The sequence below is a fragment of the Nonomuraea sediminis genome, from assembly GCF_018531495.1.
GTDB classification, from domain to species: domain Bacteria; phylum Actinomycetota; class Actinomycetes; order Streptosporangiales; family Streptosporangiaceae; genus Nonomuraea; species Nonomuraea sediminis.
On sequence record NZ_JAHDTI010000012.1, the window covers coordinates 285,651 to 394,259 of the forward strand.

The 108,609-nt window shown below is 71.2% G+C and carries 118 protein-coding genes and 1 pseudogene (2 of these 119 running past the window's edge); 67 read left to right on the top strand and 52 right to left on the bottom strand.

Features of this window, described 5'->3' with window-relative positions; all coding sequences use genetic code 11:
• From KIK09_RS41190 to KIK09_RS41220, 7 genes are all read left to right on the top strand, one after another.
• Window positions 1-941: the 3' portion of an SCO1167/SCO6262 family helicase gene (locus KIK09_RS41190; protein ID WP_308164625.1), read on the top strand. It extends 1,705 nt beyond the left edge of the window; 941 of the gene's 2,646 nt are visible here — the last part of the coding sequence; its start codon lies beyond the left edge, outside the window; it ends in the stop codon at window positions 939-941.
• Window positions 938-2,029 carry an SWIM zinc finger family protein gene (locus KIK09_RS41195; RefSeq protein ID WP_214324929.1) on the top strand — a complete coding sequence of 364 codons (1,092 nt, stop codon included), beginning with the start codon at window positions 938-940 and terminating at the stop codon, window positions 2,027-2,029. The genes KIK09_RS41190 and KIK09_RS41195 overlap by 4 nt, the downstream gene beginning before the upstream one ends.
• Before the next feature lie 80 nt (window positions 2,030-2,109).
• A complete protein-coding gene (locus KIK09_RS41200; RefSeq protein WP_214324930.1) occupies window positions 2,110-2,718 on the top strand; it encodes a DedA family protein in 609 nt (202 codons plus the stop codon).
• Window positions 2,719-2,727: 9 nt separating this feature from the next.
• Complete coding sequence (locus KIK09_RS41205; RefSeq protein WP_214324931.1) at window positions 2,728-3,816, top strand: sensor histidine kinase; 1,089 nt, start codon at window positions 2,728-2,730, stop codon at window positions 3,814-3,816.
• Window positions 3,813-4,457: a response regulator transcription factor gene (locus KIK09_RS41210; protein ID WP_214324932.1), complete on the top strand. Its 645-nt coding sequence runs from the start codon at window positions 3,813-3,815 to the stop codon at window positions 4,455-4,457. The genes KIK09_RS41205 and KIK09_RS41210 overlap by 4 nt, the downstream gene beginning before the upstream one ends.
• Window positions 4,458-4,512: 55 nt before the next feature.
• Window positions 4,513-5,031: a dihydrofolate reductase family protein gene (locus tag KIK09_RS41215; RefSeq protein ID WP_214324933.1), complete on the top strand. Its 519-nt coding sequence runs from the start codon at window positions 4,513-4,515 to the stop codon at window positions 5,029-5,031.
• Window positions 5,032-5,033: 2 nt separating this feature from the next.
• On the top strand, window positions 5,034-5,420 hold the full coding sequence (locus KIK09_RS41220; protein ID WP_214324934.1) for a hypothetical protein: 387 nt from the start codon (window positions 5,034-5,036) through the stop codon (window positions 5,418-5,420).
• Here the strand turns inward: KIK09_RS41220 and KIK09_RS41225 are convergent.
• From KIK09_RS41225 to KIK09_RS41235, 3 genes are read right to left on the bottom strand one after another with little or no spacing between them, the layout of a single operon-like run.
• The gene (locus tag KIK09_RS41225) at window positions 5,417-6,190 is read right to left on the bottom strand and encodes an alpha/beta fold hydrolase (RefSeq protein ID WP_214324935.1); all 774 of its coding nucleotides are present in this window, start codon (window positions 6,188-6,190) and stop codon (window positions 5,417-5,419) included. The genes KIK09_RS41220 and KIK09_RS41225 overlap by 4 nt on opposite strands.
• 39 nt (window positions 6,191-6,229) lie before the next feature.
• Window positions 6,230-7,411: an RNA polymerase sigma factor gene (locus tag KIK09_RS41230; protein ID WP_214324936.1), complete on the bottom strand. Its 1,182-nt coding sequence runs from the start codon at window positions 7,409-7,411 to the stop codon at window positions 6,230-6,232.
• A complete protein-coding gene (locus tag KIK09_RS41235; protein WP_308164629.1) occupies window positions 7,408-7,743 on the bottom strand; it encodes a YciI family protein in 336 nt (111 codons plus the stop codon). The genes KIK09_RS41230 and KIK09_RS41235 overlap by 4 nt, the downstream gene beginning before the upstream one ends.
• A gap of 24 nt (window positions 7,744-7,767) precedes the next feature.
• On the opposite strand from KIK09_RS41235, the gene KIK09_RS41240 reads away from it, so the two are divergent.
• From KIK09_RS41240 to KIK09_RS41255, 4 genes are read left to right on the top strand one after another with little or no spacing between them, the layout of a single operon-like run.
• Window positions 7,768-8,826: a winged helix DNA-binding domain-containing protein gene (locus tag KIK09_RS41240; RefSeq protein WP_308164630.1), complete on the top strand. Its 1,059-nt coding sequence runs from the start codon at window positions 7,768-7,770 to the stop codon at window positions 8,824-8,826.
• A complete protein-coding gene (locus tag KIK09_RS41245; RefSeq protein ID WP_214324937.1) occupies window positions 8,827-9,246 on the top strand; it encodes an SRPBCC family protein in 420 nt (139 codons plus the stop codon).
• 53 nt (window positions 9,247-9,299) lie between these two features.
• Window positions 9,300-9,497 carry a hypothetical protein gene (locus tag KIK09_RS41250; protein WP_214324938.1) on the top strand — a complete coding sequence of 66 codons (198 nt, stop codon included), beginning with the start codon at window positions 9,300-9,302 and terminating at the stop codon, window positions 9,495-9,497.
• 11 nt (window positions 9,498-9,508) lie between these two features.
• On the top strand, window positions 9,509-10,588 hold the full coding sequence (locus KIK09_RS41255; protein WP_214324939.1) for a sensor histidine kinase: 1,080 nt from the start codon (window positions 9,509-9,511) through the stop codon (window positions 10,586-10,588).
• A 446-nt stretch (window positions 10,589-11,034) separates the two neighbouring features.
• Here KIK09_RS41255 and KIK09_RS41260 read toward each other — a convergent pair whose 3' ends face one another.
• Both KIK09_RS41260 and KIK09_RS41265 read right to left on the bottom strand, forming a co-directional pair.
• Complete coding sequence (locus KIK09_RS41260; RefSeq protein ID WP_214325095.1) at window positions 11,035-12,480, bottom strand: MFS transporter; 1,446 nt, start codon at window positions 12,478-12,480, stop codon at window positions 11,035-11,037.
• Window positions 12,481-12,880: 400 nt separating this feature from the next.
• The gene (locus KIK09_RS41265; RefSeq protein WP_250574592.1) at window positions 12,881-13,582 is read right to left on the bottom strand and encodes a CTP synthase C-terminal region-related (seleno)protein; all 702 of its coding nucleotides are present in this window, start codon (window positions 13,580-13,582) and stop codon (window positions 12,881-12,883) included.
• A gap of 71 nt (window positions 13,583-13,653) precedes the next feature.
• On the opposite strand from KIK09_RS41265, the gene KIK09_RS41270 reads away from it, so the two are divergent.
• The gene (locus tag KIK09_RS41270; RefSeq protein ID WP_214324941.1) at window positions 13,654-14,508 is read left to right on the top strand and encodes a LysR family transcriptional regulator; all 855 of its coding nucleotides are present in this window, start codon (window positions 13,654-13,656) and stop codon (window positions 14,506-14,508) included.
• A 4-nt stretch (window positions 14,509-14,512) separates the two neighbouring features.
• Here KIK09_RS41270 and KIK09_RS41275 read toward each other — a convergent pair whose 3' ends face one another.
• Window positions 14,513-14,899 (bottom strand): putative antibiotic biosynthesis monooxygenase, encoded by a 387-nt coding sequence (locus KIK09_RS41275; protein ID WP_214324942.1) that lies wholly within the window; start codon window positions 14,897-14,899, stop codon window positions 14,513-14,515.
• Entirely contained in the window at window positions 14,896-15,456 is a 561-nt protein-coding gene (locus tag KIK09_RS41280) for an RBBP9/YdeN family alpha/beta hydrolase (RefSeq protein WP_214324943.1), read from the bottom strand. The genes KIK09_RS41275 and KIK09_RS41280 overlap by 4 nt, the downstream gene beginning before the upstream one ends.
• A 61-nt stretch (window positions 15,457-15,517) precedes the next feature.
• On the opposite strand from KIK09_RS41280, the gene KIK09_RS41285 reads away from it, so the two are divergent.
• Window positions 15,518-16,117, top strand: coding sequence for a TetR/AcrR family transcriptional regulator (locus KIK09_RS41285; protein WP_214324944.1), 600 nt, complete (start codon window positions 15,518-15,520; stop codon window positions 16,115-16,117).
• Here KIK09_RS41285 and KIK09_RS59625 read toward each other — a convergent pair.
• Window positions 16,107-16,229, bottom strand: a complete 123-nt coding sequence (locus KIK09_RS59625; protein ID WP_275956454.1) for a hypothetical protein — start codon at window positions 16,227-16,229, stop codon at window positions 16,107-16,109. The two genes, KIK09_RS41285 and KIK09_RS59625, sit on opposite strands and share 11 nt — an antisense overlap.
• A gap of 98 nt (window positions 16,230-16,327) precedes the next feature.
• Between KIK09_RS59625 and KIK09_RS41290 the strand changes: the two genes are divergently transcribed.
• Window positions 16,328-17,269, top strand: coding sequence for an MFS transporter (locus KIK09_RS41290; protein ID WP_250574646.1), 942 nt, complete (start codon window positions 16,328-16,330; stop codon window positions 17,267-17,269).
• Between the two features lie 14 nt (window positions 17,270-17,283).
• Here the strand turns inward: KIK09_RS41290 and KIK09_RS41295 are convergent.
• The 6 genes and pseudogenes from KIK09_RS41295 to KIK09_RS41315 all read right to left on the bottom strand — a co-directional run.
• Window positions 17,284-17,763 (bottom strand): annotated as a pseudogene (locus tag KIK09_RS41295) (aldehyde dehydrogenase family protein); the annotation flags it as partial.
• Window positions 17,742-18,071, bottom strand: a complete 330-nt coding sequence (locus tag KIK09_RS58435) for an MFS transporter (protein WP_250574593.1) — start codon at window positions 18,069-18,071, stop codon at window positions 17,742-17,744. The pseudogene KIK09_RS41295 and the gene KIK09_RS58435, both read right to left, overlap by 22 nt.
• Before the next feature lie 18 nt (window positions 18,072-18,089).
• Complete coding sequence (locus tag KIK09_RS41300; RefSeq protein ID WP_214324947.1) at window positions 18,090-18,902, bottom strand: NAD-dependent epimerase/dehydratase family protein; 813 nt, start codon at window positions 18,900-18,902, stop codon at window positions 18,090-18,092.
• A complete protein-coding gene (locus KIK09_RS41305; protein WP_214324948.1) occupies window positions 18,899-20,116 on the bottom strand; it encodes a M24 family metallopeptidase in 1,218 nt (405 codons plus the stop codon). The genes KIK09_RS41300 and KIK09_RS41305 overlap by 4 nt, the downstream gene beginning before the upstream one ends.
• Complete coding sequence (locus KIK09_RS41310) at window positions 20,113-21,207, bottom strand: threonine aldolase family protein (RefSeq protein WP_214324949.1); 1,095 nt, start codon at window positions 21,205-21,207, stop codon at window positions 20,113-20,115. The genes KIK09_RS41305 and KIK09_RS41310 overlap by 4 nt, the downstream gene beginning before the upstream one ends.
• Window positions 21,204-21,818, bottom strand: a complete 615-nt coding sequence (locus KIK09_RS41315) for a GntR family transcriptional regulator (RefSeq protein WP_214324950.1) — start codon at window positions 21,816-21,818, stop codon at window positions 21,204-21,206. Before KIK09_RS41315 ends, KIK09_RS41310 begins: the two co-directional genes overlap by 4 nt.
• A 50-nt stretch (window positions 21,819-21,868) precedes the next feature.
• On the opposite strand from KIK09_RS41315, the gene KIK09_RS41320 reads away from it, so the two are divergent.
• Entirely contained in the window at window positions 21,869-22,594 is a 726-nt protein-coding gene (locus KIK09_RS41320) for a PaaI family thioesterase (protein WP_214324951.1), read from the top strand.
• Between the two features lie 11 nt (window positions 22,595-22,605).
• Here KIK09_RS41320 and KIK09_RS41325 read toward each other — a convergent pair whose 3' ends face one another.
• Window positions 22,606-22,989: a MerR family transcriptional regulator gene (locus tag KIK09_RS41325; RefSeq protein ID WP_214324952.1), complete on the bottom strand. Its 384-nt coding sequence runs from the start codon at window positions 22,987-22,989 to the stop codon at window positions 22,606-22,608.
• A gap of 81 nt (window positions 22,990-23,070) precedes the next feature.
• Here KIK09_RS41325 and KIK09_RS41330 point away from each other — a divergent pair, with 81 nt between their 5' ends.
• Window positions 23,071-23,811: an SDR family NAD(P)-dependent oxidoreductase gene (locus tag KIK09_RS41330; protein WP_214324953.1), complete on the top strand. Its 741-nt coding sequence runs from the start codon at window positions 23,071-23,073 to the stop codon at window positions 23,809-23,811.
• Window positions 23,812-23,850: 39 nt separating this feature from the next.
• On the opposite strand, the gene KIK09_RS41335 is transcribed toward KIK09_RS41330, so the two are convergent.
• From KIK09_RS41335 to KIK09_RS41345, 3 genes are all read right to left on the bottom strand, one after another.
• A complete protein-coding gene (locus KIK09_RS41335) occupies window positions 23,851-24,819 on the bottom strand; it encodes an aldo/keto reductase (RefSeq protein ID WP_214324954.1) in 969 nt (322 codons plus the stop codon).
• Window positions 24,820-24,871: 52 nt separating this feature from the next.
• Window positions 24,872-25,396, bottom strand: coding sequence for a YceI family protein (locus KIK09_RS41340; RefSeq protein ID WP_250574595.1), 525 nt, complete (start codon window positions 25,394-25,396; stop codon window positions 24,872-24,874).
• Window positions 25,397-25,510: 114 nt separating this feature from the next.
• Window positions 25,511-25,948: a MarR family winged helix-turn-helix transcriptional regulator gene (locus KIK09_RS41345; protein WP_308164633.1), complete on the bottom strand. Its 438-nt coding sequence runs from the start codon at window positions 25,946-25,948 to the stop codon at window positions 25,511-25,513.
• A 50-nt stretch (window positions 25,949-25,998) separates the two neighbouring features.
• On the opposite strand from KIK09_RS41345, the gene gap reads away from it, so the two are divergent.
• Window positions 25,999-27,003, top strand: coding sequence for a type I glyceraldehyde-3-phosphate dehydrogenase (gap, locus tag KIK09_RS41350; protein WP_214324957.1), 1,005 nt, complete (start codon window positions 25,999-26,001; stop codon window positions 27,001-27,003).
• A 14-nt stretch (window positions 27,004-27,017) separates the two neighbouring features.
• Here gap and KIK09_RS41355 read toward each other — a convergent pair whose 3' ends face one another.
• From KIK09_RS41355 to KIK09_RS41370, 4 genes are read right to left on the bottom strand one after another with little or no spacing between them, the layout of a single operon-like run.
• Window positions 27,018-29,003, bottom strand: coding sequence for an ABC transporter ATP-binding protein (locus KIK09_RS41355; protein ID WP_214324958.1), 1,986 nt, complete (start codon window positions 29,001-29,003; stop codon window positions 27,018-27,020).
• A gap of 2 nt (window positions 29,004-29,005) precedes the next feature.
• Window positions 29,006-29,890, bottom strand: coding sequence for an ABC transporter permease (locus tag KIK09_RS41360; protein ID WP_214324959.1), 885 nt, complete (start codon window positions 29,888-29,890; stop codon window positions 29,006-29,008).
• Window positions 29,887-30,846 carry an ABC transporter permease gene (locus tag KIK09_RS41365; protein ID WP_214324960.1) on the bottom strand — a complete coding sequence of 320 codons (960 nt, stop codon included), beginning with the start codon at window positions 30,844-30,846 and terminating at the stop codon, window positions 29,887-29,889. The genes KIK09_RS41360 and KIK09_RS41365 overlap by 4 nt, the downstream gene beginning before the upstream one ends.
• Before the next feature lie 4 nt (window positions 30,847-30,850).
• Entirely contained in the window at window positions 30,851-32,581 is a 1,731-nt protein-coding gene (locus KIK09_RS41370) for a peptide ABC transporter substrate-binding protein (protein WP_214324961.1), read from the bottom strand.
• 203 nt (window positions 32,582-32,784) lie between these two features.
• Between KIK09_RS41370 and KIK09_RS41375 the strand changes: the two genes are divergently transcribed.
• Genes KIK09_RS41375 through KIK09_RS41390 form a run of 4 tightly spaced genes read left to right on the top strand, consistent with a single transcriptional unit; the run spans window position 32,785 to window position 37,154 of the window.
• Window positions 32,785-33,909 carry an ROK family transcriptional regulator gene (locus tag KIK09_RS41375; RefSeq protein WP_214324962.1) on the top strand — a complete coding sequence of 375 codons (1,125 nt, stop codon included), beginning with the start codon at window positions 32,785-32,787 and terminating at the stop codon, window positions 33,907-33,909.
• 15 nt (window positions 33,910-33,924) lie between these two features.
• Entirely contained in the window at window positions 33,925-35,355 is a 1,431-nt protein-coding gene (locus KIK09_RS60310; RefSeq protein WP_214324963.1) for a M81 family metallopeptidase, read from the top strand.
• Between the two features lie 48 nt (window positions 35,356-35,403).
• The gene (locus KIK09_RS41385; RefSeq protein WP_214324964.1) at window positions 35,404-36,345 is read left to right on the top strand and encodes an ATP-binding cassette domain-containing protein; all 942 of its coding nucleotides are present in this window, start codon (window positions 35,404-35,406) and stop codon (window positions 36,343-36,345) included.
• Window positions 36,342-37,154, top strand: coding sequence for an ABC transporter permease (locus KIK09_RS41390; protein WP_214324965.1), 813 nt, complete (start codon window positions 36,342-36,344; stop codon window positions 37,152-37,154). The genes KIK09_RS41385 and KIK09_RS41390 overlap by 4 nt, the downstream gene beginning before the upstream one ends.
• On the opposite strand, the gene KIK09_RS41395 is transcribed toward KIK09_RS41390, so the two are convergent.
• Both KIK09_RS41395 and KIK09_RS41400 read right to left on the bottom strand, forming a co-directional pair.
• Entirely contained in the window at window positions 37,136-40,192 is a 3,057-nt protein-coding gene (locus KIK09_RS41395) for an ATP-binding protein (protein WP_214324966.1), read from the bottom strand. The genes KIK09_RS41390 and KIK09_RS41395 overlap by 19 nt on opposite strands.
• A 352-nt stretch (window positions 40,193-40,544) precedes the next feature.
• Complete coding sequence (locus KIK09_RS41400) at window positions 40,545-41,885, bottom strand: serine hydrolase domain-containing protein (protein ID WP_214324967.1); 1,341 nt, start codon at window positions 41,883-41,885, stop codon at window positions 40,545-40,547.
• Window positions 41,886-41,979: 94 nt separating this feature from the next.
• On the opposite strand from KIK09_RS41400, the gene KIK09_RS41405 reads away from it, so the two are divergent.
• From KIK09_RS41405 to KIK09_RS41425, 5 genes are all read left to right on the top strand, one after another.
• Window positions 41,980-42,921 (top strand): CE1 family esterase, encoded by a 942-nt coding sequence (locus KIK09_RS41405; RefSeq protein ID WP_214324968.1) that lies wholly within the window; start codon window positions 41,980-41,982, stop codon window positions 42,919-42,921.
• Between the two features lie 73 nt (window positions 42,922-42,994).
• On the top strand, window positions 42,995-44,551 hold the full coding sequence (locus tag KIK09_RS41410) for a hypothetical protein (RefSeq protein WP_214324969.1): 1,557 nt from the start codon (window positions 42,995-42,997) through the stop codon (window positions 44,549-44,551).
• Between the two features lie 32 nt (window positions 44,552-44,583).
• Complete coding sequence (gene recD2 / locus KIK09_RS41415; protein WP_372455750.1) at window positions 44,584-46,788, top strand: SF1B family DNA helicase RecD2; 2,205 nt, start codon at window positions 44,584-44,586, stop codon at window positions 46,786-46,788.
• Window positions 46,789-46,863: 75 nt separating this feature from the next.
• Complete coding sequence (locus KIK09_RS41420; RefSeq protein WP_214324971.1) at window positions 46,864-47,274, top strand: VOC family protein; 411 nt, start codon at window positions 46,864-46,866, stop codon at window positions 47,272-47,274.
• Window positions 47,271-48,368 carry a winged helix DNA-binding domain-containing protein gene (locus KIK09_RS41425; protein ID WP_214324972.1) on the top strand — a complete coding sequence of 366 codons (1,098 nt, stop codon included), beginning with the start codon at window positions 47,271-47,273 and terminating at the stop codon, window positions 48,366-48,368. Before KIK09_RS41420 ends, KIK09_RS41425 begins: the two co-directional genes overlap by 4 nt.
• On the opposite strand, the gene KIK09_RS41430 is transcribed toward KIK09_RS41425, so the two are convergent.
• Complete coding sequence (locus tag KIK09_RS41430; RefSeq protein WP_214324973.1) at window positions 48,365-49,333, bottom strand: helix-turn-helix transcriptional regulator; 969 nt, start codon at window positions 49,331-49,333, stop codon at window positions 48,365-48,367. The genes KIK09_RS41425 and KIK09_RS41430 overlap by 4 nt on opposite strands.
• Before the next feature lie 79 nt (window positions 49,334-49,412).
• A complete protein-coding gene (locus KIK09_RS41435; protein ID WP_214324974.1) occupies window positions 49,413-50,600 on the bottom strand; it encodes an acyltransferase family protein in 1,188 nt (395 codons plus the stop codon).
• Between the two features lie 147 nt (window positions 50,601-50,747).
• On the opposite strand from KIK09_RS41435, the gene KIK09_RS41440 reads away from it, so the two are divergent.
• Window positions 50,748-51,944 carry a L,D-transpeptidase gene (locus KIK09_RS41440; RefSeq protein ID WP_250574596.1) on the top strand — a complete coding sequence of 399 codons (1,197 nt, stop codon included), beginning with the start codon at window positions 50,748-50,750 and terminating at the stop codon, window positions 51,942-51,944.
• On the opposite strand, the gene KIK09_RS41445 is transcribed toward KIK09_RS41440, so the two are convergent.
• Together KIK09_RS41445 and KIK09_RS41450 are read right to left on the bottom strand one after the other, a co-directional pair.
• Window positions 51,945-52,445, bottom strand: coding sequence for a GNAT family N-acetyltransferase (locus tag KIK09_RS41445; RefSeq protein ID WP_214324975.1), 501 nt, complete (start codon window positions 52,443-52,445; stop codon window positions 51,945-51,947). It lies immediately after the preceding gene.
• 110 nt (window positions 52,446-52,555) lie between these two features.
• Complete coding sequence (locus tag KIK09_RS41450; protein ID WP_250574597.1) at window positions 52,556-52,759, bottom strand: zinc-binding dehydrogenase; 204 nt, start codon at window positions 52,757-52,759, stop codon at window positions 52,556-52,558.
• Between KIK09_RS41450 and KIK09_RS41455 the strand changes: the two genes are divergently transcribed.
• Window positions 52,758-53,090 carry a helix-turn-helix domain-containing protein gene (locus KIK09_RS41455; RefSeq protein ID WP_308164634.1) on the top strand — a complete coding sequence of 111 codons (333 nt, stop codon included), beginning with the start codon at window positions 52,758-52,760 and terminating at the stop codon, window positions 53,088-53,090. The genes KIK09_RS41450 and KIK09_RS41455 overlap by 2 nt on opposite strands.
• A gap of 21 nt (window positions 53,091-53,111) precedes the next feature.
• Here KIK09_RS41455 and KIK09_RS41460 read toward each other — a convergent pair whose 3' ends face one another.
• Window positions 53,112-53,543 (bottom strand): MFS transporter, encoded by a 432-nt coding sequence (locus KIK09_RS41460; protein WP_214324977.1) that lies wholly within the window; start codon window positions 53,541-53,543, stop codon window positions 53,112-53,114.
• A 90-nt stretch (window positions 53,544-53,633) separates the two neighbouring features.
• Between KIK09_RS41460 and KIK09_RS41465 the strand changes: the two genes are divergently transcribed.
• On the top strand, window positions 53,634-54,323 hold the full coding sequence (locus tag KIK09_RS41465) for a winged helix-turn-helix transcriptional regulator (protein WP_214324978.1): 690 nt from the start codon (window positions 53,634-53,636) through the stop codon (window positions 54,321-54,323).
• A gap of 50 nt (window positions 54,324-54,373) precedes the next feature.
• Here KIK09_RS41465 and KIK09_RS41470 read toward each other — a convergent pair whose 3' ends face one another.
• Window positions 54,374-55,312, bottom strand: a complete 939-nt coding sequence (locus KIK09_RS41470) for a quinone oxidoreductase family protein (protein WP_214324979.1) — start codon at window positions 55,310-55,312, stop codon at window positions 54,374-54,376.
• Between the two features lie 96 nt (window positions 55,313-55,408).
• Between KIK09_RS41470 and KIK09_RS41475 the strand changes: the two genes are divergently transcribed.
• Window positions 55,409-56,269 (top strand): LysR family transcriptional regulator, encoded by an 861-nt coding sequence (locus KIK09_RS41475; protein ID WP_214324980.1) that lies wholly within the window; start codon window positions 55,409-55,411, stop codon window positions 56,267-56,269.
• Here the strand turns inward: KIK09_RS41475 and KIK09_RS41480 are convergent.
• Window positions 56,249-57,361, bottom strand: coding sequence for an FAD-dependent monooxygenase (locus KIK09_RS41480; RefSeq protein ID WP_214324981.1), 1,113 nt, complete (start codon window positions 57,359-57,361; stop codon window positions 56,249-56,251). The genes KIK09_RS41475 and KIK09_RS41480 overlap by 21 nt on opposite strands.
• A 9-nt stretch (window positions 57,362-57,370) precedes the next feature.
• Complete coding sequence (sigJ, locus tag KIK09_RS41485; RefSeq protein WP_214324982.1) at window positions 57,371-58,303, bottom strand: RNA polymerase sigma factor SigJ; 933 nt, start codon at window positions 58,301-58,303, stop codon at window positions 57,371-57,373.
• A 164-nt stretch (window positions 58,304-58,467) separates the two neighbouring features.
• Between sigJ and KIK09_RS41490 the strand changes: the two genes are divergently transcribed.
• Window positions 58,468-59,646: an NAD(P)/FAD-dependent oxidoreductase gene (locus KIK09_RS41490; RefSeq protein WP_214324983.1), complete on the top strand. Its 1,179-nt coding sequence runs from the start codon at window positions 58,468-58,470 to the stop codon at window positions 59,644-59,646.
• A gap of 3 nt (window positions 59,647-59,649) precedes the next feature.
• Here the strand turns inward: KIK09_RS41490 and KIK09_RS41495 are convergent, their stop codons facing one another.
• A complete protein-coding gene (locus tag KIK09_RS41495) occupies window positions 59,650-60,606 on the bottom strand; it encodes an AIR synthase related protein (protein ID WP_214324984.1) in 957 nt (318 codons plus the stop codon).
• Window positions 60,607-60,654: 48 nt separating this feature from the next.
• Here KIK09_RS41495 and KIK09_RS41500 point away from each other — a divergent pair, with 48 nt between their 5' ends.
• From KIK09_RS41500 to KIK09_RS41530, 7 genes are read left to right on the top strand one after another with little or no spacing between them, the layout of a single operon-like run.
• Window positions 60,655-61,422 carry a phosphosulfolactate synthase gene (locus KIK09_RS41500; protein WP_214324985.1) on the top strand — a complete coding sequence of 256 codons (768 nt, stop codon included), beginning with the start codon at window positions 60,655-60,657 and terminating at the stop codon, window positions 61,420-61,422.
• Window positions 61,419-62,297 carry an XcbA family protein gene (locus KIK09_RS41505; RefSeq protein ID WP_214324986.1) on the top strand — a complete coding sequence of 293 codons (879 nt, stop codon included), beginning with the start codon at window positions 61,419-61,421 and terminating at the stop codon, window positions 62,295-62,297. Before KIK09_RS41500 ends, KIK09_RS41505 begins: the two co-directional genes overlap by 4 nt.
• Window positions 62,282-63,604 (top strand): class-II fumarase/aspartase family protein, encoded by a 1,323-nt coding sequence (locus KIK09_RS41510; RefSeq protein WP_214324987.1) that lies wholly within the window; start codon window positions 62,282-62,284, stop codon window positions 63,602-63,604. Before KIK09_RS41505 ends, KIK09_RS41510 begins: the two co-directional genes overlap by 16 nt.
• Complete coding sequence (locus KIK09_RS41515; protein ID WP_214324988.1) at window positions 63,601-64,497, top strand: 1-aminocyclopropane-1-carboxylate deaminase/D-cysteine desulfhydrase; 897 nt, start codon at window positions 63,601-63,603, stop codon at window positions 64,495-64,497. Before KIK09_RS41510 ends, KIK09_RS41515 begins: the two co-directional genes overlap by 4 nt.
• Window positions 64,494-65,939 carry a lyase family protein gene (locus KIK09_RS41520; RefSeq protein WP_214324989.1) on the top strand — a complete coding sequence of 482 codons (1,446 nt, stop codon included), beginning with the start codon at window positions 64,494-64,496 and terminating at the stop codon, window positions 65,937-65,939. Before KIK09_RS41515 ends, KIK09_RS41520 begins: the two co-directional genes overlap by 4 nt.
• Before the next feature lie 11 nt (window positions 65,940-65,950).
• Complete coding sequence (locus KIK09_RS41525) at window positions 65,951-67,324, top strand: YlbE family protein (RefSeq protein WP_214324990.1); 1,374 nt, start codon at window positions 65,951-65,953, stop codon at window positions 67,322-67,324.
• A gap of 16 nt (window positions 67,325-67,340) precedes the next feature.
• Complete coding sequence (locus tag KIK09_RS41530; protein ID WP_214324991.1) at window positions 67,341-67,739, top strand: OsmC family protein; 399 nt, start codon at window positions 67,341-67,343, stop codon at window positions 67,737-67,739.
• Here the strand turns inward: KIK09_RS41530 and KIK09_RS41535 are convergent.
• On the bottom strand, window positions 67,736-68,356 hold the full coding sequence (locus KIK09_RS41535) for a helix-turn-helix domain-containing protein (protein ID WP_214324992.1): 621 nt from the start codon (window positions 68,354-68,356) through the stop codon (window positions 67,736-67,738). The two genes, KIK09_RS41530 and KIK09_RS41535, sit on opposite strands and share 4 nt — an antisense overlap.
• A 78-nt stretch (window positions 68,357-68,434) precedes the next feature.
• Between KIK09_RS41535 and KIK09_RS41540 the strand changes: the two genes are divergently transcribed.
• The 6 genes from KIK09_RS41540 to KIK09_RS41565 are packed head-to-tail and all read left to right on the top strand — an operon-like array spanning window position 68,435 to window position 72,101.
• Window positions 68,435-69,766, top strand: a complete 1,332-nt coding sequence (locus tag KIK09_RS41540) for an FAD-dependent oxidoreductase (RefSeq protein ID WP_214324993.1) — start codon at window positions 68,435-68,437, stop codon at window positions 69,764-69,766.
• Complete coding sequence (locus KIK09_RS41545) at window positions 69,763-70,011, top strand: hypothetical protein (RefSeq protein ID WP_214324994.1); 249 nt, start codon at window positions 69,763-69,765, stop codon at window positions 70,009-70,011. Before KIK09_RS41540 ends, KIK09_RS41545 begins: the two co-directional genes overlap by 4 nt.
• Before the next feature lie 14 nt (window positions 70,012-70,025).
• Window positions 70,026-70,514: an MSMEG_0572/Sll0783 family nitrogen starvation response protein gene (locus KIK09_RS41550; RefSeq protein WP_214324995.1), complete on the top strand. Its 489-nt coding sequence runs from the start codon at window positions 70,026-70,028 to the stop codon at window positions 70,512-70,514.
• 23 nt (window positions 70,515-70,537) lie between these two features.
• A complete protein-coding gene (gene nthB / locus KIK09_RS41555; protein ID WP_214324996.1) occupies window positions 70,538-71,212 on the top strand; it encodes a nitrile hydratase subunit beta in 675 nt (224 codons plus the stop codon).
• Window positions 71,209-71,790: a nitrile hydratase subunit alpha gene (gene nthA, locus KIK09_RS41560; protein ID WP_214324997.1), complete on the top strand. Its 582-nt coding sequence runs from the start codon at window positions 71,209-71,211 to the stop codon at window positions 71,788-71,790. The genes nthB and nthA overlap by 4 nt, the downstream gene beginning before the upstream one ends.
• A complete protein-coding gene (locus tag KIK09_RS41565; protein WP_214324998.1) occupies window positions 71,787-72,101 on the top strand; it encodes a nitrile hydratase accessory protein in 315 nt (104 codons plus the stop codon). The genes nthA and KIK09_RS41565 overlap by 4 nt, the downstream gene beginning before the upstream one ends.
• Here KIK09_RS41565 and KIK09_RS41570 read toward each other — a convergent pair.
• Window positions 72,083-73,183 carry an MSMEG_0565 family glycosyltransferase gene (locus KIK09_RS41570; protein ID WP_214324999.1) on the bottom strand — a complete coding sequence of 367 codons (1,101 nt, stop codon included), beginning with the start codon at window positions 73,181-73,183 and terminating at the stop codon, window positions 72,083-72,085. The two genes, KIK09_RS41565 and KIK09_RS41570, sit on opposite strands and share 19 nt — an antisense overlap.
• Window positions 73,180-74,631 carry an AllF/FdrA family protein gene (locus tag KIK09_RS41575; protein ID WP_308164638.1) on the bottom strand — a complete coding sequence of 484 codons (1,452 nt, stop codon included), beginning with the start codon at window positions 74,629-74,631 and terminating at the stop codon, window positions 73,180-73,182. Before KIK09_RS41575 ends, KIK09_RS41570 begins: the two co-directional genes overlap by 4 nt.
• A 101-nt stretch (window positions 74,632-74,732) precedes the next feature.
• Between KIK09_RS41575 and KIK09_RS41580 the strand changes: the two genes are divergently transcribed.
• The 3 genes from KIK09_RS41580 to KIK09_RS41590 are packed head-to-tail and all read left to right on the top strand — an operon-like array spanning window position 74,733 to window position 76,943.
• A complete protein-coding gene (locus tag KIK09_RS41580; RefSeq protein ID WP_214325000.1) occupies window positions 74,733-75,311 on the top strand; it encodes a hypothetical protein in 579 nt (192 codons plus the stop codon).
• 44 nt (window positions 75,312-75,355) lie between these two features.
• Complete coding sequence (locus KIK09_RS41585; protein ID WP_214325001.1) at window positions 75,356-76,474, top strand: MSMEG_0568 family radical SAM protein; 1,119 nt, start codon at window positions 75,356-75,358, stop codon at window positions 76,472-76,474.
• A gap of 7 nt (window positions 76,475-76,481) precedes the next feature.
• On the top strand, window positions 76,482-76,943 hold the full coding sequence (locus tag KIK09_RS41590; RefSeq protein ID WP_214325002.1) for an MSMEG_0567/Sll0786 family nitrogen starvation N-acetyltransferase: 462 nt from the start codon (window positions 76,482-76,484) through the stop codon (window positions 76,941-76,943).
• A gap of 6 nt (window positions 76,944-76,949) precedes the next feature.
• On the opposite strand, the gene KIK09_RS41595 is transcribed toward KIK09_RS41590, so the two are convergent.
• On the bottom strand, window positions 76,950-77,903 hold the full coding sequence (locus KIK09_RS41595; protein WP_308164640.1) for a radical SAM protein: 954 nt from the start codon (window positions 77,901-77,903) through the stop codon (window positions 76,950-76,952).
• Window positions 77,904-77,991: 88 nt separating this feature from the next.
• Between KIK09_RS41595 and KIK09_RS41600 the strand changes: the two genes are divergently transcribed.
• The 4 genes from KIK09_RS41600 to KIK09_RS41615 are packed head-to-tail and all read left to right on the top strand — an operon-like array spanning window position 77,992 to window position 79,758.
• Entirely contained in the window at window positions 77,992-78,315 is a 324-nt protein-coding gene (locus KIK09_RS41600) for a DMT family transporter (protein WP_214325003.1), read from the top strand.
• Window positions 78,312-78,875: a TetR/AcrR family transcriptional regulator gene (locus KIK09_RS41605; RefSeq protein ID WP_214325004.1), complete on the top strand. Its 564-nt coding sequence runs from the start codon at window positions 78,312-78,314 to the stop codon at window positions 78,873-78,875. Before KIK09_RS41600 ends, KIK09_RS41605 begins: the two co-directional genes overlap by 4 nt.
• 20 nt (window positions 78,876-78,895) lie before the next feature.
• A complete protein-coding gene (locus tag KIK09_RS41610) occupies window positions 78,896-79,456 on the top strand; it encodes a GNAT family N-acetyltransferase (RefSeq protein ID WP_214325005.1) in 561 nt (186 codons plus the stop codon).
• A complete protein-coding gene (locus KIK09_RS41615; RefSeq protein WP_308164641.1) occupies window positions 79,453-79,758 on the top strand; it encodes a DUF952 domain-containing protein in 306 nt (101 codons plus the stop codon). Before KIK09_RS41610 ends, KIK09_RS41615 begins: the two co-directional genes overlap by 4 nt.
• Here the strand turns inward: KIK09_RS41615 and KIK09_RS41620 are convergent.
• Genes KIK09_RS41620 through KIK09_RS41630 form a run of 3 tightly spaced genes read right to left on the bottom strand, consistent with a single transcriptional unit; the run spans window position 79,737 to window position 82,195 of the window.
• The gene (locus KIK09_RS41620; RefSeq protein ID WP_308164642.1) at window positions 79,737-80,525 is read right to left on the bottom strand and encodes an ABC transporter permease; all 789 of its coding nucleotides are present in this window, start codon (window positions 80,523-80,525) and stop codon (window positions 79,737-79,739) included. The two genes, KIK09_RS41615 and KIK09_RS41620, sit on opposite strands and share 22 nt — an antisense overlap.
• An 18-nt stretch (window positions 80,526-80,543) precedes the next feature.
• Window positions 80,544-81,302, bottom strand: coding sequence for an ABC transporter permease (locus KIK09_RS41625; RefSeq protein WP_214325008.1), 759 nt, complete (start codon window positions 81,300-81,302; stop codon window positions 80,544-80,546).
• Window positions 81,302-82,195 (bottom strand): ABC transporter ATP-binding protein, encoded by an 894-nt coding sequence (locus KIK09_RS41630; protein WP_308164652.1) that lies wholly within the window; start codon window positions 82,193-82,195, stop codon window positions 81,302-81,304. The genes KIK09_RS41625 and KIK09_RS41630 overlap by 1 nt, the downstream gene beginning before the upstream one ends.
• A gap of 95 nt (window positions 82,196-82,290) precedes the next feature.
• On the opposite strand from KIK09_RS41630, the gene KIK09_RS41635 reads away from it, so the two are divergent.
• The gene (locus tag KIK09_RS41635; protein ID WP_214325010.1) at window positions 82,291-82,647 is read left to right on the top strand and encodes a nuclear transport factor 2 family protein; all 357 of its coding nucleotides are present in this window, start codon (window positions 82,291-82,293) and stop codon (window positions 82,645-82,647) included.
• Here KIK09_RS41635 and KIK09_RS41640 read toward each other — a convergent pair.
• Window positions 82,644-82,910, bottom strand: a complete 267-nt coding sequence (locus KIK09_RS41640; protein ID WP_214325011.1) for a hypothetical protein — start codon at window positions 82,908-82,910, stop codon at window positions 82,644-82,646. The genes KIK09_RS41635 and KIK09_RS41640 overlap by 4 nt on opposite strands.
• A 257-nt stretch (window positions 82,911-83,167) precedes the next feature.
• Between KIK09_RS41640 and KIK09_RS41645 the strand changes: the two genes are divergently transcribed.
• The 5 genes from KIK09_RS41645 (at window position 83,168) to KIK09_RS41665 (ending at window position 88,628) form a co-directional block, all read left to right on the top strand.
• Window positions 83,168-83,608, top strand: a complete 441-nt coding sequence (locus tag KIK09_RS41645) for a MarR family winged helix-turn-helix transcriptional regulator (RefSeq protein ID WP_214325012.1) — start codon at window positions 83,168-83,170, stop codon at window positions 83,606-83,608.
• A 254-nt stretch (window positions 83,609-83,862) separates the two neighbouring features.
• On the top strand, window positions 83,863-85,101 hold the full coding sequence (locus tag KIK09_RS41650; protein WP_250574599.1) for a sensor histidine kinase: 1,239 nt from the start codon (window positions 83,863-83,865) through the stop codon (window positions 85,099-85,101).
• Window positions 85,089-85,736, top strand: a complete 648-nt coding sequence (locus tag KIK09_RS41655; RefSeq protein WP_214325013.1) for a response regulator transcription factor — start codon at window positions 85,089-85,091, stop codon at window positions 85,734-85,736. The genes KIK09_RS41650 and KIK09_RS41655 overlap by 13 nt, the downstream gene beginning before the upstream one ends.
• 353 nt (window positions 85,737-86,089) lie before the next feature.
• Complete coding sequence (locus KIK09_RS41660) at window positions 86,090-86,623, top strand: hypothetical protein (protein WP_214325014.1); 534 nt, start codon at window positions 86,090-86,092, stop codon at window positions 86,621-86,623.
• Window positions 86,624-87,752: 1,129 nt separating this feature from the next.
• Window positions 87,753-88,628 carry a hypothetical protein gene (locus KIK09_RS41665; RefSeq protein ID WP_214325015.1) on the top strand — a complete coding sequence of 292 codons (876 nt, stop codon included), beginning with the start codon at window positions 87,753-87,755 and terminating at the stop codon, window positions 88,626-88,628.
• 344 nt (window positions 88,629-88,972) lie between these two features.
• On the opposite strand, the gene KIK09_RS41670 is transcribed toward KIK09_RS41665, so the two are convergent.
• Window positions 88,973-89,776 carry a GNAT family N-acetyltransferase gene (locus KIK09_RS41670; protein ID WP_214325016.1) on the bottom strand — a complete coding sequence of 268 codons (804 nt, stop codon included), beginning with the start codon at window positions 89,774-89,776 and terminating at the stop codon, window positions 88,973-88,975.
• A 154-nt stretch (window positions 89,777-89,930) separates the two neighbouring features.
• Between KIK09_RS41670 and KIK09_RS41675 the strand changes: the two genes are divergently transcribed.
• On the top strand, window positions 89,931-91,157 hold the full coding sequence (locus KIK09_RS41675) for an MFS transporter (protein WP_214325017.1): 1,227 nt from the start codon (window positions 89,931-89,933) through the stop codon (window positions 91,155-91,157).
• A gap of 32 nt (window positions 91,158-91,189) precedes the next feature.
• On the opposite strand, the gene KIK09_RS41680 is transcribed toward KIK09_RS41675, so the two are convergent.
• From KIK09_RS41680 to KIK09_RS41695, 3 genes are read right to left on the bottom strand one after another with little or no spacing between them, the layout of a single operon-like run.
• Complete coding sequence (locus KIK09_RS41680) at window positions 91,190-92,410, bottom strand: cytochrome P450 (protein ID WP_214325018.1); 1,221 nt, start codon at window positions 92,408-92,410, stop codon at window positions 91,190-91,192.
• Between the two features lie 30 nt (window positions 92,411-92,440).
• Window positions 92,441-94,054, bottom strand: a complete 1,614-nt coding sequence (locus KIK09_RS41685) for an FAD-dependent oxidoreductase (protein WP_308164644.1) — start codon at window positions 94,052-94,054, stop codon at window positions 92,441-92,443.
• 54 nt (window positions 94,055-94,108) lie between these two features.
• On the bottom strand, window positions 94,109-94,783 hold the full coding sequence (locus KIK09_RS41695) for a hypothetical protein (protein ID WP_214325019.1): 675 nt from the start codon (window positions 94,781-94,783) through the stop codon (window positions 94,109-94,111).
• Between the two features lie 222 nt (window positions 94,784-95,005).
• Here KIK09_RS41695 and KIK09_RS41700 point away from each other — a divergent pair, with 222 nt between their 5' ends.
• The 3 genes from KIK09_RS41700 (at window position 95,006) to KIK09_RS41710 (ending at window position 99,431) form a co-directional block, all read left to right on the top strand.
• Window positions 95,006-96,679: an enoyl-CoA hydratase-related protein gene (locus tag KIK09_RS41700; RefSeq protein WP_214325020.1), complete on the top strand. Its 1,674-nt coding sequence runs from the start codon at window positions 95,006-95,008 to the stop codon at window positions 96,677-96,679.
• A gap of 16 nt (window positions 96,680-96,695) precedes the next feature.
• The gene (locus tag KIK09_RS41705; protein ID WP_308164645.1) at window positions 96,696-98,225 is read left to right on the top strand and encodes a helix-turn-helix domain-containing protein; all 1,530 of its coding nucleotides are present in this window, start codon (window positions 96,696-96,698) and stop codon (window positions 98,223-98,225) included.
• A 189-nt stretch (window positions 98,226-98,414) separates the two neighbouring features.
• Window positions 98,415-99,431, top strand: coding sequence for a tyrosine-type recombinase/integrase (locus KIK09_RS41710; protein WP_214325021.1), 1,017 nt, complete (start codon window positions 98,415-98,417; stop codon window positions 99,429-99,431).
• Window positions 99,432-99,745: 314 nt separating this feature from the next.
• Here KIK09_RS41710 and KIK09_RS41715 read toward each other — a convergent pair whose 3' ends face one another.
• Window positions 99,746-100,258: a peptidase inhibitor family I36 protein gene (locus KIK09_RS41715; protein ID WP_214325022.1), complete on the bottom strand. Its 513-nt coding sequence runs from the start codon at window positions 100,256-100,258 to the stop codon at window positions 99,746-99,748.
• Between the two features lie 579 nt (window positions 100,259-100,837).
• Window positions 100,838-101,092 carry a helix-turn-helix domain-containing protein gene (locus KIK09_RS41720; RefSeq protein WP_214325023.1) on the bottom strand — a complete coding sequence of 85 codons (255 nt, stop codon included), beginning with the start codon at window positions 101,090-101,092 and terminating at the stop codon, window positions 100,838-100,840.
• Window positions 101,093-101,137: 45 nt separating this feature from the next.
• On the opposite strand from KIK09_RS41720, the gene map reads away from it, so the two are divergent.
• The gene (gene map / locus KIK09_RS41725) at window positions 101,138-101,905 is read left to right on the top strand and encodes a type I methionyl aminopeptidase (protein WP_214325024.1); all 768 of its coding nucleotides are present in this window, start codon (window positions 101,138-101,140) and stop codon (window positions 101,903-101,905) included.
• A gap of 378 nt (window positions 101,906-102,283) precedes the next feature.
• Here map and KIK09_RS41730 read toward each other — a convergent pair whose 3' ends face one another.
• The 3 genes from KIK09_RS41730 to KIK09_RS41740 are packed head-to-tail and all read right to left on the bottom strand — an operon-like array spanning window position 102,284 to window position 103,808.
• Window positions 102,284-102,472 carry a hypothetical protein gene (locus KIK09_RS41730; RefSeq protein WP_214325025.1) on the bottom strand — a complete coding sequence of 63 codons (189 nt, stop codon included), beginning with the start codon at window positions 102,470-102,472 and terminating at the stop codon, window positions 102,284-102,286.
• A gap of 56 nt (window positions 102,473-102,528) precedes the next feature.
• Window positions 102,529-103,044: a GyrI-like domain-containing protein gene (locus KIK09_RS41735; RefSeq protein WP_214325026.1), complete on the bottom strand. Its 516-nt coding sequence runs from the start codon at window positions 103,042-103,044 to the stop codon at window positions 102,529-102,531.
• Complete coding sequence (locus tag KIK09_RS41740; protein ID WP_214325027.1) at window positions 103,041-103,808, bottom strand: MerR family transcriptional regulator; 768 nt, start codon at window positions 103,806-103,808, stop codon at window positions 103,041-103,043. Before KIK09_RS41740 ends, KIK09_RS41735 begins: the two co-directional genes overlap by 4 nt.
• Before the next feature lie 90 nt (window positions 103,809-103,898).
• Here KIK09_RS41740 and KIK09_RS41745 point away from each other — a divergent pair, with 90 nt between their 5' ends.
• The 5 genes from KIK09_RS41745 (at window position 103,899) to KIK09_RS41765 (ending at window position 107,555) form a co-directional block, all read left to right on the top strand.
• Window positions 103,899-104,660, top strand: a complete 762-nt coding sequence (locus tag KIK09_RS41745; protein ID WP_214325028.1) for a MerR family transcriptional regulator — start codon at window positions 103,899-103,901, stop codon at window positions 104,658-104,660.
• 197 nt (window positions 104,661-104,857) lie between these two features.
• Window positions 104,858-105,481: a PadR family transcriptional regulator gene (locus KIK09_RS41750; RefSeq protein ID WP_214325029.1), complete on the top strand. Its 624-nt coding sequence runs from the start codon at window positions 104,858-104,860 to the stop codon at window positions 105,479-105,481.
• Between the two features lie 136 nt (window positions 105,482-105,617).
• Window positions 105,618-106,466 (top strand): alpha/beta fold hydrolase, encoded by an 849-nt coding sequence (locus KIK09_RS41755; RefSeq protein WP_214325030.1) that lies wholly within the window; start codon window positions 105,618-105,620, stop codon window positions 106,464-106,466.
• A 22-nt stretch (window positions 106,467-106,488) separates the two neighbouring features.
• On the top strand, window positions 106,489-106,782 hold the full coding sequence (locus tag KIK09_RS41760) for an ArsR/SmtB family transcription factor (RefSeq protein WP_214325031.1): 294 nt from the start codon (window positions 106,489-106,491) through the stop codon (window positions 106,780-106,782).
• A complete protein-coding gene (locus KIK09_RS41765) occupies window positions 106,779-107,555 on the top strand; it encodes an SRPBCC family protein (RefSeq protein ID WP_214325032.1) in 777 nt (258 codons plus the stop codon). The genes KIK09_RS41760 and KIK09_RS41765 overlap by 4 nt, the downstream gene beginning before the upstream one ends.
• Before the next feature lie 2 nt (window positions 107,556-107,557).
• Here KIK09_RS41765 and KIK09_RS41770 read toward each other — a convergent pair whose 3' ends face one another.
• Together KIK09_RS41770 and KIK09_RS41775 are read right to left on the bottom strand one after the other, a co-directional pair.
• Window positions 107,558-108,004 carry a PaaI family thioesterase gene (locus KIK09_RS41770; RefSeq protein WP_214325033.1) on the bottom strand — a complete coding sequence of 149 codons (447 nt, stop codon included), beginning with the start codon at window positions 108,002-108,004 and terminating at the stop codon, window positions 107,558-107,560.
• 8 nt (window positions 108,005-108,012) lie between these two features.
• Window positions 108,013-108,609 carry the 3' portion of a class I SAM-dependent methyltransferase gene (locus tag KIK09_RS41775; protein ID WP_214325034.1) on the bottom strand. The gene runs 153 nt beyond the window's last position, so the window shows 597 of its 750 coding nt (coding positions 154-750); its start codon lies beyond the right edge, outside the window — the gene reads right to left on this strand; it ends in the stop codon at window positions 108,013-108,015.

Here is a 108,609-nt window from a genome sequence, read left to right on the forward strand (position 1 = left end):
CCGGCACCCCGGTGGAGAACAACCTGTCGGAGCTGTGGGCGATCCTCGACTGGGCCACCCCCGGCCTGCTGGGGTCGCTGCCCCGCTTCCGTTCCCGCTGGGCCAGGCCGGTCGAGTCGGGCGACGGTCAGGCGGCCGAACGGCTGGCCCGGCTGGTGGGGCCGTTCCTGCTGCGCCGCCGCAAGTCCGACCCGGGCATCGCGCCCGAGCTGCCGCCCAAGACCGAGACCGACCGGCCCGTGGCGCTCACCACCGAGCAGGCCACCCTGTACGAGGCGGTCATCAGGGAGATCATGCAGGAGATCAGGGAGGCGCGCGGCATGGCCAGGCGCGGACTGATCGTCAAGCTGCTGACCGGGCTCAAGCAGATCTGCAACCATCCCGCCCAGTACCTGCACGAGGCCGAGCCCCGCCTGGCGGGCCGCTCGGGCAAGCTGGAGCTCCTCGACGAGCTGGTCGACACCATCCTCGCCGAGGACGGCGCCGTGCTGGTCTTCACCCAGTACGTGACCATGGCCAGGCTCCTGGACAAGCACCTGACCGGCCGGGGCGTGGCCACCCAGCTGCTGCACGGCGGCACCTCGGTGGCCAGGCGCGAGGAGATGGTCGCCCGTTTCCAGGAGGGCCGGGCGCCGGTGTTCCTGCTGTCGCTCAAGGCCGCCGGCACCGGCCTCAACCTGACCAGAGCCGACCACGTCATCCACTTCGACCGCTGGTGGAACCCGGCCGTGGAGGAGCAGGCCACCGACCGCGCCTACCGCATCGGACAGACCAAGCCCGTCCAGGTGCACCGCCTGATCACCGAGGGCACCGTCGAGGACCGCATCGCCGAGATGCTGGCCGCCAAACGCGGCCTGGCCGAGGCCGTGCTGGCCGGCGGCGAGGCCGCCCTCACCGAACTGACCGACACCGAGCTGGCCGCGCTGGTGGAGCTGAGATGACCGACGCCAAGGGTTTCGCCGCCTTCCCCGCCCAGCGGGCGGGAGCCCCGTTCGCCACCACCTGGTGGGGCCGCTCGTGGATCAAGGCCCTCGAGGACACCTCGCTCGACCAGGGCCTGCTGCGCAAGGGCCGCGCCTACGCCAAGACCGGACAGGTCGGCCCCATCACCGTCAGCCCCGGCAGGCTGGCCGCCGTCACCGAGAACGAGTACGACACCGTGATGACCGTCGAGCAGCTCTCCGACGCCGAATGGGACCGCTTCCTGGACCAGATCGCCTCCCAGACCGGCCACCTGGCCGCGCTGCTCGAGGGCGAGGTGCCGCACGCGCTGGCCGACGCAGGGATGCCGCTGCTGCCCACGGTCGGCGACCTGGAGCCCGACTGCTCGTGCCCTGACTGGGGGCACCCCTGCAAGCACGCCGCCGCGCTGTGCTACCAGGCCTCCTGGCTGCTGGACGCCGACCCGTTCGTGCTGTTGCTGCTGCGCGGCCGCGGCCGCGGCGACCTGATCGAGGCCCTGCAGTCCCGCGACGCCCCCGCCGAAGGGGTGCCGGTCGAGGAGGCGTACGCGCTCGGCGTGCCGCCGCTGCCCGAGCCGCCGCCGCTCGAGTTCGCCTTCCAGCCGCTCGACCTGGAGCCTGCCGACGGGGTGGAGGTGGGCGCCCTGGCCGTGCTGGCCGCCGACGCCGCCGCCCGGGCGCGGGAGCTGCTGGTGCACGGGCGGCTTGCCGTACTGACCGAGTATCAGGACCGCGTACGGCTGGCCGCCGCGCACGGCCTGGAGGTGGGGCTCGGAGCGGCCGTGCAGGCGTGGCGCCACGGCGGCGCCGGCGGGCTCGAGGCGCTGGAGTCGGCGTGGACGCCGCCGCGACAGGAGCTGGCCAGGGCACGGGCGCTGCTGGCGGAGGCCTGGGAGGGCGAGGCGCCGCAGGTGCAGGAGTGGCGCAACCGGTGGACGATCGGTGCGCTGCAGCTGCGCTTCGGGCGTGACGGCCGGTGGTACCCGTTCACCGAACGGGAGGGCGAGTGGTGGCCGTCGGGTCCGCCCGAGCGCGACCCGTGGGCCTTCAAGCCGGGAGCCTCGTAGCCGACCTGTGGTTTTCCGCAGGGTGAGTGGGGGATGCGCCTCATTCCGGGCCCAGGTCGGCTCTTCCTAGCCTCGTGGGCATGACGGACTGGGTAGTCGAACTCATGGACAAGCTGGGCGCTCCTGGCGCGGCCCTGGCGATCGCGCTGGAGAACCTGTTCCCGCCGCTGCCGAGCGAGGTGATCCTGCCGCTGTCGGGCTTCACCGCCGCCCGCGGCCGGATGGACCTGGTCGAGGCGCTGGTGTGGACCACGCTCGGCTCGGTGGTGGGCGCAGTCGCGCTGTACTGGGTGGGCGCGGTGCTGGGGCGCGAACGGGTGCTGGCGATCGCGGCGCGCCTGCCGCTGGTCAAGGCCTCCGACATCGAGAAGACGGAGGCGTGGTTCCTGCGGCACGGCCGCAAGACGGTGTTCTTCGGGCGGATGATCCCGATCTTCCGCAGCCTGATCTCGGTGCCCGCGGGGGTGGAGCGCATGCCGCTGCCGACGTTCCTGCTGCTGACCACCGCGGGCAGCGCCCTGTGGAACACGGCATTCGTGCTGGCTGGATACTTTCTTGGCGAGAACTGGACATTGGTGGAGGCATACGTGGGGGCAGGGACGAACGTGGTGATCGGGGTGGTGGCCCTGGCCATGGCGGTCTTCGTCGTGGTCCGGCTGACCGAGCGCCGCCGCGGCCGCCACCGCTGAGGGGGCTCGGTGACCGGGATTCGGGTGCTCGGCGTGGTGGCGCTCGGTGCGCTGACGGCACTGGCCGAGCTGGTCTTCCTGCTGGTGACGCTGCCGTTCCTGACGCGGCGGAAGGTGCGGGCGGCAGCCGTACGGCTGGCGTTGTTCGAGGCGCGGCGGCTGGGCATCTCGGACGGCGAGCTGGAGCCGCGCCGGCGGGAGGTGCGCTACCTGGCGCTGCGGGCGCCGGTCGGGATCCTGGGCGGCGTGGTGGTCGGCCTGCTGGTGATCGGCGTCGTGACCGGGGTCAGGATCGTGTGGACGTGGAGCGTGGGGGAGGCCTTCGACGGGATGGCCCCCACGGTGCCGATCGTGCTCTACCTCGGGCTGCTCGGCCTGGTGCTGCTGTTCCTCGACCTGTCGGGGGTGGCCGGGGTGCACGCGCTCGAGCGGCGCCTGGCCAGGCGGCTGCTGGGGCCCGACCCCACCGAGGCGCTGCGCCGCCGCATCGCCGAGCTGGCCGAGAGCAGGGCCGGGATCGTGGCGGCGGTCGACTCCGAGCGCCGCCGCATCGAACGCGACCTGCACGACGGGCTCCAGCAGCGCCTGGTGGCACTGTCGATGCTGGTGGGCAGGGCCAGAAGGGGCCGTCCCGAACTGCTGGAGCAGGCGCACGAGCAGGCCCAGCAGGCGCTGGCCGAGCTGCGGGAGGTGGCCTGGCGGGTGTACCCGAGCGCGCTGGACGCGCTCGGGCTCGGCGAGGCGCTTGCCGGGGTGGCCGAGCGCGCCGGCATCCCCGTGCACATCAGGTCGGTGCCGCCGGAGCGGCTGCCGATGGCGGTGGAGACGGTGGCCTACTTCGTCGTCAGCGAGGCCGTCACCAACGCCGCCAAGCACGCCGGAGCCGCCCGTATCACCGTTGACGTCCATCGAGAGGACAGCATGATCATCGTTCGTGTGGAGGACGACGGCGCGGGAGGCGCCGTCGCCTCCGGGGGCGGCCTGTCGGGTCTGGCCCGCCGGGTGGCGGCCCTGGACGGCCGTTTCGAGGTGGCCAGCCCGGCGGGCGGCCCCACCACGATCACCGCCCGGCTGCCGGAGAAGGCGGAGACGCCGTGAGGGTGATGCTGGCCGAGGACTCCACGCTGCTGCGGGAGGGTCTGGTGCGGCTGCTGCAGGAGGAGGAGCACGAGGTGCTCGCCGCGGTGGGCGATGCGGACGCGCTGGTGGACGCGGTGGCCGCCGACCAGCCGGACGTGGTGGTGGTCGACGTGCGGATGCCGCCCACGCACACCGACGAGGGGCTGCGGGCGGCGCTGGAGATCCGGCGCCGCTGGCCGCGGGTGTGCGTGCTGGTGCTGTCGCAGTACGTGGAGAAGAAGTACGCCACCGAGCTGATGAGCGGTGACGTGGCGGGCGTCGGCTACCTGCTGAAGGACCGGGTGGCGCAGGTGGGCGACTTCCTGGACGCGCTCGAGCGGGTGGGCGCGGGCGGGGCGGCCTTCGACCCCGAGGTGGTGCGCCAGCTGCTGGCCCGCACCAGCCAGGTCGACCCGCTGGCCACGCTCACGCCGCGCGAACGGGACGTGCTCGAACGCATGGCGCAGGGGATGACCAACGCCTCGATCGCCCAGGAGCTGCACGTGTCGCAGAGCGCGGTGGAAAAGCATGTCAACGCGCTGTTCGACAAGCTGCGCCTGTCGCACACCACCGGCTACAGCCGCAGGGTGCTGGCGGTGCTGAGGTTCCTCGAGTCTTGACAAATATAATTGTCGGTGAGAGGTTGGGGGCACGGCAACCGAAGGAGCGTGCGCCATGACGAAGATCGTCGCCGGTCTGTTCATATCCCTGGACGGCGTAGTGGAAGCGCCGGAGAAGTGGCACTTCCCGTACTTCAACGATGAGATGGGCCAGGTCGTGGCCGACCAGATGGCCGAGGCGGACGCGATGCTGCTCGGCCGCCACACCTACGACGAGTTCGCCGCGTTCTGGCCGGACCAGAAGGACGACGAGTTCGCCGACAAGATGAACGGCGCCAAGAAGTACGTCGTGTCCACCACGGTGAAGGAGCCCTCCTGGCAGAACACCAGCGTGCTCGGCCTGGACGACCTGCGCGCCGACCGTGACGAGACGCTGTCGATCACCGGCAGCCCCACGCTGATCAGGTCGCTGCTGAGCGAGGGCCTGCTGGACGAGCTGCGCCTGCTGGTGCACCCGATCGTGGTCGGCGAGGGTAGGAAGCTGTTCGACGGCTACGGCCAGGTCCCGCTGCGGCTGATCGACTCCAGGACCTTCGGCACGGGCGTGCTGTACCTGACCTACGGGAAGGCCTGACGATGGGCAAGACCACCGCCGAGAAGCTGCTGATCAAGCCGGGCACCACGGTCTGGTTGGCGGACGAGGCCCACCGCGACCGCCTCGGCCCGCTACCTGACGGCGCCGCCTACACCGGCGAGCCCGGTCAGGCCGCGGTCGGCGTCGTCTTCGCCGACGACGCCGCCGCTGCCCACGCGGTCCTGGACAAGCACCGCGACCAGCTCACCGTGCCGGCCGTGCTGTGGGTGGCCTACCGCAAGGGTGGCAGGTCCGACATCAACCGCGACACGCTGTGGCCGATCGTGCTGGAGTACGGCCTGCGTCCCAACGGCCAGGTCGCCATCGACGAGGTGTGGTCGGCGCTGCGCTTCCGCCCGCTGAAGCCGGGCGAGACCTTCCAGCCCTAGCCGAGGAACGCGGCCACCGCGGGGCCTGCCGCCTCGGGCACCAGGTCATGGTTCTGGCCTTCGAGCACCTGCAACCTGGCCCCCGCCACGCCGTCGACCACCACTCGCGCGGCCTCGTGCAGCACGGGGGCGTTGTCGCCGCCCAGCAGCACGAGCGCGGGCACGTGGACCGCGCTCAGGTCGGTGTGGGTGCCGACGATGGCCACCTCGTACGGCAGCGATCCGGCGATCGCCTCCAGCCCGGCCCGGAAGGGCGCGTGCCGTACCTGCTCGACCACCTCGGCGGGCAGGCCGATCCATTCGCGCTGGAAGGTCTCCACCGCCTCGCCCCGCCGCCCGCCGGCGAGCATCTCCTCCAGCCGTTGCTTGAGCTCGGGCGGCTCGGTCCTGCCCTGGTGGCCGGCGTTGAGCGGCGGGTCGTACATGACCAGACGGGTGATGGCCGAGCCGCGGCCCAGTGCCTTGAGCGCGACGTGGGCGCCGGAGGAGTGGGTGAAGGCCATCGCCGAGCCGCCCGCCTCGGCGATGAGCGCGTCCAGGTCGTCGATCTCGTGCTCGGCCGGAGCCAGGCCGGTGTCGGGACTGTCGGAGCTCTGGCCGCGCCCGCGCCGGTCGTAGGTGTAGACGGTGAAGCGGTCCGCCAGGTGTTCGGCCAGGCCGGTGCCGTGGTGGTGGTCGCAGAACGCGCCCGAGATCACGATGACGGCCGGGCCCGAGCCGGTCTTCTCGTAGGCGATGGTGACGCCGTCTTTCGAGGTAAGAGTGTTCATGTGCCCCCTACGAACGGGTGGGTGCCAGACCGACACTCCTCATGCGGAAACTTCCGCCAGCCTTCTGGCGAGGTAGCGGCGGTCGGCGTCGGTGGTGGCCAGCTCCAGCGCCTGCCGGTAGGCGAGGGCCGCCTCCGTCCGGCGTCCCAGCCGCCGCAGCAGGTCAGCCCGCGTGGCGGGCAGCAGGTAGTAGCCCCGCAGCTCGTCCGACAGGCGGTCCACCAGCTCCAGGCCCGCCTCTGGGCCGTCGGCCATGGCCACGGCCACCGCCCGGTTGAGCTCGACCACCGGCGACGGCATCAGGTGTGACAACCTGCCGTACAGCAGCGCGATCTGGGGCCAGTCGGTGTCGGCGGGGGTGGCGGCCTCGGCGTGGCAGGCGGCGATGGCGGCCTGCACCAGGTACGGGCCCGGCTCGCCGCGGCTCAGGCTGTCGTGCAGGACGGCCAGGCCCTCGGCGATGCGGTCGGCGTCCCAGCGGGAGCGGTCCTGCTCCTCCAGCGTGACCAGCACGCCGTCGGCGTCCACGCGGGTGGCGCGGCGCGCGTCGTGCAGCAGCATCAGCGCGAGCAGGCCGCCCGCCTCGGGCTCGCCGGGCAGCAGCAGCGTCAGCAGCCGGGCCAGCCCGATCGCCTCGTCGCACAGCCGGTGGGCGGTGTAGCCGGAGTTGAACAGCAGGTACAGCACGCCCAGCATCGACCTCAGCCGCTCGGGCAGCAGGTGCGGCGGCGGCACCCGGAACGGGATGCGGGCCTGGCGGATCTTGCGCTTGGCCCGGACCAGGCGCTGCGACATGGTCGGCTCGGGCACCAGGAACGTGCGGGCGATCTCCTCGGTCCTCATCCCGGCCACGGCGCTCAGCGTCAGCGCGATGCGCGCCTCGAACGACAGCGCCGGGTGGCAGCAGGTGAACATCAGCCGCAGCCGGTCGTCGGGGAAGTCGTCGACGTAGGGCTGCTCGGCGGGCTCGGCCAGCTCGCGCAGCTTGGCCGCGCCCACGGCCCTGCGGCGCAGCCGGTCGGTGGCCTTGTTGCGGGCGGTCGTGGTCAGCCAGGCGCCCGGTCTGGGCGGCACGCCCTCGCGCGGCCAGCGTTCGAGCGCGACGGCGAAGGCCTCCTGGGCGCACTCCTCTGCCAGGTCCCAGTCGCCGGTCATGCGGATGAGCGTGGCGACGATCTGTCCCCATTCGGCGCGGTAGGCGGCCTCGAGCTCGGCCGTCATGGCGAGTACACGGGCCTGATCTCGATCATGCCGTAGCGGGCCGAAGGGTGCTCGGCGGCGATCCGCACGGCCTCCTCCAGGTTCGCGGCCTCGATCAGGTTGATGCCGCCGATCTGGTCCTTGGTCTCGGCGAACGGCCCGTCGGCGATCAGCACCTCGTCGCGCACCCGGACCATGGTGGCCTCGCCGCTCGGGTCCAGGCCCACGCACTGCTCCAGCACGCCGCGGGCGGTCATCTCCTCGACCCAGCCGCCGCATCCCGCCTCGTTCTGGGCCCGCCTCACGTGTTCCGGAGCTTCGGAGTCGTAGCGGATCATCAGGACGTATTTCACGATCTGAGCCTACTGTTGGGAGGCGTGATCGATCTGAAGGCGCTCAACCGGGCCACCCTTTCGCGGCAACTGCTGCTCGAGCGGCATCGCATGCCCGCCGTACAGGCTGTCGAGCATCTGGTGGGACTGCAGGCGCAGGCGCCGATGCCGCCGTATTTCGGCCTGTGGTCGCGCCTTGCCGGGTTCTCCACCGGCGAGCTGTCGCGGCTGCTGCTCGAGCGCGAAGTAGTGCGCGTCGTGCTGATGCGCGGCACCGTGCACCTGGTCAGCGCCGCCGACTGCCTGGTGTTGCGGCCGCTGACCCAGCCGATCCTGACCCGCTACCTGGAGACCGTGTACGGCCCGCGGCTGGCGGGCGTGGACCGGCAAGAGGTCCTGGCGGCCGGCAGGAAGGCGCTGGACGGCGCCCCGCTGACCGCGGCCAGGCTGGGCGCGGTGCTGGCCGAGCAGTTCCCCGAGGTGGCGGCGGCCGACCTGGCGCAGGTGATGCGCAGCCTGGTCGCGCTGGTCCAGGTGCCACCGCGCGCCGTATGGGGCAAATCCGGGCAGACCGCCTACGCCACCGCCGAGTCGTGGCTGGGCCGCGAGCTGCATCCCGAGCCGTCGATCGACGAGGTGGTGATCCGCTACCTGCGCGCGTTCGGGCCTGCCACGGTGGCCGACGTGCAGGCCTGGTCGGGGCTGACCGGGCTGCGCGAGGTCGTCGAGCGGCTGCGGCCGCGCCTGATCGAGCTGGACGGCGGGCTGTACGACCTGCCCGAGGCGCCCAGGCCGGGCGCGGACGTGGCGGCGCCGGTGCGGCTGCTCGCGCCCTTCGACAACCTGCTGCTCAGCCACGCCGACCGCACCCGGATCATCACCGACGAACACCGCAAGCGCGTCATCACCGTCAACGGGCAGGTCCTGGGCACGATTCTGGTCGACGGGTTCGTGCGCGGCACCTGGAAGCGCGACAAGAACCGCCTGAGCGTCGAACTGTTCGAGCCCGTCACCGATTCGCAGGCGGCCGAGATCGAGGCCGAGGCCACGGCACTGCTGGCCTTCGCCGAACCCGGCCGCGAGCCGCACATCGAGGGGATCTAGATGGGCTACGTCTACACCGCCGCGGAGCAGATCGTGGCCGCGCCGCCGGAGCGGGTGTTCGCGCTGGTCACCGACTGGCCGCGGCACCGCGAGTGGATGTTCATGACCGACGCCCGCCTGGTGGCGCCCGGCCGGGTCGAGGCCTACACCGGGCTGCGGCCGTTCGGGTTCCTCGACACGATGACGATCACCCGGTGGGAGCCGCCGCACGTGCTCGTGGTCGAGCACACCGGACGGCTGGTGCGTGGCCTGGGCGTGATCCGGGTCCAGCCCCATCCCGCCGGCAGCCGCATCATCTGGGCCGAGCGGCTCGAACCGCCGCTCGGCCCGCTCGGGCACGCGCTGTGGCCGCTGGTACGCGCCGTCGCGCGGCCCCTGGCCCGCCGGTCGCTGCGCACTCTGGCAGGACTTTTGTCCTAGCCAACCAGGTATTTCCCAATCTGGGCCGCGGGGCGGGCGGTTCCTAGCGTTGAGTGCCCGTCTCAGCCTTCCCGCCCTGGCTTTCGGCGATCTCGGCCTGGACGCCCACCAACCGCTACGCCGACCTGTCCTGGCAGGTCGTCTTCGGCGGCACGCCTCGGCCGTCCTCGGCCGTGATCCTGCTCGGCTGGCTGGCGGTGTTCTGCTGCTACGCGGTGTACGGCTACCGCCGCGCCGGGCACAGCGCCTAGCCTGTTCGCCGATGTCGGAGCAGAACTACGAGCCGCCCGAGCCCAGGGCCCTCATCCTGCTGGTCCTCATGGGGATCACCGGGGTCGTCTGGGACACCGTGGACGGCACCTTCCAACCCGCCTGGCTGTCGTGGACGGGCCTGCTGCTGGCCTGCGCACTGTACGTGACGGCCGTGCTGAGCCGCTTCGGTTCCCACCCCGGGCGGAGCCGGTTGGCTGTCGCGGGCATGGCCGTGGTGGTCGTGCTGCTCGGCGTGCACTACGGCGACGGCTGGCACTACATGTTCATCCAGCTGGGCGCCGCCATCGGGATCGTGCTGACCGGGCCGCCGCTGCGGATCAGCCTGCCCGTGCTCAGCCTGCTGACGGCGGCGGTGACCTGGTGGCACGGCGTCGGCATCCAGGGCGTCATGGCCTTCTCCTGGTCGACGTTCAGCGTGGGCGCGGTGCTGGCGCTGGTGCTCAACCTGCACGCCATCATCGCCGAGGTACGCCACACCCGGCAGCGGCTGGCCGAGGCGGCCGTGGCCGAGGAACGGCTGCGCTTCTCCCGCGACCTGCACGACCTGCTCGGGCACACCCTGTCGGTCATCGTGGTCAAGGCCGAGGCGGTACGCCGCCTGGTCGCCCGCCACCCCGACCAGGCCGCGGCGCAGGCCGCCGACATCGAGGCGGTGGGACGGCAGGCGCTCACCGAGGTACGCGAGGCCGTCACCGGCTACCGCTCGGGCGGGCTGGCCGTCGAGCTCGACCGGGCGCGGGAGGCGCTGGCCGCAGCCGGGGTGTCGGTGGTGGTACGCCGCACAGGACCGCCCCTCGCGGCACAGGCCGAGGCGTTGCTGGGGTGGGTGGTGCGCGAAGGGGTCACCAACATCATCCGCCACTCGGGAGCCAGCACCGCGGAGATCTCCCTGTCCGGCTCCTCGGTGACGATCCGCGACAACGGCCTCACGGCGGCACCCGCCGCGTCCGGGGGGAGCGGCTTGCGCGGCCTTTCGGAACGCCTCGCCCAAGCAGGCGGCCACATCACCGCCGGCCCCCTCACCACCGGCGGCTTCGAACTCACCGCCACCTTCCCACCCACCGACTGACCCCTTGCCCCAGGGTCCTCGGTCCAGCTCCCGCCTGGCCCCGCCGAACCTCACCCCGTCGCCACCTCACGCAGCAGCGACCCGGGTGGCAACAAGGCCCAGGCGGCATCGACCCTGGAGGCAGCGAGACGGGCTGCAACGAGACGCGGCGGCAGCGAAGCCCGAGCGGCGCGGGCCCTCAGGCGCCGGGTCGGCGGGAAGGAGTACGGCGGAGCCCGGCGCCACGTACGGCGGAGCCCGGCGCCACGTACGGCGGAGCCCGGCGCCACGTACGGCGAATCGGGGAGCACCAGGCGTTGGCGGCGAGCTTCGCCGTACGGGGCGCCGCGCGAGCGCGGTGCCTCCCAGGCGCCGGGTCGGCGAGAAGGAGTACGGCGGAGCCCGGCGCCACGTACGGCGGAGTCCGGCGCCTCGTACGGCATTGGGTAGCACCAGGGCACCGCGCCTCAGGCTGGAGTCTTGGCGCCACTGTCCAGGGCTTCGAACAGGGACGCCGCGCGGGTGGCGGTATGCGAGGCCCAGCGACCGGTGCTGAGAAGCCCAAGGGCGAGGATGCCGACACCGAGCCCCAGCAGCATCCACCACACCCCGTGTGCCGCGTCGGTGAAAGTAGTCCCCCCACGCCCCACGATCGCGCCGGAGATCGCGACACCCAGCGTGGTGCCGGTCTGGCGACCAGCGGAGGCCAGCGAGGTCGCCACCCCGGCCATCGAACGAGGCATCCCGGAAACCGCCGTGTTGGTGATCGGCGGGTTGACCGTACCCAGGAAGACGCCGAACAACAGATAGACCGCGAGTACGGCAGGCACCGGCGTGACCGGCCCGAGCCAGAGCGACGCACCACCCCCCACCGCCAGCGCACCCCCGGAGACCACCAGCGGCACCCGAGGCCCCCGCCCGCCGACCACCCGTCCGGTGAACGGTGAGAGCACCACGATCAGCACCCCGACCGGCAACAGGCACAGCCCCGCCGTAAGCGCCGACATCCCCCGCACATCCTGCAGATACTGGGTGGTCACAAACAGAAACCCACCAAACCCGCACAAAGCGAACAACGCCATCAGGATCGCCGAACTGAACGGCACGCTCCGGAACAACCGCAGCTCTAGCAGCGGATCGGCCCGGCGCGGCTCGTATCCGAGAATGCCCACCACGCCGAGCACGGCAACAGCGAGCAACCCCAGGATGACCGGAGAAGTCCAGCCCAGCCGCCTGGATTCGATGATCGCGTAGACGACGCAGCTCAGCACCACGATCACCAGGACCTGACCCACTGGATCGAACCTGCGCGCCCGGGCGGCCCGCGACTCGGGCACGAACAGCGCCGTGCACCCGATCGCGGCGACCACGATCGGCACATTGATCCAGAAAATGGAATGCCACCCGAACCCGTCCACCAGTGCGCCGCCGAGGATCGGCCCCAGCGCCAGCGACAGCCCGGTCACCGAGCCGAACACCCCGATGGCCCTGGCCCGCTCGGCCGGATCGGGGAACGTGGTGGCGACGATCGCCATCGCCACCGGGTTGAGCATCGTGCCTCCAACGGCCTGCACCGCACGCGCGGCGATCAGCCAGCCGATGCTCGGCGCCAGACCGCACAACAGCGAGCCGACCCCGAAGACCACCAGCCCGACCTGGAACACCCGCCGACGCCCGACCCGGTCGGCGGTCGACCCGGCCAGCACCAGAAAACCGGCCAGCACCAGCGTGTACGCGTCGACCGTCCACTGCATGCCCGACACCGAGGCGTGCAGATCCCGGCGGATCGTCGGCAGCGCCACGTTGACGATGGAGATGTCCATCACCACGACGATCACGCTGGCACAACAGATCCCGAGCACCAGCAACCGCCGCCGCCGACTGAGCTCGGCCTCGACCTTCAAATCACTCATGCCCGCGAAGCTAGAAATTAGAGCACGCTCAAAGTCAAACCCCACCACCCTGGGGCACGACCACCCAGCTCCGCCCCATCGAGCCCACCACCCCACCCCCAGCCGAGCCCTTACCCCCGCTCCACGCTCCGTCCCCGCCGTACGCGGTCCCGTCTCCGCCGTACGTGGCGCCGGGCTCCGCCGTACTCATCCTCGCCGCCCTGGTGCCCAGAAGACCGGGCGGACGCGCGGCGTCTCGCGAAGGTCGCCGCCGACGCCCGGGAGAACCCGCTGACGCGTGAGGCTTCGCGGCAAGTGCGCTGCCCGCGCTGCGCCGGGGTGCGGTCTGGCGTTCTGCCTGGGCTGGTGGGTCGGGTTGCTTGCTGTACGGGTGCTGGCTTCCGAGGTTCGCGAGAGGGTGTCAGTGGGTGGTGGCGGCGGCTGCGTGGTGGGCTATGGCGGCGGCGAAGGCGGAGATGACGGGGTGGGGGCGGGTGCCGTCGCCGGAGAGTTCGGGCTGGAACATCGCGGCCAGGAAGAAGGGGTGGCCGGGAAGTTCGGCGACCCTGACGGCGCCGTCGTCGGCGGCGTGGCCGCTGAAGACCAGGCCGTGGCTCCGCAGCAGCTGCTTGTAGTCCTCGTTGAGGCCGTAGGAGCAGATGTAGGCCTCGACCGTGGTCCGGCGGCCCATGATCTGCTCGACGCGCGTGCCCGGCTCGAGGGTGACCTCGCCCTCGTGGCCCGCCAGGGAGCAGGCCAGCGGCGTGAGCAGGAACTCGCGCAGGTCGTCGGGCTGGTTCTCGGCGTGGGCCACGTCCAGGCCGCACACATTCCTGGCGTATTCGAGCAGCATGTGCTGGAAGCCGCCGCACGTGCCCAGGAACGGGATGCCGTTCTCGCGAGCCGTACGCGCCGCGTGCACGGCGCCGTCCTCGCTGGCGTACGGGCTGCCGGGCACCATCCAGATGCCGTCGAAGCGCTCCAGGCCTTCGGTGTCGGTGGTGGGGATCCAGTACGGGTCGAGGGCGATGCCGTCGCGCTCGCGCAGCGCCTCGAGCAGCCTGGGGATGCGCACGTGCGAGCGGACGCTGGGGGAACGGTCTCCGACCAGGGCGATTCTCATGCCCACCATGGTGGCCCGGCCCCCCGCTTAAGCGCCAACGATGATATTTGGACCTGATATAAGCATTACTGATGGACCCGCATCTGCTCCGCACCTTCGTGACCGTGGCCAGGCTCGGCTCGTTCTCGGCCGCGGCCGAAGAGCTCGGCTACACCCAGTCGGCGATCTCCCAGCAGGTCGCTGCGCTGGAGGCCGACCTGGGCCTGCCGCTGCTCGGACGGCGTCCCGTCGCGCCGACGGAGGCGGGCGAGCGGCTGCTCGAGCACGCCGAACCGCTGCTGCTCCGCATCAGCGCCGCCCGCGCCGACGTGCGCCGCACCGCCGCCACTCCGGCTCACCGCCTCACGCTCGCGACCACGCCGCTGGCGCTCACGGCGCGGCTTGCCGTACGGCTGGCCCGGGCGTTGGAGGAGCAGCCGCGGCTGCGGGTGAGCGTGGGTACGGCGGGCCTGCCCGACGTGGCGACCCGGGTGGCGGCGGGGGAGGCGGAGGTGGGGCTGGCCGACGGCGTCACCGCGCCCAGCGATCCGCTGCGGCTGCCGGAGGTGGGACCGCTGGTCGCGATCGGGGTCGCCGAGGAGGACCTGGTGGTGGCGCTGCCCGCCGACCATCCGCTGGCGGGCCGTTCGGGGCTGCGGCTGCACGACCTGGTGGACGCCGGGTGGCTGCAGACCGCGCTGTGCCCGGTGGAGCGACTGCGCGACCTGATGGGTGAGGGCTTCCGGGTGACGATGGACTACTCAGGCCAGGACGTGCAAACAGTCCTCAACCTGGTCGCCGCGGGGATCGGGCTGACGCTGCTTCCGGCCTCACTGGCGCCCGGCGTGCCGCTGGTGGCGCCCCGGCTGGTGCACCGCGTCGAGGTCCTGCACGCCACCCTCCCACCAGGCCCGGCGTCCCAGCTGGTGACCGCACTCACGGCCTGACGGCTCAGCCGTACAGCCAGGAGGACAGGAGACGGCTGAGTCTCGGCATGACGATCCAGGTCATGAGCGCGGTGAGGACAGGCAGGAGCAGCGCGAACCGCAGCGGCGGTGCCGGCGGGGACAGGAGCGGTGCGGCGACGGTGGTGATGGTGAGCAGCAGGACGTAGAGGGCCGCGAGGGTGACGAGCCAGGTCTTCCAGCGGGCAGGAGGGCGGACGACCCGGCCGTCGATGGGTGCGAACCAGCCGTCGAGCCCGGTCAGGTCGCGTTCGAGGGACGGGGACTCGGCCAGGGCGGCCGACTCGGCGATCAGAGCGGCGCGGTCGGGCGAGGATCTCCAGGAGGCCTCCTCCCTGCCCGCCCGCACGCGCCGGGTGACCAGGACGATCACGGCAGCAGCTCGGTGACCAGGGCGACGGCCTCGTGCAGGTGGCGGCGATCCTGGAGGCGGCTGAAGTGGACGCCGTCGGGGGTGACCACGGCCGTGGCGCCCAGGTGCTCGGCGAACAGCCGTACATGCTCGAGGGGGTCGGGCGTGAGCACCGGGTCGTCGAGGGCGACCAGCACCCGGAACCGCTCGGCGGCCCGCCGGATGCGGTCCCAGTCGAAGCCGCCGTGGAAGAACGAGGCGAGCTGGTCGTAGCCGACCTCGTGGGCCATGGAGGCGACCAGGACGACGCCGGCGTACGGGCCTTCGCGGTCGACGTCGTGCTGCTCGAGCAGGCGTAGCAGGTTGACGCCGCCCAGGCTGTGCCCGACCAGGACGGTGTCGCGGGGGTCGGTCACCTCGGCGGCCACTGCCTTGAGCCAGGGCTCGGGCTGCGGCGCTTCGGGGTCGGGCATCTGCGGGACCCGCACGTCGTGGGGGCTCAGTTCGGCGGCCAGGTGCTCGTACCACGCCTGGTCGGGGGAGCTGGCGTATTCGTGCGAGATGACGACACGGCTCATGACATTCCAATCGAATCGCTACGTTTCGTTTCGATTGGAAACGTAGGCTACGGTGATCTGCATGTCAACCGAGCGCAGGGGTGGGCGCACCCGCAGCCCCGAAGCCCACCAGGCGGTGCTGACCGCCGCCGCCGAACTGCTGGAGGAGGACGGGTATCAGACCCTGACGATCGAGAAGATCGCCGCGCGTTCCGGGGTCGCCAAGAGCACCATCTACCGCTGGTGGCGTTCACGGCCCGAGCTGGTGATGGAGGCCTTCACCCAGACCGTGGACCGGCGGATGCCCGAGCCCGACACAGGATCGGCGCAGAGCGATCTCGCGGTCTTCGTCACCGAGCTCTACCGGGTGGTGAAGCATCCACTGCGCGTCCGAACGCTGCGCGGGCTGATGGCCGAAGCCCAACTCGACGAGGACTTCCGTGAGCCGTTCCGCGCCTGGGTGAACAGCCGCCGCGCGATCGTGGCCCACCTGCTTGAACGCGGCGTCGAACGCGGCGAACTCGACCCCGGCCTGGACATCGGCTATGCGACGGACCTGGTCTTCGGGCCGTTCTGGTACCGGCTGCTCGTGGAACACGAACCGCTCGACCCCGCCGACGCGACAGCCCACGTGACCCGGCTGATCGAGGGCCTCCAGGCGAACACGAAGATCAGGGGTTGAACGACGCCTCGGCCGCGCCGAGGCGCAGGATGGGATCGAGCAAGCCGGGGAAGCGGTCGCCCAGCTCGTCGGCGCGTGGCCGCACCCGCCGGTACCGGCCGTCGACGGTCATGCTGATCAGCCCTGCCTCACGCAGGATTCGCCAGTATTGGACAACGTCGACATCGGCACGTCCAACCCGTCGGCGAGAGCGGAACAGCCGGCGGCATCCTGGTGGACGCCTTCGGTTGGCCCGCGATCTTCCTCGTCAACGTGCCCATCGGCGCGGTCCTGCTGCTGGCCGGGCTGCGCGTCCTGGACGAGTCCCGCAATCCGGGCGCACCCGCGATCGACATCCCGGGCACGGTCCTGTCCGTCCTGGGCGTCGGGGCGCTGACCTACGGGCTGATCGAGGGCGGCTCCCGTGGCTGGACCTCGCCGGTCATCCTGGGCGGCTTCGCCGCCGCGGTGGTGATCCTCGCCGCCTTCCTCGTCGTCGAAGGACGCGCTGCGACGCCGATGCTGCCGCTGCGGCTGTTCCGGCAGCGGCTGTTCACGGTGTCCAACACGGCGATGGTCGTGGTGGGTTTCGCGCTCATGGGTTCGGCCTTCTTCTTCTCCCAGTTCTTCGTGTACGTCCAGGGCAGTTCGATTCTGCGCGCCGGCCTGCAGACTCTGCCCGCCTCCGCCGCCATGGTGATCGTCAGCCCGTTCGCGGGCCGGTTCGCCGCCAGGTACGGCTTCCGCGTCGTGGTCACCGCCGGCCTGGCACTGGCCGGGCTGGGCCTGCTGGCGCTGGGCTCGGTACACGCCGACACCGGTTACGGGAACGTGTGGTGGCGGCTGGCGGTCGTCGGCATCGGTTTCGCCCTCACCATGTCCCCGCTCACCGGCGCCGCCATCCAGGCGGTCAGCCCCCAGGAGGGCGGCCTCGCGTCGGGGATCAGCAGCACCACCCGGCAGATCGGCGCGGTGCTGGGCGTGGCGGTGCTCGGAGCCGTCGTCCGCACCCGGGAATCCGGCGGCGCGTCCTTCGAGGCGGGCCTCAACAGCGCCTTCGTCGCGGCCGGCGCCGTCACCTTGGCCTGCGCCGTGTTCACCGGCCTGTGGCTGGTCAGGTCCAGGCCCGCGGAGGTCGCCGCGCCGCGGGCACGGTCCACGACACCCTCCTGACCTGCCAGGTGCCGTCAGGAACGCGGAATGGCCAGGTACTTGCTCTCCAGGTATTCCTCGATCCCCACCCGCCCGCCTTCCCTGCCCAGACCGGATTGCTTGACGCCGCCGAAGGGTGCCGCCGGATTGGAGACCAGGCCGGTGTTCACCCCCACCATGCCGACCTCCAGCGCCTCGCCGAGGCGGAAAGCCCGGTCGACGTCCCTGGTGAACACGTATCCGACCAGCCCCCACTCGGTGTCGTTGGCCAGGCGCACGGCCTCCTCCTCGTCGTCGAAGGGGATGACCGGAGCCACCGGGCCGAAGATCTCCGTCGACATCAGCGCGGCGTCACGCGGTACGCCGGCCAGCACCGTGGGCGCGTAGAAGTACCCGGGACCCGCCGGCCGCGACCCGCCGACGACGACTGACGCACCCCTGCGGAGCGCGTCGTCCACCAGCCGCTCGACCTTTTCCAGCCCGGCCTGGTCGATCAGCGGCCCGACGCGACCGCCAGCAGGGCGGTGGACAGGCCCATCACGATGATGGTCAGCCCGAGCGCCTCCTTGCGCCCGTACCGGTCGCCGATGTGACCGAAGACGACGGCCCCCAGGGGGCGGAGCAGGAAGCCGACGCCGAACACGGCCAGGGCGCTCAGCAGCGAGACGCCGGGGTTGTCGGCAGGGAAGAAGGCGGCCGCGATCCACGTGGCCAGCGCCGCGTAGACGGAGAAGTCATACCATTCGAGCGTGGTGCCGACCGCCGCCGCGGCGATCACGCGCGTCCTACGGGTACCGGTCGGCTGGGCGGGGTTGGTGAGCATGGTGCGCTCCTTCGATCATCAAGTACGGCCGGCGTCTGGCCTGGCGGCCCAACCGCCGTACTCGTAGTGCGTGTACGGTCCCCCCTGGTAAGGCTCGGTGTATGCCTGGAGCCGGTTCGCGAACTGCTCCGCGTCGTCCTCCGGCCGGTATCCGAGCACCCTGGCGGCCGCGTTCTGCGACCACCACGAGCGTGTGTTGCGTGAAACCCCGTAGATCGTGACGTGGCCGATCCCGGCCGGAGCGGCCAGGCACGCCTCGTAGAGCCTGGCCGCGTCGGAAGGGCTCAGCCAGGTGTGCAGGTGACGCGGGTCCGACGGCTGCTCCTCGAAGGAGCCGACCCGCACCGAGACGACGTCGAGGCCGAACCGGTCGGCGTACAGACTGGCGAGGGCTTCCCCGAAGGCCTTGGCCGCGCCGTACAGGCCGTCCGGCCGCACGGCCTCCAGGCCGTCGAGCGTACGGCCCGCCGGATAGAACCCGGTGATGCGGTTGGAGCTGGTGTTGACGACCCGCGGCACTTCCTCGAGCCGGCAGGCCTCGAACACGTTGTAGACACCTTCGAGGTTCGGCCCCTTGAGGGCGGCGAAGTCCGTCTCGTCGGCGATGCCGCCGAGGTGGACGACCGCGTCCATGCCGCGCACCGCGGCCCTGACCTGGTCGAGGTCGGTCAGGTCGGCCTGGACGAACTCCTCGTGCGCCGCCGTCGGGCCGACGGGGCGGATGTCGGAGAGGCGCACGTGAGCGATCTTGTGCAGGAGGGTGCCGCGCAGGGACGTGCCGATGGCGCCCGCGGCCCCGGTGACCAGGACGCGGCCCGGCAGCGTGCTCATGGCGCCCACGTCCGGGGGCCGGAGGTGAGGAATTCGGCGCCGCCCGCGGTGACGACGACGGTGTCCTCCAGTTGGAGCCCGCCGGCTCCCACCGCGTAGTAGGGGACTTCGAGGTTGATGACCTCCCCTTCGACCAGGGTGTGGCGCTCGCCGTCCGGCCGGGGGGTGAGGATGGGGTGCTCGTACATCTCCAGGCCGATCCCGTGCCCGACGTGGTGGCGCCGGTAGTCGGGCAGCCCTGCCCGGCGGACCGCCTCGATGCCCGCCGCCGCCAGCTCGGAGACGACCGCGCCCGGCTTGACCAGCTCGACCAGGGTCTCCATGCCCGCTCGGGTCGCGTTCAGCGCTTTGACCAGGTCGCCGGGCACGTCGCCGACGAACCTGTTGCGTCCGGTGTCGGCCCAGTAGCCGCGGTGGCGACCGCCGCAGTCGGACCGGATCGCCACCCCGCTCCTGACCCGGACGTCGCGGTCGGGTGGGTAGCAGCCGCCGGCGCGCTCGCCGATGTTGGTCTCGCAGTGGCCGGGCTGGATGCCGCGTTCGAGCGCCGCGTGCTCGAAGCGGCGGACCAGGTCGAGCTCGGAGTCGCCGACCCTCGCGCTTTCCAGCATGGAGCGCATCGCGCCCTCGGTGGCGGTCGCCACCGTGCGCAGCCGCTCGACCTCGGCCTCGGTCTTGACCCGCCGTACGGCGCGCATCAGCTCGTTGCCGTCCACGTCGGAGATCGCGGGCAGGCTCGCGGCCAGCCGCGCCCGCGCGCCCGCGCTCATCGCCTGACCGTCGAGGCTCAGCCGTTGCCCGTCGACGCCCAGGTCGCGCAGGGCCCGGTGGAGTGCCTGGCTCGCCGTGTCCTCGTGCGGGGGCTCCCGCCTGACGGCCATCAGCGCGCGATCCAGCGTCGAGAGTTCCTCGAAGGGAGCGGACGCGACGAAGAAGTCGCCGTAGGTGTACAGGTCGCAGTCGTCGGGTGGGGACATGGCGAGGTACTCGCCCGCGTTGCGGGGGGCGATCAGGGCTCGGCGCCCGTCGGCCCGCACCACGGCGAAGACGTTGTGCTCGCGGAAGACGTGCAGCGGCCAGTGCTCGTAGCCGGTGAGGTAGATGACGTTCTCCACGCTGGAGGCCACCAGCGCGTCCACTCCCGCCTCCGCGAAGAGCGCCGCCAGACGGGGCAGGTTCGCCACCGAGTCCGGTCGGGGGTCCGTGTGCGTCATCGTCGTGCCTCCATGACCGCCTTGGCCGCCGCTATCGCGGTGGCGATGTCGTCCGCCGTGAGGTCGAGGTGGGTGACGGCTCTGACGCGGCGGCGTCCCTTGGCGCCGACGAGCACACCGTGGGCGGCAAGACCTGCCTCGAAGCCGGGGGCGTCGTCGACCTCGAAGCACACGATGTTGGTCTCCACGTGTGACAGGTCGAGGTCGATGCCGTCGATTCCGGCCAGCCCTTCGGCCAGTGCCCTGGCATGCGCGTGATCCACGGCCAGCCGTTCGACGTGGTGGTCCAGCGCGTACAGGGCCGCCGCGGCCAGCAGCCCCGACTGGCGCATCGCGCCTCCCCACATCTGCTTGTAGCGCCAGGCCTGCTCGATGAGGCTCGCGCTGCCCGCCAGCACCGCGCCCGCCGGTGCTCCCAGGCCCTTGGAGAAGTCGATCCAGGCGGTGTCGAAGAGGCTCGCGTACGCGCGCGCCTCGATCCCGCTCGCGATCGAGGCGTTCAGCAGGCGCGCGCCGTCCAGGTGGGTGCGGATCCCGTTCTCCCTGGCGACCTCCACGACCCGCCGCATGACGTCCAGCGGCCAGACGCGCCCGCCACCGGCGTTGGCGGTCTGCTCGACGCACACCAGCCGGGTGACCGGCGTGTACCGGTTGCCCGGCGGCCGGATCCTGCTCGCCAGCTGTTCGCCGGTGAAGACACCGCGTTCTCCCTGGAGGGGAGTGAGCACCGCACCCGACAGTACGGCGGGGCCGCCGGCCTCGGCGTTGACGAGGTGGGATGTCGCCTCGGCGAGGACCTCGTCGCCCGCGTGGCCCACGTGCAGCCGCACCGCGATCTCGTTGCACATGGTGCCCGAGGGCAGGAAGACGGCCGCGTCATGGCCGAGCAGGTCGGCGACCCGTTCCTCCAGGGCGAGCGTCGTCGGATCTGAGCGGGTCTGCTCATCCCCGACGACCGCCTGCGCGATGGCCTGGCGCATGCCGCCGGTGGGCCTGGTCTGGGTGTCGGAGGACAGGTTGACGGCGCCGGGGTCGGTGCGGGGATCGGCCCGCAGATCCTCGATGACGGTGGCCACCGAACGGACCGTCATGCCTCCTCCTCCCCGGCCAGGCTGAGCCCCCGCAGGTAGTTGCTGCGGGTGGCCTTGGCCGCCGCGCCCGCGTCATGGTCGACGACGGCCTGGATGATCTCGGCGTGCTCGCGCGCGGACTCCCCGTCGGGTCCGCGGTTGCGGAAGTACAGCGACACGACGCGACTGGTGTGCATCTCCAGCGAGTCGATGCATGAGGTGATGAAGCGGTTGTCCGCCCTGCTCACCAACACGCGGTGGAAGGCCATGTCCGCCAGGCGGGCCCGTGCGAAGTCGCCGTCCTCGACCGCCTGCAGGAGTTCGCTGTTGTGGCTGCGCATGGCGGCCACGTCGTCGTCGGTCGCGTACGGCGCGGCGAGTTGAGCCGCCAGCGCCTGGAGCGCTCCGAGCGGGGCGACGATCTGCGCCAGATCGTCGGGCCGCGCCTCGGCGACCTTGGGCCTGCGGCGTGGCGGGCTGGTCACCATGCCTTCGCGTTCCAGCTGGATGAGCGCCTCTCGGACCGGGGTCCGGCTCACCGAGATCTCCTGTGCGATCGTGGCGTCGTCGAGGATCTCCCCTGGGCGCAGGCGGCCCTCCACAAGCCCGGTGCGGAGATACGCGTAGGCCACATCTCGCGCTGAGGTGACTGAGTGCTCCGAGTTCACATACAATATATAGTATGGAGTACATCGCAGGGTCAAGGACGCCCGGATCGGTTGTCATCCCCGAGGGGACCTACGGATGGCCCGGCATCGCCTTCGGTGGATATGTCGCCGGGCTGCTGGGTGCTCGGTCCGCCGGCGGTGATCAGCGGGTGGACTTCCTGCGGCCGACTCCGCTGGGCGTTCCGCTGGAGTTGTCCTTCGGCGAGGACGGCGGGCGGCTCGCCGACGGGCAGGGGCCTCTCGCGGTCTCCAGGGCGGCCGAGGTCGAGGTCACCGTTCCCGAACCGCCGACGTGGGAGGAGGCGCTCCGGGCGACGGGTGAGCACATGACCGAATCGCCCCTCGTCACCTCCGACTGCTTCGGCTGCGGCTACGGACGTGCCGAGGGAGAAGGACTGCGTCAGCTGCTCGGCCTGCACCCGGGCGGCGGGCTGGTCGCGGCCGCGTGGCGTCCGGCGCCGTCCCTGGGTGACGGCGTGCTACCGGACGAGCTGGCCTGGGCCGCACTGGACTGCCCGGCGGGCATGGCGCGCGTCCGGCTCACCGGCGCCCCGCACGCCGCGCTGACCGCCAGCCTCTCGGCCCGCCTGGTCCGTCCGATCGCGGTCGGCGAACGGCACGTCGTGTTCGGCTGGCTGATCTCCCGCATCGGCCGCAAAACCGTCCTGGGCAGTGCCGTGGCCACCGAGCACGGCGAGCTGTGCGCGCTGGCCGAGTCGCTGTGGATCGATGCCCGCTGATCAGGCGGTGGCTACCGCGTGGTGAGCGATGCCGGGCCGTTCTCCGAAGCTGTGCCGATCACTTCCTCCAGGACGTCGCGCGAGCGGACCAGATCGGTGATCAGGTGGTTGATGCGGTCGCGCTCCGCGGTGAGCTCGTCGACCAGCTTCGGGGTGGCGATCTCGTTCGGGCGACCGTCCGCGTCTCTCATGCAGGGCAGCAGTTGGGCGATCTTCTTGCTGTTCAGTCCCGCGGCGTAGAGCGTCTGGATGCGGATGACCCGGTCGACCGCCCACTCGCCGTAGTCCCGGTGGCCGCCGGGGGTGCGCTCCGCGCGTAGCAGTCCTTGCGCCTCGTAGTAGCGCAGGGAACGCTCGCTCACCCCGCTGCGCCGGGCCAGCTCGCCGATCCGCATTCCGCACCTCGCAGGACTTGAATCTGACATTGATGTCAACTTCTACCATGCCGGAGCACACCATCTACAGAGGAGACCTTGATGAGTGACTTGACCGGCAAGGTGGCGTTGGTGACGGGCGGCAGCAGGGGGATCGGCGCGGCGATATCAAGGCGGCTCGCAGACGCGGGGGCGGCGGTCGCGCTGACCTATGTCCAGGCAGTGGACCAGGCGCGCGAGGTGGCCAAGCAGATCGAGGCGGACGGTGGCACGGCCGCGCTCATCCAGGCCGACCTTGCCCATCCGGAGGCCGCGGCCGAGGCGGTGGAGCAGACGGTACGGGAACTGGGCCGCATCGACATCCTGGTGAACAACGCGGGTTTCCTCACGTATGGCCCGCTGGCAGAGGTGTCGGTCGCGGAGCTGGACCGGGTGCTCGCCGTTGACGTCCGGTCGGTGTTCCTGGCCGCCCAGGCAGCCGCCCGGCACATGGGCGACGGCGGGCGGATCATCAGCATCGGGTCGTGCTTCAACGGGCGCGTTCCCGGCTCGAACTTCGTCCTGCAGGCGACGGCCAAATCCGCGCTCATCGGGCTGACCAAGGGACTCGCCCGGGAGCTCGGGCCGCGCGGGATCACCGCCACCGTCGTGGACCCGGGCCCGATCGACACCGACATGAACCCGGCCGACGGCGAGACCGCCGACTTCCAGCGCTCCCTCACCGCTCTGGGGCGGTACGGCGAGGCAGAGGACATCGCCGAAGCGGTGGCCTACCTGGCGGGTCCCGGCGGCCGCTACGTGACCGGCACCGCCCTGGCCGTGGACGGCGGGTACACCACCTGACGGCGAGCCGCCCTCCCGCAGGGGGAGGGCGGCGTCTGGCTATTCGTGACCGAGGATCGGGTGCGGCCGGTAGGGCGCCTCGAGGCGCTCGATCTCCTTCTCGTCCAGGGCGATCCCCACCGAGGCGACCGCGTCCTGCAGGTGCGAGAGCTTGGTGGCCCCCACGATCGGCGCGGTGACGCCGGGCTTGGCCAGCAGCCACGCCAGCGCGACCTGCGCCGCGGGCACGTCACGCTCGCCCGCCACCGCCCGTACGGCGTCCACGACGTCGAAGTCGTCGTCGGTGTAGAGGGCCTCGGCGTAGGCGTCGGTGCTGGCCCGGGTCGTGGACCGGACGCCGCCGCGCTCCCAGGTCCCGGCCAGCATCCCGCGGGCGAGCGGGCTCCACGGCACCAGGCCGACCCCCTGGTCGAGGCAGAGCGGGATCATCTCCCGCTCCTCCTCCCGGTAGACCAGGTTGTAGTGGTTCTGCATGGACACGAAAGGCGTCGGCGCGACGTGCTGCGCCTTGGCGAACTGCCAGGCGTACATGCTCGACGCGCCGATGTAGCGCGCCTTGCCCGACTTCACGACGTCGTGCAGCGCCTCCATCGTCTCCTCGATCGGCGTCTCGTAGTCCCACCGGTGGATCTGGTAGAGGTCCACGTAGTCGGTCCCGAGCCGCCGCAGCGAGGCGTCGATGGAGTCGAGGATGTGCTTGCGCGAGAGGCCCCGGTCGTTGGGCCCGTCGCTCATCGGGAAGTACACCTTCGTGGCGAGCACGTAGTCCTCGCGGCGCGGGAACAGCTCCTTGAGCAGCCGCCCGGTGATCTCCTCGCTGACCCCGGTCGAGTACATGTCCGCGGTGTCGAAGTAGTTAACCCCGGCCTCGACCGCGGCCCGCACGATCGGCCGGCCCGCCTCCTCGTCCAGGAACCAGGCGCGCTGCGCCGGGTCCCCGTAGCTCATCATCCCCAGACAGATCCGCGAAACCTTCAGCCCTGACGTACCCAGTCGCGCATAGTCCATGAGCTCGACCCTATCCCCGGGCGAACAGCCGCCTTTCGCGGCCCTGTAGCCGTCAGGACCGGCGGACCGCGGCGACGTCGAACTCCAGCACCACCATCGAGCCGACCAGGACCTTGGTCGCGGCGTTCCAGTTCACGCCCCAGTCGTTGCGGTTGATCGTGACGCTGCCCTTGAAGCCGACCCGCGAGCCGTTCCTGGCCCCGGTCAGCGCGAAGTCCACGGTGACCGGCTTGGTCACGCCGCGCATGGTCAGGTCACCGGTGACCTTGAAGGTGGTCTCGCCGGTCTGCGCCACCGCGGTCGAGGCGAAGGTGATGGCCGGGTGGTCGTCGGTGTACAGGAACGTGCCGCGCAGTTGGTCGTCGCGCTGCGGGTTGTGGGTCTGGATGCTCTTGGCCCGGATGGTGAGCCGGGCGCTGGACTTCGACGGGTCGTCGCCGTCCAGGTAGGCGCTGCCCTCGAACTCCTCGAACTGCCCGCGCACCCTGGTGGCCATCGTGTGCCGGGCGACGAAGCCGATCCGCGTGTGGGCGGTGTCGAGGACGTAGTCGCCGGTCAGCTCGCTGAGCCTGGTCATGGTTGACATGCTTGGTCGCTTCCTTGTCGGTGCTCACCCCGCGCCCTCTCGGGTTCACGGGATGCCATCTCAGGAGTCCGACGAGACAACCACCGGGAATGTGAGGCGAAGCGCTCAAGTGCCACGGCCGAGTTCGGCCAGGCGGGTCAGGGCGGGGAGGGCCTGGGCGATGGCGCGGCGCTGGTCGGGGGTCAGGCGGTCGACGAGCGGGACCAGATGGCGGGTGCGGTCGTCGTGGCGGGAGCGCCCGATCCGCCGGCCCGCCTCGGTGATGTGCACCAGGACGGCGCGGCCGTCGGAGGGGTCAGGGTGGCGCTCGACCAGCCCGTCGCGCTCGAGCCGGGTGATCAGCTGGGTGAGGCCGGGCTGGCTGACCTGCTCGGTCCTGGTCAGGTCGGTCAGCCGCATCGGGCCGTCGTTGAAGGCGAGCGTGTCCAGCACCGACAGCGTCGTGAACGACAGCTTCTCCAGCGTGGGCAGGCGGATGTAGAAGCGGTTGAAGTTCTCGATCGCCGTGGTGAAGTCATCCACGTCCAGTTCGCTGTCGTCCACCCGCAACAGCATATATCGCAAATTTATATAAGCTGCTTATGATGTCTGCCATGACTGTTCGTGTTGGTATCAATGGTTTCGGACGGATCGGGCGGAACTTCTTCCGCGCCGCGGCGGCACGCGGCGAGGACCTGGAGATCGTCGCGGTCAACGATCTGGGCGAGGTGGCGACCATGGCCCACCTGCTGGCCTACGACTCGATCCTGGGCCGCTTCCCCGGCCGGGTGACCGCGGAGCCGGGCGCGATCCGCGTCGGAGACGCGACGGTGCGGGTGCTGGCCGAGCGTGACCCGGCCGACCTGCCGTGGGGTGAGCTGGGCGTGGACGTGGTCATCGAGTCCACGGGCGTGTTCACCCAGGCGGCCAGGGCCCGCGCGCACGTCGACGGCGGCGCCAAGAAGGTCGTCATCGCCGCCCCCGCCAGCGGCGAGGACGTCACGATCGTGCTCGGCGTCAACCAGGACGCCTACGACCCCGAGCAGCACACGGTCATCTCCAACGCCTCGTGCACCACCAACTGCCTGGGCGTGCTGGCCAAGGTGCTGCACGAGGCGGTCGGCATCGACTCGGGCATGATGACCACCGTCCACGCCTACACCCAGGACCAGAACCTGCAGGACGGCCCGCACTCCGACCTGCGGCGGGCCCGGGCGGCGGCGCTCAACATCGCGCCCACCTCCAGCGGCGCGGCCAAGGCGATCGGCCTGGTGCTGCCGGAGCTGCGCGGCAGGCTGGACGCCTTCGCGCTGCGGGTGCCGGTCCCGACGGGATCGGTGACCGACCTCACGGTCACCACGCTGCGCCCCACCACGGTGGAGGAGGTCAACCAGGCCTACGCCGAGGCGGCGGCCGGGCCGTACCAGGGGCTGCTGTCCTACACCGAGGCGCCGATCGTCAGCCAGGACATCGTCACCGATCCCGCGTCCTGCGTCTTCGACGCCCAGCTCACGCGCGTGCTCGGGTCGCAGGTCAAGGTGGTCGGCTGGTACGACAACGAGTGGGGCTACGCCAACCGCCTCATCGACCTCACCCTCATGATCGGCCGGACTCTCTGACCGATCACGAGGGGTCAGGCCGCCGCTTCCGCCCGCAGGGGGAAGTGGCAGGCGACCTGGTGGAGGCCGCCCTGCAGCGGAGGCTCCGTGGCGCAGATGTCCTGGGCCACGGGGCAGCGGGTGCGGAAACGGCACCCGCTGGGCGGGTTGATCGCGCTCGGCAGCTCGCCGCGGATGGCCGTACTCGGACTGGGCGAGCGCGACGGGTCGGGCGTGGGGACGGCGTCGATGAGCGCCTGGGTGTAGGGGTGGCGCGCGGCGCGGACCACCTCGCGGGCCGGCCCGATCTCGACGAGCTTGCCCAGGTACATCACGCCGATCCGGTCGGCCATGTAGTCGACCACCGACAGGTCGTGGCTGATGAACACGTACGACAGGCCGAGCTCGCGCTGCAGGTCGCGCATGAGATTGAGCACCTGCGCCTGGATCGACACGTCCAGCGCGCTGACCGGCTCGTCGGCCACGATGAGCCGTGGTTCCAGCGCCAGCGACCTGGCCAGCCCGATGCGCTGCAGCTGCCCGCCGGAGAACTCGTGCGGGTAGCGCTCCAGCGCCCGCCGCGACAGCCCGACCTGGTCGAGCAGGCCGCTGATGCGGGTACGGCGGGCCGCGGAGTCGCCGACCTGCTGGATCTCCAGCGGCTCGGACAGGATGGCGTCGATGCGCATGCGCGGGTTCATGGCCGCGTAGCTGTCCTGGAACATCAGTTGCACCTGCCGGTGCATCTGGTGGCGGGCACGCCGGTCCAGGGTGGCGATGTCGGTGCCGTCGATGATGATCTGTCCGCCGCTCGGGGCTTCGAGCCCGGCCACCAGGCGGCCGACGGTGGACTTGCCGCAGCCGGACTCGCCCACGATGCCCAGCGTCTCACCGGCCCTGACGTCGAAGGACACGTCGGCCACGGCCGAGACCCTGCCGGGGCTCCTGCCGAAGCCGTCGCCGCCGGCCTCGTACTCCTTGACCAGCTCCCGCACCGACAGGATCGTGCCCGATTTGTCGGGCACCTCGGAGCGAGGGGCGGGGGCCGAGCCGGAGATCGTGACGGCCTCGGTGACGGGGTGCAGACAGGCGAACCGATGCCCGTCACCCGTGAGCTGGACGTCGGTGGTGCGGCATTCGTCGGTGGCGAAGCCGCAGCGCGCCGCGAAGCGGCACCCGGTCAGCGGCCGCGACAGGTCCGGCGGCAGCCCGGGGATGCTGTAGAGCCGCCCGTCGGCCGCCGACTCCGGCAGCGCGTTCATCAGCGCCTGGGTGTAGCGGTGGCGCGGCGAGCGGAACAGCTCGGCCGTGGTGGCGGTCTCCACCACCCGCCCGGCGTACATGACGGCGACCCGGTCGGCGCGGTTGGCGATCACTCCGAGGTCGTGGGTGACCAGGATGACCGCCATCTTGAACTCCTCGCGCAGGTCGTCGATGAGCTCGAGGATCTGGCGCTGGGTGGTGACGTCCAGGGCGGTGGTGGGCTCGTCGGCGATGAGCAGGCGCGGGGAGCGGATGAGCGCCATGGCGATGACCACGCGCTGGCGCATGCCGCCCGACAGCTGGTGCGGGTAGTTGTCGACGATCTTGTCGGGGCGGGGCATGCCGACCCTGCGCAGGATCTCGATGGCCCGCTCGCGTGCCTCGGCCTTGCCCAGGCCCTGGTGGATGCGCAGGGGTTCGGCGACCTGGGCGCCGATGCGCATGGTGGGGTTGAGCGAGGTGAGCGGGTCCTGGAAGACCATGCCCATCTCCACCCCGCGCACCCGGCGCAGCTCCTCGGGCGACATCTCCCGCAGGTCGCGCCCGTCGAAGAGGATCTGCCCGCCGGCGACGTGGCCGCCCGGCGGCAGCAGACCCATGATCGACAGGACGGTCATGGTCTTGCCGCTGCCGGACTCGCCCACGATGCCGAGCGTCTCGCCCTGCCGTACCTCCAGGTTGACCTGGTCGAGGGCGTGCACGGTGCCGCGCCGCAGCGCGATGTCGGTACTGAGGTCGACAAGCCTCAACAAGCTCACGGCTATCTCCTCCTGAGGCGGACCTCGAAGACGTCCCTCAGCCCGTCGCCGATGAAGTTGAAGGCGAGCACGATGAGGATGATGGCGATTCCCGGCGGATACAGCAGCCACCAGTGGCCGCTGAAGGTGTCGGACAGCCCGTCGGAGAGCATGCCGCCCCAGTTGGCCGCGGGCGGCGGCACGCCCAGGCCGAGGAAGGACAGGTAGGCCACGTACAGGATCGCGTCGGCGATCTGGAAGGTGGCGTTGACGATCACCGTGCCGATGGCGTTGGGGATGATGTGCCTGCGTACGGCGCGGCCGCCGGTGCCGCCCATGCCGCGCATGGCGATCACGTACTCGCGGGTCCGCAGCGTCAGCGCCTCGCCCCGGACCAGCCGGGCGGGGCCGAGCCAGGCGAACGCCCCGATGATCACGATGAGCATCGGCACGGTCGGGGTGAAGATCGAGGCCATGAGCATGAACAGGAACAGCGCCGGGATCGACATCATGGCGTCGACCACGCGCATCATGACCGCGTCCGCCCAGCCGCCGGCGAATCCGGCGATCGCGCCCCACACGGTGCCGACGACGGTGGCCAGCAGGCCCGCGGCCAGGCCGACCACGATGGAGGTCTGGCCGCCCAGCATCAGGCGGCCGAGCTGGTCGTAGCCGACGCCGTCGGTGCCCAGCGGGTGGCCTGCCGTACCGGGGGACAGGAAGACCTTGGCCAGGTCGGTGTGGACCTGGTCGGTGTGGTAGAAGATCGGGCCGAGGAAGCAGAAGGCCGCCAGCAGCACGAAGATGCCGACGCCGACCAGGGCCAGCCGGTTTTCCGAGAAGACTTCCAGTCCCTGGCGCCACATCGAGCGGACGGGCGCCTCTTCTTCCTGGACGGTGGTGGTCATGAACGGCCTGCCTTGAGTCGCACGCGCGGGTCGACCGCGGCGTAGAGCACGTCGGCCACCAGCGCGCCGAGCACGGTGGCCACCGAGATCAGCAGCGTGACGCCGAGCAGGATCGGGTAGTCGCGTTTGAGCGCCGACTGCCAGAACAGCAGCCCCATGCCCGGGTAGTTGAACAGCCGCTCGACCACCAGGGCGCCGGAGAACAGCGCGGGCAGGTACATGCCGAGCAGGGTGATGACGGGGAACAGGCCGTTGCGCAGCGTGTGCCCGACGATCACCCGGCCCTCGGACAGGCCCTTGCTGCGGGCGGTGCGCACGTAGTTCTCGTTGAGGTTGTCGACCATGGACGAGCGCACGTACCGGGAGTAGACGGCGACGGTGAGGATGGCCAGTGTGACGGTGGGCAGGACCAGCCCCGCCGGGTCGGCCAGCACCTCGGCCAGGGTGAAGCCCTGCGGGGCCTCGGGCGGCAGTACCGGCCACACCTGCGAGAACAGGATGATCATCATGAGGCCCATGAAGAAGATCGGTGTGGCGTAGGCCAGCAGGGAGGCCGCGTTGATGGTGTAGTCGGGCCACTTGTTGCGGCGGACCGCCTGCACCACGCCCAGCGGGATGGCCACCACGATCGCCAGCAGGGTCGAAGCCAGCGACAGCAGCATGGTCTTGGGCAGGCGCTGGCCGATGGCCTCGGCCACCGACTGGTTGAGCTGGAAGGAGTAGCCCAGATCGCCGCGGACCAGCCGCTGCAGGTACAGCGCGTACTGTTCCCACAGCGGCCGGTCGTATCCCATCTCGTGGTTGAAGGCGGCGATCTGTTCCAGCGTCGCTTCCTTGCCCAAGATGGCCCGCGCCGCGCCGCCTGGCAGGAAGTGCAGGATCACGAACGTGATCAGCGTCACCAGGATCACGATGACCAGGGCCTGGCCCAGGCGCATCAGGAGGTAGCGGGCCACTGGGTCAGCTCTTCCAGGACCAGTCTTGGAAGTACATCAGGTTCATCGGGTCCTGCGGGTCGACGCCCTGCAGATCCGACTTGTAGGCCGAGATCTGGTACACGGGGTTGGGCATCCACAGCACCGGCAGGTCCTTGGCCAGGAAGTCGTTGTAGGCGGTCAGCGCGCCGGCGTCGGCGGAGAACTGGGCCGCGTCGATCAGCTGGTCGGCCTCGGGGCTGGAGTAGCTGCCGAGGTTGACGGGGGCGTCGGTCTGGAACAGCCGCTCGCCGGAGGCGAAGGCGGGGTAGTACCAGCTGCCCTGGGAGCCGAAGAACGACATGTCCCACGAGCACTTGGCGTCCGACGGCTTGCAGGCCGGGGTGACCGCGACGGAGTCGGGCACCTCCTTGATGGTCAGCTGGATGCCGAGCTTGGCCATCTGGGACTTGATCTCGGCGAACATCTTGGAGGTGGCGGTGAAGCCGGACTGGCTGGTGACGGTGAAGCTCAGCGGCGTGCCCGCGGCGACGCCGTCACCGCACTTGGCGGCGTCCTGGCAGGTACTCTGCCCGTCGGGCACGACCTTCCAGCCGTTGGACTCCAGCAGCTGCTTGGCCTTGGCCGGGTCGAAGCCGTAGGCGCAGCCCTGACCGGCGGGAGAGCCGGGCTTGGCGGGCACCGGGCCGCAGGTGGGGGCGGCCATGTCGGACCAGATGACCTTGCTGATGGTCGGCTGGTCGATGAGCATCTGCAGCGCCTGGCGCAGGTAGGGCTGCTTGAACAGCACCCCGGTCTTGGGGTTGTTGTAGTTGAGCTGCAGGTAGGTGATCGACCACCCGTACCAGGGGGAGATCTTGTAGCTCTTGGACTCCAGATAGGACTTCTGCGACAGGTTGGCCGGCGGGATGTAGCCGTAGTCGATCTGGCCGGCGCGCAGCACGTTGAACTCGGCGTCGTCGCCGGTGAACGGCCGCAGCACGATCTTGTTCAGCTTCGGCTTGTCGCTGCCGGAGTAGGTGTCCTGCTTGGCCAGGACGACCTCGCCGTTGGGGACGTAGCTCGCCAGCTTCCACGGGCCGCTGTTGGTCTTCCACAGCGGGTTGGTGGCGTAGGACTTGGGGTCCTTGGCGGCGTCGGTCAGCTGGGCGAAGGTCTGCTTGGCGTCGCCCTTGTCCCAGGCGTGCTGGGGGATGGGGACGATGCGGTTGAGCTGGTTGTCCACGAACCAGGCGGTGTTGTAGGCCTTCTTGGTGGTGAAGGAGAAGGTCTTGTCGTCCTTGACCTGGAAGCTGGCGATGTTGTCGGGGAACCCGCCGGGCTTGTAGGAGGCCCACTTGTCCTTGTTGGTGGTGACCAGGTCCCACCAGAACTGGATGTCCTTGGTGGTGATGGGCTTGCCGTCGGACCAGGTGTTGTCCTTGAGCGTGATGGTCAGCGTCTTGCCGCCGTCGCTGACGGCCGGCGGCTGCGCCAGCGAGCGCTCGGTGTCGATGTTGTCCTGGCTGGCCCCGTCGAGCTGGTAGGCGTACAGCTTGCGGTACAGGGCGGTGGAGAAGATGTCGTTCTCGCCCTGGGTGAAGCCGGGGGCCGAGATCGGCAGGATCCAGTTGGGCGTGCGGAAGGCCACCGTGACGGTGTCCTTGCCTTGGGCGCCGCCTTGTTGCGAACTGCTACCGGCGCCGCCGCCGCTGCAGGCGGTCAGGCCGAGCCCGAGGGCGGCCAGGCCGCTCACGATGCGGATTCTCGTCCCCATGGTTCTCCTCGTCGAACGTGCGCGTGCCCTTCTGGGGGTCACTCAGCGGGAGAATGTATTGACTGGTTTGCAGGAAGTCAATCCGAAAAATCCACTTTGTTCACCGGACTTATTTCGGGGTAGAGTCCGCGCCAAGACATCTTTCGATGATCGTCGTCGTGCTCGATGATGGGCACATTCAGTGGCTCATCAAAAGGAGAGGCATGTCGGATCCCGCCAACCTGCGCGAGCAGGCGCTCAGCCTTCTGGCGAGCGGCAAGGCCACCTCCCGCGCGGATTTGGTGGAGATCCTGCAGGTCGCCCCGTCGACGGTGTCCACCGTGGTGCGGCGACTGCTGGAGGACGGCGCGATCCTGGAGGAGGGCGTCGGCCAGTCCACCGGCGGGCGCCGGCCCAAGATCCTTCGCCTGATCGACGCGGGCGGCGTCTACGCCGTGGCCGAGCTGGGCGCCAGCCACGCCAGGGTCGGCCTGTGCTCGCCGAGCGGGCGCCTGCTTGCGGTCGAGGAGACCGCCATCGATATAGGAGCAGGCCCCGCCAAGATCTTCGACGAAGTGAGCGAGGCCTTCGACCGCATCAGGACCGCCAAGGCGCCCGGCCAGAGCCTGCTGGCCGTCGGCATGGCGCTGCCAGGACCGGTGGACTTCCCGCACGGCCGCCTCATCGGCCCGGCCCGCATGCCCGGCTGGAGCGGCTACGACGCCCAGACCGACCTGCGCGACCGCTTCGACGTCAGCGTGATCGTCGACAACGACGCCAAGGCCGCCGCGGTCGGCGAGTACACCGTCCGCCGCGACCCCGGCGACATGGTCTACGTCAAGGCAGGCACCGGCATCGGCGGCTGCCTGGTCTCCGGCGGCCAGGTCTACCGCGGCGGCCGCGGCCTGAGCGGCGACGTCACCCACGTGCGGGTGGCCGACAGCGGCGAACGCGAATGCTCCTGCGGCAGCCGCGGCTGCCTGGAGACCGTCGCCAGCGGCGCCGCGCTGGTGCGCCAGCTCGCCGAGCGCGGCCTGTCCGTGGCCAGCACCCGCGACGTCATCGCCGCCACCGAGAACGCCGACCCCGCCGTCGTCACCCTGGTGCGCCAGGCGGGCCGGCTGCTCGGCGTGGCCCTGTCGGGCCTGGTCAACTTCCTCAACCCCGACAGCGTCGTCATCGGCGGCTCCCTGTCCAGCCTGGACGTCTACGTGGCGGCCGCCAAAGGCATGCTCTACGAACGCTGCCTGCCGTCGTTGACCCAGTCCCTGTCCATCGAGGCCAGCCTGGCCGGCCCGGATGCGGCCCTGATCGGGCTCGGCCATCTGGTGCGCGCACACACCGCCTGAAGGAGCTCTGCCATCGTGCCCCGCCCCCTCCGCGTCGCCATCGGCGGCATCCACATCGAGTCCAGCACCTTCTCGCCGCACCTTTCCGGCACGGCCGACTTCGACGTCACCCGCGGTCAGGCCCTGCTCGACAGGTACGGCTGGCTGAACGACCCGTGGGCCGCCGAGGTGGAATGGGTGCCGCTGGTGCACGCCCGCGCCCTGCCCGGCGGCGCGGTCGAACCGGCCGCCTACGACGCCTGGAAGGCCGAGATCGTCGACGGCCTGGCACAGGGCACCTTCGACGGGATGCTGCTGGACATCCACGGCGCCATGAGCGTCGTCGGCCGCCAGGACGCCGAAGGCGACCTGATCACCGCCATCCGCCAGGTGATCGGATCCGAGCCGCTGGTGTCGACGGCGATGGACCTGCACGGCAACGTCTCCCAGACCCTGTTCGACGGCTGCGACCTGCTGACCTGCTACCGCACCGCGCCGCACGTGGACGTGTGGGAGACGCGCGAGCGCGCCGCCCGCAACCTCGTCCAGGCGCTGCGCGAGGGCGGGCGCCCGCACAAGGCGCTGGTACACGTGCCGATCCTGCTGCCCGGCGAGATGACCAGCACCCGCATCGAACCGGCCAGCAGCCTGTACGGCCGCATCCCGGAGATCGAGGCCAGGCCGGGCGTGATCGACGCCGCCATCTGGATCGGCTTCGCCTGGGCCGACGAGCCGCGCTGCATGGGCGCGGTCGTGGCCACCGGCACCGACGCCGCCGCCACCGACCAGGCCGCACGCGAGCTGGGGCAGGCCTTCTGGCAGGCGCGCGAGGACTTCGCGTTCGTGGCGCCCACCGGCTCGATGGACGACTGCCTGGACGCGGCGCTGAAGGACGGTGCGGCCCGGCCGTACTTCATCAGCGACTCAGGCGACAACCCGGGCGCGGGCGGCGCCGACGACGTCACCTACGCGCTGGAGCGGATGCTGGCCAGGCCCGAGATCCGCGACGGGTCGGTACGCGCGGTGTTCGCCTCGCTGTACGACCCCGAGGCGGTGGCACGCATCGGGCACCTGCCGGTCGGTTCGCCGGTCAGCGTGCGCGCCGGCGGCCGCATCGACACCCGCGAGCCCGGACCGGTGCCGCTGGAGGGGACGCTGGAGGCGCTGGCCGACGACCCCGACGGCGGCAGGGTGGCTGCCGTCCGCGTCGGCGGGCTGAGCGTGTTCCTGACCTCGCGCCGCATGCAGTACCGGCTGCTGGACTCCTACCGGCGCCTCGGGGTGGACGTCGCCGACGTCGGCGTGGTCACCGTCAAGATCGGCTACCTGGAGCCCGAGCTGTTCGAGGCCGCGGCCGACTGGATGCTGGCGCTCACGCCCGGCGGCGTCGACCAGGACCTGCTGCGCCTGCCGTACCGCAACCTGACGCGGCCGATCTTCCCCCTGGACCGGGACTTCACCAGCTGACAGCGTTCTGTGCGCGAAATGTCAGCGGCGCCGCTCACGATGTATCGCATGAACGCATTCGAAGCCGAAGGCCTGGTCAAACGCTTCGGCAAGACCACCGCTCTGGACGGCATCGACCTGGCCGCGCGCCAGGGCTCGGTGCTGGGGGTGCTGGGACCCAACGGCGCGGGCAAGACCACCGCCGTGCGCATCCTGGCCACGCTGCTGCGCGCCGACGCCGGCCGCGCCAGCGTGGCCGGGCTCGACGTGGCACGCCGGCCCGCCCAGGTGCGCCGCCGCATCGGCCTGACCGGCCAGTACGCCTCGGTCGATGAGGATCTGACCGGCCGGGAGAACCTTGTGCTCATCGGCAGGCTGCTGGACCTGCGCTCCAGCGACGCCCAGGTGCGCGCCGCCCAGCTGCTGGCCGACTTCGGCCTGGCCGAGGCCGCCGACCGGCGGGCCTCCACCTATTCCGGCGGCATGCGCCGCCGCCTGGACCTGGCCGCCTCCCTGGTCGGCCGGCCCGAGGTCATCTTCCTGGACGAGCCCACCACCGGCCTGGACCCGGCCAAGCGCGAGGACGTGTGGTCCATCGTGCGCAAACTGGTGGCCGACGGCGTCACCGTGCTGCTGACCACGCAGTACCTGGAGGAGGCCGACGCGCTGGCCGACGACATCTCGGTCATCGACCACGGCAAGGTCATCGCGTACGGCACCCCGGCCGAGCTCAAGCGCGTCGTGGGCGGCCAGACCGTCCTGGTACGGCCCGCCGACCCGGCCCGCCTGGCCGAGGCGGCAGCCATCATCGCCGCCGTGGCCGGCCGCGAGACCGAATCGCCGGGCCGCGACGTGGTGACCGTCCCCGTCGGCGGCGACGCCGCCTTCACCGAGATCGTCGCCCGGCTGGCGGGCGCCGGGATCGCCGTGACCGAGCTGTCGCTGCGTCTGCCCAGCCTGGACGAGGTGTTCTTCACCCTGACGGGCCACCACACCGAGGAGGCCGCATGACCACCACGCTGTCCCGCTCCACCGCGGCCCCCGCCACGATCGAGCGCAGGCCGTTCGGGCTGGTCCGCCACAGCCTGGCGCTGGCCGGGCGCAGCGTCATCAAGACGCTGCGCACCCCCGAGCAGCTGCTCGACGTCACCCTGCAGCCGATCATCTTCGTGGTCATCTACGTGTTCCTGCTGGGCGGCGCCGTGGCCGGCAACACCCACGACTACCTGCAGTTCCTGCTCCCGGCGATCATGGTGCAGACGGTGATGTTCGGCGGCATGGCCACCGGCGTCAACCTCAACACCGACATCAAGAAGGGCGTCTTCGACCGCTTCCGCAGCCTGCCCATCGCCCGTTCGGCGCCGCTGATCGGCTCGGTGCTCGGCGACCTGATCCGCTACCTGGTGGCCATCGTGGTGCTGCTCGGTTTCGGGTACGCGCTGGGCTTCCGCATCGGCACCGACCCGCTGTCGACCCTGGCGGCCTGCCTGCTGACGGTGTTCTTCGCCTTCTGCGTCAGCTGGGCGTTCGTGCTGCTGGGGGTGCTGATGCGCGAGCCGGGCGGGGTGCAGGGCATGGCGTTCATCGTGCTGTTCCCGCTGACGTTCGGCACCAGCATGATCACCCCGAAGAACACCCTGCCGGGCTGGCTGCAGGCCTGGACCGATATCAACCCTGTCAACCACGCCATGGACGCCTCCCGCGCGCTGATGCTCGGCGGCCCGGTGGGCTCCTCGGTGGTGTGGACCCTGGCCTCGGGCCTGGTGCTGCTGGCGGTGTTCGCGCCCCTGGCGGTGCGCGGCTACCGCCGCCGCACCTGAGCCTGGTGGTCGCAGACCAGGTTCAGCGCATCGGATCGCCGCAGGGTGCTGCCGCGGGCGTAGGCCGCGTCGTAGCCCTCGCCGAGCAGGTCGCGCAGCAGCTCGGCGATGCGGGCCACGTCCCGGTCGCCGGAGTCGGGGGCGCCGCGCAGCTGCTCGGCGGCGCCCAGGGTCTCGGCCGCCAGCACCGGCAGGTCCTGGTGGATGCGCAGTTCGGCCACGGCCACGGCGACCCTGGCCAGCACCGGCATGTCCTTGGCCTGCAACGTCAGTTCCGTCGCCCGCGCCAGCAGGGCCTCGGCCTCGGCCAGCTCACCGCGGGCCACCGCCAGGTGGGCCGTGCCGGCCAGCACCAGCGCGCGGAACTGCGGCGCGACCATGCGTACCCCCGCCAGCAGCTCCTCGGCCGCCAGGTACTCCTTGTGCGCCCGTTCCAGGTCGCCCTCGGCGCGGGCCAGGTCGCCCAGCACGGCACGGGCGAAGGAGGCCTCGTGGCCCGGCGTCTGCGGCCCGGCGCTGGTGATCGCGTCCAGCTCGGCTCTGGCCCGCTCCAGCTGGCCCTGCCGGATGCGGATCGAGGCCTGTGAGACGCGCTGGTGTGCCGGATCGTCGTCCGGGTTGAGCTCCAGCATCAGCCGCACGGCCTCCTGCATCGCGGGGATGGCCAGGTCGTATTCGCCGAAGACGGTGTAGGCCTCGGCCAGCGCCGTCATCGCCAGCGACAGCGCCCACCGCTCGCCGCCGGCCTGCAGCACCTCGGCGGCGGCCAGCAGGTCCTCAAGCGAGCCGGCCATGTCGCCGTCGTTCTCCCTGATCGCGGCCCTGATCAGCAGCAGCATCCCGCGAGCCCACGGATCCGGATGCGAAAGCCGCCGCTCGACCGTGGCCATGCCCAGCTCGTAGTCGTCGGAGAACAACGCCACCGCCGGCTCGAGCAGCGCCAGGATCGGGTGGCCCAGCTCCGCCTCGTCGCCGGGGAACATACCGGTCAGCTCGCGCACCACGGCCTCGGCGGTGACCTCGTCGTCGCCCAGCGCCCCGTTGATCAGGTAGACGGCCGAGGCGACCACCCTGGCCACCCGCGGCGCCGGACCCGGCACCTCCAGCGCCCTGCGCAGCCAGGCGGCCGAGTCGCGCAGGCTGCCGCGGATCGTCCAGAACACGCCCAGCGCCGCGGCCAGCCGTACCGCGGTGTCGGCGTCGCCTGAGTCGACGGCGAAGTGCAGCGCGGCCAGCAGGTTGTCGTGCTCGGCCACCAGCTGCTCGATGGCCTCCAGCTGTTCGCGGCCGCGCAGCTGCGGCTCGCGGCGCTCGGCCATGGCCATGAAGTAGGCGGCGTGTCCGGCGCGGGCGGCGGCGATCTGCCCGGATTCGGCCAGGCGTTCCAGCCCGTACTCGCGGATCGTCTCCAGCATCCGGTAGCGGCCCTCGCCGGACGGCTGCAGCAGCGACTTGTCCACCAGCGCGGCCAGCACGTCGAGCGTGCCGCCCAGGTGCTCGGCCGCCGGCAGGTCGAACCCACCGGAGAAGACCGACAGCCGCTCGATCAGCCGCCGCTCGTCCGCCTCCAGCAGGTCCCAGCTCCAGGCCACGACCGCGCGCAGCGTCTGGTGCCGCGGCAACGCCGTACGGCTGCCGCCGCTCAGCAGCCGGAAGCGGTCGTCGAGCCGTTCCGCGAGCTGGCGCAGCGTCAGCGCGCGCAGCCGGGCCGCGGCCAGCTCGATGGCCAGCGGCAGCCCGTCCAGGCGGCGGCAGATCTCGCGCACGGTCTCGGCGTTGCCGTCGTCGAGGCCGAAGCCGGGCCGGACGGCGGCCACGCGGTCGGTGAACAGCCGCACCGCCGGCTCGACCGGCAGCGGCGGCACCGGGCACAGCGTCTCGCCGCCGATGGCCAGCGGCTCGCGGCCGGTGGCCAGCACGCGCAGCCCCGGGCAGCGGCCGAGCAGTTCCTCGGCCAGGTGCGCGACCGCCTCGAGCAGGTGCTCGCAGTTGTCGAGCAGGAGCAGCACCGGCGGCCCGGCCAGCGCCTCCACCAGCCTGCCCATGGTGTCGCGCGGCCCGATCGCGGCCGGCACCTGCCGCTGGCCGAGCGCGCCGAGCACCGCCTGGGCGACGTCGTCGGGGTCGGTGACCGGCGCCAGCTCGACCAGCCACACCGACTGGTCCAGCCCCGCCGCGACCGTGGTGGCCAGCCGGGTCTTGCCGGCGCCGCCCGGCCCGACCAGGGTGACCAGGCGCTGCTCGCGCAGCAGCCGGTGCAGGCGCTCCACCTCGGCGGCGCGGCCGACGAAGCTGGTCAGCGGCAGCCGCAGGTTCGTCCGCACCGGCCTGACGGGCTCGGGACCCTTCAGCAGGGCGGCGTGCAGCTCGCGCAGGCGCGGGCCCGGGTCGGCACCCAGCTCCTCGGCCAGCCGGGCACGGATCTCCTCGTAGGCGGCCAGCGCCTCGGCGTGCCGCCCCGCGGCGCGCAGCGCCTGGATGCGCAGGGCGTGCAGGCGTTCGCGCAGCGGGTGGCGGGCGATCAGCTCACCCAGCTCGGCCACCAGCTCCTCGTTCGCGCCCGCGAGCTTCAGCCGGGCCTCGGCCCGCTGTTCCAGGGCGGCCAGGTGGCTTTCCGCCAGGCGGACGACGTGGCCCTGGGCGAAGGGGGCCGCGGCCACCTCGCCGAGCGCGGGGCCGCGCCACAGGGCCAGGGCCTGGTCGAGCAGGTCGGCGGCGGTGGCGGGGTCGGCTTGGGCGGCCTGCCGTACCAGGTCGTGGAACTCGCGCTCGTCGGTGTCGGCCTGCAGCCGGTAGCCGCCGGGCATGGAGGCCAGCGCGGCGGGGTCGGGCAGGGCGCGGCGCAGCCTCGACACCAGCGACTGCAGGGCGTTGGCCGGGTCGGCCGGCCTGGCCTCGGGCCACAGCGCTTCGGCCAGCTCGTCCACCGTCACCGGCCGGCCGGCGGCCAGGGCCAGCCGCACCAGCAGCCGGCGCAGCTGCGCCCCGCCGATCTCCGCGCCCTCGACCAGCAGCGGCCCCAGGATCCCCACACGCACATCCCCATGCTGCCATCTGGGATCTACCGTTCGCTCTCTGTCGCTTTCCAGAGGCGGGAACCGCGGGCGCCGCGACACCTCCACACCCGCGCTGCGGTCGTCCGGCGCCCTGTACGGCGAGCCAGGAGGCCCGTGGCCCCCTGCGGACGCAAGCAACACGGGGGCGGCAGGTCCCGAGGCACGGCGAGGGCCAGGGACCCGTGGTGCCAGGACAGCGTGACGTCGTGGTGGCGAGAAGCGTCCCCGACTCGCCGGAAGCGCCGGTCGCGGGCCATCAGCCGCAGTGCGGCGGGCGGCCGGTGGCGGCGGCCCGCCGTACAAGAACGAACTGGGGATTGACGCTCACAGCGGGTCAGTCCTGGTGGGGTTGCCAGGGTCGGGTGCCGCCGGGGATGGGGGCGTCGGGCTGGTACGGGGTGCGGGTGAAGATGAAGGTGTTGAGGTCGAGGTGGTCGTCGGCCACGCGCAGCGTCTCCCCGGCGTAGTAGCCGTCGAGGCCGAGCCAGGTGCCGTCGTCCTGCGGCACGAAGCGGGAGGCGCGGCCGCGGCCGTTGAGCGGGGCGAGGGCGAGCCCGCGGTGGGGCAGCAGGCTCAGCGTGTAGGCGGCGGGGCCCCAGTGCCACAGTCCGGTGAGGGCGAGCAGGTCGGGGTCGGCGGGTGAGGGCTGCCATTCCTCGGGCAGGCGGGGCTCGTGCTCGGCCAGGATCGACAGCAGCTCGACGGCCAGGGTGCGGCTGATGCCGGAGGTGGCGTTGGCCATGAACAGCACGCCGAGCTTCTCGGCCGGGTCGGCCCACACGGTGGCCAGGAAGCCGGGCATGGACCCGGTGTGCCCGGCCAGGCGGCGGCCGCCGGCGCGGGCCAGCTGCAGGCCGAGCCCGTAGCCGGAGGTCCAGGCGTCGCCGTCCTCGACGGTGGCGGGTTCGCGCATCTCGGCCAGGGTGCCGGCCGCCAGCACGCCGCCGGTGTCGCCGGCCACGAAGGCCGCCCACCTGGCCAGGTCGCGCACCGTGGACCACAGCTGCCCCGCGGGAGCCATGGCCTGGGCGTCGTGTTCCGGCTCGGGCAGCAGCACGTCGGCGAAGGGGTGCACGGCGTAGCCGGTGGCGTGCGGCGCGCGCGGCCTGGGGGTGGTGGCGTCCATGCCGAGCGGCCGCAGGACTTCCTGCTGTACGGCCTGCAGCCAGCCGTGGCCGCGCAGCCGCCCGATCACCTCGCCGAGCAGGCCGAAGCCGAGGTTGGAGTAGTGGAACACCCGCCCTGGCCGGTGCTTGTGCTCCTGCTCGCCCAGCAGGGCGACCAGCTGGTCGGCGGGCAGGCCGGGGGTGCGCTCCCACCAGCCGGTGGGCGGTTCGGCGGTCAGGCCGCCGGTGTGCGAGAGCAGCTGGGCGATGGTGACCTCGCCGAACGGGGTGCCCGGCAGGTGCTTGCCGAGCGGGTCGAGCAGGTCGAGGCGGCCCTCGTCGCGCAGCCGCATGACGACCACGGCCACGATGGACTTGGTGATGGAGCCCAGCCGGTACTGCGTGTCCTGGGTCGGCGCGGCGCCGCCGACCCAGCCGCGCGCGCCGAACCAGGCCAGGCCGCCGTCGCGGACGATCGCCGCGCTCAGCGACGGGATCCTGGACTCGGCCTGCTCGACGGCCAGCCTGCGCAGCAGCGCCCGCGCCGTCGTCTCACCCACCTCGATCATGCCGCCCAGGGTATCGGCGCTCTGGCCTGCCCGATGACCGGGGAAGTACCTTCGTGGGCGGGCTTCCGGATTCCGGCGACATCTGCGGGCGGCTATGAGACTTCCACGCGCGATCGGCGGGCTGCTGGCCGTACTGCTGGCGGGCTGCACCTCCCTCCAGCCGGCGCCGCAGCAGAAACCCCGGCAACAGCAGGCCGACGGATGCAGGAACGTCAAGCTGGAGTCCGGCAGGCACACGATGCGCTTCGGCGGGCTGGAGCGGACCTATCTGCTGCGGGTCCCCAAGGACCGAGGCCCGCATCCGATCCTGCTCGACCTGCACGGGCTCGGCTCGACGGCCACGCGGCAGGCTGCCTACAGCCGGCTGCCCGAGGCGGGCGCGGCGCGCGGCTACATCGTGGCCACGCCGCAGGCGGCCGAGGGCAGGCTGGGCTGGACGCTGCCGCACACCTACGGCCCCGACGACACCGGATTCCTGGCCGCGCTGCTCGACCACCTCGAGGGCGGGCTGTGCGCCGACAAGAGCAGGGAGTTCGCCGCCGGCATGTCCTACGGGGCGGGGATGGCGGCGGCGCTGGTGTGCGCGCTGGCCGGACGCTTGGCAGGGGTGGCGCCGGTGGCCGGGATCAACATCGTCGAACCGTGCCAGGAGGCCAAGCCGACCGTCATCGTGGCCTTCCACGGCGACGCCGACCGCGTCGTGCCCTATCGCGGCGGCCATCCCTTCCAGGACGCCTCGGGCCGGCTGCGCAACCTGGCCGACCTGGTGGTGCTCCCCACGGTGGCGAAGGTGGTGGACGGCTGGGCGGCCATCCTCGGCTGCACAAAGTCCCGAAATATCAAACTTTCTTCGGATGTACGGCGGGCCAGCTGGAGCCACTGCGCACCCGGCGCCGCCCTCACCCTGTACACGATCAGGGGCGGCGGCCACACCTGGCCGGGCCCGATCGCGGTCTCCAGCCTGGGCGCGACCGCGCGGGATCTGGACGCCACCCGGGTCATCCTGGACGCCTTCGACGCGGCCCCGTCCCGGTGAACATCTGGGCCTACCCGACACATCGGTGGCCCTGTAAGACAGGCACAGAGGCAACGATCACGGGGGTGGGACCATGGGCGAGGACGTCCGCATCATCATCGAAGCCGTACCGCGCGCCGGTCTGAGTGCCGACCGGTTACGGCAGGCGCTGGCCGATCATCCGCAGGCGCTGGCGGCTCTGGAGGTCGCCGACCCGCGAACGCTGCACGTCCCCTTCGCGGCCGCGCTCGGCCACGACCCGGGGCCGGATGCCGCCTTCCGCGCCACGGTGTTCGACCCGGCGGCCAACCGGGCCATCGAGCTGCGCGGCAGCCTGGAACGGCCGGAGCAGGCCGAGGTGCGCCACAGCGCCGACCGTCCCCAGCCCGGCAGGCAGGAGCTGGCCGAGGCCGCCGAGATCCTGCGGGCCGACCCGGCCTTCCCGCAGGGCGAGGACGTGGTGGTCTACCGGCCGATGCCGCCGCTGGCCGACCTGGAGAACCCCGACGGCACCACCGTGCGCCGCCCGACGCTGGGCGTCTACACCCCGGCCGACCCGACGGGGGTGCGGCACAGGATCGTGGCGGTCGACGTGGCCGGCCGTACCGTGGACTGGCGGCCGCAGGGGATCGACGTGCGGGCCCATCACGACTGCGAGCACAGCGTGCCGGAGGGAGTGGAGTCGCTGGCCGACCGGGGCGGCCCTGACCAGGTGCGGGTGCGCGTGCTGCGCGGCGAGACGGAGCTGTGGAACCTGCTGGTGGTGCGCCCGCGCGCCTCGGCGCCGCAGAACCCGGGCGTCGGCTCGGGGGTGGAGCTGCGCGAGGTGCGCTACCGCGGCCGGCTGGTGCTGCGGCAGGCGCACGTGCCGATCCTGAACGTGGAGTACGAGGAGGGCACCACCTTCCGCGACGACGCCAGCTTCGAGACCCGCTTCTCGGCCACCGGCCAGGACCCGGTCGGGTGGGGGTGGCGGCTGTGCGCGGATCCGCCGCGCACGATCCTGGAGCGGCCCGACAGCGACGCGGGCAACTTCCAGGGGGTGGCCTTCCACCACGACGGGCAGGAACTGCGCATCGTCAGCGAGATCGCGGCCGGCTGGTACCGCTACGCCAGCGACTGGCGGCTGGCCGACGACGGCACCATCAGGCCGCGCTTCGGCTTCGCGGCCACGGCCAACCCGATGACCTGCAAGGTGCACCGCCACCACGCCTACTGGCGCTTCGACTTCGACCTCGACGGCGCGGCCGACGACGTGGTCGAGGAGATCGACGAGACGGGCTCGATCATCCCCGAGCCGGTGGCCATCGTCCGCGAGACCTCGCGCCGGCGCCGGCCGCCGGCCAAGTACTGGCAGGTGCGCGACAAGGTCACCGGCCGCGGCTACCAGCTCCATCCGGGCGAGTTCGACTCCACCGCCGACGCCTACGGCGTCTCCGACCTGTGGTTCCTGCGCCACCACCCGTCCGAGCTCGAGGACGGCAACCCCGGCCCGCGCGACCGCGCCGCGCTCAACCGCTTCATGAACGGCGAATCGATCAACGGCGCCAACGTCGTGGTCTGGTACGCCGGCCACTACTACCACGACCAGGGCCACCCCCAGCCCCACCAGGGCGAGCTCATCGGCCCCGACTTGATCCCCATCGACTGAGCCTGTCGGCCGGCGCGGGCATAATGCTGGCCATGGCTGACGACCGCCCCCCGGGCAGCGTGCTCGAGGCGGTTCTCGAGCGGATCACCTACGCCAACGAGGAGACCGGCTACACCATCGCCCGGGTGGCCACCGAGCGCTCAGGGAGCGAGCTGCTGACCGTCGTCGGGCCGCTGCTCGGGGCGCAGGTGGGGGAGTCGCTGCGGCTGACCGGCCGGTGGGGTTCCCACCCGCGTTACGGCCGCCAGTTCGAGGTGTGGTCCTACACCACCGTGCTGCCGGCCACGATCCAGGGCATCCAGCGCTATCTCGGCTCCGGCCTGATCAAGGGGATCGGGCCGAAGATGGCCGAGCGCATCGTCGACCACTTCGGCACCGACACCCTCGAGGTGATCGAGAAGAGCCCGGAACGCCTGGTCGAGGTGCCGGGCCTGGGCCCCAAGCGGACCAAGATGATCGGCGCCGCCTGGGAGGAACAGAAGATCATCAAAGAGGTGATGATCTTCCTGCAGGGCGTCGGCGTGTCCACCTCCATCGCCGTGCGCATCTTCAAGCAGTACGGTGAGCGCTCGATCGACGTGGTGCGCGGCGAGCCGTACCGGCTGGCCGACGAGGTGTGGGGGATCGGTTTCAAGACCGCCGACACCATCGCCCAGGCCGTCGGCATCCCGCACGACAGCCCGCAGCGCGTCAAGGCGGGCCTGCGCTACACCCTGTCCCAGGCGGCCGACGACGGCCACTGCTACCTGCCCGCCCCCAACCTCGTCGCCGACGCCGTCAAGATCCTCGACGTACCGACCGAGCTGGTCACCACCTGCCTGGACGAATCGGTCAGGGACGAGGAGGTCGTGCGCGAGGACGTCCCCGCCACCGAGGGCACCGTCCCCGCCGTCTACCTGGTGCCCTTCCACCGCGCCGAGCTGTCGCTGGCCTCCGGGCTGCTGTCGCTGCTGCACGCCAAGGCCGACCGCCTCGCCGCCTTCGCCGACGTCGACTGGACCCGCGCGGAAGACTGGCTGCACGGCAAGACCGGCGCGGAGCTGGCCGCCGAGCAGCGCCAGGCCGTACGGCTGGCGCTGACGCACAAGGTGGCGGTGCTGACCGGCGGACCCGGCTGCGGCAAGAGCTTCACCGTGCGCTCCATCGTGCTGCTGGCCCGCGCCAAGCGCGCCCGCGTCATCCTGGCCGCGCCCACCGGCCGCGCCGCCAAGCGCCTGGCCGAGCTGACCGGCCACGAGGCCACCACCGTGCACCGCCTGCTGCAGCTGCGGCCGGGCGGCGAGGCCACCTTCGACCGCGACAACCCGCTGGACGCCGACCTGGTCGTGGTCGACGAGGCCTCGATGCTCGACCTGCTGCTGGCCAACAAGCTGGTCAAGGCCGTGGCGCCCGGCGCGCACCTGCTGTTCGTGGGCGACGTCGACCAGCTGCCCTCGGTCGGCGCGGGCGAGGTGCTGAAGGACCTGCTGGCCGCCGACGACATCCCCCGGGTGCGGCTGACGCAGATCTTCCGCCAGGCCCAGGAGTCCGGCGTCGTGGTCAACGCCCACCGCGTCAACACCGGCCACCACCCGATCCTGCAGGGCATGAGCGACTTCTTCCTGTTCCCCGCCGACGAGCCCGAGGACATCGCCGAGCTGACCGTGGACGTGGTGGCCCGCCGCATCCCGCGCAAGTTCCGCCTCGACCCGCGCCGCGACATCCAGGTGCTGGCGCCCATGCACCGCGGCGCCGCCGGCGCGGGCGCCCTCAACCTGGCCCTGCAGGAAGCCCTCACCCCCGCCCGCGAAGGCATGCCGGAACGCCGCTACGGCGGGCGCGTCTTCCGCGTCGGCGACAAGGTCACCCAGCTGCGCAACAACTACGACAAGGGCGCCGCGGGCGTCTTCAACGGCACCGTCGGCATCGTCACCGCGCTGCAGCCCGACGAGCACAAGCTGACCGTGCTGACCGACGAGGACGAGAGCGTCGACTACGCCTTCGACGAGCTGGACGAGCTGGCCCACGCCTACGCGGTGTCCATCCACCGCTCCCAGGGCAGCGAGTACCCCTGTGTGGTCGTGCCGCTGGCCACCAGCGCCTGGATGATGCTGCAGCGCAACCTGCTCTACACCGCCATCACCCGGGCCAAGAAGCTGGTGGTCATCGTCGGCTCGCGCCGCGCGCTCGCGCAGGCCATCCGTACCAAGGGCGCCGGCCGCCGCCACACGGGCCTGACCCACCGCCTCACCCGCTGAGGAGAAGCGGCCACTACCTGGCCGCTACCCCTGCGACCGTGGTCCCTGAATGAACCGAGACACCAGGAGACCATCATGTCCGTTGACACCGTGACCCACCTGAACTTCCGCGGCCAGGCCCGCGCGGCGCTCACGTTCTACCAGTCCGTGTTCGGCGGCGACGCGGTCGTGGTCACCTACGAGAACGCCGGGAACGTCCAGGATCCGTCCGAGGCCGACCAGGTGATGTGGGGCCAGGTGACCGCTCCCGGCGGTTTCCGCGTGATGGCCTACGACGTGCCCTCGCGCCTGCCCTGGAACCCGGGCGAGAACGCGTTCTTCATCTCACTCCGCGGCGAAACGGCCGAGGAGATCACCGCCTACTGGGACGGACTCTCCGCCGGCGCGACCGTCCTGCAGCCGCTCGGCCCCGCGGGGTGGGCGCCCCTGTACGGCATGCTGAAGGACCGGTTCGGCGTCACCTGGGTCGTGGACGTGAGCCGATGACCGTGCTGGACGGCCGGGCGCTCAACCGCGCGACGCTCGCCCGGCAGTTGCTGCTCGATCACGCCGACGTGCCGGTCCTCGACGCCGTGGCGCAGCTGTGCGGCCTGCAGGCCCAGGAGCCGCAGGAGCCGTTCGTCGGGCTCTGGTCGCGGCTGCGGGCCTTCGACCCGGCGGAGCTGTCGAAGCTGCTGACCGGCCGAGGCGTCGTGCGGACCCACCTGATGCGCCGCACCGTCCACCTGCTCACCGCCGGCGACGTCCTGGCCTGGCGCGCCCGCTACGACGCCATGCTGCGCCAGCGGGTTCTCGGGACCTACCGCCGCGAGCTCGACGGGGTGGACCTCGACGAGCTCGCGGCGGCGGGCCTGGCGGTGATGTCCGACGGGGAGCCCCGCTCGATGGGCGAGCTCGCGCGGGCGCTGGCCCAGCGCTGGCCGGGGCCGGGCCCGCGGGCGCTGGGCGAGATGCTGGTCGCCGCCCTCATCCCGATGGTGCAGCTGCCGCCGCGCGGGCTGTGGCGCGTCAAGGCGGGCGTGCGCAACGCCCTGCTGTCCTCCTGGCTGGGACGCGAGATCGACCCGCCGGCCGTGAACGGCGCCGACCCGGTCGGCCAGGAGCTGGTGCGCCGCTACCTGGCCGCCTACGGTCCCGCGGCCACGGCCGACCTGCGCGCCTGGTCCGGCCTGGCGGGACTGCCCGCAGCGGTCGCCGCGATCCGCGACGAGCTGATCGCCTTCCGCGACGAGCGCGGCCGCGAGCTCCTCGATCTGCCCGGCGCTCCCCGCCCCGACCCCGACGTGCCCGCTCCGGTGCGGTTCCTGCCGGCCTTCGACAACGCGATCCTCGGTTACCACGACCGCGGCCGCATCATCGACGACGCCCACCGCGGCCTGTCGGTCGCCGGTGAACGCGTCGTCCTGCTCGACGGCCGGGTCGCCGCGACCTGGACCGTCCAGGCCGGCACCGTGGTCGTCACCCCGCTGCGCCGCTTCTCCCGCGCCGACCGCGCCGCCGTGGGCGAGCAGGGCCGTGCGCTGGCGGGGTTCCTGTCCGAGCACGAGAGCCGCCGCGTGCGGATCTCCGCGGCTCCCTAGCGCGCGGCGTCGGCGTAGCGGCGGGCCAGGTGGGCGAAGGCGGCCTTGAGCTCGGCCGGCCCGACGACCTGGATGTCGGCGTCGAACCTGCCGATGGTGGCCGCCAGCGCGGGCCACGACCACGCGCCCAGGACGAGGCGGCAGCGGTCCTGGCCGAGTTCTTCGACGACCGCGTCGCGGGTGTAGGCGGACACGACGTGGGCGGGCAGGTCGAGGATCACCTCGCCGCGGCAGGGCCAGTCTCCGGGCCCCTCGGAACCCTGGAATCTGGCGGCGACGAAAGCGGCAACGTCGCCTCCTGGCAGTTCGCGCGGGGTGAAGCGGGGTCCGTTGGGAATGCGCGGGGTGATCCGGTCGACGCGGAAGGTGCGCCAGTCGTCGCGGTCGAGGTCCCAGGCGACCAGGTACCAGCGCCCGCCCCAGGTGACGAGGTGGTGTGGCTGCGCCCGGCGCGGCGGGGCGTCGGCGGCGCCGGCTTCCGGCTGGGCGTAGTCGAAGCGCAGTACCTCGCGGGCGCGGACGGCCGCGCCGACGGCCATCAGGACCTGCGGGTCGGCCTGCGGGTTCGGCCGGGTCGCCGGGCGGACGGCGGTGACCTGGAGGGCGTCGATGCGGTGGCGCAGCCGGGCCGGCATGACCTGACGGACGGTGGCCAGCGCGCGTGCCGCGGCCTCCTCGATTCCCGCGCCTGTGGTGGCGGCGCTCTGCAGCGCGACGGCGAGGGCGACGGCCTGGTCGTCGTCGAACAGCAGCGGCGGCAGCTCCGTGCCGGCACCGAGCCGGTAGCCCCCGTCCGGGCCTTTGGTGGCCGTGATCGGGTAGCCGAGCTCGCGCAGGCGGTCGACGTCGCGGCGGACGGTGCGCGGGCTGACCTCCAGCCGCTCGGCCAGCAGCTGCCCCGGCCAGTCCCGGCGTGCCTGGAGCAGGGACAGCAGCGCCAGCAGCCGCGCGGACGTCTTCTGCATGCCACGCAATGTATCCGGAGTAGCGGCCATGCTCTGTCCGCTTCTCCTTCTCGGTACGGCCCGCGTCGGTACGGGATCGTCAGTCGCAGGCGGCCAGGCGTTTGCGCAGGCGGGCGCCCAGGCGCTGGCCGGGAAGCTCCACCCAGCGCCAGGTCAGCGCCGACAGGCCGAGCAGCGCGGCCAGCACGGCGGCCAGGATCGCCAGCCGCCAGGCCAGCGCGACCCCGCTGTCGGGCAGCAGCGCGTCGACGCTGTGCAGCAGCAGCGGGTGCAGCAGGTACACCGAGTAGGACACCAGCCCCAGCCAGGCCAGCGCCCCGGGCACGCGGCGACGCCGCAGCAGCATGCCGACGGCGAACGTGGCCCAGGCGGCGAGCGTGGCGACCCGGGTGGGACCCGAGGCGTCCACGGCCCAGCCGGCGAAGGGCACCAACACCACCCACGCGGCCGTGTACCAGGGCAGCTCGCCGCGCTCGGCCCGGTACAGCACGGTGCCGGAGAACATGGTGGCCAGGATGATCAGGCTCTGCCAGGCGGGGAAGTGGCCGTTGCAGGCCAGCAGCACCACCACGGTCACCGCCAGCACCACCGCCGCCACCTTGCGCCCCTGCGGCCCGCCGTACAGGACTCCGGCCAGCCCGGCCGCCACGCACGCCAGCACCACGGCGAGCGTCAGGGGCAGGTTGCCGGTGAAGAGCGAGGTCGGCAGCAGGCCCGCCCCTGCCACCGCGGCGGCGGTGAAGGCCAGCGCGGCCGTCAGGCTGCGGCGGTGTCCGCCGAGCGTGAACAGCGCCGTGAGCAGCAGGTAGAAGGCCATCTCGTAGGACAGCGTCCACAGCACGTTCAGCACGCGCGGCACGCCGAGCAGGTCCTGCAGCATCGTCAGGTGGGCCAGCGCCGTGGTGACCGGACCCGGCGAGCGCACCTGGAGCACCCCCGCGGCCGCGAGCGCCAGCACGCCCACCATGCACGCCGCCCACAGCGGATACAGCCGGAACCCTCGCGAGATCCAGAAACCGCGCACATCGCCGCGCCGCTCCAGCGAGGCGGGCACCACGTAGCCGCTGACCAGGAAGAACACCAGCACGCCGTACCAGCCGGGCGCGAAGTACGGCCCGCCTGCCTGGCGGGCCTCCGGCAGCAGCGGCCCCAGCGCGTGCTCGTAGACCACCGCCAGCGCCGCGATCCCGCGCAGAGCGTCCAGCCAGGCCAGCCGTGTACCCGCGGCGGTGTGGGGGACAGACGCCTGCGGCGTGAGCACGGCCATCGGCCCAGGATAGGCCACGCTGACCTGCGCTTGACTGCGCCAAGTGATCGAAATGTTACCGAACTCTCCTAAATGATTCCGCGTCTTCCATGTAGGAGCATTAAGGTGCTCTAGGTGCGCTTTGCTGTAATGGGGGAGAGATCTAACTTGAACGTTGCGCCCACTTGGAGGAAACCGGTCGCCGGGGTCGCGTTGCTGGCCGCGGCGGCGCTGACGGCATCGTGCACGAGTGGCAATGCCGCCACCCGCACGCCCGGCGCACCCGACGATCCCACCGCTTCGGTCAGCCCCCAGGCGCCGACGATCACCATCACCCCGGCCGAGGGCGCCGCCAAGGTCGACCCGGCCAAGAAGATCGTCGTGACCGCCTCCGGCGGCACGCTGGACGAGGTCAGCGCGGAAAGCGGCGGCAAGGCCGTACAGGGCAGCTTCAACGCCGACAAGACCAAGTGGGTCTCGACCGGCACGCTGCGCGTGTCCAGCGCCTACACCGTCTCGGCCAAGTCCGGTGTCACCACCGCCTCCAGCAAGTTCAAGACGCTCAAGCCCGAGCGTGAGCTGGCCGTGGCAGATGTCACACCGGCCGCCGCGGGTGAGACGGTCGGCGTGGGGGCGCCGATCATCGTCACCTTCAACCAGCCGGTCGAGCAGAAGGCCGCCGTCGAGCGTGCCCTGCAGATCAAGGCGGACAAGCCGGTCACCGGCGCCTGGCGGTGGATCAACGACACGGTCGTCATCTACCGCACCGCCAAGTACTGGCCGGCCCACCAGAAGGTCCGCTTCAACGCCATGCTCAACGGCGTCAAGGCAGGCAAGGGCCTGTACGGGGTCAAGAACAGCACCGCCACGCTGAAGATCGGCGCCCAGATGATCAGCAAGGTGGACGTCAAGAAGCACATGATGTACGTGTACAAGGACGGCAAGAAGATCCAGACCATGCGCATCAGCGCCGGTATGGCCACCACCCGCGAGTACACCACCACCAACGGCGTCCACCTGACGATGGAGCGCGGCAACCCGGTCCGCATGATCTCGCCCGGCCGCAAGAAGGGCGACCCCGGCTACTACGACGTCATGATCGGTCACGCCGTGCGCATCTCCAGCTCCGGCGAGTACGTCCACGCCAAGGACAACGTCTGGGCCCAGGGCCGCTCCAACGTCTCCCACGGCTGCATCAACGCCCGGCCCGACCAGGCCAAGTGGTTCTACGACCACTTCCAGCGCGGCGACGTCGTCGTCATCTCCGGCACCACTCGCGAGCTGGAGTGGAACAACGGCTGGGGCTTCTGGCAGCTGCCCTTCAAGCAGTGGAAGAAGGGCAGCGCCCTGTACAAGAAGTCCTGATCAGGCGATGCGCCGCTGGAGCACCTGGCCCGGCCAGGTGCCGACGGTGAAGGGCGCCTCGCGGACGAAGCCGCAGCTTTCATAGAAGGTGACCAGCTTGCCGTCGTCACCGGCGTAGCAGTCCACCCGCAGCAGCCCGACGCCGCGGCGGCGCGCCTCCTGGCCCGCCCACTCCAGCAGCGTCCGGCCCACGCCGCGCCCGGCGAACCGCTGGTCGGTGACCAGGCCCTGGACGTACAGCTCCGGCTCGGGCGCGGGTTCGACGTAGGCCACCGGCGCTCCCACCGTCACGCAGCCGGCGGCCTGCCCGTCGACCTCGGCGATCCGCATCCCGCCGCTGCCGACCCACGCCTCGACCTGGGCGGTGCGCTTGGCGTTGCCGGTGAACGGCTCGCTACCCCACTGCCCGGTCCGCCCCTGCGCCACCAGCCACGCCACCGCGCTGTCGAACATCCCCAGCACCGCCGCCACATCCGACGACCCAGCCACCCGAATCTCCATGATCCCCACCTTATGGGCAGATTTCCGACACTTCGCGCAAGGGTGGCTTGTTGTGGTTGATGCGGAACAGCTGGTTCGGGTCGTACTTCGCCTGGCCGTGCGGGGAGAAGTCACGGCGTGACGGAAAGGACGATCTTTCCCGTGGTGCGGCCCGTCTCGCCCAACGTGTGGGCGACGGCGGCGTCCTCCAGCGGGAAGACCGAGTCGGCGATCACCCGCAGGCGGCCGTCCTCGACCAGCTTGGTGATCTCGCGCAGGCCCTGCTGGTCGGGCTCGACGAGCAGGAACCCCGCCCGCACCCAGGCATGGGCCATGGAACGGCTCGCCGAACCCCTCACCCTGGCCGCCCACGCCAACATGAGCGTGCGCACCTTCACGCGCCGCTTCCGCGACGAGACCGGCACCACCCCCAGCCAATGGCTGATCCGGCAGCGCGTCGACCTGGCGCGCCACTACCTGGAGACCACCGACTGGCCCGTCGACCTCGTCGCCCATCGCGCCGGGTTCGGCACCGGCGTCTCCCTGCGCCGGCACCTCCACGCCGCCATCGGCGTCACCCCCCCAGGCCTACCGCCGCACCTTCCGCCCCGCCACCACGACCGCGGCCGCCTGAACGCCGAGTGCCGCGTGAGGTGGCCGCGCTGAACCCGGGAAGCCGACGTCTGGTCACGCCGTCGCCGCTGCGGGCTCTGTCGCGTTCGCAGTTACCGGAGGCTTCAGGAAGCTGGTGGCCCAGGCGACCGGGATGGAGATCACCGCAATGATCAGGCCGGTGATCACCGTGGACGAGGCGGTGAAGGTGCCGATCGCCACGCCACCGGCATATGAGCCCAACGCGATGCCGACGTTGGCCGCGGAGGCGGGCAGCGAGGACGCCAGCTGTCCACCCGGGCCGGCCAGGCTCACCACGCGGTACTGCATCGAGGGCACCATGCCCATGGCGAACAAGCCGAAAGCCACCAGCGCCAGGGCCACGAGCACGGCGATCGTGCCGACAAGGTAGAGCACCAGCAGGGAGGCCGCCACACCGATGGCGCCGACGATCAGGGTGCGCGCGGCGTTCTGGTCGGCGAACCGGCCGCCGGCGAACGAGCCCACCGCGGTGGCCACACCCTAGGCCGCAGGCGGTTGCGAAAAACAACTGAATGCTATTGTGGTTTAGGATCGGATTGGATGAGGAGAGTGGCCATGCCAACCAGCCGTAGCTATCGGGACTCGTGTGGGATCGCCCGGGCCCTCGACGTCGTCGGGGAGCGATGGGCCCTGCTGGTCGTGCGCGAGCTGGTCTTGGTGCCTCAACGTTTCTCGGAGCTGCGGCGCGCTCTGCCCCACGTCAGCTCGAACCTGCTCGCAGACCGGCTCCGAGAACTCGAACACAACGGGGTGATCCGCCACAGACAGGCGCCGGAGGAAGGCCCGCGGGTCTACGAGCTGACCGAGTGGGGTCGGAAGCTGGAACCGATCGTGCTGGCTCTGGGCGACTGGGGGATCGACGCGCCGCAGCCCCCGCCGCCGGCCGCGCTCAGCGCCACCTCCGTGCTGATCTTCCTGCAAGGTGCCGCTCGCCCCGACCCCGCGGCGCCGCCCACGACATGCCGTCTCGAGCTCGACGGCCGGGTGTGGACGGTCCGCCTGGCGTCCGGACGGGTTCAGGTGCAGCCCGGTGAAACCGCGACAGCGGACGCCTCGCTCCGTGCGGAGCCCAAGACGCTCAGCGCCCTGCTGACCGATCCGGCCACACTCGCCGCCGCATGTGCCGACGGCAGCGTCACCGTCGTAGGGGATCTGTCGGCCATCGGCCGCCTGCTGCACGCGGTCTCCGACCCGTGGCCGTCCGCCGATCAGAACGCAGAAGTGGCCGGCTCCCACACCCGGTAGATGTCCAGCCCGGTGACGGCCGACCTACCGTTTTCGCGGGCGGTCTTCTGTCATGGGCGCAGGATGACCTTTCCGACGGTACGGCGGGTCGCCAGGTCCGCCAGCGCCCGCCCGGCCTCCTCCAGCTTGTACTCGGCGCCGGTCACCGGGCGCAGCCGCCCGGCGGCGGTCAGCGCGATCAGCTCGGTCAGCGCCTCGGCGGCGGTGCTGCCCGGCAGGCGCATGTGGGCGCCGAGCCAGTAGCCGCCCACCGAGATGTTGTGCTCGCTCAGCAGGCCCGGGTCGACCGGCGACGAATCCTCCCCGCTCGAGGTCCCGTAGGCGATCAGGCGGCCGAAGGGCGCGAGCACGCGGGTCGCGGCGTCGAAGACCGGCCCGCCCACCGCGTCCAGCACCACGTTCACCGGCTCGCCGCCGTTGGCCGCGAGCACCCTTTCGGCATAGCCGTCCGCTGATCCGTCCACCGCCGCGTCCGCGCCCAGGTCGAGCACCAGCTTGCGCTTGTCCGGGGTGGAGGCCGTGCCGATCACCCGGCCCGCGCCGAACTCCTTCGCGAGCTGCACCGCCAGATGGCCCACGCCTCCGGCCGCGGCGTTGACCACGACGCTCTCACCCGGCACGAGCCGCGCCGCCGTACGCAGGAGGTGCCATGCGGTCAGTCCCTGCACCAGTACGGCCAGCGCGGCCCCGGCGGGCAGGTCCTCCGGGATCTCCACCGGCGTCCGCACCACGGACTTCGACGCGTAGGCCGCGTCGGCGAAGGCCAGCACCCTGCGGCCGTCCGGAGTCCGGCCGACGACCTCGCCGCCGGGAATGAACGGCAGCTTCGGCGGCAGATAGGAACCACGCAACTGCTCGGCGTCGGCGAAATTGAGGCCGGCCGCCTCCACCTCCACCAGGATCTCGCCCGGCCCGGGCACCGGGTCGGGTACTTCGGCCAGGGCCAGCACGTCAGGTTCGCCGAGTCGTTCGGCACGCATCGCTCTCATGGCCACGACGCTACGGCCGGGTCGTCGTGCCTGGTAGCGGGTGCCTTTTCTGGATGAGCCGGAATGTATGAAGGTCTTTCATGCGTTGTCGTCGCCGTGAGTGATCTGAGTGCGGTCGAGATGCGGGTGCTCGTCGCCGTGGACGGCGAGGGCAGCGTGTCGGGCGCGGGGACGCGGCTCGGGCTGACCCAGTCGGCGGTCTCCCACGCGCTGCGCGCCGCCGAGCGGAAGATGGGCACCGTACTGTTCTCGCGCGGGCGCGGCGGGGCGCGGGCCACCGCGGCGGGCGCGGCGGCGGTCGGGCACGCGCGGCGCATCCTGCGCCTCATGGAGGTCATGAAGGCCGACACGCACACCGCCGCCCGCGGCGAGGCCACGGGGACCATCCGGCTGGCCGCCTTCCGCAGTGCCGCCTTCCACCTGCTGCCGGGCGTGCTGGTGCGGTTCGGGCAGCGCCATCCGCGGGTGACCGTGGACGTGCGTATCGTGCCCGACCTGGGCAGGGGGATCGCGGGGGAGGTGGTCGACGGGCGGGCCGATGTGGGGGTCGTCTCGCTGCCGGTGTATGTGGAGGGGCTGGTCAGTAAGGAGCTGTACGCGGAGCCGTACGTGCTGGCCTATCCGCAGGGGCATCCGGATCCGCGGTCGCTGCCCATGATCGACTGGCACGAGAACTGCTCGGGGGAGACGCGGCGCTGGCTGGCGCGGCAGGAGTGGATCCCGCCCGGTGACATCACGGTCGAGGACGACGGGGTGGTGATGTCGATGGTCGGGCACGGGCTCGGGGCGGCGATCGTGCCGCGGCTGTCCGCGGTGGGCGCGCCGCCCAAGGTGGCCACGGTCGGATTGGGCGATGACGCGCCGCTGCGGCGCGTGGGCTATGTGACGACGCCGGAACTCGTCGGGTCGGCGGTCATCCGTGACCTGCTCGGGGAACTACGCACGCTCAAGGCTTGAACGTCCGGTCAGGCGTGCCGGGCCGAGCCACGTCGTCAGGGCGGTCCGGAGAGTGTCCAGGTCCGGCCGCTCGCCGGCGCGGGTGACCCAGGCTACATGTCCGTCGGGGCGGATGAGTACGGCGTCGGCGCCGAGATCGCAGCCCTCGGCAGGACGGGCGCGGACGAGATCGACCCGGTCCGCCCAGCCGGTCACCACGGCGTCGAGCGGCGGGAGACCACCAAGATCCAGCAGCACCGCCCGGGCGCGGTGCAGGAGCTCGTGGACGCGGCCGTGTTCGAGGTCGAGATCCGGGATCCGCCGGCCGAGCAGGTCGTCCGTCCCCTCCATCGGGTACCGGATGTCGGTCGCCGTGATCATGCCGGCCAGGCGCAGCCGTACCTCGTCGATGCCGATGAGATCGCCCAGCACCTCGCGAAGCGCGGAGGTGTGATCGTCCACCCGCCAGAGTGTGGTCTGGGCGCGGGTGTTGTGCAGGACGCGGGCGGCGACCGGATGGCGTTCGGCGTGGTAGGTGTCGAGCAGCGGGTCCGGGGCCTGGCCGCGGACGACGGCGGCGAGCTTCCAGCCGAGGTTGACCGCGTCCTGCACGCCGGTGTTGAGGCCCTGACCGCCCGCCGGGAAGTGGATGTGCGCCGCGTCGCCGGCGAGATAGCCCGTCCGGACACGCGACCCGTCCGCGAGCTCCACCGTGACACCCGTTCCGTCCTGGGAGAACCCCGTCACCTCGGCGCCGCGGCGCAGCCGTACCCCGACCTCCGCCGCACGCTCCTCCAGCAGCCGTTCCACCTCGGACTGCACGATGACGAGCACGTACGGCTGCCGCGTCGCCACATCGGAGACGTCGAGCCGCAGGCCGGAGAAGTGCACGCCCTGCATCCGGCGTCCGCGCTCGAGGAACCGGTCGAGGAGGCCCCGCTGATCGAGCGTCTCCATCGTGCGGATGTGCAGGCCACCGGCCCGCGATTCCACCGTTCGAGGCTTCGGGAGACGCTCGAGCACGAGCACGTCGACCCCGGCGAGCCGCAGCTCGCACGCGAGCATCAGCCCCGTCGGCCCCGCGCCTGCGATCACTACCTGCGTGTCGGTCATGATGCCCTTTCAACGCCCCGGGCCTACCACCCAGGGTCCGAGCTTTTCGGGGTTGCGTACTCCCCAGATGTGCTTGATCCGGTCGCCTGCGACCTCGAACGCGTACACCGTCACGGTGACGCCGTCTTGCTGCGCCACCAGGCCGGGCCGGCCGTTGACCGTACGCTCCAAGATCGTCAGTTCGCGTAGCCTGCCGGCGAAGTTGACCAGTGAGCGCGCGATCTGCTCAGCGCCTTCGATCGGGCGGAGCACGGCACTGGCGAGGCCGCCGCTGTCGGCGATCACTGAGGCGCCGGGGTCGAGGAGACCCATGAGGGCGTCGATGTCCTTGGCTTCCCAGGCCTGCTTGAAGTCCCTGACGATGCGGGCCTGCCGGGCTGCCGGGGTCGCGGGAGCCTGCGCGGCGCTGACGCGGCGGCGGGCCGAGGAGGCCAGCTGGCGGCAGGCCGCCGGAGTACGGCCGACGATGTCGGCGACTTCGGCGAAGGAGTAGCGGAAGACGTCGTGCAGGATGAACGCGACGCGTTCTGCCGGGGTCATCGATTCGAGCACGACGAGGAAGGCCATGTTGACCGATTCGTCGAGGGTGACGCGGTCGGCCGGGTCGGCCGGCTGCCTGCTGATCCACTCCGTGGGTTCGGGCAGCGGCTCGGGGATCCATTCGCCCACGTAGGTCTCGCGCCGGACCCGTGCCGAGGAGAGCACGTTGAGGCAGATGCGGCTGGCGACCTTGGTCAGCCAGGCGCCGGGGTTTTCGATGGCGTCCTGCTGCTGCCGGGACATGGCGTACCAGCGGGTGTAGGTCTCCTGGACGACATCTTCGGCGTCGGCCAGGGAGCCGAGCAGCCGGTAGGCGAGATTGATCAGCTGGTGCCGTTCGTTCATGATCGCGCTCAGGCCCGGATGGGGCCGGTCGTGTCCTGGCTCGGATGGGGTGGTCATGGTCTCCTGGCCATCGTGTCACTGACTCCCTTGGTCGGGTCTGCCCTCACCAGTCCGACAAGACAGCGCGGTGAAGTGTGAGGTCGGCGCGTCGCCTCACATTCCGAGGGGTCGGGTTGTCGGACTGGTGAGACACCTTTGAGATCGAGAAGGGACACCCCGCCATGTCCAGCCACAAGGTCGTCGTCATCGGGGGCGGTTACGCCGGAACCCTCGCGGCCAACCGTCTGCGGATGCGCGCCGACGTCGACATCACTCTGGTCAATCCGCGCCCGCAGTTCGTCGAACGCATCCGGCTGCACCAGTTCGTGGCCGGCACCGGCGGCGCCACGATCGACTACGGCACGCTGCTCGGCGAGGGCATCCAGCTGGTCGTCGACAGCGCCACGCGCATCGACACCGCCGCCCGGACCGTGGAACTGGCGTCGGGCCGCACCCTGGATTACGACTACGTGATCTACGCGGTCGGCAGCACCAGGGCCGTACCGTCATCGGTGCCCGGCGCGGCCGAATTCGCCTTCGACATCGCTGAATTCGAGTACGCGCAGCGGCTGCGCGCCAGGCTGGAGGAGTTGCCCCTCGACGCTCCGGTCACCGTGGTCGGCGGCGGATTGACCGGCATCGAGACGGCCGCCGAGCTGGCCGAGCAAGGGCGCAGGGTCACGCTGGTGTGTGGCCAGACCCTGGCGCCGACATTCAGCGCACCTGGTCGCCGATACATCGCCAAATGGCTGACCCGGCACGGTGTCGTGGTGCTCGAGGCCTGCGTGGTGAGTGAGGTGCGGCCGGACGCGGTCGTCGTCGCCGACGGTGGGGTGCGTACGAGCGCGCTGACCATCTGGACGGGTGGTTTCGGTGTGCCGGAGCTGGCGGCGGCGAGCGGGCTGCGCACCGACGCGCTCGGCCGGCCGCTCACTGACGAGACGTTGACCAGTGTCGACGACGACCGCATCGTCGCGGCCGGGGACGCCGCCGCGCCGTCGGGCCGGCCGCTGCGGATGAGCACGTACGTTGCCGGGCCGCTCGGGGTGCAGGCCGCCAACACCGTGCTGAGCCGCATCGCGGGGACCGAACCGGCGGTGATCGACGTGGCCATGTCAGGAGCGTGCGTCAGCCTCGGCCGGCGCGCCGGTATCCGGCAGCTCGCCCGCAAGGACGACACCGCGATGAACGTCTACATCGGCGGTCGCATGGGCGCGGCGATCAAGGAGAAGACCTGTAACTTCGTGGTGGACAACAGAATTCGCCGGGAGGCCCGCGAGCCGGGTTCCATGTGGTGGCCCAAGGGCGGCCCGCGACCCGAGCAGCCCGCCCCCGCCGCGCGAGTGGTCACCACGCCGTGACCCTCATCCCGGGAAGCGGGTCAGGCCGGTCACCCGTTCGGCTGTCAGATCGAATGCGGGGCGTGTGCGGCCGTCGGCGGTGAGGGTGATCACACCGGTGGTGTCGATGGCGCCGACCCTGGCCGCCGACAGGCCGCGGGAGGTGAAGGCGTGCACGCATGCGTCGCTCTGGTCGGGCTCGCAGGTCAGCAGGAATCCGTAGCAGGGGAAGCAGATGCACCACCGCGCGAGCGGCACGTCGCGGGGCGCGGGAAGGGCCTCCAGGGCGATGTCCGCCCCGAAGGTGCCCCATTCGAGGAGCATGGCGAGGGAGCCGACCAGGCCGGCCATGCTGATGTCCTTGGCCGCCACGGCCAGGCCCTTTCCCGCGATCTCGGCCAGCAGGCGGATGTCCTGGGCCAGATCCTGGCCGCGCTCGTCGAAGGAGGGGAAGAACGGGAAGTCCTCCCGCATGGACCCTTCGGTGCAGGCCGCCACCACCAGGTCCTGCCCGGCGCGGACGTGCGTGATCGACAGCAGGGCATCGGCGGACCCGACGGCGAAAGCGGAGATCGACGGGGAGGTGTCGGAGATCGTGAGGTGACCGCCGATGATCGGGACGTCGTACAGCCGTGAGGCGTAACGCATGCCCTCCAGGGCGGTGCGCGCGGTGGCCTCGTCGGCCACGACCGTGTCCACGATCCCCAGCGGCAGCCCGCCCATCGCGGCCACGTCGTTGACGTTGGTCAGCACCGCCGCCACGCCCGCGCCGAAGGGGTCGGCGCGGACGAACGGCGGCCACAGCGCCTCACCGCAGGCGATGACCGTGCTGCCGTTCACGTCCACGGCGGCCCCGTCGTCGCCGGGCCCCTCGACCCACCCGGAGGCGCCGAGCACCTCCGACACCAGCCCGATCGAGCGTTTCGCGGTGATCGCCGGACTGCTGGTCACTGCCGCGATGACCTCGTCGAGTTCGGCCATGAGGCCACCTCTTGTCGCAAAGTAAACAGACATCGTAACATAGAGGACGTGGGGCCTGGCTTCCTGACGCTGCCCACCATGCCCGGCAAGCCGCGCGGGTGGGGCCGCACCCACGTCCTCGACAAGGGCCTCACTCCCGGCGCCGCCGCCGCCACGCTCGAGTCGGCCGGTGAGCACATCGACGTGTGGAAGTTCGGCTGGGGCATCGCCTACGTCGACCCCGGCCTCAACCGCAAGCTCCGCCTCCTGCGCGCCCACCAGGTCAGCAGCTGCCTGGGCGGGACGCTGCTCGAGATCGCCTGGTCACAAGGCAAAGCGGACGAGTGCCTGGCCTGGGCGGAAAGCGCCGGATTCGACGCCGTCGAGGTCTCCCGCGGAGTCGTGGAGATGACCCTGGACGACAAGCGGGACCTCATCAAGAAGGCCGGCCACGCCTTCACCGTGTTCGCCGAGACCGGGGTCAAGAACCCGGCGGCGGCGCTGTCGGCGGCCCAGTGGCAGGACGAGATCGCCGAGGACCTGGCCGCCGGCGCCACCTGGATCGTCACGGAAGGCCGGGAGAGCGGAACGGTCGGCATCTACGACGATTCTGGCCGCCCCCGGCAGGACATCATCCAGGCCGCTGTCAGCGCGGCCGGGGTCGAGCGGGTGATGTTCGAGGCTCCCCGCACCGCGCAGCAGGCCTGGCTGATCAACCGGTTCGGCCCCGCGGTCAACCTCGCCAACATCGCGCCCGGCGACGTGCTCCCGCTGGCCACCCTCCGGCTGGGACTGCGCGCCGACACCGCCGCCCTCTCGGTCGACGAGCCTCCATGACCTCGAACCTCGTCCCGAGCGCCTACCGCGGCGTTTCCGTGGCACACGTCGGCAGGCCGGTCGACCTGCGGCGGTTGTTCCTGGGCAGGGAGGCCTACCGGCGCACGCGCTTCCTCGTGGTCCGCGACGAGGAGGGCGGCACGACACTGCTGCGGGTGGAGAAGGAGTCGGACGAGCCGCTGTTCTCGCCGATCACCTCGGTCGAGGTCATCGCGCCGCCGGGGGAGTGCGCGTACGTCGTGGCTCCGGAGGCCGACACGGCGGTGCCGTCCACGCTGGCCAGGATCGCGCTTTCGCTGGCTGCGGGGATGCGGGCCGTGGTGGTCGAGGGCAGGTACGGCCACGTCAGCTTCATCGTCGATCCCGATCCGTTGCGGCTTGCCGTACAGGAGATCGTGCCGCCGGAGCCGCCCAAGCTCGTCGATCAGGTGCGGCGCCTGCTGGAGGTCGCGGAGGATCTGCCGCCGATCGTGCCGCTGGCCGACACTGTCACGTTCCAGCAGCTCGCCGCGCAGGCCCCGGCCGAGCGTTACCTGCTGCCGTGCAGCGGTTCAGGTGTGAGCGTCGACGGTGTCCCCACCGTCTATCTGGACCGGCGGCCGCCCTTGCAGCAGTGGACGCTGCTCGGCTGCGCCAGGTCGCGCGACATTCACGACTGGTTCTACGGCGAGCGTCCGGCGACCGTGGAGATCTGCCCCAGGTTGCGGGCGCGCGATCCCGGCGTCGCGACGCTCACCAAGTGCTGCCTGCTCGAGGACCGGATCGAGCAGGCCGACGGGGCGGTCGTCGTGCCCTGGGGCGCCACGCTGGGCCAGGTGCGCCAGGCGCTGGAGCAGGTGGCGCGCAGATGGGAGCCGTCATGGCGGCCCGTCTGACCGAATCGGCGGAGTACGCCCATCTGTGGACCACGCCGGAGCTCACGGCCGTCTTCGACCGGCGGCTGCAGACCTGGCTGGACATCCTGTCCGCGCTGGCCGCGGCGCAGGCCGACCTCGGGCTGATCCCGGAGGAGGCGGCCGGGCAGATCGCCGAGCACGCCCGGGCCGAGCGCCTCGACCTGGAGTTCGTGGCCGCTGAGACCCGGCGGACCTCGCATTCCACGCTGGGGCTCATCCGCGGGCTGCAGCGGCTGCTGCCCGAGCCCGCGCGGGAGTACGTCTACTACGGCGCCACCGTCCAGGATCTGACCGACACCTGGTTCGGGCTGGTGATGCGGGACACCGGCCGGCTCGTCGTGGCCGACCTGGTCAGGATGCACGGGGCGTTGCTGCGGCTGGCGGCCCGGCACCGCGACACGGTCATGGCCGGCCGTACGCACGGCCAGCCGGGCGCGCCGATCACCTTCGGTTTCAAGGTCGCGACGTGGGCCGACGAGGTCGGGCGCCACATCGTCCGGCTCGGCGAAGGCGGCGAGCGCTGGTCGGTGGGCCAGCTGGCCGGCGCGGTCGGCGTGCTGGGCTTCTTCGAGCCGCACGGCCAGGAGCTGCGCAGACTGTTCTGCGCCCGGCTCGGGCTGCACGATCCGCTCCTGTCGTGGACCTCGGCGCGTGACCGTGTCGCGGAGTTCGGCGCGGCCATGAGCATGGTCGCCGCCACGCTCGCCCGCATCGGGAACGAGGTCTACGAGCTGCAGCGGCCGGAGATCGCCGAGCTGTCCGAGCGTACGGCGCGGGCCACCGTGGGCAGCATCACCATGCCGCACAAGCGCAACCCCGAGATCAGCGAGCATCTGGACACGCTGGCCCGGCTGGCGCGGGCGGCGGCGGGCGTCCTGGTCGAGGGCATGGTCAGCGGGCACGAACGGGACGGGCGCGCCTGGAAGGCCGAATGGGCGGCGCTGCCCGACGTCGCGCTGGCGGCGGGCACGGCCGCCGCGCTGGCCGCCGACCTCGTCGACGGTCTCGTCGTCGACGCCGGCCGGATGGCCGACAACCTCCTCAGCACCGGCTGGGCGTCGGAACGTGTGCTGGCGGAGCTGTCGCGGCACCTGGGCAAGCACCGCGCGCAGCACCTGCTGCAGGAGGCGCTGCGCGAGGACGCCGACCTGGTGACCGCGCTGGCCTCGCGCGGCGTGGCCGACCCCGCCGACCTGGCCCGCTGGACCGCCCGCCCGGAGCCGGCCACGGCGGCGGCCATGGTGGACGCGGTGGTGGCCCGCGGCACGCCGGAGGTGCGGCGATGAGCGCTCCGCGCCGCCGACTGGCCCTGCTGCCCACGCCGCTGCAGCCGTTCGCCGGCATGTACCTCAAGCGCGATGATCTCGCCGGGTTCGGGCTGGCCGGCGCGAAGGCGCGGGCGCTGGAGTTCCTCCTGGGCGATGCCCTGGCGCGCGGGGCGGACGTCCTGGTCACGGGAGGGTCCCCGGGTTCGAACTTCATCGCGGGGGCGGCGCTGGCGGCGTCGGTCTGCGGCATGGAGTGCGAGGTCCTCGTCTCCGGGACGGTCCAGAAGCAGGTGCCGGTCACCCTGCAGCTGGTGACCTGCTCGGAGGCGAAGGTGTCCTACACCGGCGCGGACCGGGCCGAGCTCGACAAACTGATCGAGGAGCGCGCCGAGCAGCTGCGTGATCGCGGGCGCACTCCGTACGCGATCCCGCGCGGCGGTGCCACGCCCGTCGGCGCGCTCGGCTTCGCGCACGCCGCGCAGGAGCTGGCCGCGCAACTGGACGTCGACGAGCCGATCGTCGTGCTGCCGGTGGGGTCGGGGGCCTCGATCGCCGGCCTGCTGGCCGGGCGGGCCGCCCTGGACGCCAGGTGGCGCGTCTACGGCGTGTCGGTGAGCCGGCCGTTGCCCCGGATCCGGAGCGAGATCCTCGACCTGGTCGCGCGGATGGGCCACGAAGCGGTCACCGACTGGGAGCTGATCGACGCCACCGGACAGGCCGGCGATCGGGACGCGCACATCATGCTGGCCGCGCTGCGCGCCGACGGCGTCCTGTTCGACGCGAAATACGGCACCAAGGCGCTGGCCGCGGTCGCGGCGCTGCGGGCTCGGCACGAGCAGGCGCCCATCGTGCTCTGGCACACCGGCGGCCTTCCCGGCGCGCTGGACCTGCTGGCCGGGGCGGCGACATGAGCGGCGGGCCCGCGGAGGAACTGGTGGCGGCCGGTTACGCCTGGGAGATCGCCGACGCGCCGTGGCTGCACCAGGCGCTGGGCCTGGCCGACCTGGCGCACTGCGTCGAACTCGCCGACCGGGGGATCCTGCCTGACCGGGTGCGCGGCCCGCTGCTGGGCGCGCTGCTGGACCTGGCCGCCATGCCCGCCGACGCCGTCGGCTACGACCCGCGCTACGGCGAGCCGTACGTGTCGCGCGAGCGTCACCTGCTGGAGCGGATCGGCGAGGAGGCGGGGTGGCTGCGGGCAGGGCGCACCCGCCGCGAGGCGGTGCGCACCGCCTTCCGCATCCGGGTGCGCGGGCAGATCCTCGACCTGGTCGAAGCCGCCTGCGCGCTGGCCGCGACGCTCGCCGGGCAGGCGGAGCGGCACGCCGGCACGCTCATGCCCGACTACACCTACCTGCAGCAGGCCCAGCCGACCACGTTCGGCCACTATCTGCTGTCGTTCGCCGATCCCGTGCTGCGTGACGCGGTGCGCCTGCTCGCCGAATTCGGGCACGTCAACGCGGGCCTGGCCGGGGCGGGGGCGGCCAACGGCTCGCCGATCCTCGACGATCGGGAGGCGGCGGCCCGTGCGCTCGGGTTCGACCGCGCGATCACGCACACCCGTGACGCCATGTGGCAGACCGACCCGTTCATGCACGTCCTGGCCGCGGCCACGAGCCTGCTGCTGACCCAGGACAAGCTCGCCGAAGACCTGGAGATCTTCGCCGGCGCCGAGTTCGGCTTTGTCGCCCTGGCCGAGGCCTACGCCCGCCCGAGCGTCGCGATGCCGCAGAAGCGCAACCCGTACTCCCTGGCGGTCATCCGCGGGTCGGCGGGCGTCATGCTGGGCCGCCTGACCGGCCTGACCGCCGTCATCAAGACCCCGTCGGCGCGCAGCGACAACCTCATCTACCTGTACGGCGAGCTGCCACGCTCCCTGGACCTCGCCCACCGCGCCACCCGCCTGACGACCGGAGTGATCCGCACCCTCGAGACCGACCCGGCACGGATGCGCCAGGCCCTGGAGGCGGGCTTCACCCAGGCCGCCGACCTGGCCGAACTGCTCATGCGCCGGTTCCACCTCGACTACCGCACCGCTCACCGGGTCGTCCAGCACGCCGTACAGCACGAAGCCGCCCTCGACGCGGAAGCGATCGCGCGCGCGGCCGCCGCGGTCACCGGGGACCGCCTGCAGTTCGACGACGCGGAGCTGCAGGCGTGCCTCACGCCGGAGGCTCTGGTCGGCTCGCGCACCGGCCTGGGCGGAGCCGCGCCCTCGGCCATGACCCCCATGATCAAAGGCGTCCGCGAGCAGGCCGCCGAGCTGAACGCGGAGGCGGCGGCCCGCCGCGCGGCCCTGCACGCGGCCGAAGAGGCGATCCGCGCCCGCGCCCGCAGCCTGGCGGGGCGCTGAAGGAGGGGGCCATGACCGAGCAGCCGAGCGTGGTCAACGTGGGCCTGCGGGTGTTCGCCGACGCGGTCGCCTGGCAGGGCGCGGCAGTGGTGCACGTGGACGCCAGACCGCCGGCGCGCGGCGATCCGCTGCTGGTGCGGGCGCTGACCGACGTGTACGCGGCCGACGGGGAGGCCGCCGACGCCGAGGTGCTGCGCAGGCTCGACCGGGAGGTCCCCTACGTGGTCGACGTCCGCCCGGCCCAGGAGGTGGTCCCCGGGTTCGGCGATCGGATGATCCTGCATGCCGGGCCGCCGATCGCCTGGGCCGAGGTGTGTGATCCGCTGCGGCGGTCGATGCGGGCCGCGGTCGTGGCCGAGGGCTGGGCCGGCGACCTGGCGGGGGCCGACAGGCTGCTGGCCGGTGGGAAGGTCGGTCTGGCAGCGGCCAACGAGCATGACACGGTGGTGCCGCTGGCGACGGCGCTCGGGCCCGGCATGCCGGTCTGGGTGGTGGACAATCCCGCCGGCGGGACGCGCGCCTTCGCGCCGCTGGGTCAGGGGCCCGGTGACGTGGCCTGGCTGGGCCGGGAGTCGGCCGCGGCCGTCGAGCGGCTGGTGTTCCTGCGCGAGGTGGCCGGTCCGAAGCTCAAGATGATCGTGGAACGGATGGGGCCGATCGACGCGTTCGCGATCGCCGCCCAGGGCGTGCAGATGGGCGACGACGTTCACATGCGCGTGCAGGCCTCGACCAACCTGCTGCTGCGCTCCATGCTGCCCGCGATCGCGGAGGTGGACGACGCGGTGCCGCTGGCCGCCTACCTGTCGGCCAACCACCTGTTCTTCCTCACCGTGGCGATGGCCTGCGCGAAGGCGCTGACGCTGTCGGCCGAGCGGGTGCCGGGCGCCGGCATCGTCACCACCATGGCGCGCAACGGCACCACCTACGGTGTGAAGCTGGCGGGCGACCGGCGGTGGTTCGTCGCCGGCAGCCCACCGGTGGAGGCGGCGCTGTTCCACGCCGGGTACGGCCCGAGCGACGGCGCTCCCGACATCGGCGACAGCGCCGTGCTGGAGCTGGTCGGGCTCGGCGGCGCGGCCACTGCGGGCTCGCCCGCAGTGGCGGCGTTCCTGGGCGGGTCCATGGCCGAGGCGGCCCGTGTCACCGGCGAGATGCGCCGGATCTGCGCGAGCGAGAGCACCAGGTTCAAGCTGCCCACGATGGACTTCCGCGGCACCCCTCTCGGCGTGGACGTGCGCAAGGTCGTCGAGACCGAGCTCACGCCGCGGGTCAACACCGGCATCCTGCACGCCCGCGACGGGTCCGGCCAGATCGGCGCGGGCGTGGCCACCGCGCCCCTGCGGGCGTTCCAGGCGGCGCTGCTGGCCTTGGCGGAGCAGCGATGACGACGGCGGAGCAGCGATGACGACGCGCACGGTCGAGGCGGAATGGCGGGGCGGCTACCAGGTCGAGGTGGTGACCGAGGGTCGCTTCCGGCTGCTCGTGGACGAGCCGGAGAGCGCGGGCGGCACCGACACCGGGGCCCAGCCCACGGACTACCTGCTGGCCGCCATCGCCTCGTGCTTCGCGCTCGCGCTGGTGCACAGCGCGCGCAAGCGCGGCCAGGAGCCGGGCTCGGTGCGGGTGAGCGTCACCGGCACCTACGAAGGGCCGCGCTATCGCGACATCGCGATCGACATCGTCTCCTCGCTGTCCGATGAGCAGGCGCACCTGCTCATCGAGGCCGCGCAGCGGGTCTGCTACGTCACCAACACGCTGCGCGAGCCGCCGCGGATCACGATCGGCCACACCCGGGGCTAGCCGTTGCGCAGCGCGATCCAGATTGCCCTGGCCGGCCGGTCGGTCTCGTTGGCCCAGCGGTGCGGCACGTCCCCGGCGAAGTGCAGCGAGTCGCCCTCGGCCAGCGGGAAGGTCTGGTCACCGACCCGGAAGGTCAGCACGCCGTCGGTGACGTGGACCAGTTCCTCGCCCGGGTGCTGCATCAGCTTGTCGCCGCTGGAGGCGCCCGGCATGACCGTCGCCACGGCCGCGGCCGTCTGGAACTGCCGGTAGGAGCCGGAGATCCCGGCCAGCGCCAGGCCCTCGTGCGGGGTGTAGACGGTCGGGCGCCGTTCACGCGGGGTGTGGTGCACCGGTTCGGGCGGCTGCTCGTCCTCTTCGACGAAGTACCTCACCGGGACGCCGAGCGCCGCCCCGAGCTTGAGCAGGGTGGTGATCGTCGGCACCATCCCGTTGCGTTCGATCTTGTGGATGGCGGCAGCGGACACGTCGCTGATGGCAGCCAGCTGTTGCAGCGAGTGCCGCTGTGCTCTGCGTAGACCGCGCAGCTTCGGGCCGATCTGGCTGACGATCTCGTCGACCTGCTGACCCTGTACGTCCGCCTCGGCCATGCGTTCCCTCTCGTCGTTCGACGTCACGAAACGTCACGCAGGATAGTCAACGTGAAGTCCTCTATAATGTATGGATATTGTGCCGTACGGGCGGGAGCTGAGTCCATGGCACGCAGGGTGGTCATCATCGGCGGCGGCGCCGCCGGCATCGGCGCCGCGGGGGCGGCCAGGGCCGCCGACCCTTCCGCGGACGTGATCGTCTACACCCAGTTCGAGGACGTCGGATACAGCCCGTGCGGCATCCCCTACGTGCACGGCAAGGAGATTCCGGACTTCCGGTCGCTGTTCCTGGCCGACAAGCAGGCCTACGTCGACGCGCGGATCGACATCCGATACGAGACGACCGTCCTGGCCTTCGACCCGGCCGCACGCACCGTCCGGGTGCGGGGCGAGGGCGAGGTCGGCTACGACGCGCTGATCGTGGCCACCGGCTTCGACTACAAGCCTCCCGGCGTGCCCGGGCAGGACCTGGCCGGCCTCTACTACGTCAAGAACATCCGCCAAGCCATGGAGTGGGACAAAACCCTCGACAGTGTGCGGCACGCGGTCGTCATCGAAGCCTCGCCCCTCGGCCTGGAGATGGTGACCGCCCTGGCCCACCGCGGCATCGACACCCACGTCGTCGATCCGCATCCGTGGGCGCTGGGCGAGCTGTGCGACCCCGACACCGTCGAGCCGGTCCAGCAGTCGTGGGCCGAACTGGGCGTCACCATGCACTGGGACACCGAGCTCCAGGGCTTGATCGGCGACAGCGAGGGCCACGTCGCCGCCGTGGCGACCTCCGACGGCGAACTGCCCGCGGAACTCGTCGTGGTGGCCACCCACAAGATCGCCAACACCGCGCTGGCCGTCGCCGCCGGCCTCACCACGGGATCGACCGGAGGGCTGGTCGTCGACGACCACATGAGCACCTCGGCGCCGCACGTCTGGGCGGCGGGCGACGTCTGCGAGATCCCGCACGGCCTCGGCGGGCTGCCGCTGCAGGGGCTCACCGGCAGCCACGCCTACGCCCAGGGCAAGGTGGCCGGCACCAACGCCGCCGGCGGAGATCGCGCCTACCAGCCGGTCTACGTCCCGTGGGGGATGGTCGCGGGCACGTGGATGATCGGCGGGGCCGCGCTGGGCGAGGTCGCGGCCACCGCGCTCGGCATCCCGCACGTGGTCGGCAAGGCGACCGGCATCTCCCGGGCCCGCTACTACCCGGGCGTCCGCCCGGTCACGGTCAAGCTCCTGGCCGAACCCGGCACGCTGCGCCTGATCGGGGCGCAACTGGTCGGAGGGGAAGGGATCAAGGAACGGGCCGACTTCCTGGCGCTGGCGGTCAAGAAGGGCATCACGCTGTATGACCTGGCCGCGATGGAGAACGTCTACTCACCGCCCATCGGCGCGCTCAACGAACCCATCGTCACCGCCGCGCAGGCCGGAGTAGCGACATGATCACCCGGTGGGTGCGCGACAACGCCCAGCACTACCTGCTCAGGGACGCGCAGGCGCGGGTGGCGCGCGCCCAGGGCAGACCCCCGCCGCCCACCGGCGGCTCCTCCTTCTTCTGGCGCCGGATCTTCGTCCCGATCTACCGGCTCACGCCGTGGCCGCTGCGACGGCGGTTGATGGCCGCGATGCCCGGTAGCCACCGCAAGCACTGGCCCAAGCCGACCACGCCGGCCGGCCCGGCTGTCTAGACCGAGGAGCTCACATGCCGAAGACAGTCTCCACCACCCTGCCGACCGAGGGTGAGACGCTGTACAACACCGAAGAGAAGGTGTTCCCGGACATCCAGGCCGAGCCCGGGCAGAAGGCCTTCGTCTTCATCCACACCGTCCCGTACGAGGGTTCGGTAGCCCTGGTCAACCTGCTCACCTCGACCCGGCTGGTACGCAAGGGCTTCGACGTGAACATCATCCTGTACGGCCCCGGCGTCCTGCTCGCCTCGGGCACACGCGGCTACCCGGGCGTCGGCCAGGAGGCGTTCCCCGGGCACCTGGCGATCAACAACCAGATCAAGACCCTGCTGAAGGAGGGCGCCACCATCTACGCCTGCCGGTTCGCGATGGGCGCGCTGTACGGCTTCCGCGAGGACGACCTGATCCCCGGCGTGACCCCGTTCAACCCGCTGGACGTGCTCGACTCGGCGCTCACGGCGTGGAAGGAAGGCGCCTTCCAGCTCAACACCTGGACGGTGTGAACGGCCGCACCCGGGAGGCGACGATGACCAAGGCCAGCGGGATCCACGACATGGGGGGCACGCGGGGCTGGGGTCCCGCGCCGGTCCCCGAAGCCGGCGAACCGGTCTTCGCGCAACGCTGGCAGGCCCGCGCCTTCGCGCTGGCCCTGCTGTCGATACGGCTGTCCGGCACCAACCTGGACGCCTTCCGGCACGCGATGAACCGGCTCGACCGGCAGGACTACCTCGACGACGGCTACTACGGCCGGTGGCTGCACGGCGCGGAGAACCTGCTCCACGACAGCTCGATCATCGCGCCGGGGACGGCGGAGGCGCGCGCCGCCAACCTGTCGGGCGGCTCGGTGGCCGAGCCGGAGCCGCCGGTGCCCGACAAGCCGGACTACGCGCCGACCGCCGCGGGCTCGCTGCGGGCCGTGCCGTCGCCACCCCGGTTCGCCGTGGGCGCCGCCGTACGCGCGAAAACCTTCGATCCGCCAGGGCACACGCGCCTGCCGCGGTACGTGATGGGGCACGCGGGCACCGTCACCATCATCCAGCCCGCGCAGGTCCTGCCCGACACGAACGCCCACTTCCAGGGCGAGAACGCCCAGTGGGTGTACGCGGTGCGGTTCGAGTCCGCCGAGCTGTTCGGCCCGGACGCCGAGCCGTTCACGCTCACCATCGACCTGTACGAGGACTACCTGGAGGAGGCGCCATGACGCAGGAGCGGGTGCCGATCGAGCTGCGCGTCGAGGCGCTGGAGCAGTTGCTGGTGGAGCGCGGCCTGGTCGACACCGCGGTCATGGACAAGTACATCGCCATGTACGAGAACGACGTCGGGCCGCTCAACGGCGCGCACGTCGTGGCCAAGGCGTGGACGGACGCCGACTACCGGCGGCGGCTGCTGGCCGACGGCACCGCCGCCGTCGCCGAACTCGGCTACAAGGGGCCGCAAGGCGAGCACATCGTGGTCCTGGAGAACACGCCTGAGGTCCACAATGTGGTCGTCTGCACGCTGTGCTCCTGCTATCCCTGGCCGCTGCTCGGCCTGCCGCCCTCCTGGTACAAGGATCCGGCCTACCGCTCCAGGATGGTCCGCGAGCCGCGCACCGTGCTGGCGGAGATGGGGCTGAGCCTGCCCGACGACGTCGAGGTCCGGGTGTGGGACAGCAGCTCCGAAGTGCGCTACTTCGTCCTGCCGGAAAGACCCGCCGGCACCGGCGGGCTGCCGGAGGAGGAGCTCGTGCCGCTGGTGACGCGGGATGCGATGGTGGGCGTCGCCCGGGTGCGGACATGAGGCTCCCGATCCGGCTGGACGTCGACAGCCCCGCCGCGCCGCCCCGTTCCAACGGCGAGCTGGTGTTCGCCGAGCCGTGGGAGGGCCGGGCCTTCGGCCTGGCGCTGGCGGCCAGCCAGGCGGGCGCCTTCGACTGGGAGGACTTCCGCCAGGCGCTGATCGCGCGCATCGCGGCCGAGCCGGAGGCCCGTTACTACGCCTGCTGGTTCGACGCGCTCCAGCAGGTGCTCGCGGTCGAAGGCGAGGTGCGTGAGCGCGCGGCCCGGCTGGCGGCACGGCCCGCCGGGCACGATCACCGGATCGAGTCGTAGATCTCGGCGTGCCGGGCCGCCGAGGCGGCCCAGGTGAAGCGAGGCACGACCAGGCGGCCGCCCTCGATGAGGGTGGCGCGCAGCTCCCGGTCGGTCATGACCTGCTCCAGCGCCGCGGCCAGCGCCACCGGGTCGCCCACCGCGGGCAGCAGCGCGTCACGGCCATGGGTGAGGAACTCCCGGAACACCGGCAGATCGCTGGCCACCACCGGCAGGTCGGCGACCTGCGCCTCCAGCACGGCCAGGCCGAAGCCCTCCTCGATCGACGGGTAGGCCAGCGCGTCGGCGCTGCGGTACCAGGCCGCCAGCTCCTCCTCGCCCACCGTCCCCAGCTGCAGCACCTCCAGGCCGAGCCCGGGCAGCAACGCCAGCGCCTGGCGGCGGTAGGGCTCGTGGTCGCGGAAGGAGTGGCCGCCGACGACGGCCAGCACCGGCTTGTCACCCCGCAGCAGCCCCAGCGCCCGGAACAGCGTCTTGCTGCCCTTGCGCGGCTCGATACCGCCGACGGAAAGCAGCAGGAACCGGTCCTGCGCGCCCACCGACGCGCGCAGCGCGGCTCGGCGCCCCTCGGTGATCGGCGCGATCCTGGCCGGGTCGACGCCGTTGCGGACGACCTGGGCGGCCACGCCGTACTCCTGGAGCAGCACGTGGCGCCAGTGCTCGCTGACGACCAGGACGTGGCCCGGCTCCACGATCGACCTGCGCTGGCAGTCGATGAGGACCGGCGTGGTGAAGTCGTCGACGTGGTGCACGGTGCGCACCACCCGCGGGTGCACCTGCGTGGCGGCGCGCGCGGAGATGCAGTCCTGCGCGTGCAGGATGTCATACTCGCCGGCGACCCCGGCCAGCCCGGCGGTCATGGCGCCGATGCAGGCGAAGACCTTCTCCTCCAGCGTGTCGCCCTCGACGGTGAAGCCGAACAGCGTGTACGGCACCTTCACCGGGCGGAAGAACCCCTCCTCGCCCAGGGCGAAGACGTGCACGTCGACACCCAGGTCGGCGAGCGCTTCGGCCAGGGCGAGGGTGTGGACGACTCCGCCGCGCGGTTTGGTGGAGTAGGTCAGCAGCGCGACGCGTTTCATGAGGCGGCCTTCCTGGTGGCGATCGCCGCCGCGGTGAGCGCCGCGCGCGCGGCCGTCGCGGTGACGACGCATCCCGCCTCGGCCAGCTTGCGTACCTGGTCCTGGTATCCCTGCGGATCCTGCTCGGTGCCCAGCACGTACGCCACCGGCTGCGGACCGTCCAGGCCGGCCAGCTCCGGCGCCAGGATCCCGGCCGGATCGGGGTGGGCGCCCAGCCCGAGCACGACGTCCAGGAGCACCACGGCGACCTCCGGCCCGCTCTGGCGCAGCAGTTCGGCCCGCGCCTCCGGGTCGATCATCGGATGCGGCCTGCCCCGGGTGTAGTCCTCCTCGCCCAGATCCAGGCACACGTGGGAGCGCGGCGGCGCCGGCAGGCGGTAGCGCGCGTCGATCGGCGTGTTCGACCACACCGGGCCGAGGGCGCCGCTCAGCAGCACCAGCGCCTCGTAGCAGAGCGTGCCGCCGGAGAACAGCCCGCGCACCGTGGTCCGCGCCGGCGCCAGCCGCGCCACGGCCTCGCCCACGCTCGGGCCGTGGCAGCGGTCGAAGGACGGCACCGGCCTGCCCAGCAGCTCCAGCGCCTCGACCACGCCGCCTTCGAGCGTGCTGCCCGCCACCCCGACCAGAACCGCCACGACCGGGGTACGGCGGGCCGCTGCCACCACCCGCCGCGCCACCTGCTCATCGGGCGGCTTGGACACCAGCAGGATCAGCTCGGTCGCCGGGTCGTCGTCGAGCATCCGCACGGCGTGCGCGGCCATCCGCCCGCCGACCGCGCGGGTCAGGTCACGGCCGCCCACGCCGATGACCTGCGACAGGCCGACGCCGGCGCGGTCGAGCAGGCACATGACCTCCTGCGCCCCGGTGCCGGCCGCCGCGACGACCCCGACCGGGCCGGGACGCACCACGTTGGCGAATCCCAGCCCGACCCCCGCCAGCATCGCCGTGCCCGCGCCCGGCCCCATGAGCAGGCGGCCCCGCCGTATCGCGTGCTCCTTGAGCGCGATCTCGTCGGCGAGGCCGACGTTGTCGCTGAACAGCAGCACGTCCAGGTCGCGGCTGAGCGCCTTGTGCGCCTCCAGCGCGGCGTAGTCGCCCGGGACGGAGATGACGGCGATGCTGGTGCCGGGCCGGCGCCGCAACGCCTCGTCCAGGCAGCGCGGATCCTCCTCGACCGGCCCGCCCCCCTCCGGGGCGCCGAACATCGCCTGCTCACCCTGCGCGAAGGCCGCCTGCGGGTCGTCGGCCCGCACGGCAAGGACCAGATCGTACGGCGAGGCCTGCGGGATCTCGAAGCCTTCCTGCCGCAGGGAGTCGAGGTTGGCCGGGGTCGCCATCACCGCCGTGGCCCATTCCACGCCCGCGGCCCTGCCCATCGCCCGGGCGCCGAGGAGCTGGCGTACCGAGTCCAGGTATGTGTCGCGCAGCACGCGCACGGCCGTTTTCACGCCGCCCCCCGACCCGTCCGGCGGTCCGCCGTTGTGGCGGATAACCCGAATGCCGTCTAGGATCCGACTTGTCACACTGACGATAGTGAACGAGAGAAGCCTTGCCAAGCGCTCGCATCCCTCCGGAGTACGCCGAGCTGGCTCGGCGGCTGCGAGCCGCCGAAGACAGGCTCTTCCCGCTCGCCATGATCGACACCGAGCGCTACCAGCGGGCACTGCAACTGGTGGGCGCCCTGGCCCGCCGCCTGTCCGGCATCGGCGACTTCGCCGCCCTGGCCGCCGTCGAAGCGCGGATGGAGGGCTGGCTCGACGACCTGGACATCCCACTCGAAGGCCTCGACCCCCGCCTGGTGATCGAGGCCGCCATGTCCCAGCGCTTCCGCGAACTGCTCACCACGGCCCGCGAGCACACCATCGAACAGGCCCGCGCCGCCGGGCAGGAGTGGGCGATCCTGGAGGAACCCGACGACGCGTCCTGGCGCGGGGGAGCGGCGCAATGGGTGGAGACGCACCTGCCGACCGGCACCGTCATGGTCCGCTCGGTCGTCGCCCAGCCGGTCATCACCTACCGGCTTGAGGTCACCGGCGACGCGGTCCGCGTGGAGGAGTTCACCTCCCGCGAGGAGTGGCTCGCCGCCATCGAGCAGGTACGGCAGGCCCTCACATCGGAAAGTGAATAATCATCCCATCTTGGTAGAATTGCTGGTCACGGGAGGTGTCTGTCGTGACGGCTACCCAGATCAGCGACCTCATCCTCGACCTGCAGGCCCGCGGCCTGCGGCTGGAGGCGCCGATGGAGCGGCGCACGGGCGGCGCCGGGCCCACCGACTGCGGAATGCTCTGGGTGGCGGGCCATCCCGTCACGGCGCCCACCGAGGGGATCGCCAAGGACTCGCCGTACACGCTGCGCGCCGAGGACGACGGGTACGGCATCTACCGCGACGGGGTACGGCTGGCCGACGCCTCCGCCCAGCGCCGCCCGCGCTTCTACGACCTGAGCACCGCCGACGGCGTGCCGTACTGGCAGATCGCGCTGCTGCACCTGGACTCGGTGGCCAGCACCGTCGTGCAGCACTGCGCCTACTGGGGCAACGACGACCAGTGCCGTTTCTGCGGGATCGGCCTGTCGCTTGCCGCCGGCCGTACCATCGCGCGCAAGACGCCCGAGCAGCTGGCCGAGGTCGCGGTGGCGGCCCGCGATCTCGACGGCGCCGTCGATGCCACCCTGACGACCGGCAGCACCCGGGGCATCGACCGCGGCGCCCTGTACGTGGCGCGCTGCGGCCAGGCCGTCAAGCGGGCCAGCGGGCTGCCCGTCGAGGCGCAGTTCGAGCCGCCCGTGGATCTGGACGTGATCGACGAGGTGGGCGCCATGGGCGTCGACTCGGTCGGCATCCACATCGAGACCTTCGACCCCGCCGTCCTGGCGCGCGTCGCGCCCGCCAAGGCCCGCACCGGCATCGAAGGCTACTTCACCGCGTGGGAGCGGGCGGTCGCGGTCTTCGGCGCCGGCCAGGTCTCCACCTACGTGATCCTCGGCATGGGGGAGGACCCCCAGGTGACGATCGAGGGCTGCAAACGGGCCGTCGACGCCGGCGTCTACCCGTTCCTGGTGCCGCTGCGGCCGGTCATCGGCACCCCCATGGCCGGCTGGAAGCCGCCGCCGAGCTCCTACACCCGGCCCATCTACGCCGAGGTCCTGGCCTACATGATCCGGCGCGGCATGACCTCGGCCACCACCACGGCGGGCTGCGCCCGCTGCCAGGCCTGCTCCGGCCTGAGCTCGATGGAGCCGGTGCTGCTCCAGATCGGCCCGCGCCCGCAAGCACGCCCGGAAGCCTGAGCCGCCCATGCCTCAGACGCTCGGCACAGACTGCCACCCGGCCGCCACCGCGGACGAGCTGGCCGCCCACTACGCGGTACGGCGCCGCGTCTTCGTCGACGAGCAGCGCATCTTCCCCGGCTCCGACCGCGACGCCCGCGACGACGACCCGCGCACCATCCACGTCGTCGCCTACGCCGGTCACGCGGTCGGCGGCGCCGTGCGCCTCTACCCCCTGGACGGGGCCGGCCGTCGGTGGCAGGGCGACCGGCTGGCCGTCCTGCCGCAGCACCGCGCGCGCGGCCTGGGCGCCCCGCTGGTCAGGTACGCGGTCAAGACCGCGGCCGAGCACGGCGGCCTGGTGATGGTCGCCCACATCCAGCTGCGCAACGTCGGCTACTTCCAGCATCTGGGCTGGCACCGCGACGGCGAGGTGGAGATCTACGCCGGCCTGCCGCACCAGCCCATGGCGATCGACCTGCGCACCTGAACGGGCTCAGACCAGGGCCAGCTGCGGGTAGCGCGGCTCGTGGCGGGAAGGCGCGGCAGGGCCGTAGCGCAGGCCGTACATCCGGCTCAGCTGGGCGATCTGCCCGGTGATGCGGCCCTCGTAGGTGGGGGAGGGCAGCCCGGCGTCGTCGTAGAGCTCCTCGTAGCGCTCCAGCAGGTGCGGGTGCGCCTCGGCCAGCCAGGCCAGGTACCACTGGCGGGTGCCGGGCGGCAGGCGCAGCACGATCGCCTCCACCCCGGAGGCGCCGGCGGCGGCGATGCGGCGCACAGTGGCGTCCAGCTGGTCGGCCGCGTCGCTGAGCAGCGGCAGCACCGGCGCCATCAGCACCCGGCAGTCCACCCCTGCCTCGGCCAGCGCCGAGACCAGCTCCAGCCGGGCCCGGCCGTTGAGCGCGCCGGGCTCGACGCCGCGGCGGATGCGCTCGTCGACGAACGCGATCGAGATCGCCACCTGCGCGCCGGCCGCGGCCAGCAGCGGGGCGTCGCGCAGGATCAGCGGGCCCTTGGTGTAGACGGTGACCGGCACGGCCGCCTCGGCCAGCGCGTCGATCACGCCCGGCATCAGCCGGTAGGTCTCCTCCGCGGGCTGGTAGCAGTCGCCACCGACCCCGACAGCGACCGGCTCGCCGCAGAAACGGGCCAGCTCGGCCCGCAGCCTGGCCACGGTGTTGGGCCTGACCACGATGCGCGTGTCGAAGTCGCGCCCGGCGTCCAGCCCGAGCCGCAGATGGCCGGCGCGGGCACCGCAACCGCGGCAGGCATGGGCGCAGCCGCGGTAGGGGGAGATCGCCCACCGCTGCGCGATGCCCGCGGTCTGCGGCACCCGCTCGATCACCGTCTTGGCCTGCATCTCGTAGAAGCCGTCGCGCATCAGCGCCCGCCGCTCGATCAGCGGACGTTCGTCGGCGGCCTCGACAAGTGGAAGCGCATCCCAACCCACACCACCAAATGGAACACGCATTCGACTCCCTTTTCAAGCTACTCCCGGTAGACTGGTACGCCCGTACCACTTTTGGAGTGCACCACCCATGGCCTGGATCCTGCTCGCCTTCGCCATCGCCACGGAGATCCTGGCGACCTCCGCACTCAAACTCAGCGACGGCCTGACCAGCCTGCCCTGGTCCATCGTGACCACCACCGGCTACATCGCCTCGTTCGTGCTGCTGGCCCGCGCCCTGAAACTCCAGCTCGACATGGGCACCGCCTACGCCGTATGGTCGGGCGTCGGCACCGCCGCCATCGCCCTGATCGGCTTCCTGTTCATGGGGGAGAGCCTGACCCCCCTCAAGATCGGCGGCATCCTGCTCATCATCGGCGGCGTCATCGTCCTGAACCTGGCAGGTGCCCATTGACCGACACCACCCCGCACGAGACACGCCCGCCACAGGAACGCGGCCGGCGACGCCGCGCCGCGCTGCTGGAAGCGGCCGTCGACCTGCTGACCGAGGGCGGGTTCGCCGCCGTCAGCCACCGCGCCGTCGCCCAGCGCGCCGGCCTGCCACTGGCGGCCACCACCTACTACTTCGCCTCCCGCGACCAGCTGCTGTCAGAGGCCTTCGCCCAGCTCGTCGACGACGAACTGGCCGCCACCCGCACCCTCATCACCCGCCACGGCCTGACCCACCTGGCCGCCTACATGGCCCCCGACCGCAACCGCCAGCTCGGCCTGTGGGAGCTGTACGTGCACGCCGGCCGCGACCCCGCCCTGCAGCAGATCGCCCGCCGCTGGACCGACGGCTGCGTGGCCACCGTCGCCGACGCCCTCGGCCTGCCCCCCGACGACCCCCGCGCCCGCCTGCTCTACACCACCATCAGCGCCCTGTGGCTGGAACACGTCGTCGAGCAACGCCCCCTGCAGCAATCCCAGGCACTCCTCGAAGCCGCCCTGAAAATGTGTTCACACCCCCAATAACCGATCACTACACTGCGGACGTGCTCAAACCCACCTACCCGATCATCACCCAGCGGCTCGTCCTGCGCCCCTTCACCCCCGACGATCTGCACTCCCTGCACGCCTACGTATCCCGCCCCGACGTCACCCGCTACCTGTACTGGGACCCCCGCGACCTCGACGCCGCCCGCACCGACCTGGACAAGAAGATCACCCGCGTCGCGCTGCACGACGAAGGCGACGCCATCGACCTGGCCATCACCCTGCGCGACAGCGGCGCCCTCATCGGCAACACCATGCTCGTCTGGACCAGCAAGCACAACCGCCAGGGCGAGGTCGGCTACATCCTGCACCCCGACCACCACGGCCACGGCTACGCCGCCGAAGCCTCCCGCGAGATGCTCCGCCTCGGCTTCGACGGCCTGGACCTGCACCGCATCGTCGGCCGCCTGGACGCCCGCAACGCCGCCTCGGCCCGCGTCCTGGAAAAACTCGGCATGCGCCGCGAAGCCCTCTTCGTGGACAACGAGTTCGTCAAGGGGGAGTGGGCCTCCGAACTCGACTACGCCATCCTGCGCAGCGAATGGGACGCCACCACGTGAGCATCCTGCACCTGGCCCTGGCCGCCGACTGGCAGGCGGCCCGGCCCACGGGCCACTACACGATCTCCACCCTCGGCCGCACCCTGCAGCAGGTGGGCTTCATCCACTGCAGCCGCGACCGCGCCCAGCTCGACCAGGTCGCCACCACCTTCTACAGCCACGTGAGCGACCCGCTGCTGATCCTGGAGATCGACCCCGCCGGGCTGGACGTCCGCCTCGAAGGCGGCTTCCCCCACCTGTACGGGCCGCTACCGGTCGGCGCGGTCACCGCCGTGCACCCCTACGCGCACAGCACCCGCTGAATCCGGCCCGCCGCGAACCACAACCCGGCCACCGTCATCACCCCCAGATAAACGGCATGGCCGGCCAGCGCCCATGACGGCTGCCCCAACGCCAGCCCCCGCACCAGCTCCACCGCGTGATACAGCGGCGTGGCCACCACCACCGCCTCCAGCACCGGCGGATAGTCACCCACCGGGGCAAAAGTGCCGGAGAACAGGAACAGCGAGAACTGCGCCGCGTTCAGCAGGTCGAAATCCTGCCAGCCGCGCAGCAGCGTCGACATCGCCATCCCCGCCGCGCCGAAGGCCAACCCCACCAGCATCGTCGCGGGAAAGGCCGCCAGCGCCCACACCGGCTCGGCCAGCCCCAGCGCCACCATCACCGCCAAGAACGCCGCGGTGTAGAACGAGCTGCGGATCATCGCCCAGCTCAGCTCGCCCACCGCCACCTCCACCGGCCGCACCGGCGTGGCCAGGATCGCCTCGAAGGTCTTGGCGTACTTCATCTTGAAGAAGAAGTTGAACGTCGTTTCGGCCAGCGCCCCGTTCATCGCCGAGGCCGCCAGCATCGCCGGCGCCACGAACACCGCATACGACACCACCTGCCCATCGCCCAGCGGGATGCGCCCCACCAGAGCGCCCACCCCCACCCCGATCGACAGCAGGTACAGCAGCGGCTCGAAGAACCCCGACACCAGAACCAGCCAGTAGGACGCCCCCGAACGCAACGCCCCCACATTGCGGCCGACCACCGCACCCACCCGGCCCGCCGACACGTGCCGGACCACCGCAACAGTCACCATCGCCTAGTCCTGAAGTCGTCTACGGAACGCCCACCCGGCCCACCACATCCCGGCCAGCGCGAACACCACCAGATACCCCACGTGCGCCCACCACGGCCACGGCGGAGCCGCCCCCATCGTCGCCGCCCGGCACAACGCCACCCCATGCCACAACGGCGAGGCGTACGCCAGCGGCCGCACCAGCGCCGGCAACTGCTCCACCGGGAAGAACACCCCCGCGAACAACGTCGAGGGGATCATCACGAACCGAAACAGCAGCGCGAAATAGCTGTCATGGTCGATCGTCGCGGAGAACGCCGTCACCGGAGCCGCCACCGACAGCGCGAGCAACCCCGCCACCAGCGGCGTCACCAGCGCCCACGGCGAACCCAGCACCCCGAAGGCCGCCACGATCGCCAGGAACACCAGCACCGCCACCTCGATGCGGAACACGATGTACAGCAACCAGCCGCCGATCATGTCCCGCACCGACACCCGCGTGGCGTACATCGCGTGCGCGCCCCGCGTCCACTTGAACTCGCCCAGCACGCTGTAGGTGCACTCACCCACCGCCATCTGGAACGCCGTCGCCGCCAGCACCCCCGGCACGATCCACGCCACGTACGGCACGCCCTGCACCGTGCCCACGTAACCGCCCAGCCCCAGCCCGATACTGGCCAGGAACAACACCGGCAGCACGAACGAGGAGAACAGCGAGGCCCGCCACAACCGCTTGTACAACGTCAGGTGCCGCTCCAGCACCGCGACCGTCGGATGCGCCATCAGTCCACCAACGTCCGGCCGGTCAGATGCAGGAACACATCCTCCAGCGACGAGCGGCGCACCAGCACGCTCGAGGGCACCAGCTCCCGCCGGTGCACCTCCGACACCGCCGCGTCGCCGTCCTTGGCATACAGCAGGATCCGGTCGGGCAGCACATCCACCCGATCACCCACCCCGCCCAGCTTGCCGACGAACCCGGAAAGCGCCTCATCGCCGAACCGCAGCTCCACCACCTCGGGGGAGGAGTATTCGGCGATCAGATCCCGCGGCGAACCCTCGGCCACGATCCGCCCGCCGTCCATCACCACCAGCCGATCGCACAACTGCTCGGCCTCGTCCATGTAGTGCGTGGTCAGCACCAGCGTCTTGCCCCGCTGCTTGAGCCGGAACAACCGCTCCCACAACAGGTGACGCGCCTGCGGATCCAGACCCGTCGTCGGCTCGTCCAGCAGCACCAGATCAGGGTCGTTGATCATCGCCCGCGCGATCGTCAGCCGCCGCTTCATCCCGCCCGACAACGGCTCCACCTTGCTGGAGGCCTTGTCGGTCAGCTGCGCGAACTCCAGCATCTCCTGCGCCTTCTCACGCGCCTGCGCCCGGGAGATCCCGAAATACCGCGCATACGTGGTGAGGTTCTCCCGCACCGTCAGATCGGGATCCAGGTTGTCCAGCTGCGGGCACACCCCCAGCCGCGACCGGATCCGCGGCCCGTCCTTGACCGGGTCGAGCCCCAGGATCCGCAGCTCACCGGCCGACGGCAGCGACACGCACGCCACCATCCGCATCGTGGAGGACTTACCCGCCCCGTTGGGCCCCAGAAAGCCGAACGCCTCACCCGGAGCCACCTCCAGGTCGATCCCGTCGACCGCGGTGAAGTCGCCGAAGCGCTTCACCAAGCCACGCGCATAGATAAGAGGTTGCTCACCAGACACGACGTCAGACCATAACCAACGCCACCGACACTTCCGCAACCGATTAAATAGCGGCCATGGACCCGCGCTCAGCCGCCCGCCGCTTCGCCGACACCTGGCAACACGGCTGGACCCACCACGACGTCGAGGCCATCCTCACCCTCTACGCCGACGACGCCGTGCACACCTCCATGCCGTTCCGGCCACCCCACCGCGGCAAACACGCCATCGCCGACTACATCCGCTGGTCCTTCGAAGACGAGACCGACCCGCACGTCACCTTCGCCACGCCGCTGGTCGACGGCGACAGAGCCGCCATCGAATTCCGCGTCACCACCGCCGCCGGCGACCTGGCCGGCTGCGTGTTCGTCCGCTTCGACGCCGACGGCCTGGCCGTCGACACCCGCGACTACTGGCACACCGGCCAGGACTAACGCGCGGACGGCACCCGCGTCGGCAACTGCGGCGCCTGGCCCACCCGGACCGGCTGCTGCGGAGCCTGCTGCACCGGCTGAGGCACCGGAGCCGGGGGAGTGGCCACCTGCTGCACCTGCTGCTGCGTACGCTCCGCCGGAGCCGCGCACCTGCAGTAGCCGTTCGTCACGATCAGCCGCCCCCGCATGGCCGTGTAGGCCTCACGCCCGGAGCCCGGCAGGACCCCCTGGCACACCGGGCATAACACCGACTGGTTCCCCACGTCCCGCTCCTCTCGCGGTGGTACAGCAGAATCCCACCCTAAATCCCCACATCGCGTCGCGGTCACGGAATCAACAGGCCGTCAAAACACCCGTCAACCGCCGCGGCCCCCGCACCCGCGATCCAGCCCTAGCACGGTACACGGGCCCCCGCGGCCCGCCGCGCCCGGGGTGGCGGCGGCCCGCCGTACCTGCGAAAACACCACAGACAGACAGTCCAAACTGAACAGCCCAGACTGAAGGATCTAGCGTGGGACCCATGGAACACCCCACGTCCGCCTCCGCCGTCCAAGCGGCACGCGACGTGCGCGTGGTCTTCAGCCGCCTGCGCCGCCGCCTGCGCGAAGCCCACGACACCCGCGAACTCACCCCCTCACAAACCGCCGTCCTCAGCAGACTCGACAAAGACGGCCCCGCCTCCACCAGCGACCTGGCCGCCGCAGAACGCGTCCGACCCCAATCCATGGCCGCCACCCTCGCCGCCCTCGACGAACGCGGCCTCATCCAACGCCACCCCGACCCCGCCGACGGCCGCCGCCAGCTCATCAGCCTCAGCCCCGCCGCCCGCACCTTCATCGACGACAACCGCCAGGCACGCGAAGAATGGCTCGCCCGCGCCATGCACGACCACTTCACAGAAGACGAACGCCAAACCGTCATCCACGCCATGACCCTGCTCGACAAACTCACCCGACCGTGATGGACCGCAGGACACCTCCGCCCTCCTGGCCACCCTCAACCCGTGACCCCGGTACGGGGGAGCGCGCACCCGGGGTCATGGGGTGATTGCCGGTTCTCATATCGTTTCTCCCCTCGTGTCGTCCGGAGATGGGCCTGGACACCCGGCCCGGTGGGGCTAGACCCACTTCAGCACCTCAACGGCCGATAACGAGCCCCACACGGTGCACAGTGGAGCCGAACCGGCCAAAGAACAAGAAGCAAGAAGGAAGAACAATGCGACAGCTGATGGCGAGCGTCTTCGTAGGCTTCGCACGAGCGTGCGTAGTAGTGGCCGTCAGCATGCTGGTCCCGGCCGTCTGGGCCGCCGCCGCGGCCCTGTGGATCTGGTGGTGGAACGCAACCCCCTGGACCTGGACAGCGCCACTCCTGTGGGCCTCCATCGCCACACTCGCCCTGACCCGCCCGGTATGCCGCATGACCCGCGCCCTCGTCGCCCGATGGACAGGCACCGTCATCCCCGCCGGATACCGGCAAGCCGGACCCGTCACCCAACTGTCCACCGGCTACTGGTGGAACGGCTACTCCTACGAACGCACCAGCCGCGACGCCCGCAAGGACCAGAGGATGCGCATCTGGTGGAGCGACCCCGCCACCTGGCGCGACCTGCGCTTCATCGTCATCGCACCCCTCACCATGGGCATCACCGCCGCCATCCCGCTCGCCGGCGCAGCCACCGCGATCCTCGCCTTCACCCACGCGGCGCCACTCATCGGACTGCTCGGCCTGATCGTCGCCATCGCCGCCTCCCCGTACGGCTGGCGCCCCATCGAACCCGTCGCCGTCCGCTTCCTGCGCGCCTCGCCCGCGATGGCCCTCGCCGAACGAGTGCGGGAGCTGACAGCCCAGCACGCGGACACCACCATCGCCCAAGCCGCCGAAATCCGACGCATCGAACGCGACCTCCACGACGGAGCACAAGCCCGCCTGGTCGCGCTCGGCCTCTCCCTGGCGACCGCGGAAAAACTCATGGAAACCCACCCCGACCAGGCCAAGGCGCTCATGCGCGAAGCCCGAATCGGCGCCACCACCTCCCTGACCGAACTCCGCGACCTGGTCAGAGGCATCAGCCCACCCGTGCTGAACGAACGAGGACTCATCGACGCCGTCCGCGCCCTCGCCCTGGACAGCCCCCTCGAAGCAACCGTCAACACCGACCTCCGGCTACGCCTGGACCCGCCCATCGAGTCCGCCATGTACTTCGGAGTCGCCGAACTACTCACCAACGCCGTCAAACACGCCCACGCCACCCAGGCACTCATCTCCATCGCCCGCGACGACACCGGCATCGCCGTCGAAGTCGAAGACAACGGCAGGGGAGGGGCCGACCCCAGAACCGGCGGCGGACTCGACGGACTACGCCGCCGCCTCGCCGCCTTCGACGGCACCCTGGAGATCACCAGCCCGGCAGGCGGCCCGACCCGTGTCAGGATGGCAGTGCCATGCGAATCGTAGTAGCCGAAGACCTCTACCTCCTGCGCGACGGACTCGTCCGCCTCCTGCAGGCCTACGGACACCAGGTGGTCGCGACCGCGTCCACCGGACCCGAAACGCTCGACGCCCTGCTCACATGGCAGCCCGACGTGTCCATCGTCGACGTCCGCATGCCACCCACCCAGTCCGACGAAGGCCTGCGAGCGGCACTCGCCGCCCGCAAGGAACTACCCGGACTGCCCATCCTGATCCTCTCCCAGCACGTCGAACAGCTCTACGCCCGCGAACTCCTGGCCGACGGCGCAGGCGGCATCGGCTACTTCCTCAAGGACAGCGTGTTCGACGCCGACCAGTTCGTCGACGCCCTGGAACGCGTCGCCGCCGGCGGCACCGCCATGGACCCGGCCGTCATCGCCAAACTCCTGTCCAGCGGGAGCTCCAACCGGCGCCTGGACCGGCTCACCGAACGCGAACACGCCGTGCTCAGCCTCATGGCGGAAGGACTGTCCAACCAGGCCATCGGCCAGCGGCTGTTCCTCAGCGAAAGCGCCATCAGCAAATACACCACGTCGCTGTTCGGCAAACTCGGCATCATCGACGACGACAGCAACAACCGCCGCGTCCTGGCCGTCCTCGCCTACCTGAACAGCCCCTGACGGCCGCCGCCGGGGGAGAGGCCCGCCGTACGAGGGCGCCGACGACCCCGCATCACATCCCACCGACCCGGCGCCAGGAGGCCCCGGATCACGGATAGTGTGCCCGCCATCGCCGACCGTCACCGACAGCGTCCGCGCGCGACGCGCCCGAGTCCATCGGCGATCGTGAAATCGCACGATCGTGAAGGGGTCACGGGCGCCTATGCCGCATCGCCTGACCCGCCTCGTCCGATCGGCGATCGCCGATGCGTATGGCCTCAGACAGCTGGGCACGAGTTCGGGTCGCAGCTGGTGCGTGATGGGGAAGTGTGCCGCCAAGGGTCCGCCGCCTCTCAGCGTGTCTACTTGACATAATGTTCATTATCAAGCAACCGGACATGCCCGAGAATAAGCGGATAGATCTACAAGCGAGCTGTACCATCCCACGCATGGCCCTCGCAGAAGAAAGCGCGAGCATCAGCCCCGAGATCATCGTCATCGCGTTCGTGCTGATCGTCCTCGCAGCGCTGATCGCCATCACCGTCTACCTCGCCACCCGGCGCCGGCCTGCACCACCCATGCAGCCCATCGCGCCCATCCGACTCGCACCCGAACTCGAACACGAGCTACGCCACCTCATCGCCCAACGGCAACTCATCCACGCCATCAAGACCCTCCGCCAGCACACCGGCCTCGATCTCAGAACCGCCAAGAACATCGTCGACGCCATGGCCGCAGGCCACGACCTCACCGGTCACCCTCACATCAGGCCACCGATGCAGGCCGACCTGGCCACCCGCGTACGCGAACTCCTCCAGGCCGGCCGTACCGAACAAGCGATCTTCCTCGTCCGCGGCGAGACCGGCATGGACGCCCAAGCGGCCGAACGCTTCGTCGCCAGCCTCTGACCCGCCTGCCGGCACCATGTGCCACAACCCCTGAACACCGTCGCTTGAGCGATCGCTTAATATCCGCATATCGTGTGATTTAAGCAGTCGCTCAAAACCGGCGGAGGGGCGCGTGCCTGACTGGACCTATCAGCCACTACGCGGCATCGCCGCCACCCTCCTCGGCCTCCACCGATCACAGCGCGCAGCGTTACGGACCCTCGCCTGGACCGCATCCCTACCCGGCGGACAACAGGCCATCAGATGCCTCCTCGGACACCCGCAGCCCCCACAACACCTCCAAGGAACCATCAACGGCATCCACCTCCACAGCCGCCTCGGAGCCACCGTCCCACCCCGAGCCGCCCGCGACGCCGTACGAGCGCTACCGCCCCTCGGAGCAGGCCTGATCCTCATCGAACCCGTCGAACCCGCCGACATACCCCTCGTCCGCGACGCAGCAGCCATCAGCCCGGTACCAGTACTCGCACGCACCCACGACCCAGCCGTAGCCACCGCCCTGACCCCCCACGTAACCGCAGTCCTCACGCCTCCCACCCCAGGGCACGCACCGGAACCCGCACATGCTCACCCGAGCCACGCCCCCGAGCCTGCACCTCGCACGGATGCGCTCCAGGGGCGTGAACCGACGTTCGCGCCACCTACGGATGCGCCCCTACCGCGAGGCTTGGAGATCGCGCCACGTGTGGACGCGCTCCCAGGGCGAGGCTTGGACGTCGCGCCACGTGTGGATGGGCCACTACCGCGAGGCTTGGAGGCCGGGCCGCAGGTGGATGGGGTGTCGGGGCGTGGCTGGGTGTCAGGGGTTGGCGTGGGTGGTGGCTTCGGGGCGGATGTCGGAGCGGGCGTGGGGCGGGAGCTTGAGGCGGTGACTCGGGTGGGCGGGTGCTCGGGCATCGTTCGGGTCGTTTCGCCGAGTGTGCGGCGGGCTGTGCGGAGTCTGGGCGAGCCGGGGGTGATGGTGGTTGCTACGCCGGGAGTGCTGGTTGAGGCGGGGCCCGGGTGGTTCGGGCGGGTGATGGAGGCGGCTACGGCCACCGCGGGTGCCGCACCGGCTTTGGCCACCGCGGGTGCTGCGCCGGGCGCGGTCGGGTGGGATCCGCGGCGGTGGGTCGGGTGGTGGTGGGCGATGGTGAGCGGAGTCGTCATCGCCGTCGCGGGGGTCGTGGCCGCCGCGGTGGCGCTTGGGCCCGTGCTGCTCTGGTACGACCGCGACTACCTCGGCATGGACACCAGCGCGTTGCACTCCCTGAACCACCACCTAGTGCACTTCCTGCGGCACGACCGGATCACGCTGGCAGGCACGATGACCGCGATCGGCATCCTGTACGCCGGGCTCGCCGTGGGAGGCATGCGCCGCAGGTGGCCGTGGGCGCGGCGGGCGTACCTGGTCTCCGGGGCGACCGGGTTCGCCGCCGTGCTCTACCTGTTCGTCCACGGCTACCTGGAGCCGCTGCACCTGGCGCTGGCGGCGATGCTGCTTCCCCTGTTCGCCGCCGCGGTCCTGCGGCCGGCGGAGCGGCCCGGCTGGACGTCGTCACCGGAAGGGCCCGAGCGCGAGCGTCGCCGGGCGCTGACCGGGCAGCTGCTGATGGTGGTCACCGGGTTCGGGCTGCTGGTCGGTGGTGTGGGCGTGTCGGTGGTCGGGCTCACGGGGGTTTTCGTGCACGCCGATCTGGAGTTCCTGGCGACGGATCCGGGGGTGCTGCGGGCGGCCAATGGGCGGCTGCTGCCGTTCATCGCGCATGACAGGGCCGGGTTCGGCGGGGCGCTGCTGGCGGCGGGCTTGGCGATCATGTTGTTGAGCGCTTGGGGGTGGCGGCGTGGCGAGGCCTGGGTGTGGTGGACGCTGGCCTCGGCGGCCGTCACCGGGTTCGTGCCCGCGGTGGCCACTCACCTGTCCATCGGGTATGTCGATCTCGGGCATCTGGCGCCCGTGCTGCTCGGGATCGTGCTCAGCGTGACGTCGTTGACGTTGTCGCGGCCGTTTCTGTGTGCCCGGTGACGACTGGGTCCCCTACAGTCGACATTCGACCACTTTCATACTCATACCGGACAGAAGGTGGGTTCTGTTTGGTATGGGATTTATGGTTCATTGGTGCGTTTTGGCGACATGTTCGCAGGGCGTCTCCCCTGTGCTCGATGATCGTTTTGCTCGCCGTACAGGTCCCGGGCGCCGACCGTCGCCGTACACCCTCTCGCCGACCCGGCGTCTGGGGAACCCCACCGGGGTACAGCGGCGTCCTCCCGCAGAGCCTGGCGCGCGCCCTCTTCAGCGTCAGCGCGCAAGCCCCTCCCCCAGAGGTCCTCGTAGCCATCGCGGAAAATCCAACGAACTGGGCGAGATGTTCAAGGTCGTCGAGCGCGAACCCAGTCGCGGTTCTCGCGCACGACGGTGAACCCGGCCGATCGGTAGAGCGCCACCGCGGCTTCGTTGGTGGATGGTGTCGCGACGGCGACCGCGCCGGCACCGCGATGGGCCAGAGCGGCGCACGCGCCCAGTACGGCATCGCGTCCGTAGCCGTGCCCGCGGTGGTCCGGATGGGTGCCGACCGGTTCGAGCAGTCCGCATCTGCCCGCGCCGGCGAACCATCCGGTCGCGGCGGCTGCGGGCTCCCCCGCCGGCGTGCGGACGAGTGTCTCCATGGCCAGTGGGCCTGCCGGTGACTGCTTCATCGTGTGCCAGCGTTCGACGGTGAACGTGGATCCTGTGAAGGCGGAGCGCTGCACCAGTACCCGGTCGGCCGCATCGGCCTCGCCGACCGGCTCGGCGCGGGTCGACACCGGCTGCGGGGTCCAGGACATGACGAGCCAGGTCTCCTTCTGCTCGGGTTCCCACCCGGGGATGGGGAGGCCGTCGGACCAGTCATTGCCGGGTTGGAGCAGTTCCTCGGCGTCGGCTGCGAGCGCGCCGAGGTCGGCGTCGGGGGCGGTGGTCACGCGTAGCACGGGGCCGTCGAGGAAGCCGACTGCCGCCGGTACCGCTTCGTCGGTCCAGAGAAAGACGGTTGCGTCGTCGGAGCGCAGATGCCATCCCACGTCTCCGGGGTGGAGGCCGCCGCCTGGGGCGTTGGCCGGCGTCCACTCGGACAGGGCGTGCAGTGCCGGGCCGGTTTCTGCAGGGGTCAGGCGGTGTCGCGCGAGCGGGATCATGGGCGGCAGGTTAGCCAGCGCGCCGCGGTGTCTCAAAGGCTTTGAACCAGCCTCGGTCCATCAGGGGCAGCGTGTCGGCCTCGACAGGGCGAGCCGGGGCCGTCGCGGAAAACGCGTTGCCGTTGATGCTCTGGAAACGTATGGTTTTGCGCTCGTGATCGCAGTGGTGGAGCGAGTTCTGCCTGCCCGGCTGGGGACAGGTTTTCGGTGGTTGCTGGCCTCGAGCTGGCTGACGAATCTCGGTGATGGGGTCGCGGCGGCGGCGGGTCCGCTGCTGATCGCGACGTTGACGCGCGATCCGCTGATGATTTCGCTGTCGGCCTTGGTGGGTTGGGCGCCTCCGTTGTTGTTCGGCCTGTATGCGGGTGTGTTGTCGGATCGGTATGACCGGCGCAGGATCGTGCTCGTCGCGAATGTGGTGCGGGCTGTGGTGCTGGCGGCTCTGGTGGCGCTCATGGTGACCGGCACCGTGAGCGTGGTGACGGCGCTGGTGGCGCTGACGCTGCGGTCGATCGCCGAGGTGTTCGCCGACAATGCGACGGCCACGCTGACTCCCATGATGGTCGGCAAGGATGATCTGGTCATCGCCAATGCCCGGTTGGGGACGGGGTTCATCACGCTCAATCAGCTGGCGGGGCCGCCGATCGGTGCGGCGTTGTTCGGTTTGGGCTTGACGTGGCCGTTCGCGGGTCAGTTGCTTCTGGTGGTGGCGGGGATCGTGCTGGTTTCCCGGATCACGTTGCCGCCGCACGGCCGGCAGGCCGGCGATCTCGTGCCCAACACTGTTCGGGAGCTGATCGCCGGGTTCAGCTGGACCGTCAGGCATGCGGCGGTCCGTACGCTGGCGTTGACGATCTTGATCTTCAACTTCACGTTCGGTGCGGCGTGGTCGGTTCTCGTCCTCTACACCCAGGAGCAGCTCGGCCTGGGCGCCCTGGGTTTCGGTCTGATGACCACCATCGGCGGGGTCGGCGGTTTGATCGGCACCGGCTTGTACGGGGCCATCACCCGCAGGGTTAGTCTGGGCGCTCTGATGCGGATCGGGCTCATCATCGAGACGTTGACTCATCTGGGCTTGGCCCTGACCCATTCGCCGTGGGTGGCCGGTGGCATCTTCCTGGTCTTCGGTGCGCACGCGTTCATCTGGGGTACGACGTCGGTCACCGTCCGCCAGCGCGCGGTTCCGCGTGAACTGCAGGGCCGGGTGGGCAGCGTCAACACCGTCTGTGTGTATGCGGGTCTGGTGGTCGGTTCGTTGATCGGTGGTGTGCTGGCCACCCGCTTCGGTGTCGCGGCGCCTTTCTGGTTCGCCTTCGCGGGTTCGGCGGTGTTCGTGGTGCTGCTGTGGCGGCAGCTGATGCACATCGCCCACGAGGACTGACCCCGGGCCGCTCCCCCGGCCCGGGTCTGGTCTTATGCGTTGGGGGTGTGTGGCAGGACGTCGTCGTAGGTGATGTGCAGGTGGCGTGGGCCGCGTAGGGTCGCGCTGCTTCGGTATGGCGGTGGGTCGGTGACCAGGTGTGGGTTGACCAGGCGGTTGGCCATTTCGCGGAGTGCCATTTGGGCTTCGAGGCGGGCCAGTGGTGCGCCGAAGCAGGCGTGGATGCCGCCGCCGAAGCCGAGGTGCTGGATGTAGGGCCGGTCTGGGTCGAAGCGGTCGGGGTCGCGGACGTGGGCTGGGTCGCGGCTGCCCGAGGCGACGGCCAGGATGACGTTGGCGCCCTTGGGGATGGTGACGCCGGCGATGGTGATGTCGTCGATGGCGACGCGCTGTGGGATGAAGTGGACGGGTGGTTCGAAGCGTAGGAGTTCTTCGACGATGTGGATGGCGAGCTCGGGTTCCTTGCGTAGGCGTTCCAGGATGTCGGGGTTGCGCAGGAGGGTGAGCATGCCGTTGGTGATGAGGTTGACGGTGGTTTCGTGGCCGGCGATGAGCAGCAGGGAGGCCGTGGTGATGACCTCGATGTCGGTCATGGGTTTTTCTGGGCCGTCGTAGGTGACCAGTCCTGACAGGATGTCGGGGCCGGGGTTCTTGCGGTGGGCTTCGGCGAGCGTGCCGAGGTAGCCGGCGAGGCCGACGAGGGCGTTCTGGCGTCGTTTGTTGCGTTCTTCTGGGTCGCCCTCGCCTGGGCCGAGGACTTCGACGATCTCTTCTGCCCAGACGTGGAATTTGGGTTCGTCTTCGCGTGGGACGCCGAGCAGGCGGCAGATGACGGTGACGGGGTAGGGGTAGGCGATGTCGTCGACGACGTCGGCTTGGGTGCGGTCGGCGATGCCGTCGACGAGTTCGATGATGATTTTTTGGAGTTCGCCGCGCATGTTGTCGATGGTGTGGGGTGAGTGGGGTGGGCCGAAGCGGTTCATGGCGATGCGGCGCAGGCGGTCGTGGTCGGGTGGGTCGATGCCGATGAAGGAGGAGGGTATGACTTCGGCGGGTGGTTCGTTGAGGTTGCGGCGGTCGCTGCTGACGCGTGGGTCGTGGAGGAGCGCGACGATTTCCCGGTAGGTGCTGACGACGTAGCTGCCGTCTTCTTGGCGGGCTACGGGTGTTTTGCGGAGTTCTTTGTAGAGGGGGTATGGGTTGGCGCGGTTGGCGAATTGGAGTATTTGTTCGTAGATGCTTGCCGGTGCCACGAGAGTGTCCCCCCTTGTTGTTGTGCGTGGTTATTGCGGGGGGCGGACGAGTGTGACGCGGCGTTCGGCCGGGTCGTGGCCGGTGACGACGACGGTGGCGCCTTCGGCGGGTGCGATGTGCTGGGGGACGTCGGCGGGGATGGGTTGCATGTGGTCGGGTCTGTTGACCATGCGGTAGTCGGGTGGGAAGGGTGCCGCTTTTTCGATCTGGTCGCGGTAGAAGTCGAGCCACATGGCTTGGTCGAAGGTGACGGCGGCGGTGATTCTGCCTTTGTATCCGTAGACGGCGACGAAGCGGCGTTGTTCGACGGAGCCTTGGGCGATGACGATCTGGTCGGCGACGGTGGGGACGCCGACGGATTTGATGTTGGTGTGGAACTGGTTGGACCAGAACACGGGTAGCGACAGGTGGGGCCAGCGGTGGGCCTGGTCGCTGAGCATGTTGTGCGCGGCGATTTCTGCTTGGGCGACGGCGTTGCCCCAGTGTTCGAGTGCGAGGAATTGGTAGTGGTAGACGGGGTGGGGGAAGCGGGCGACGTCGCCTGCGACGAAGATGTCGTCGGTGACCAGGCCGTTGAAGTCGACGGCGCGGCAGCCGGCGTCGGTGGCGATTCCCCAGGGTCCTGCGGCCAGGCCTGAGTCCTGGAGCCATTCGACGTTGCGGATGGCGCCGAGGGCGATGACGGCCATGTCGGCGTCGATGGTGGTGCCGTCGGAGAGTGTGGCTCCGGTGAGGGTGCCGTTGCTGTGGTTGAGCTGGGTGACGGTGGTGTTGCAGCGCAGGTCGACGCCGGCTTGGCGTTGCATGTCGGCGGCGATGTTGCCGATGAATTTGCCGAGTGAGCCGGTCAGCGGTGCGGGTCCTGCTTCGATGACGGTGACGGGGACGTCGAGGTCGCGGCAGACGGAGGCGACTTCTGATCCGGTGAATCCTGCGCCGATGACCAGGACGCGCTTGACTCCGTTGGCGAGTTGGCGGTGCATGTTCTCGGCGTCGTCGAGGGTGCGCAGGACGTGGACGCCGTCGAGGTTGGCTTGGTCGGGGTACGGCCAGGGCCGGGCGCGGGTGCCGGTGGCGATGAGGACTTTGTCGAAGGGGATGGTGCGGCCGTCGGCGAGGTGGATGAGTTTGCCGGCGATGTCGAGTTTGGTGGCGGGGGTGCCGGGGAGCCATTCGGCTTCGATGTCGCGCAGGTGGGGCAGGATGGTGTGCTGGGCGGGTACGGCGCCGGTGAGGACTTGTTTGGACAGGGGTGGGCGGTCGTAGGGCTGGTGGGGTTCGTCGCCGATGAGGGTGATGGTGCCTTGGAAGCCGTCTCGGCGTAGGACGCCGGCGGCGCGGCCGCCTGCGAGGGAGGCGCCGACGATGACGATGTGGCCGGTGGTTTTGAAGTGGGTGTCGTGGTCGCTGGTGGCGTGGGCGAGTTCGGGGTCTCTGGTGCGGTGCTGGGTGGCCATGCGGTCGATGTGGATGGCTTGGACGGGGCATGCGGCGGCGGCTCGGAGGATGTGTTCGCGCTGGCTGTCGTCGGGGTCGGGGTCGTACATGAGTGCTTCCTGGCCTGGCATTTTGAAGGAGTCGGGTGCCAGGAATACGCACTGTCCGTAGCCTTGGCAGCGCGTGAGGTCGACGACAACTCTCACTGTTTCTCCCCCGGGTTGGGTGTGTCTGGCGACGTACCCGGGGTTGTGTCGGCGCTAAGTGTCGGTTTCCTCTGGATTGTCTAGATCATCGGGGTTGCGGGTGAGGAGGAAGCAGCCGACGGTCAGGACCCAGAGGGGGAAGATGAGTTCGGTCCAGGGCAGGATGCTGACCAGGAACAGCAGGGTCAGGGCCACGGGGTAGCCGAGCAGGGTGAGCCAGCGCGGCATGATGCCCAGGCGGGTGCCGATGGTGGTGGTGGTCAGGACGAACACGCCGGCCATGCGGGGGGCGTATTCGGCCAGCAGGGCGACGGTGAGGTAGCGGCTGTAGTGGAAGACGTCGGCGGAGGGCAGGCTGGTGCCGGCTTTGTCGAGGGTGAGCTGGAAGCCGGTGGCGGTGGCGCCGTAGACGTAGAGGCTGGCGACGTAGAGGAATCCTGAGCCGAGGTAGACGGTGGCGAAGAATTTGTCCTCGAAACGGCCGATGGAGTCGCGCATGGCGCCCATGAACCACAGGAACAGGATGCCGCCGTAGGGCAGCAGGATCAGGGCCAGTTTGAGGGTGTGGCGGCTGGTGGTGTCGGCGAGGTAGGCGGCCACGTCGAGCGGGGTGGCGGGGATGGCCCGGCGTACGGCGATCATGGCGCCGCCGAGCAGGAGGGCGGCGAGGATGCCGGCGGCTCCCGCGGCGCGGGGTGTGCGCAGTGGTCTGCCGGGTGGTCGCCGCATGTGACTCTTTGTATCCGTCTGTTGCGGCGGGTAATCGGTGGGTGGCCGAAATGGGGTTCCGGGTGGCCTGCCGTACGGGAGAAGTTGCGCCTTTTTGCTGCGTTTTGTCAGTGCGGCTTGCACTCTCGTGTCAGTATCGGGTCGTATGGGGCTGACACGAACGCCTGTGGCATTCCGGGCTCGTGGGGCGTACCCCTGTGTGAGTGATTGAGGAAGTTTCCGTTGCGTATTCTGCTGCTCTGCTCCTCCTTCAATGGTCTGACCCAGCGTGCGTGGCTCGAGCTGCGCAGGGCCGGGCACGACGTCAGCGTGGAGCTGGCCGTCTCCGAGCAGGTGATGCTGGAGGCGGTGGCGCTGGCCAAGCCGGACCTGGTGATCTGCCCGTTCCTGAAGGAGAAGGTGCCCACGCGGCTGTGGCAGAACCATCGCACGATCATCATCCATCCCGGGCCGCCCGGTGACCGGGGGCCGTCGTCGCTGGACTGGGCGATCCTGGACGGCGAGCGCGAGTGGGGCGTGACGGCGCTGCAGGCGGTCGAGGAGATGGACGCCGGCCCCATCTGGGGGTACCGGACGTTCCCGCTGCCGGACGAGCCGCCGCGCAAGTCCTCCCTGTACAACGGGGCGGTGGCCGACGCGGCGGTGGAGCTGGTGGCCGAGGTGGCGGCCAAGGCGGGCGACCCGGGCTTCACGCCGGCGCCGCTGGACTACCGGCGGCCGGAGGTGCGCGGCCGGCTGCGGCGCCCGATGCGCGGCGATGACAGGGAGCTGTCGTGGGAGGAGCCGACGGAGGCGATCCTGCGGCGGGTGCGGGCGGCCGACGGCGCGCCTGGCGGGCGGGCGGCGCTGGGCGGGCTGGCGGTGCGGGTGTTCGACACCTACCGCGGTCCGGCGCTGGGCGGCGAGCCGGGCGTGATCGCGGCGCGGCGCGAGGGCGCGGTGCTGGTCAACACCGGCGACGCGTCGGTGTGGGTGGGGCATCTGCGGCTGGAGCGGCAGGGCGCGGTGAAGCTGCCGGCCGCGATGGTGCTGGGCGATCTGCTGGCGGAGGTGGGTGAGCGCTCCGGCTACAGCGAGATCACCTACGACCGTTCCGAGAGCGTCGGCGTGGTCAGCTTCGACTTCTACAACGGCGCGATGTCGACCGACCAGTGCCGGCGGTTGGCGGCGGCGCTGAAGTATGCCGTGGCGCAGGACACGCGGGTGCTGGTGGTGCGCGGCGGTGAGGCGTTCTCCAACGGCATCCACCTGAACGTGATCGAGGCGGCGCGGCATCCGGAGCTGGAGGCGTGGATGAACATCAACGCCATCAACCAGGTCTGCCGCGAGATCGTCGCGTGCACCTCGCAGCTGGTGGTGACGTCGGTGGGCGGCAACGCCGGCGCGGGCGGGGTGATGATGGGGCTGGGCGCCGACCGGGTGCTGCTGCGCGAGCCGGTGGTGCTGAACCCGCACTACCGCACGATGGGCCTGTTCGGCTCGGAGCTGTGGACCTACACCCTGCCCCGGCGGGTGGGGGCCGAGGCGGCGATGCGGCTGACGGGTGAGGCGCTGCCGATCGGCGCGGCCGAGGCGGCGGAGCTGGGGCTGGCCGATCACGTGCTGTCCGGTTCGCGGCTGGAGTTCGAACGTCAGGTGCTCGACTATGCTGAGCGGCTGGCAGCCGACGGCGAGTATGGCCGGCTGCTGGCGGCCAAGGTCGAGGCGCGTGAGGCCGACGACGCGCGCAAGCCTCTTTCGGCCTACCGGGCCGAGGAACTGGCCGAGATGAGCAGGGACATGTTCGAGGACCGTTCGGGCTTCCGCGCGGCGCGGCAGGCGTTCGTGCACAAGCGCAAGCCGTCGGGCACGCCGGAGCACCTGGCGGCACACCGGGATATGGCATCTCATATGTGAGATATGTTGTCGTGCTGTGGCAGACGACTACCTCGTGCGGATCGGCCGGTTGATTCGGGACGCGCGCCAGCATCGCGGATGGACACAGCTTCAGCTGGCCGACGCGCTGGCGACGAGCCAGAGCGCGGTCAACCGGATCGAACGCGGCAACCAGAACATCAGTCTTGAGATGATCGCCCGGATCGGGGAGGCGCTCGACAGCGAGATCGTGTCGCTGGGCTATGCCGGGCCGATGCATCTGCGGGTGGTGGGCGGCCGCACCCTGTCGGGCAGCATCGCGGTCAAGACGTCCAAGAACGCGTGCGTGGCGCTGCTGTGCGCCTCGCTGCTGAACGACGGCCGGACGATCCTGCGGAAGGTGGCGCGGATCGAGGAGGTGTACCGGATCCTGGAGGTGCTGGCCTCGATCGGGGTCCGCGCCCGGTGGATCAACGAGGGCAACGACCTGGAGATCGTGCCGCCGGCGCGGCTCGACCTGGAGGCGATGGACACCGAGGCGGCCCGCCGTACCAGGAGCGTGATCATGTTCCTGGGGCCGCTGATGCACCGCACCGACCAGTTCCGCATCCCCTACGCGGGCGGTTGCGATCTGGGCACGCGCACGGTGCAGCCGCACTGGTCGGCGCTCAAGCCGTTCGGGCTGGACATCACCGCCACCGGCGGCTTCTACCACGCGCGGGTGGATCGCGGCGTGTCGCCCCGGCGGGCGATCGTGCTGACCGAGCGGGGCGACACCGTGACCGAGAACGCGTTGCTGGCCGCGGCGCGGCACGACGGGGTGACGGTGATCCGCAACGCCTCCTCCAACTACATGGTGCAGGACCTGTGCTTCTTCCTGGAGGAGCTGGGCGTGCGGGTGGAGGGCATCGGCACCACCACGCTGACGGTGCACGGGCTGGCGCACATCGAGGCCGACGTCGACTACTCCCCCAGCGAGGACCCGGTGGAGGCGATGTCGCTGCTGGCGGCGGCGGTGGTGACCTCCTCGGAGCTGACGATCTGCCGGGTACCGGTGGAGTTCCTGGAGATCGAGCTGGCGGTGCTGGAGGAGATGGGGCTCGAGCACGACCGCAGCGCCGAGTACGCCGCGGCCAACGGCCGTACCCGGCTGGTGGATCTGACGGTGCGGCCTTCCAAGCTGGTCTCCCCCATCGACAAGATCCATCCGATGCCGTTTCCCGGGCTGAACATCGACAACGTGCCGTTCTTCGCCGCGATCGCGGCCGTGGCGCAGGGTTCGACACTGATCCACGACTGGGTCTACGACAACCGGGCCATCTACCTGACCGAGCTGACGCGGCTCGGCGCGTCGGTCAAGCTGCTCGACCCGCACCGGGTGCTGGTGGAGGGGCCGACGCGGTGGCGTTCGGCGGAGATGATGTGCCCGCCGGCGCTGCGGCCCGCGGTGGTGGTGCTGCTGGCGATGCTGGCGGCCGAGGGCACCTCGGTGCTGCGGAACGTCTATGTGATCAACCGCGGGTATGAGGGGCTGGCCGAGCGGCTCAACGCGCTGGGGGCTCGTATCGAGACCTTCCGCGACATCTAGCCTCCTGTCGCTGTCTGTACGGCGGGCCTGCCGTGTGTTCGCAGGCCCGCTTCTGTACGGCGGGCTTGCCTGTTTTCCTGGGTACGGCGGGCCGGGCGCCTTGGCGTGGCCGTGTTTTTGTCGGTGGGGGCCGCTACCTTCGCTGGTGGATCTTCGTCGTGGTGGGTTCCTGGCGTGGAGGGGGCGGGGTTGCGGCCTGCGGAGCTGGAGCGGTTGTCGGTGGGCGAGGCTGCTGACCGGTATGTGGAGCTGGTGCGGGCCAGGACGTTGACGGGCGCGCTGGCCGTCTCGACCGCGGAGGTGTACGCGCGGGACGTGGCGACGCTGGTGGAGCTGGCCGGTGAGGCCACGGTGCTCGACGACCTGTCCGGTGAGGACGTGGACGCGATCCTGCTGGCGTTCGCGCGCCGGCCCGACGGGCGGCGTTCCGGGGCGCAGGGGCAGCAGAGCGCGACCTCGCAGGCGCGTTTCCGCCGGTCGATCTCGGCGCTGTTCAAGCACGCGGCGCTGGCGGGCTGGGTGCAGCTCAATCCGATGGCGGCGGCCACAGTGACGGCGCGGCAGCGGGGCGGCCTGCGTGCCGAGCGGCGGGCGCTGACCCGCGAGCAGGCGCAGGGCCTGATCGGCGCGGCCCGGACTCTGGCGGGTGAGCCCGGTCAGGGGCGGCGCGACCAGCGCACGGAGTTGCGGGACGCGTTGATCGTGCTGCTGCTGTCGACGCTGGGGCCGCGGGTGTCGGAGCTGGTGCGGGCCAACGTGGAGGACTTCTACACCAATGACGGGGTGCGCTACTGGCGGGTGTTCGGCAAGGGCGGCCGCACCCGCGACCTGCCTCTCCCCCATGACGTCGCGCTCGCCCTCGACGCCTACCTCGACCGTGAACGTCCCTCGTCGCCCGGCGCGCATGACAAGGCGCTGCTGCTGTCGTGGCGCGGGCGCCGCCTGGCCCGTGGCGACGTGCAGGCCGTCATCGAACGGGTCCAGCGCCGGGTCGACCCCACCCAGCGGCGTACGGTCACCCCGCACGGCCTGCGCCACACCACCGCCACCCACCTGCTGGCCGACGCGGTCGACATGGACGCCGTCCGCCGTGTCCTCGGCCACAGCGACCTGTCCACCCTGGGCCGCTACCGCGACGAACTGCCGGGCGAGCTCGAGGTGGCCATGCGCACCCACCCCCTCCTCCGCCCACCCCGCAAACCCTGACTCCCCGCGATCCGGGCGCGTACTTCCCACGGCCTCTCCCCCGGCCCCGGGCGCGGCCGTCCCTTCCCTCGGCCGCTCTCCTGGGCGCCGAGACGCAGGGCCTTCTACGGCGAGGCACTGCGAAGACGTGGTCCCCGGTGCGGCTGGTCGCCCTCCGCAGCCGGGTGACCCGGGTACGCGGGCATCGGGGTGCCTCGCCGTACGTCCGTGAGGGTGGTGCTGGTATGGGGAGAGGCGGGAACCAGGGCTTACGCGGTGGGACATTCAAAGTCGTGGGGCGGGTCAGCCGGCACTACTGGCTCTGCTCTGGTTGGTCAGGCGCAGATCTTCACTGCGTCAGTCACGTTGTCCGCCGACTGTGGCATGTCGCCTTTCGCGCCGTCGGGCACGTTCACGAGTAGTTGCCATTCGGCGCCCGTCCAGTTGTACAGAGCGACGCTCTTGCCGGTCCGGTTCTGATACGAGGTCAGCCGGTCCCCCAAGCCGGCGCTGCCGATGTCATGCATGCTGCAGGTGGCGTCCTTCTGGACGATCATGGTGCCCGCACCCTGAGCGTCGTCCCATGCGCAGAACAGTCCACCAGGGCAGCTCCACTCCGCCGTGCCGTTGGTCGGCTTGGACGATTGCTTGGAGGAGTTGTGGTCGGTCGAACGGTGGCCAGTCTTGGGGTTGTCCGCTGAGGCGGAGTGGCTACCGCCGCCCTGGCAGACCCCGGCCGCCCGGCATAAGGGTTCGCCCCACAGCGGTGAGGTCACGAGGGCCGTGATCAGGCCGATGACGGCGACCACTATGGGTATCAGCGAGCTGCTTCTTTCGCTCCCTGTCATGCAGGCTCTCCTGGTTTGGGGGTTGGGGCGTGGCGTGTTGGCCGTGCTTGGCGGCGTTTCGGGCAGCAGGAACGTCTCGGCGGCACCGGTGACGACGGCCCGCCCGGGAACTCGATCTCGAGGGTGGCCACGGGCCACTCCCTCCATCGCCTGCTCTAAGGAGGATGAACCGGCAACGATCTGCGCGCCTGAGTAACCCCATACTCAATCCGGGCCGGCGGGAGGCGGCGAAGGGCGGCCAGGGCTGACGTGTTCAGGCAAGCTCTTGCCGAGGCGTCACGGCCTGCGCGCCCCGCTGTGGGTGCCCGGGTGCGTCTTCGGCATCGGGCACGCGCTCAGGCGCCGGGTCGGCGGGGTGTGGGTGCGGCGGTGGGCGGCGCCCTGTGCGGCGAGGGGGCGGGGCCGTGGTGCCCGGGTAGCGGGGGGCGTTGCGGCGGGGTGGGGAAGCGCTGGAGGAGCGTCTTCCTGGACAGGGGCCGGCCGGAGTGCGGCGGGTGGCGGGGGCGGCGGCTTGCCGTACAACGGGGGCTATCGCGCGGCGAGAAACCTGTCAGAGAGCCCCCGTTGTGGGCGGGGTGGTCAGGTGGGGACGGCGGGGGTCAGGCGGAGGGCGAGGTGGTCCAGGGAGACGTTCAGGACGTCGGCCAGGGCGGCGATGGTGAAGAAGGCGGGGGTGGCGATGCGGCCGGTTTCGATCTTGCGGAGGGTTTCCGCGGACATGCCTGCGGCGGTGGCCACCTCGACGATGCTGCGTTCGCCCCGGGCTTGGCGTAGCAGGGTGCCGAGCTGCTCTCCGCGCAGGCGTTCCTCGGGGCTCAGGGGTGGTCGGACCATGGCACGAGTCTATACCGGGATAGAAATACCGGTATAGTTATCGTCATGGTGGAGATCAAGAGTGCCGGCGAGCTCGACGCGATGCGTGAGGCGGGCCGGGTAGTGGGCAGGGCGCTGCAGGAGGTCGTCAAGCACGCGGCGGTCGGCGTGCGGCTGGTGGAGCTGGACGAGGTGGCCGCCACCGTCATCGCCGAGGCGGGGGCGACGCCGTCGTTCCTGCACTACCAGCCGGCGTTCGCGCCGACGCCGTATCCGAAGGTGATCTGCGCCTCGGTCAACGACGTGATCGTGCACGGCATCCCCGACCGGTCCCGGCTCAGGGACGGCGACGTGGTCAGCATCGACTGCGGCGCCTACCTGGACGGGTGGGCGGGCGATTCGGCGGTGACGTTCACGGTGGGCCTGCCGCGGCCGCGCGACCTGGAGCTGATCTCGGCGACCGAGCGGGCCCTGCAGGCCGGGATCGCCGCGATGACGCCGGGCAACCGCCTCGGCGACATCGGCCACGCCATCGCCCAGCACGCGGCCGAGGGCGGGTACGGCGTGCCGGTCGACTTCGGCGGGCACGGCATCGGGCGGCGCATGCACGAGGACCCGCATGTTGCCAACCACGGGCGGCCCGGGCGCGGCATGGTGCTGCGGGCGGGGATGACGCTGGCCATCGAGCCGATGTTCGTCGCCGGAGGCAACGGGGACTACCGGACCGCGCGTGACGGGTGGGCGCTGCACAGCGTGGACGGCACGCGCGCCGCCCACGCCGAGCACAGCGTCGCCGTCACCGACGACGGCCCCGTCATCCTGACGCTTCCCTGACCTGCTCTCGATGCTTCTCCTGCGCCTCTGCGGCGAATGGGCCCACGACCTCGTGAGCATCCGCCTGGCCGGAGTTCCCGCAGGTCGCTTCGCGCAGGGTGGTGCCCGCGTCCTCGGCGAGGAACTCCGCTCCGGCACCATGGTTGAACTCGTGGCATCACCGCCGGAACGCACCTTCGTCGGCGGTGCCCTAGTCGGGAGTGGCGGACGATCACAGCCGCATCCCACGCGTTCTCTCGCGCGATCCGCGCCGGGCGCATGCACGGCGGCGTTGCGGACGGGGCCGCTGCATCTCGTCGAAGATCTCGGGCACCCTGGGCGGCGGCCCGCGGGTCCTCGGGCGAGCCGCCGGCCAGTCCCTGCTGCCACCTGCGGTAGCTAGGGCTTGGGGCGGGAGTGGGTGATGAGGGTGGCGATGAGAATGGTCACACCGAGGGTCGCCGCGTAGACGATGGGCGCCAGGATGACGATCTCGGTGGCGACCAGCCCGAAGGCCAGGCTGAGCAGCACCCACAGCACCAGGGCGACGCCCGCGGCGACGAGGCCGCTCTTCACGCTCTTCGACATGGCCTCACGCTAGGAGCGGCGCGCGGGCGTGTCTGTCCCCCGAGCGGTGGGACTTCTCAGGCCGCCTGGACGGGCTGGCGCAGCAGCGTGCGCGGGTCGGGGTCGTCGGGAGCTGTCAGGTACACCTCGTGGTGCAGCCCGCTGGGCCGCAGCCCGTTCTCGGTCATGAAGTCGGCCATCACCTTCAGCGAGGCGGGCTCCTCGCTGTAGGGGCCTTCGTGCAGCAGTTCGACGCACCGGCCTTCGGTGAAGGTGACCACCTGCACCCGCTGGACGGGCGCGCCCGAGCCCTGGACGGCCTGCTGGGCGCGCTCGAGTGCCCCGGCTTCGGGTACGGCGGGCAGGGGCAGCAGCAGGTGCCAGCGCCACTGCTCGCGGGGCACCTCCAGCGGCGGGAGGGTGGCGTCCTCGACCCACCAGCGGCCCTCCAGCGGGCCGACGGGCGCGCCGAGCGCGCCGGCCACCGTGTACAGCGCCCGGATGGCGGTGACGTGTTCGGTGCCGCCGGGTTCGCCCTGGCCGGTGACGTTGAGGCAGGTCACGGTGTCGTGGGTGACGATGGTCGGGTTCATGCGTTCTCCTCCAAAGGGATCAACAGGTGGGTGACGATGTGGTCGGGTGGCGTGGTGGCGGGGTCTGAGACGTAGACCTCGCGGAGGGGCCCGGTGACGGGGTGGCGTCCGGCGCACCAGGCCAGCAGGGCGTGCGCGGTCAGCCCGATCTGCTCGTACGGGCCCACGTGGGTGGCGGCGGCGAAGCGCCCGCCGGGCAGCACGTCGGCCCGGGCGCCGGGCACGGGCTGGTCGGTGGCCATGGCGACGGCTACCTCGACGACCCCGGTCAGGTCCAGTGGGAACAGCCCGGTCAGCTGCCCGTACGTCCCGCCGGCCAGCAGGCGGGCCACGCAGGCGGAGGTGGCGCGGGCGATGTCGGCCGGGTCGGCGATGCTCTCGCGGGTCACGGCCACGTGCTGGGCCGGCTGGTCGACCAGGCGGACCTCGACGCTGGGCAGGCCGCCGGACATGATGCGTTCCAGCGTGGCCAGGGTGCGCCTGCGCCGGTCCAGTTCGGCCTCGAGCTGGTCGCGTACGCCTTCCAGGACGCCGGCCGTACCGGACAGGACCTTGCCGACGTCGGGCAGCGGCACGTCGAGCGAGCGCAGCAGGCCGATGGCCAGGGCGTCGCGGGCCTGCTCGGGCCGGTAGTAGCGGTAGCCGGTGTCGGGGTCGACGTGGGCGGGCGGCAGCAGGCCGAGCTCGTCGTAGCGGCGCAGCTGTTTGATGCTGAGCCGGCCGAGCCTGGCGAACTGCCCGATCGGCAGCAGGTCCTCGCTCATGGGCTCAAGCATGGTGTCTCCCGGGCGGGGAGAGTCAACGCGGGCCGCCGAGTTGTGCCTGACGTAACGTGAGGGTGGATGGTGGAGGACATGAGCATGTCGGTGGGGCAGGTGGCGCGGCTTGCCGGGGTGACGGTGCGCACGCTGCACCACTACGACGAGCTGGGCCTGCTGTGCCCGAGCGAGCGCACCCGGGCAGGCTACCGGCGCTACACCGATGCGGATCTGCTGCGGCTGCAGCAGGTGCTGCTGTATCGGGAGCTGGGGTTCGCGCTGGAGGAGATCGCGGTCATCCTGGACGATCCGCAGGTCGACGAGATGACGCATCTGCGGCGTCAGCACGAGCTGCTGCGCGGGCGGGCCGAACGGCTGTCGCGGATGATCGCGGCGGTGGAGCGGGCGATGGAGGCGGTCACCTCGGGGGTGGCGCTGAGCGCCGAGGAGCGGCTGGAGGTGTTCGGGTCGTTCCGACCTGAGGACCACCAGGCGGAGGTGGAGCGGCGCTGGGGCCACACCGAGCAGTACGCGCAGTCGCGCCGCCGGGTGGCCTCCCACACCAAGGCCGACTGGCTGGAGATCAAGGCCGAGGCCGCCGCCATCACCCAGGACCTGGTGGCCGTGTGCAAAGCGGGCCTGGACCCCGGCGGCCAGGAGGCGATGGACGTGGCCGAGCGGCATCGCGCCCACGTCAGCCGCTGGTTCTACGACTGCGACCACGACATGCACCGCTGCCTGGGCGAGCTGTATGCGACCGATCCGCGCTTCACCCGCACCTACGACGACCTGTTGCCGGGGCTGGCGGCGTATTTCCGGCTCGCGATCGACGCCAACGCCGCCCACCGGGCGCGCTGACCGCTGCCGGCTCCCAGATCGTGTCCGGGCGCCGTGACGGCGGGTCACCGTCCTCGACTCGCCGCGAGCGCCGGGCGCGGGTCATGAGCCGGAGTACGGCGGGCGGCCGGTGGCGTGGCTTGCCGTACCCGCACGAAAAGAGCCCTTCCCACCGCCTTACTCGCGTGCGTATACTCGTAAGCGAATAAGGAGGGTGGATGGCGAAGAAACGCCCCGTGGGCAACCTGCTCGCACTGGCGGTGCTGTCGGCGCTGGCGCAGCGGCCGATGCACCCCTACGAGATGGCCACGGTGCTGCGCGGGCGCGGCAAGGACACCGACATGCCGATCAAGTGGGGCTCGCTCTACACCGTGGTGGGCAACCTGGAGCGGCACGGCCTGATCGCCGAGGCGGGCAGCGGGCGTGAGGGCGGCAGGCCCGAGCGCACCATCTACCGCATCACCGAGGCGGGCACCGCCGAGATGCGCGACTGGGTGCGGGAGCTGGTGGCCACGCCCGAGCCGGAGCTGCCGCGCTTCAAGGCGGCGCTGTCGGTGCTGGGCGCGCTGCGCCCGCAGGAGGTGATCCAGCTGCTGGGCACGCGCCTGGAGGCGTTGCGCACCCGACTGGAGGAGCGCCGGCTCGAGCTGGCGCGCCAGGCCGAGCAGCTGCCGCGGCTGTTCCTGGTGGAGGAGGAGTACGAGCTGGCCATCTGGCAGGCCGAGGCCGACTGGGTGGCGGGCCTGCTCCAGGAGCTGAGCGACGGCACCTTCCCCGGCCTGGACGGCTGGATCGCCTACCACGACACCGGGCAGGTCCCGCCCGAGCTGACCGATCGCTGACCAGGCCCCGGCGGTGGTGCTGCAACACCGCCGCCGGGGCGGACACCCTCGACAACCGGGGACCCGGCTTTCAAGGAGTGGCAACCGCAACAATAGCCGGGCTCCCCTTCCGCTCATGCGAAGGGAAACCACGACCATGACTGAGCACGTGATCTCCAAGGACGGCACCACGATCGCCTACCGGCGGCTGGGCCGCGGACCCGCGCTGATCATCCTGCATGGCGCCATGCAGTCCAGCCACAGCCACCTGCTGCTGGCCGAGGCGCTGTCGGACCGCTACACCTGCTACCTGCCCGACCGGCGCGGCCGCGGCGCCAGCGGCCCGTCGGGGTCGCGTTACGGCCTCCAGCGCGAGGTGGAGGACCTGTCGGCGCTGATGGACGCCAGCGGGGCGCGCATGGTGCTGGGCGTCAGCTCGGGCGCTATCATCACGCTCAAGACCGCGCTGGAGCGGCCCGAACTGGACAAGGCCGTCATCTTCGAGCCGCCGCTGTCGGTGAACGGCTCCAACGACGCCTCCTGGCTGCCGCGTTTCGACGCCCGGATCGCCTCGGGCGATGTCAGCGGCGCGCTGGTGATGGGGATGAAGCGCACCCAGATGGGTCCGGCGCTGCTCAACGCCATGCCCGAATGGCTGCTGCGGCCCATGACCAACGCGATGATGAAGCGCCAGGAGGCCGACTCCCGTCCGGGCGAGCCGACCTTCCGCCAGCTGGCGCCCAGCCTGCACAACGACGCGCGGATCGTCCTGGAGACCGAAGACGACCTGGCCGGGTTCGCCGCGGTCGAGGCCGAGGTGCTGCTGCTGGGCGGCAGCAAGAGCCCCGCCTACCTCAAGCTGGCCCTGACCGCGCTGGAAAGGGTGCTGCCGCACGCCTGCCGGGTGGAGCTGCCCGGCCTCGGTCACGGCGCCACCGGTCCCGCCGAGATGGGCGGCGCCCCCGGCGTCGTCGCCGAACAGCTGCATGCCTTCCTAGGTATATAGCCGTCGGGGTATATTAGGGGGGGTGACGTTCGATGTGCTCGCCGAACCGGCACGCCGCAAGATCCTCGATCTGCTGCTGCAGCGGCCCCGCCTGGTCGGCGAGCTCAGCGCCGAACTCGGCCTGACCCAGCCCGGCACCTCCAAGCACCTGCGGGTGCTGCGGGAGGCCGGGCTGGTCACCGTCAGGAAGGACGCCCAGCGCCGCTGGTACGAGCTGCGCCCGCAACCTCTGGCCGAGATCGACGCCTGGCTGGCCCCCTACCGACGGCTGCTCGACTCCCTCGAGCGCCACCTGGACTCCATGGAGGACTCGTGAACGAGCGCATCACCACCGACGCCGGCCGTACCACGCTGCGCATGGAGCGGCGCCTGGCCCATCCGCCGGCCAAGGTGTGGCGGGCGCTGACCGACCCGGCCGAGGTCCGGCAGTGGTTCCCCACCGAGATGAACATCAGCGGCGACGTCGTCGGCTACGGCTTCGGCCCCGACGGCAAGGTCGTGGAACTCGACGAGCCGCACGTCTTCGCCCACACCTGGGGCGAGGACGTGCTGCGCTGGGAGATCCGGCCCGACGGCGACGGCAGCCTGCTCATCTTCACCCACACCTTCACCGACCACTACGGCGCCGCCAGCTTCGCCGCCGGCTGGCACTCCTGCATCGCCGCCATGGCCGTACGGCTGGACGGCCGCGCCCCCGAGGCGCGCGGGGACATGGCGCCCCTGCACGAGCACTACATCGCCATCCTCGGTCTGATCTCCGGCACCCTCGCCGACGGCGCCCTCCGGCTGGAACGCCAGCTGCCCCGCCACGCCTCGCAGGTCTGGCAGGCCCTGTCGGGCCCCGCGATCAGCCTCGGCGCTCCCCCGCCCGCCGGCTTCACCATCCTCGGCGTGACCGCGCCGGTGTCGCGGGTGGAGGAGGCCAAGCTGGTGGAGTTCGGCCCCGTCCGCTTCGAACTGGCCCAGGGCACCGGGCAGGGCGCCCGGCTCATCATCACCCACACCGGCGCCGCCCCCGACCTGCTTCCGGCCTGGCGCTCCCACGCCGAAGCCCTCAGCGCCCGCCTGGCCGCCCTGCCGCCCGCGTGACCTCAGCGGCGCTCCCGCGGCTGCTCGGGTCTTTCCGCCACGCAGATCAGCGTCTGCTGGCCCGCCGCGACCAGCGTCCTGTGCCCGTCCTGGACGCCGAACACCTCCAGCCGGCACACCGTCAGGGTCCGCCCGGCCTTCAGGACCGTCCCCACGGCCTCCAGATGATCGCCCACGGCGGGCGCCAGCAGGTTGATCTTGTACTCGACGGTCAGCACCGAGGTGTCCTGCGGGAACAGCGTGTAGGCGGCGTAGCCGCCCGCGCTGTCGGCGATGGCGCTGGTGGCTCCCGCGTGGACGTAGCCGTGCTGCTGGGTGACCTCGGCCCGGCTGGGCAGCACGATGCGCACGCATCCGGGCGCGATGTGCACGATGCGGGCACCGAGATGACGCATCAGCCCCTGCCGTTCGAAACTGGCCCTGATACGCGCCTGCATCTCGTCTTCCATGGCTCCTGTCAATCCCGCGAGGTGGTCGTGACCAGGCGGTAGCCCAGGTCGAGGGTGTCGGCGCCGAGAAGATCCCGGTGGCGTTCGTGCCAGCCCCCGGTGGCCAGGTCGGCGGCCAGGCGCCGCACCGCCCGCTCGACCGGCTCCTGCTCGAGCGCCGCCAGCGCGGAGATGGCGGCGCGGACCCGCGGGTCGAGGTAGCGGTGCGGGCGACGCCAGTACGCGCCCAGGAACCCGTCGGTGCAGTCGGCCGGCACCGGGACCGCGACGACGGAAGCCGGCCCCAGGTGATGCAGGACGACGTCGAGGGCGGCGAGCCGGGCATCGGCCGCGGCGATCTCCGGGAGATACTCCGCGACCAGCCAGAACCGGGCCGTGACGACGGGATCCCAGGTCAGGACGACCTGCCGGGCCGACACCCGGCGCAGCTCGGCCAGGCCCGCGGCCACGTCGGTCCAATGGTGGACGGTGAGGATCGCCATCGCGGCGTCGAACGACCGGTCGGGGAAGGGCAGGCACTCGGCGTAACCCTGGACGACCGGCGCCGCGCCGCGGGGACGCTGGGCGATCATCACGCTGGACGGCTCCACGGCGGTGACCTGCCG

Excerpts from the sequence above, each read along its gene's own strand:
- KIK09_RS41195 (WP_214324929.1), top strand. The coding sequence starts at position 938 with ATGACCGACGCCAAGGGTTTCGCCGCCTTCCCCGCCCAGCGGGCGGGA.
- KIK09_RS41200 (WP_214324930.1), top strand. The coding sequence starts at position 2,110 with ATGACGGACTGGGTAGTCGAACTCATGGACAAGCTGGGCGCTCCTGGC.
- KIK09_RS41215 (WP_214324933.1), top strand. The coding sequence starts at position 4,513 with ATGACGAAGATCGTCGCCGGTCTGTTCATATCCCTGGACGGCGTAGTG.
- KIK09_RS41220 (WP_214324934.1), top strand. The coding sequence starts at position 5,034 with ATGGGCAAGACCACCGCCGAGAAGCTGCTGATCAAGCCGGGCACCACG.
- KIK09_RS41225 (WP_214324935.1), bottom strand. The coding sequence starts at position 6,190 with ATGAACACTCTTACCTCGAAAGACGGCGTCACCATCGCCTACGAGAAG.
- KIK09_RS41230 (WP_214324936.1), bottom strand. The coding sequence starts at position 7,411 with ATGACGGCCGAGCTCGAGGCCGCCTACCGCGCCGAATGGGGACAGATC.
- KIK09_RS41245 (WP_214324937.1), top strand. The coding sequence starts at position 8,827 with ATGGGCTACGTCTACACCGCCGCGGAGCAGATCGTGGCCGCGCCGCCG.
- KIK09_RS41255 (WP_214324939.1), top strand. The coding sequence starts at position 9,509 with ATGTCGGAGCAGAACTACGAGCCGCCCGAGCCCAGGGCCCTCATCCTG.
- KIK09_RS41260 (WP_214325095.1), bottom strand. The coding sequence starts at position 12,480 with ATGAGTGATTTGAAGGTCGAGGCCGAGCTCAGTCGGCGGCGGCGGTTG.
- KIK09_RS41265 (WP_250574592.1), bottom strand. The coding sequence starts at position 13,582 with ATGAGAATCGCCCTGGTCGGAGACCGTTCCCCCAGCGTCCGCTCGCAC.
- KIK09_RS41270 (WP_214324941.1), top strand. The coding sequence starts at position 13,654 with ATGGACCCGCATCTGCTCCGCACCTTCGTGACCGTGGCCAGGCTCGGC.
- KIK09_RS41280 (WP_214324943.1), bottom strand. The coding sequence starts at position 15,456 with ATGAGCCGTGTCGTCATCTCGCACGAATACGCCAGCTCCCCCGACCAG.
- KIK09_RS41285 (WP_214324944.1), top strand. The coding sequence starts at position 15,518 with ATGTCAACCGAGCGCAGGGGTGGGCGCACCCGCAGCCCCGAAGCCCAC.
- KIK09_RS59625 (WP_275956454.1), bottom strand. The coding sequence starts at position 16,229 with ATGACCGTCGACGGCCGGTACCGGCGGGTGCGGCCACGCGCCGACGAG.
- KIK09_RS58435 (WP_250574593.1), bottom strand. The coding sequence starts at position 18,071 with ATGCTCACCAACCCCGCCCAGCCGACCGGTACCCGTAGGACGCGCGTG.
- KIK09_RS41300 (WP_214324947.1), bottom strand. The coding sequence starts at position 18,902 with ATGAGCACGCTGCCGGGCCGCGTCCTGGTCACCGGGGCCGCGGGCGCC.
- KIK09_RS41305 (WP_214324948.1), bottom strand. The coding sequence starts at position 20,116 with ATGACGCACACGGACCCCCGACCGGACTCGGTGGCGAACCTGCCCCGT.
- KIK09_RS41310 (WP_214324949.1), bottom strand. The coding sequence starts at position 21,207 with ATGACGGTCCGTTCGGTGGCCACCGTCATCGAGGATCTGCGGGCCGAT.
- KIK09_RS41320 (WP_214324951.1), top strand. The coding sequence starts at position 21,869 with ATGGAGTACATCGCAGGGTCAAGGACGCCCGGATCGGTTGTCATCCCC.
- KIK09_RS41325 (WP_214324952.1), bottom strand. The coding sequence starts at position 22,989 with ATGCGGATCGGCGAGCTGGCCCGGCGCAGCGGGGTGAGCGAGCGTTCC.
- KIK09_RS41330 (WP_214324953.1), top strand. The coding sequence starts at position 23,071 with ATGAGTGACTTGACCGGCAAGGTGGCGTTGGTGACGGGCGGCAGCAGG.
- KIK09_RS41335 (WP_214324954.1), bottom strand. The coding sequence starts at position 24,819 with ATGGACTATGCGCGACTGGGTACGTCAGGGCTGAAGGTTTCGCGGATC.
- KIK09_RS41340 (WP_250574595.1), bottom strand. The coding sequence starts at position 25,396 with ATGACCAGGCTCAGCGAGCTGACCGGCGACTACGTCCTCGACACCGCC.
- gap (WP_214324957.1), top strand. The coding sequence starts at position 25,999 with ATGACTGTTCGTGTTGGTATCAATGGTTTCGGACGGATCGGGCGGAAC.
- KIK09_RS41360 (WP_214324959.1), bottom strand. The coding sequence starts at position 29,890 with ATGACCACCACCGTCCAGGAAGAAGAGGCGCCCGTCCGCTCGATGTGG.
- KIK09_RS41370 (WP_214324961.1), bottom strand. The coding sequence starts at position 32,581 with ATGGGGACGAGAATCCGCATCGTGAGCGGCCTGGCCGCCCTCGGGCTC.
- KIK09_RS41375 (WP_214324962.1), top strand. The coding sequence starts at position 32,785 with ATGTCGGATCCCGCCAACCTGCGCGAGCAGGCGCTCAGCCTTCTGGCG.
- KIK09_RS41385 (WP_214324964.1), top strand. The coding sequence starts at position 35,404 with ATGAACGCATTCGAAGCCGAAGGCCTGGTCAAACGCTTCGGCAAGACC.
- KIK09_RS41390 (WP_214324965.1), top strand. The coding sequence starts at position 36,342 with ATGACCACCACGCTGTCCCGCTCCACCGCGGCCCCCGCCACGATCGAG.
- KIK09_RS41400 (WP_214324967.1), bottom strand. The coding sequence starts at position 41,885 with ATGATCGAGGTGGGTGAGACGACGGCGCGGGCGCTGCTGCGCAGGCTG.
- KIK09_RS41405 (WP_214324968.1), top strand. The coding sequence starts at position 41,980 with ATGAGACTTCCACGCGCGATCGGCGGGCTGCTGGCCGTACTGCTGGCG.
- KIK09_RS41410 (WP_214324969.1), top strand. The coding sequence starts at position 42,995 with ATGGGCGAGGACGTCCGCATCATCATCGAAGCCGTACCGCGCGCCGGT.
- recD2 (WP_372455750.1), top strand. The coding sequence starts at position 44,584 with ATGGCTGACGACCGCCCCCCGGGCAGCGTGCTCGAGGCGGTTCTCGAG.
- KIK09_RS41420 (WP_214324971.1), top strand. The coding sequence starts at position 46,864 with ATGTCCGTTGACACCGTGACCCACCTGAACTTCCGCGGCCAGGCCCGC.
- KIK09_RS41425 (WP_214324972.1), top strand. The coding sequence starts at position 47,271 with ATGACCGTGCTGGACGGCCGGGCGCTCAACCGCGCGACGCTCGCCCGG.
- KIK09_RS41430 (WP_214324973.1), bottom strand. The coding sequence starts at position 49,333 with ATGCAGAAGACGTCCGCGCGGCTGCTGGCGCTGCTGTCCCTGCTCCAG.
- KIK09_RS41435 (WP_214324974.1), bottom strand. The coding sequence starts at position 50,600 with ATGGCCGTGCTCACGCCGCAGGCGTCTGTCCCCCACACCGCCGCGGGT.
- KIK09_RS41445 (WP_214324975.1), bottom strand. The coding sequence starts at position 52,445 with ATGGAGATTCGGGTGGCTGGGTCGTCGGATGTGGCGGCGGTGCTGGGG.
- KIK09_RS41455 (WP_308164634.1), top strand. The coding sequence starts at position 52,758 with ATGGAACGGCTCGCCGAACCCCTCACCCTGGCCGCCCACGCCAACATG.
- KIK09_RS41450 (WP_250574597.1), bottom strand. The coding sequence starts at position 52,759 with ATGGCCCATGCCTGGGTGCGGGCGGGGTTCCTGCTCGTCGAGCCCGAC.
- KIK09_RS41465 (WP_214324978.1), top strand. The coding sequence starts at position 53,634 with ATGCCAACCAGCCGTAGCTATCGGGACTCGTGTGGGATCGCCCGGGCC.
- KIK09_RS41470 (WP_214324979.1), bottom strand. The coding sequence starts at position 55,312 with ATGAGAGCGATGCGTGCCGAACGACTCGGCGAACCTGACGTGCTGGCC.
- KIK09_RS41480 (WP_214324981.1), bottom strand. The coding sequence starts at position 57,361 with ATGACCGACACGCAGGTAGTGATCGCAGGCGCGGGGCCGACGGGGCTG.
- sigJ (WP_214324982.1), bottom strand. The coding sequence starts at position 58,303 with ATGACCACCCCATCCGAGCCAGGACACGACCGGCCCCATCCGGGCCTG.
- KIK09_RS41490 (WP_214324983.1), top strand. The coding sequence starts at position 58,468 with ATGTCCAGCCACAAGGTCGTCGTCATCGGGGGCGGTTACGCCGGAACC.
- KIK09_RS41495 (WP_214324984.1), bottom strand. The coding sequence starts at position 60,606 with ATGGCCGAACTCGACGAGGTCATCGCGGCAGTGACCAGCAGTCCGGCG.
- KIK09_RS41505 (WP_214324986.1), top strand. The coding sequence starts at position 61,419 with ATGACCTCGAACCTCGTCCCGAGCGCCTACCGCGGCGTTTCCGTGGCA.
- KIK09_RS41510 (WP_214324987.1), top strand. The coding sequence starts at position 62,282 with ATGGCGGCCCGTCTGACCGAATCGGCGGAGTACGCCCATCTGTGGACC.
- KIK09_RS41515 (WP_214324988.1), top strand. The coding sequence starts at position 63,601 with ATGAGCGCTCCGCGCCGCCGACTGGCCCTGCTGCCCACGCCGCTGCAG.
- KIK09_RS41520 (WP_214324989.1), top strand. The coding sequence starts at position 64,494 with ATGAGCGGCGGGCCCGCGGAGGAACTGGTGGCGGCCGGTTACGCCTGG.
- KIK09_RS41525 (WP_214324990.1), top strand. The coding sequence starts at position 65,951 with ATGACCGAGCAGCCGAGCGTGGTCAACGTGGGCCTGCGGGTGTTCGCC.
- KIK09_RS41530 (WP_214324991.1), top strand. The coding sequence starts at position 67,341 with ATGACGACGCGCACGGTCGAGGCGGAATGGCGGGGCGGCTACCAGGTC.
- KIK09_RS41540 (WP_214324993.1), top strand. The coding sequence starts at position 68,435 with ATGGCACGCAGGGTGGTCATCATCGGCGGCGGCGCCGCCGGCATCGGC.
- KIK09_RS41545 (WP_214324994.1), top strand. The coding sequence starts at position 69,763 with ATGATCACCCGGTGGGTGCGCGACAACGCCCAGCACTACCTGCTCAGG.
- KIK09_RS41550 (WP_214324995.1), top strand. The coding sequence starts at position 70,026 with ATGCCGAAGACAGTCTCCACCACCCTGCCGACCGAGGGTGAGACGCTG.
- nthB (WP_214324996.1), top strand. The coding sequence starts at position 70,538 with ATGACCAAGGCCAGCGGGATCCACGACATGGGGGGCACGCGGGGCTGG.
- nthA (WP_214324997.1), top strand. The coding sequence starts at position 71,209 with ATGACGCAGGAGCGGGTGCCGATCGAGCTGCGCGTCGAGGCGCTGGAG.
- KIK09_RS41565 (WP_214324998.1), top strand. The coding sequence starts at position 71,787 with ATGAGGCTCCCGATCCGGCTGGACGTCGACAGCCCCGCCGCGCCGCCC.
- KIK09_RS41570 (WP_214324999.1), bottom strand. The coding sequence starts at position 73,183 with ATGAAACGCGTCGCGCTGCTGACCTACTCCACCAAACCGCGCGGCGGA.
- KIK09_RS41590 (WP_214325002.1), top strand. The coding sequence starts at position 76,482 with ATGCCTCAGACGCTCGGCACAGACTGCCACCCGGCCGCCACCGCGGAC.
- KIK09_RS41600 (WP_214325003.1), top strand. The coding sequence starts at position 77,992 with ATGGCCTGGATCCTGCTCGCCTTCGCCATCGCCACGGAGATCCTGGCG.
- KIK09_RS41625 (WP_214325008.1), bottom strand. The coding sequence starts at position 81,302 with ATGGCGCATCCGACGGTCGCGGTGCTGGAGCGGCACCTGACGTTGTAC.
- KIK09_RS41635 (WP_214325010.1), top strand. The coding sequence starts at position 82,291 with ATGGACCCGCGCTCAGCCGCCCGCCGCTTCGCCGACACCTGGCAACAC.
- KIK09_RS41645 (WP_214325012.1), top strand. The coding sequence starts at position 83,168 with ATGGAACACCCCACGTCCGCCTCCGCCGTCCAAGCGGCACGCGACGTG.
- KIK09_RS41650 (WP_250574599.1), top strand. The coding sequence starts at position 83,863 with ATGCGACAGCTGATGGCGAGCGTCTTCGTAGGCTTCGCACGAGCGTGC.
- KIK09_RS41655 (WP_214325013.1), top strand. The coding sequence starts at position 85,089 with ATGCGAATCGTAGTAGCCGAAGACCTCTACCTCCTGCGCGACGGACTC.
- KIK09_RS41660 (WP_214325014.1), top strand. The coding sequence starts at position 86,090 with ATGTTCATTATCAAGCAACCGGACATGCCCGAGAATAAGCGGATAGAT.
- KIK09_RS41665 (WP_214325015.1), top strand. The coding sequence starts at position 87,753 with ATGGTGAGCGGAGTCGTCATCGCCGTCGCGGGGGTCGTGGCCGCCGCG.
- KIK09_RS41670 (WP_214325016.1), bottom strand. The coding sequence starts at position 89,776 with ATGATCCCGCTCGCGCGACACCGCCTGACCCCTGCAGAAACCGGCCCG.
- KIK09_RS41695 (WP_214325019.1), bottom strand. The coding sequence starts at position 94,783 with ATGCGGCGACCACCCGGCAGACCACTGCGCACACCCCGCGCCGCGGGA.
- KIK09_RS41715 (WP_214325022.1), bottom strand. The coding sequence starts at position 100,258 with ATGACAGGGAGCGAAAGAAGCAGCTCGCTGATACCCATAGTGGTCGCC.
- KIK09_RS41720 (WP_214325023.1), bottom strand. The coding sequence starts at position 101,092 with ATGGTCCGACCACCCCTGAGCCCCGAGGAACGCCTGCGCGGAGAGCAG.
- map (WP_214325024.1), top strand. The coding sequence starts at position 101,138 with ATGGTGGAGATCAAGAGTGCCGGCGAGCTCGACGCGATGCGTGAGGCG.
- KIK09_RS41730 (WP_214325025.1), bottom strand. The coding sequence starts at position 102,472 with ATGTCGAAGAGCGTGAAGAGCGGCCTCGTCGCCGCGGGCGTCGCCCTG.
- KIK09_RS41735 (WP_214325026.1), bottom strand. The coding sequence starts at position 103,044 with ATGAACCCGACCATCGTCACCCACGACACCGTGACCTGCCTCAACGTC.
- KIK09_RS41740 (WP_214325027.1), bottom strand. The coding sequence starts at position 103,808 with ATGAGCGAGGACCTGCTGCCGATCGGGCAGTTCGCCAGGCTCGGCCGG.
- KIK09_RS41745 (WP_214325028.1), top strand. The coding sequence starts at position 103,899 with ATGAGCATGTCGGTGGGGCAGGTGGCGCGGCTTGCCGGGGTGACGGTG.
- KIK09_RS41750 (WP_214325029.1), top strand. The coding sequence starts at position 104,858 with ATGGCGAAGAAACGCCCCGTGGGCAACCTGCTCGCACTGGCGGTGCTG.
- KIK09_RS41755 (WP_214325030.1), top strand. The coding sequence starts at position 105,618 with ATGACTGAGCACGTGATCTCCAAGGACGGCACCACGATCGCCTACCGG.
- KIK09_RS41770 (WP_214325033.1), bottom strand. The coding sequence starts at position 108,004 with ATGGAAGACGAGATGCAGGCGCGTATCAGGGCCAGTTTCGAACGGCAG.